This window comes from Pseudoalteromonas sp. S1650, assembly GCF_005887195.1.
GTDB classification, from domain to species: Bacteria; Pseudomonadota; Gammaproteobacteria; order Enterobacterales; family Alteromonadaceae; genus Pseudoalteromonas; species Pseudoalteromonas simplex.
Genome location: NZ_PNDF01000021.1, coordinates 57,672 through 170,436, shown reverse-complemented (window position 1 = coordinate 170,436; position 112,765 = coordinate 57,672). Strand labels below are relative to the sequence as shown.

General features: G+C 41.8%; 100 protein-coding genes and 1 tRNA gene (1 of these 101 running past the window's edge). 33 read left to right on the top strand and 68 right to left on the bottom strand.

From position 1 onward, the window contains the following. The coding region (locus CWB80_RS07420) for an Ig-like domain-containing protein (RefSeq protein ID WP_171041498.1) at positions 1-6,723 on the bottom strand (6,723 nt) is incomplete at its 3' end. A 245-nt stretch (positions 6,724-6,968) separates the two neighbouring features. Here CWB80_RS07420 and CWB80_RS07415 point away from each other — a divergent pair. The 4 genes from CWB80_RS07415 to CWB80_RS07400 all read left to right on the top strand — a co-directional run bounded on the left by CWB80_RS07415 (position 6,969) and on the right by CWB80_RS07400 (position 13,220). Next, positions 6,969-8,981 carry a TolC family outer membrane protein gene (locus tag CWB80_RS07415; protein WP_228290594.1) on the top strand — a complete coding sequence of 671 codons (2,013 nt, stop codon included), beginning with the start codon at positions 6,969-6,971 and terminating at the stop codon, positions 8,979-8,981. A 72-nt stretch (positions 8,982-9,053) separates the two neighbouring features. Next, on the top strand, positions 9,054-11,192 hold the full coding sequence (locus CWB80_RS07410; protein ID WP_138600311.1) for a type I secretion system permease/ATPase: 2,139 nt from the start codon (positions 9,054-9,056) through the stop codon (positions 11,190-11,192). Beyond that, a complete protein-coding gene (locus CWB80_RS07405) occupies positions 11,189-12,610 on the top strand; it encodes an HlyD family type I secretion periplasmic adaptor subunit (protein WP_138600310.1) in 1,422 nt (473 codons plus the stop codon). Before CWB80_RS07410 ends, CWB80_RS07405 begins: the two co-directional genes overlap by 4 nt. A 22-nt stretch (positions 12,611-12,632) precedes the next feature. Continuing rightward, positions 12,633-13,220: a LuxR C-terminal-related transcriptional regulator gene (locus CWB80_RS07400; RefSeq protein WP_054554374.1), complete on the top strand. Its 588-nt coding sequence runs from the start codon at positions 12,633-12,635 to the stop codon at positions 13,218-13,220. Here the strand turns inward: CWB80_RS07400 and CWB80_RS07395 are convergent. The 3 genes from CWB80_RS07395 to CWB80_RS07385 all read right to left on the bottom strand — a co-directional run bounded on the left by CWB80_RS07395 (position 13,217) and on the right by CWB80_RS07385 (position 16,455). Then, positions 13,217-15,175, bottom strand: coding sequence for a bifunctional diguanylate cyclase/phosphodiesterase (locus tag CWB80_RS07395; RefSeq protein ID WP_138600308.1), 1,959 nt, complete (start codon positions 15,173-15,175; stop codon positions 13,217-13,219). The genes CWB80_RS07400 and CWB80_RS07395 overlap by 4 nt on opposite strands. After that, positions 15,169-15,876 (bottom strand): transglutaminase-like cysteine peptidase, encoded by a 708-nt coding sequence (locus CWB80_RS07390; RefSeq protein ID WP_138600306.1) that lies wholly within the window; start codon positions 15,874-15,876, stop codon positions 15,169-15,171. The genes CWB80_RS07395 and CWB80_RS07390 overlap by 7 nt, the downstream gene beginning before the upstream one ends. A gap of 120 nt (positions 15,877-15,996) precedes the next feature. After that, positions 15,997-16,455 carry an LPP20 family lipoprotein gene (locus tag CWB80_RS07385; protein ID WP_054554372.1) on the bottom strand — a complete coding sequence of 153 codons (459 nt, stop codon included), beginning with the start codon at positions 16,453-16,455 and terminating at the stop codon, positions 15,997-15,999. Positions 16,456-16,565: 110 nt separating this feature from the next. Between CWB80_RS07385 and CWB80_RS07380 the strand changes: the two genes are divergently transcribed. After that, positions 16,566-17,756: a flagellar assembly protein FlgT gene (locus tag CWB80_RS07380; RefSeq protein WP_054554371.1), complete on the top strand. Its 1,191-nt coding sequence runs from the start codon at positions 16,566-16,568 to the stop codon at positions 17,754-17,756. Here CWB80_RS07380 and CWB80_RS07375 read toward each other — a convergent pair. Then, the gene (locus CWB80_RS07375) at positions 17,739-18,638 is read right to left on the bottom strand and encodes a LysR substrate-binding domain-containing protein (RefSeq protein WP_138600304.1); all 900 of its coding nucleotides are present in this window, start codon (positions 18,636-18,638) and stop codon (positions 17,739-17,741) included. The two genes, CWB80_RS07380 and CWB80_RS07375, sit on opposite strands and share 18 nt — an antisense overlap. A gap of 109 nt (positions 18,639-18,747) precedes the next feature. On the opposite strand from CWB80_RS07375, the gene CWB80_RS07370 reads away from it, so the two are divergent. From CWB80_RS07370 to CWB80_RS07360, 3 genes are all read left to right on the top strand, one after another. After that, on the top strand, positions 18,748-19,476 hold the full coding sequence (locus tag CWB80_RS07370) for a glutathione peroxidase (RefSeq protein WP_138600302.1): 729 nt from the start codon (positions 18,748-18,750) through the stop codon (positions 19,474-19,476). A 232-nt stretch (positions 19,477-19,708) separates the two neighbouring features. Beyond that, on the top strand, positions 19,709-21,142 hold the full coding sequence (gene nhaD, locus CWB80_RS07365; RefSeq protein ID WP_138600300.1) for a sodium:proton antiporter NhaD: 1,434 nt from the start codon (positions 19,709-19,711) through the stop codon (positions 21,140-21,142). A 185-nt stretch (positions 21,143-21,327) separates the two neighbouring features. After that, positions 21,328-22,392 carry a zinc-binding dehydrogenase gene (locus tag CWB80_RS07360; RefSeq protein WP_138600298.1) on the top strand — a complete coding sequence of 355 codons (1,065 nt, stop codon included), beginning with the start codon at positions 21,328-21,330 and terminating at the stop codon, positions 22,390-22,392. 42 nt (positions 22,393-22,434) lie between these two features. Here the strand turns inward: CWB80_RS07360 and CWB80_RS07355 are convergent, their stop codons facing one another. The 18 genes from CWB80_RS07355 to rppH form a co-directional block, all read right to left on the bottom strand. Continuing rightward, positions 22,435-23,391: an alpha/beta hydrolase gene (locus CWB80_RS07355; RefSeq protein WP_138600296.1), complete on the bottom strand. Its 957-nt coding sequence runs from the start codon at positions 23,389-23,391 to the stop codon at positions 22,435-22,437. Positions 23,392-23,751: 360 nt separating this feature from the next. Further along, positions 23,752-23,826: transfer RNA gene (locus CWB80_RS07350), tRNA-Arg, on the bottom strand. 117 nt (positions 23,827-23,943) lie between these two features. Further along, positions 23,944-24,609 carry a FlgO family outer membrane protein gene (locus CWB80_RS07345; RefSeq protein WP_138600294.1) on the bottom strand — a complete coding sequence of 222 codons (666 nt, stop codon included), beginning with the start codon at positions 24,607-24,609 and terminating at the stop codon, positions 23,944-23,946. A 3-nt stretch (positions 24,610-24,612) separates the two neighbouring features. Beyond that, positions 24,613-25,287, bottom strand: a complete 675-nt coding sequence (locus CWB80_RS07340) for a FlgO family outer membrane protein (RefSeq protein WP_138600292.1) — start codon at positions 25,285-25,287, stop codon at positions 24,613-24,615. A 14-nt stretch (positions 25,288-25,301) separates the two neighbouring features. Further along, positions 25,302-25,895 (bottom strand): FlgO family outer membrane protein, encoded by a 594-nt coding sequence (locus tag CWB80_RS07335; protein WP_054554363.1) that lies wholly within the window; start codon positions 25,893-25,895, stop codon positions 25,302-25,304. 54 nt (positions 25,896-25,949) lie between these two features. Beyond that, a complete protein-coding gene (locus CWB80_RS07330; protein ID WP_171041497.1) occupies positions 25,950-26,552 on the bottom strand; it encodes an SPOR domain-containing protein in 603 nt (200 codons plus the stop codon). Further along, positions 26,542-29,532 carry a hypothetical protein gene (locus tag CWB80_RS07325; RefSeq protein WP_206769774.1) on the bottom strand — a complete coding sequence of 997 codons (2,991 nt, stop codon included), beginning with the start codon at positions 29,530-29,532 and terminating at the stop codon, positions 26,542-26,544. The genes CWB80_RS07330 and CWB80_RS07325 overlap by 11 nt, the downstream gene beginning before the upstream one ends. A 20-nt stretch (positions 29,533-29,552) precedes the next feature. Further along, positions 29,553-30,344, bottom strand: a complete 792-nt coding sequence (locus tag CWB80_RS07320; RefSeq protein WP_138600288.1) for a fimbria/pilus periplasmic chaperone — start codon at positions 30,342-30,344, stop codon at positions 29,553-29,555. An 8-nt stretch (positions 30,345-30,352) separates the two neighbouring features. Next, positions 30,353-30,820, bottom strand: coding sequence for a DUF4402 domain-containing protein (locus tag CWB80_RS07315; RefSeq protein ID WP_054554359.1), 468 nt, complete (start codon positions 30,818-30,820; stop codon positions 30,353-30,355). A gap of 19 nt (positions 30,821-30,839) precedes the next feature. After that, positions 30,840-31,433: a DUF4402 domain-containing protein gene (locus CWB80_RS07310; protein ID WP_054554358.1), complete on the bottom strand. Its 594-nt coding sequence runs from the start codon at positions 31,431-31,433 to the stop codon at positions 30,840-30,842. A 111-nt stretch (positions 31,434-31,544) separates the two neighbouring features. Beyond that, positions 31,545-32,087: an SPOR domain-containing protein gene (locus CWB80_RS07305; RefSeq protein ID WP_054554357.1), complete on the bottom strand. Its 543-nt coding sequence runs from the start codon at positions 32,085-32,087 to the stop codon at positions 31,545-31,547. A 139-nt stretch (positions 32,088-32,226) separates the two neighbouring features. Continuing rightward, a complete protein-coding gene (locus CWB80_RS07300; protein WP_054554356.1) occupies positions 32,227-32,736 on the bottom strand; it encodes an SPOR domain-containing protein in 510 nt (169 codons plus the stop codon). Positions 32,737-33,164: 428 nt separating this feature from the next. Further along, positions 33,165-34,046, bottom strand: coding sequence for a UTP--glucose-1-phosphate uridylyltransferase GalU (gene galU, locus CWB80_RS07295; RefSeq protein ID WP_054554355.1), 882 nt, complete (start codon positions 34,044-34,046; stop codon positions 33,165-33,167). Between the two features lie 26 nt (positions 34,047-34,072). After that, positions 34,073-34,924 carry a thymidylate synthase gene (locus CWB80_RS07290; protein WP_138600286.1) on the bottom strand — a complete coding sequence of 284 codons (852 nt, stop codon included), beginning with the start codon at positions 34,922-34,924 and terminating at the stop codon, positions 34,073-34,075. Between the two features lie 13 nt (positions 34,925-34,937). Then, entirely contained in the window at positions 34,938-35,741 is an 804-nt protein-coding gene (lgt, locus tag CWB80_RS07285) for a prolipoprotein diacylglyceryl transferase (protein ID WP_054554353.1), read from the bottom strand. Positions 35,742-35,755: 14 nt separating this feature from the next. Then, positions 35,756-36,565, bottom strand: coding sequence for a sulfite exporter TauE/SafE family protein (locus CWB80_RS07280; protein WP_055020682.1), 810 nt, complete (start codon positions 36,563-36,565; stop codon positions 35,756-35,758). A 338-nt stretch (positions 36,566-36,903) separates the two neighbouring features. Then, complete coding sequence (ptsP, locus tag CWB80_RS07275) at positions 36,904-39,180, bottom strand: phosphoenolpyruvate--protein phosphotransferase (RefSeq protein ID WP_138600284.1); 2,277 nt, start codon at positions 39,178-39,180, stop codon at positions 36,904-36,906. Between the two features lie 33 nt (positions 39,181-39,213). Continuing rightward, on the bottom strand, positions 39,214-39,732 hold the full coding sequence (gene rppH / locus CWB80_RS07270; RefSeq protein WP_054554350.1) for an RNA pyrophosphohydrolase: 519 nt from the start codon (positions 39,730-39,732) through the stop codon (positions 39,214-39,216). Positions 39,733-40,272: 540 nt separating this feature from the next. Between rppH and mutH the strand changes: the two genes are divergently transcribed. Further along, positions 40,273-40,944, top strand: a complete 672-nt coding sequence (gene mutH, locus CWB80_RS07265; RefSeq protein ID WP_054554349.1) for a DNA mismatch repair endonuclease MutH — start codon at positions 40,273-40,275, stop codon at positions 40,942-40,944. On the opposite strand, the gene CWB80_RS07260 is transcribed toward mutH, so the two are convergent. The 6 genes from CWB80_RS07260 to rlmD form a co-directional block, all read right to left on the bottom strand. Continuing rightward, positions 40,939-41,907 (bottom strand): prolyl hydroxylase family protein, encoded by a 969-nt coding sequence (locus tag CWB80_RS07260; protein WP_054554348.1) that lies wholly within the window; start codon positions 41,905-41,907, stop codon positions 40,939-40,941. The genes mutH and CWB80_RS07260 overlap by 6 nt on opposite strands. A 155-nt stretch (positions 41,908-42,062) precedes the next feature. Further along, the gene (gene eno, locus CWB80_RS07255) at positions 42,063-43,361 is read right to left on the bottom strand and encodes a phosphopyruvate hydratase (protein ID WP_062566760.1); all 1,299 of its coding nucleotides are present in this window, start codon (positions 43,359-43,361) and stop codon (positions 42,063-42,065) included. A gap of 100 nt (positions 43,362-43,461) precedes the next feature. Continuing rightward, the gene (gene pyrG, locus CWB80_RS07250; RefSeq protein WP_054554346.1) at positions 43,462-45,096 is read right to left on the bottom strand and encodes a CTP synthase; all 1,635 of its coding nucleotides are present in this window, start codon (positions 45,094-45,096) and stop codon (positions 43,462-43,464) included. Positions 45,097-45,253: 157 nt separating this feature from the next. After that, entirely contained in the window at positions 45,254-46,054 is an 801-nt protein-coding gene (gene mazG / locus CWB80_RS07245; protein WP_138600282.1) for a nucleoside triphosphate pyrophosphohydrolase, read from the bottom strand. Next, on the bottom strand, positions 46,054-48,213 hold the full coding sequence (gene relA, locus CWB80_RS07240) for a GTP diphosphokinase (RefSeq protein WP_054554344.1): 2,160 nt from the start codon (positions 48,211-48,213) through the stop codon (positions 46,054-46,056). Before relA ends, mazG begins: the two co-directional genes overlap by 1 nt. Before the next feature lie 7 nt (positions 48,214-48,220). Further along, positions 48,221-49,546: a 23S rRNA (uracil(1939)-C(5))-methyltransferase RlmD gene (rlmD, locus tag CWB80_RS07235; RefSeq protein WP_138600280.1), complete on the bottom strand. Its 1,326-nt coding sequence runs from the start codon at positions 49,544-49,546 to the stop codon at positions 48,221-48,223. Between the two features lie 80 nt (positions 49,547-49,626). On the opposite strand from rlmD, the gene barA reads away from it, so the two are divergent. Together barA and CWB80_RS07225 are read left to right on the top strand one after the other, a co-directional pair. Further along, positions 49,627-52,395 (top strand): two-component sensor histidine kinase BarA, encoded by a 2,769-nt coding sequence (gene barA, locus CWB80_RS07230; RefSeq protein WP_138600321.1) that lies wholly within the window; start codon positions 49,627-49,629, stop codon positions 52,393-52,395. A 28-nt stretch (positions 52,396-52,423) separates the two neighbouring features. Next, positions 52,424-52,750: a hypothetical protein gene (locus CWB80_RS07225; protein ID WP_138600278.1), complete on the top strand. Its 327-nt coding sequence runs from the start codon at positions 52,424-52,426 to the stop codon at positions 52,748-52,750. Between the two features lie 70 nt (positions 52,751-52,820). On the opposite strand, the gene pdxJ is transcribed toward CWB80_RS07225, so the two are convergent. From pdxJ to rpoE, 10 genes are all read right to left on the bottom strand, one after another. Continuing rightward, complete coding sequence (gene pdxJ / locus CWB80_RS07220; protein ID WP_054554340.1) at positions 52,821-53,552, bottom strand: pyridoxine 5'-phosphate synthase; 732 nt, start codon at positions 53,550-53,552, stop codon at positions 52,821-52,823. A gap of 43 nt (positions 53,553-53,595) precedes the next feature. Next, the gene (gene recO / locus CWB80_RS07215) at positions 53,596-54,282 is read right to left on the bottom strand and encodes a DNA repair protein RecO (RefSeq protein ID WP_138600276.1); all 687 of its coding nucleotides are present in this window, start codon (positions 54,280-54,282) and stop codon (positions 53,596-53,598) included. A gap of 17 nt (positions 54,283-54,299) precedes the next feature. Further along, positions 54,300-55,232 carry a GTPase Era gene (gene era / locus CWB80_RS07210; RefSeq protein WP_054554338.1) on the bottom strand — a complete coding sequence of 311 codons (933 nt, stop codon included), beginning with the start codon at positions 55,230-55,232 and terminating at the stop codon, positions 54,300-54,302. Beyond that, the gene (gene rnc, locus CWB80_RS07205; protein ID WP_054554337.1) at positions 55,222-55,899 is read right to left on the bottom strand and encodes a ribonuclease III; all 678 of its coding nucleotides are present in this window, start codon (positions 55,897-55,899) and stop codon (positions 55,222-55,224) included. The genes era and rnc overlap by 11 nt, the downstream gene beginning before the upstream one ends. A 2-nt stretch (positions 55,900-55,901) precedes the next feature. After that, positions 55,902-56,837, bottom strand: a complete 936-nt coding sequence (lepB, locus tag CWB80_RS07200; protein WP_054554336.1) for a signal peptidase I — start codon at positions 56,835-56,837, stop codon at positions 55,902-55,904. A gap of 26 nt (positions 56,838-56,863) precedes the next feature. After that, on the bottom strand, positions 56,864-58,651 hold the full coding sequence (gene lepA, locus CWB80_RS07195) for a translation elongation factor 4 (RefSeq protein ID WP_054554335.1): 1,788 nt from the start codon (positions 58,649-58,651) through the stop codon (positions 56,864-56,866). A 70-nt stretch (positions 58,652-58,721) separates the two neighbouring features. Next, entirely contained in the window at positions 58,722-59,171 is a 450-nt protein-coding gene (locus CWB80_RS07190) for a SoxR reducing system RseC family protein (RefSeq protein WP_054554334.1), read from the bottom strand. A gap of 3 nt (positions 59,172-59,174) precedes the next feature. Next, positions 59,175-60,128 (bottom strand): MucB/RseB C-terminal domain-containing protein, encoded by a 954-nt coding sequence (locus tag CWB80_RS07185; protein WP_054554333.1) that lies wholly within the window; start codon positions 60,126-60,128, stop codon positions 59,175-59,177. A gap of 4 nt (positions 60,129-60,132) precedes the next feature. Continuing rightward, the gene (locus CWB80_RS07180) at positions 60,133-60,759 is read right to left on the bottom strand and encodes a sigma-E factor negative regulatory protein (protein ID WP_138600274.1); all 627 of its coding nucleotides are present in this window, start codon (positions 60,757-60,759) and stop codon (positions 60,133-60,135) included. Position 60,760: 1 nt separating this feature from the next. Then, positions 60,761-61,342: an RNA polymerase sigma factor RpoE gene (gene rpoE, locus CWB80_RS07175; protein ID WP_036969086.1), complete on the bottom strand. Its 582-nt coding sequence runs from the start codon at positions 61,340-61,342 to the stop codon at positions 60,761-60,763. 393 nt (positions 61,343-61,735) lie between these two features. On the opposite strand from rpoE, the gene nadB reads away from it, so the two are divergent. Further along, positions 61,736-63,358 (top strand): L-aspartate oxidase, encoded by a 1,623-nt coding sequence (gene nadB / locus CWB80_RS07170; protein ID WP_054554331.1) that lies wholly within the window; start codon positions 61,736-61,738, stop codon positions 63,356-63,358. Here the strand turns inward: nadB and CWB80_RS07165 are convergent. Both CWB80_RS07165 and CWB80_RS07160 read right to left on the bottom strand, forming a co-directional pair. Beyond that, positions 63,333-63,740: a protein YgfX gene (locus CWB80_RS07165; protein ID WP_138600272.1), complete on the bottom strand. Its 408-nt coding sequence runs from the start codon at positions 63,738-63,740 to the stop codon at positions 63,333-63,335. The two genes, nadB and CWB80_RS07165, sit on opposite strands and share 26 nt — an antisense overlap. Beyond that, positions 63,733-63,984 carry an FAD assembly factor SdhE gene (locus CWB80_RS07160; RefSeq protein WP_054562257.1) on the bottom strand — a complete coding sequence of 84 codons (252 nt, stop codon included), beginning with the start codon at positions 63,982-63,984 and terminating at the stop codon, positions 63,733-63,735. Before CWB80_RS07160 ends, CWB80_RS07165 begins: the two co-directional genes overlap by 8 nt. Positions 63,985-64,104: 120 nt before the next feature. Here CWB80_RS07160 and ygfZ point away from each other — a divergent pair, with 120 nt between their 5' ends. Together ygfZ and CWB80_RS07150 are read left to right on the top strand one after the other, a co-directional pair. Next, complete coding sequence (ygfZ, locus tag CWB80_RS07155) at positions 64,105-65,016, top strand: tRNA-modifying protein YgfZ (protein ID WP_138600270.1); 912 nt, start codon at positions 64,105-64,107, stop codon at positions 65,014-65,016. Between the two features lie 12 nt (positions 65,017-65,028). Next, on the top strand, positions 65,029-65,514 hold the full coding sequence (locus CWB80_RS07150; RefSeq protein ID WP_054554327.1) for an FKBP-type peptidyl-prolyl cis-trans isomerase: 486 nt from the start codon (positions 65,029-65,031) through the stop codon (positions 65,512-65,514). 36 nt (positions 65,515-65,550) lie between these two features. On the opposite strand, the gene CWB80_RS07145 is transcribed toward CWB80_RS07150, so the two are convergent. The 5 genes from CWB80_RS07145 to CWB80_RS07125 all read right to left on the bottom strand — a co-directional run bounded on the left by CWB80_RS07145 (position 65,551) and on the right by CWB80_RS07125 (position 71,660). Then, the gene (locus CWB80_RS07145) at positions 65,551-66,027 is read right to left on the bottom strand and encodes a hypothetical protein (RefSeq protein WP_138600268.1); all 477 of its coding nucleotides are present in this window, start codon (positions 66,025-66,027) and stop codon (positions 65,551-65,553) included. Between the two features lie 14 nt (positions 66,028-66,041). Next, complete coding sequence (locus CWB80_RS07140; protein ID WP_370316364.1) at positions 66,042-66,836, bottom strand: DUF481 domain-containing protein; 795 nt, start codon at positions 66,834-66,836, stop codon at positions 66,042-66,044. A 59-nt stretch (positions 66,837-66,895) separates the two neighbouring features. Further along, positions 66,896-67,216, bottom strand: coding sequence for an HI1450 family dsDNA-mimic protein (locus tag CWB80_RS07135; protein WP_054554325.1), 321 nt, complete (start codon positions 67,214-67,216; stop codon positions 66,896-66,898). Between the two features lie 118 nt (positions 67,217-67,334). Beyond that, positions 67,335-70,448, bottom strand: coding sequence for an efflux RND transporter permease subunit (locus CWB80_RS07130; protein ID WP_138600266.1), 3,114 nt, complete (start codon positions 70,446-70,448; stop codon positions 67,335-67,337). Between the two features lie 9 nt (positions 70,449-70,457). Then, entirely contained in the window at positions 70,458-71,660 is a 1,203-nt protein-coding gene (locus CWB80_RS07125; RefSeq protein ID WP_228482648.1) for an efflux RND transporter periplasmic adaptor subunit, read from the bottom strand. Positions 71,661-71,918: 258 nt separating this feature from the next. Here CWB80_RS07125 and CWB80_RS07120 point away from each other — a divergent pair, with 258 nt between their 5' ends. The 7 genes from CWB80_RS07120 to CWB80_RS23090 all read left to right on the top strand — a co-directional run bounded on the left by CWB80_RS07120 (position 71,919) and on the right by CWB80_RS23090 (position 78,090). Continuing rightward, on the top strand, positions 71,919-72,710 hold the full coding sequence (locus tag CWB80_RS07120) for a crotonase/enoyl-CoA hydratase family protein (RefSeq protein WP_138600264.1): 792 nt from the start codon (positions 71,919-71,921) through the stop codon (positions 72,708-72,710). Positions 72,711-72,779: 69 nt separating this feature from the next. Further along, positions 72,780-73,133 (top strand): CidA/LrgA family protein, encoded by a 354-nt coding sequence (locus CWB80_RS07115; protein ID WP_138600262.1) that lies wholly within the window; start codon positions 72,780-72,782, stop codon positions 73,131-73,133. Continuing rightward, a complete protein-coding gene (locus tag CWB80_RS07110) occupies positions 73,123-73,833 on the top strand; it encodes an LrgB family protein (protein WP_054554321.1) in 711 nt (236 codons plus the stop codon). Before CWB80_RS07115 ends, CWB80_RS07110 begins: the two co-directional genes overlap by 11 nt. 33 nt (positions 73,834-73,866) lie before the next feature. Further along, complete coding sequence (locus tag CWB80_RS07105; RefSeq protein ID WP_054554320.1) at positions 73,867-74,706, top strand: mechanosensitive ion channel family protein; 840 nt, start codon at positions 73,867-73,869, stop codon at positions 74,704-74,706. A 100-nt stretch (positions 74,707-74,806) separates the two neighbouring features. Beyond that, positions 74,807-75,958 (top strand): PepSY-associated TM helix domain-containing protein, encoded by a 1,152-nt coding sequence (locus tag CWB80_RS07100; protein WP_138600260.1) that lies wholly within the window; start codon positions 74,807-74,809, stop codon positions 75,956-75,958. Next, positions 75,958-76,428, top strand: coding sequence for a PA2404 family protein (locus CWB80_RS07095; protein ID WP_054554318.1), 471 nt, complete (start codon positions 75,958-75,960; stop codon positions 76,426-76,428). The genes CWB80_RS07100 and CWB80_RS07095 overlap by 1 nt, the downstream gene beginning before the upstream one ends. A gap of 249 nt (positions 76,429-76,677) precedes the next feature. Continuing rightward, on the top strand, positions 76,678-78,090 hold the full coding sequence (locus CWB80_RS23090; RefSeq protein ID WP_138600258.1) for a family 43 glycosylhydrolase: 1,413 nt from the start codon (positions 76,678-76,680) through the stop codon (positions 78,088-78,090). A gap of 32 nt (positions 78,091-78,122) precedes the next feature. On the opposite strand, the gene CWB80_RS07085 is transcribed toward CWB80_RS23090, so the two are convergent. Together CWB80_RS07085 and CWB80_RS07080 are read right to left on the bottom strand one after the other, a co-directional pair. After that, the gene (locus CWB80_RS07085; protein ID WP_138600256.1) at positions 78,123-78,872 is read right to left on the bottom strand and encodes an RIO1 family regulatory kinase/ATPase domain-containing protein; all 750 of its coding nucleotides are present in this window, start codon (positions 78,870-78,872) and stop codon (positions 78,123-78,125) included. A gap of 86 nt (positions 78,873-78,958) precedes the next feature. Further along, complete coding sequence (locus CWB80_RS07080) at positions 78,959-79,423, bottom strand: MarR family winged helix-turn-helix transcriptional regulator (RefSeq protein WP_054554315.1); 465 nt, start codon at positions 79,421-79,423, stop codon at positions 78,959-78,961. 127 nt (positions 79,424-79,550) lie between these two features. Here CWB80_RS07080 and CWB80_RS07075 point away from each other — a divergent pair, with 127 nt between their 5' ends. Genes CWB80_RS07075 through CWB80_RS07065 form a run of 3 tightly spaced genes read left to right on the top strand, consistent with a single transcriptional unit; the run spans position 79,551 to position 81,905 of the window. Next, a complete protein-coding gene (locus CWB80_RS07075; RefSeq protein ID WP_138600254.1) occupies positions 79,551-80,702 on the top strand; it encodes a hypothetical protein in 1,152 nt (383 codons plus the stop codon). A gap of 48 nt (positions 80,703-80,750) precedes the next feature. Beyond that, a complete protein-coding gene (locus CWB80_RS07070) occupies positions 80,751-81,641 on the top strand; it encodes a dienelactone hydrolase family protein (RefSeq protein ID WP_138600252.1) in 891 nt (296 codons plus the stop codon). Positions 81,642-81,689: 48 nt separating this feature from the next. Continuing rightward, a complete protein-coding gene (locus CWB80_RS07065) occupies positions 81,690-81,905 on the top strand; it encodes a hypothetical protein (RefSeq protein ID WP_054554312.1) in 216 nt (71 codons plus the stop codon). Between the two features lie 78 nt (positions 81,906-81,983). Here the strand turns inward: CWB80_RS07065 and CWB80_RS07060 are convergent, their stop codons facing one another. From CWB80_RS07060 to CWB80_RS07030, 7 genes are all read right to left on the bottom strand, one after another. Further along, positions 81,984-82,691, bottom strand: coding sequence for a TorF family putative porin (locus CWB80_RS07060; RefSeq protein WP_138600250.1), 708 nt, complete (start codon positions 82,689-82,691; stop codon positions 81,984-81,986). Positions 82,692-82,702: 11 nt separating this feature from the next. Further along, positions 82,703-83,920, bottom strand: coding sequence for a choline transporter (locus tag CWB80_RS07055; RefSeq protein WP_054554310.1), 1,218 nt, complete (start codon positions 83,918-83,920; stop codon positions 82,703-82,705). 129 nt (positions 83,921-84,049) lie between these two features. Continuing rightward, complete coding sequence (gene betA / locus CWB80_RS07050; RefSeq protein WP_138600248.1) at positions 84,050-85,720, bottom strand: choline dehydrogenase; 1,671 nt, start codon at positions 85,718-85,720, stop codon at positions 84,050-84,052. Beyond that, positions 85,720-87,183, bottom strand: coding sequence for a betaine-aldehyde dehydrogenase (gene betB / locus CWB80_RS07045; RefSeq protein WP_138600246.1), 1,464 nt, complete (start codon positions 87,181-87,183; stop codon positions 85,720-85,722). The genes betA and betB overlap by 1 nt, the downstream gene beginning before the upstream one ends. Position 87,184: 1 nt before the next feature. Continuing rightward, a complete protein-coding gene (gene betI / locus CWB80_RS07040) occupies positions 87,185-87,775 on the bottom strand; it encodes a transcriptional regulator BetI (protein WP_138600244.1) in 591 nt (196 codons plus the stop codon). A 293-nt stretch (positions 87,776-88,068) separates the two neighbouring features. Continuing rightward, positions 88,069-88,536 carry a nuclear transport factor 2 family protein gene (locus CWB80_RS07035; protein ID WP_138600242.1) on the bottom strand — a complete coding sequence of 156 codons (468 nt, stop codon included), beginning with the start codon at positions 88,534-88,536 and terminating at the stop codon, positions 88,069-88,071. 88 nt (positions 88,537-88,624) lie between these two features. Next, positions 88,625-89,806: an MFS transporter gene (locus CWB80_RS07030; RefSeq protein WP_054554305.1), complete on the bottom strand. Its 1,182-nt coding sequence runs from the start codon at positions 89,804-89,806 to the stop codon at positions 88,625-88,627. 109 nt (positions 89,807-89,915) lie between these two features. Between CWB80_RS07030 and CWB80_RS07025 the strand changes: the two genes are divergently transcribed. Both CWB80_RS07025 and CWB80_RS07020 read left to right on the top strand, forming a co-directional pair. Further along, positions 89,916-90,803 (top strand): LysR substrate-binding domain-containing protein, encoded by an 888-nt coding sequence (locus CWB80_RS07025; RefSeq protein WP_138600240.1) that lies wholly within the window; start codon positions 89,916-89,918, stop codon positions 90,801-90,803. 99 nt (positions 90,804-90,902) lie between these two features. After that, a complete protein-coding gene (locus CWB80_RS07020; protein ID WP_138600238.1) occupies positions 90,903-91,994 on the top strand; it encodes an alkene reductase in 1,092 nt (363 codons plus the stop codon). A gap of 4 nt (positions 91,995-91,998) precedes the next feature. On the opposite strand, the gene CWB80_RS07015 is transcribed toward CWB80_RS07020, so the two are convergent. Further along, a complete protein-coding gene (locus CWB80_RS07015) occupies positions 91,999-92,436 on the bottom strand; it encodes a membrane-bound O-acyltransferase family protein (protein WP_138600237.1) in 438 nt (145 codons plus the stop codon). 227 nt (positions 92,437-92,663) lie between these two features. On the opposite strand from CWB80_RS07015, the gene CWB80_RS07010 reads away from it, so the two are divergent. Continuing rightward, positions 92,664-93,050 (top strand): type II toxin-antitoxin system RelE/ParE family toxin, encoded by a 387-nt coding sequence (locus tag CWB80_RS07010; RefSeq protein WP_138600235.1) that lies wholly within the window; start codon positions 92,664-92,666, stop codon positions 93,048-93,050. Further along, a complete protein-coding gene (locus tag CWB80_RS07005; protein ID WP_138600233.1) occupies positions 93,043-93,345 on the top strand; it encodes a helix-turn-helix domain-containing protein in 303 nt (100 codons plus the stop codon). Before CWB80_RS07010 ends, CWB80_RS07005 begins: the two co-directional genes overlap by 8 nt. 46 nt (positions 93,346-93,391) lie before the next feature. Here CWB80_RS07005 and hrpB read toward each other — a convergent pair whose 3' ends face one another. Next, on the bottom strand, positions 93,392-95,812 hold the full coding sequence (gene hrpB, locus CWB80_RS07000) for an ATP-dependent helicase HrpB (protein WP_138600231.1): 2,421 nt from the start codon (positions 95,810-95,812) through the stop codon (positions 93,392-93,394). A 169-nt stretch (positions 95,813-95,981) separates the two neighbouring features. On the opposite strand from hrpB, the gene CWB80_RS06995 reads away from it, so the two are divergent. Beyond that, positions 95,982-96,749 (top strand): substrate-binding periplasmic protein, encoded by a 768-nt coding sequence (locus tag CWB80_RS06995; protein WP_240921066.1) that lies wholly within the window; start codon positions 95,982-95,984, stop codon positions 96,747-96,749. Between the two features lie 196 nt (positions 96,750-96,945). Next, positions 96,946-97,143, top strand: coding sequence for a CsbD family protein (locus CWB80_RS06990; protein ID WP_054554301.1), 198 nt, complete (start codon positions 96,946-96,948; stop codon positions 97,141-97,143). 40 nt (positions 97,144-97,183) lie between these two features. On the opposite strand, the gene CWB80_RS06985 is transcribed toward CWB80_RS06990, so the two are convergent. The 4 genes from CWB80_RS06985 to CWB80_RS06965 form a co-directional block, all read right to left on the bottom strand. After that, positions 97,184-98,224 carry a GGDEF domain-containing protein gene (locus tag CWB80_RS06985; RefSeq protein ID WP_138600229.1) on the bottom strand — a complete coding sequence of 347 codons (1,041 nt, stop codon included), beginning with the start codon at positions 98,222-98,224 and terminating at the stop codon, positions 97,184-97,186. 342 nt (positions 98,225-98,566) lie between these two features. Continuing rightward, positions 98,567-101,197 (bottom strand): methionine synthase, encoded by a 2,631-nt coding sequence (gene metH / locus CWB80_RS06975; protein ID WP_138600227.1) that lies wholly within the window; start codon positions 101,195-101,197, stop codon positions 98,567-98,569. A gap of 9 nt (positions 101,198-101,206) precedes the next feature. Then, the gene (locus CWB80_RS06970) at positions 101,207-102,274 is read right to left on the bottom strand and encodes a homocysteine S-methyltransferase family protein (protein WP_138600225.1); all 1,068 of its coding nucleotides are present in this window, start codon (positions 102,272-102,274) and stop codon (positions 101,207-101,209) included. Next, positions 102,264-103,211 carry a homoserine O-succinyltransferase gene (locus CWB80_RS06965; protein WP_138600223.1) on the bottom strand — a complete coding sequence of 316 codons (948 nt, stop codon included), beginning with the start codon at positions 103,209-103,211 and terminating at the stop codon, positions 102,264-102,266. The genes CWB80_RS06970 and CWB80_RS06965 overlap by 11 nt, the downstream gene beginning before the upstream one ends. Before the next feature lie 246 nt (positions 103,212-103,457). Here CWB80_RS06965 and ettA point away from each other — a divergent pair, with 246 nt between their 5' ends. Beyond that, complete coding sequence (ettA, locus tag CWB80_RS06960) at positions 103,458-105,131, top strand: energy-dependent translational throttle protein EttA (protein ID WP_138600221.1); 1,674 nt, start codon at positions 103,458-103,460, stop codon at positions 105,129-105,131. A gap of 26 nt (positions 105,132-105,157) precedes the next feature. Here ettA and CWB80_RS06955 read toward each other — a convergent pair whose 3' ends face one another. Beyond that, positions 105,158-105,907, bottom strand: a complete 750-nt coding sequence (locus tag CWB80_RS06955) for an EAL domain-containing protein (RefSeq protein ID WP_138600219.1) — start codon at positions 105,905-105,907, stop codon at positions 105,158-105,160. 163 nt (positions 105,908-106,070) lie between these two features. Between CWB80_RS06955 and CWB80_RS06950 the strand changes: the two genes are divergently transcribed. Further along, positions 106,071-106,436 carry a PilZ domain-containing protein gene (locus tag CWB80_RS06950; RefSeq protein ID WP_138600217.1) on the top strand — a complete coding sequence of 122 codons (366 nt, stop codon included), beginning with the start codon at positions 106,071-106,073 and terminating at the stop codon, positions 106,434-106,436. 53 nt (positions 106,437-106,489) lie between these two features. Next, positions 106,490-107,398, top strand: a complete 909-nt coding sequence (locus tag CWB80_RS06945; protein ID WP_054554293.1) for a histone deacetylase family protein — start codon at positions 106,490-106,492, stop codon at positions 107,396-107,398. Between the two features lie 81 nt (positions 107,399-107,479). On the opposite strand, the gene cyoE is transcribed toward CWB80_RS06945, so the two are convergent. The 6 genes from cyoE to CWB80_RS06915 form a co-directional block, all read right to left on the bottom strand. After that, positions 107,480-108,364 carry a heme o synthase gene (cyoE, locus tag CWB80_RS06940; RefSeq protein WP_054554292.1) on the bottom strand — a complete coding sequence of 295 codons (885 nt, stop codon included), beginning with the start codon at positions 108,362-108,364 and terminating at the stop codon, positions 107,480-107,482. Positions 108,365-108,505: 141 nt separating this feature from the next. Beyond that, the gene (cyoD, locus tag CWB80_RS06935) at positions 108,506-108,865 is read right to left on the bottom strand and encodes a cytochrome o ubiquinol oxidase subunit IV (protein ID WP_138600215.1); all 360 of its coding nucleotides are present in this window, start codon (positions 108,863-108,865) and stop codon (positions 108,506-108,508) included. After that, on the bottom strand, positions 108,865-109,500 hold the full coding sequence (cyoC, locus tag CWB80_RS06930; protein WP_138600213.1) for a cytochrome o ubiquinol oxidase subunit III: 636 nt from the start codon (positions 109,498-109,500) through the stop codon (positions 108,865-108,867). The genes cyoD and cyoC overlap by 1 nt, the downstream gene beginning before the upstream one ends. Further along, positions 109,497-111,485: a cytochrome o ubiquinol oxidase subunit I gene (gene cyoB / locus CWB80_RS06925; protein WP_054554289.1), complete on the bottom strand. Its 1,989-nt coding sequence runs from the start codon at positions 111,483-111,485 to the stop codon at positions 109,497-109,499. The genes cyoC and cyoB overlap by 4 nt, the downstream gene beginning before the upstream one ends. A 2-nt stretch (positions 111,486-111,487) precedes the next feature. Next, positions 111,488-112,402, bottom strand: a complete 915-nt coding sequence (cyoA, locus tag CWB80_RS06920) for a ubiquinol oxidase subunit II (RefSeq protein WP_054554288.1) — start codon at positions 112,400-112,402, stop codon at positions 111,488-111,490. A gap of 236 nt (positions 112,403-112,638) precedes the next feature. After that, a protein-coding gene (locus tag CWB80_RS06915; RefSeq protein ID WP_063706310.1) for a hypothetical protein crosses the window boundary here: on the bottom strand, positions 112,639-112,765 show its 3' portion. The gene runs 293 nt beyond the window's last position; only the last 127 of its 420 coding nucleotides appear in the window; its start codon lies beyond the right edge, outside the window; its stop codon occupies positions 112,639-112,641.

Sequence of the window (112,765 nt, the reverse complement as noted above, 5' to 3'; positions counted from 1 at the left end):
ACCACTGTCACTCGCACTCGTGTTTTTTCCTGCTGCATCGCTGATACTGGCACTGACTGTGTAGTTGCCATCAGCTAAGGCTTGCCCTGCTTCGGCGCTCCAATTGCCTGAAGCATCTGTGGTGACTGTCACGGTATGGCTGATACCATCAGCATCGGTAAAGGTCACGGCGAGTGAGGTATTGGCTAAGTCTGAGGTGCCTGTGACCGTCGGCGTATTGTCGTTGGTCAGCGCTGGCGCATCAATGCTAATCGTTGGTGCCGTCACATCGATGGTGCCTGTTTCAGTATCGCTGCCTTCGTTACCCGCCGCGTCGCTCACGGTGGCCACCACGGTATAATCACCTTCGGCTAATGCCGTACTTGGCTCAACAGACCAACTGCCATCCGCTTGCACCGTCGCTGTCGCACTTTGTACATTACCGGCACTGTCAGTGATAGTAAGCAGCACTAAGCTGCCCACAGCCGCTCCGGTGGTTTGCCCACTAATCAGCGGTGTCACATCATTACTATCGGCCAAGGTATCAAGGCTAATCGTCGGTGCGGTAATGTCGATTTCACCAGTGGCACTATCGGTACCAGTATTACCTGCCGCATCTGAAACTTCTGCTTCAATAGTGTAATTACCCTCGGCAAGTACTTCAGTTGCAGCAACTGACCAGCTTCCGTCAGCACTAGTAATAGCAATTAAAGTTTGAATATTACCAGCACTGTCGGTAACCGTTAGTCTAACCTCAGTACCTGCAGGAACGCCTGAGCTTTGTCCTGAGAATACTGGGGTTGTATCATTTGTGATATTTTGAGGATCGATGAATACACTTGGTGCTGTGGTATCGATATTACCCGTTGCGGTGTCAGATCCTTGATTTCCTGCAGTATCTTGTACTGTAGCAACAACAGTAAATTCTCCTTCAGCAATTGCTACGCTAGGCTCAACAGACCAGCTGCCGTCCGCTTGAACAATCGCTGTCGCTGTTTGAACATTACCAGCACTATCGGTGATTTCTAAATTAACAAGTGTACCTGTTGCCACACCATTCGCTACACCACTGATCAGCGGTGTTACATCAGCACTATCTGACAATGGATCAACACTAATAGTAGGGGGTGTTAAATCAATTAAACCGGTTGCCGAGGTTGAAGCAGAGTTTCCAGCAACATCACTCACAGATGCTTCGACAGTGAAGCTTCCTTCAGCAATAATAACCTCAGCATCAACAGACCATGATCCATCAGCTAATGTGGTAGTAGTTAAAGTTTGGGTATTACCCGAACTATCTGTTATTAATAAAGTTACCTGCGTGCCTTGCGGTACACCTGTTGTTTGACCCGTTAGAGTAGGTGTAACGTCATTTGTATCAGCAATCACATCAATACTAATTGTAGGCGCAGATAAATCGATGATACCTAATTGAGAGTCGCTCGCTTCATTGCCTGCATTATCTACCACCTCAGCTAATACAGAATACTGTCCTTCAGCCAGCGCATTGCTAACTTCTGCTGACCATGAACCATCTTGCGAGATAACAACAGATGCTGTCTGAACGGCTCCTGCACTGTCAGTAATTGTGAGTGTTACGACACTACCAGCCGCCAAACCTGACGTCTGACCCGTAATGATCGGAGTAACATCGTTGCTATCTACTAAGGCATCAATACTGACTGTCGGCGCTGTTACATCAATTACGCCTTGAGCAGCAGCATCACTGGTCAAGCCATCAACTGTTACTGACGCATTAACAGTAAATGTGCCTTCACTTAAAGCTTGCTGTATCTCTACACCCCACTGACCATTCTGCACTGTTGCAGTAAGCTGTTGGCTGTTGTTATTACTGTCTTCAACAATTATAGTTATGACGCTGCCATTAGGGGCATCTGAGGTGCCACTTATAGTTGGTGTTGTGTCATTGGTTTCGTTGATTGCATCTATTGCAATGCTAGGCGCAGCACTATTTAAAATAAAGCTATTCGTTGCTTGGGCCTGATTGCCTGCAGCATCAGTTATTGACGCTGTAACATTGATGTTGCCATCGTCTAATTCTGCAGGCACATCCCCAGACCAACTGCCATCAGCATTAACGGTTGCGCTAAATTCATAGCTGTTAATACCATCTGAGACAACAACCGTAACGATACTACCCGCAGGCTCATTCGTTTGTCCGCTAATTGTAGGCGTTGTATCGTTGACCGTTCCCAAATTGTCAATCGTAATAATTGGAGCAGTGAGATCAACAACACCGTTTTGAGTGATTTGCGTTTGATTGCCAGATTCATCCTCTACACTTGCTGTCACAGTGAACGCCCCTTCAGCTAGATGCGTATTAGGGCTGATTGACCAGCTTCCGTCCGCAGCCACAACCGCAGAAAGCGTTTGTACCACGCCATCGCTGTCAGTAACGTTGACAGTAACAATACTGCCTGCAGTGACATCAGTTGTGCCTGTGATCAACGGCGTACTGTCATTAGTCAAAGGATCAAAATCTAACGTTAATAAAGGATTAATTCCATCGAACGTACCAACTTCAGTATCCGTGCCTGTATTACCTGCATTATCAGTGATGCTGGCTGTTACAGTAAATTCCCCTTGCGACACTGCACTTGTAACAGGCACTGCCCAATTTCCATCAGCATCAACAGTTGTCGTATAGGTTTGGCTATTATTTTGAGAGTCGACAACAGTAACTGTTACTGTATTACCTGCCGTCGCTCCTTGTGAGCTGCCTGAAATTAGAGGCGTACTGTCATTGATAGCGCCTATAGTATCTATGCTAATAAGCGGTGCAGTCGTATCAACCACTGCGGTGATCGAATCATTTGCAGTATTACCAAATTGGTCGGTAACAGTGGCATCAATCGTAAACTCACCCTCTGCAAGTTCATCTGATACATTGATACTCCAATCTCCATTTGCATCAACTGTTGTTGTAAATGTTTGGCTTGGACCCGAAGCAGGAATAATCACCACCGTGACCACATCACCTGCTGTTGCATTTAATGTTGAACCTGAAATACTGGGTGTTGTGTCGTTTGTTTCGCCTAACGCATCAATTAAGATAGTTAAAGATGAACTATCCACCGTACCCGTTTCTGAATCCGAGGCTTGATTACCAGCTAAGTCAGATACCGTAGCGGTAACCGTGTATTGCCCATCAGCAAGGCTGCCTGGTACGTCTGCACTAAATACACCATTATCATTAGTGATTGCAGTAAACGTCTGACTATTGCCATTTGCATCTGTGACAACTAAAGTGACCGGTGTGCCTGCTGCAACGCCTTGCACTGTGCCTGAAATTGTAGGTGTGTTGTCAGCACTACTTCCTAAGTTATCAAGGCTTATAATTGGCGCGGTTAGATCAATGATCCCTGTCGTCGTATCTTGAGCTTGATTACCAGCAGGATCACTCACTGTTGCGGTAATTGTAAACTCACCCTCAGCCAACACTTGATTTGCACCAACTTGCCAGCTGCTATCTGCATTAACTGTGGTCGTCAGTATTTGCTGATTTCCATTACTATCAACGAGTATGATCGTAACAACCGAGCCAGCATCAACCCCTGATACAACACCTGAAATAATGGGTGTAACATCATTAGAATCGTTAAACTCATCAATTGTGATGGTAGGTGCAGTTAAATCAATCACACCCGTTTCAATGTCTTGTGCGCTATTTCCTGCTTCATCTTGAGTTTGCGCAACAACAGTGAACTCGCCTTCAGCTAGCTCTTGATCAATATTAATCGACCAGCTGCCATCGGCATTTGTAACAGTTGCAAATACTTGTGCACTCCCATTACTGTCGGTAACCGTGACTGTAACTGTGCTACCAGCATTTAACCCTTGTGTTGTGCCAGATATTGTCGGCGTGGTGTCATTACTATCAGCAATTGCATTAATATTAATAATTGGTGCAGTTAAATCTATTGTGCCAGTTGCTGTTGCTGAACTGGTGTTACCCGCTTCGTCGCTTGCGCTTGCAGTGACAGTATAATCTCCCTCAGCAAGCTCATTTAAAGTTTCGACTTGCCATACACCTTGTGCATTTGTGGTGGTTGTTATCGTTTGCACAACACCATTACTATCTGTAATGACTAACGTAACTGTCGTTCCTACTGGTACATCTGCAACAGATCCTGAAATTAGTGGAGTTGTGTCATTAGTATCATTTAAAGGATTGATTGAAATAGTAGGATCAGTTAAATCAATGACCCCTATTTCTGTTGCTGTCGCTGTATTACCCACTTCATCGGTTACTGTCGCGGTGACTGTGAATTGACCTTCAGCCAATGCAGTACTTGCTTCAACAGTCCAATTACCGTTTGCATCGGTAATAACTTGTAAAGTTTCAGTCGCTCCATCACTTCCTGTAAATGTAACAGTAACGACTGCGCCTGGTTCAACATCTTGTGTTGAACCAGATACACTTGGAGTCGTGTCATTAGTATCAATAATGAAATTAATACTGACTGTTAAATCTACATTACCAATCGCGGTTGCTTGTGCTTCATTACCTTGAGGATCTAATACCGATGCGACAACTGTAAAATCTCCTTCAGGTAAAGGCTCTGTCAATTGAATAGACCAACTTCCATCAGCTTGAGTGATTGCGAGTAAATTAATAACCCGCCCATCACTTGCTGTAATTGTCAGCGAAATTGTCGTTCCAGTAGCTACGCCATCGGTTTGCCCACTCAGCAATGGTGTTGTGTCATTACTATCAGCAATAGAATCAATTGTGATTGAAATAGGAGAAAATGCGACGGTACCTGTCGTATTTGCAGATGCTGAGTTACCCGCAGCATCACTAACGGTAGCAATTGCCGTAAAACTGCCTTCAGGCAAAGGGCTTATTGCATCAACACTATAACTGCCATCAGCAAGAACAAGCGCCGTCAACGTTTGCGACTGACCATTACTATCAACAACTTGTATTGTAACTTCGGTGCCCTCTGGCACCCCTTCAACTCGCCCGACAAAGGTTGGCGTTGTATCATTTGTATTGGCAATAGCTGTTAACGTTATGTCAGGAGCCGTCAAGTCAACAACCCCTTGGGTGTCAGCTTGAGCTGTATTTCCGGCTGCATCAGTTACGGATGCACTTACGTCAAAAATCCCTTCTGCAAGATCTGCGACAACATCTAAACTCCAATTCCCATCAGCATCGGTTACCGTTGTCAATGTTTGAACTTGACCATTAATATCAGTGACAACAACGGTAACAAGTGTGCCTTGTTGAACACCAACAACATTACCACTGATATTTGGCGTAGTGTCCTGCGTATCATCAATTGGGGTGATACTAATCACAGGCGCTGTATTATCAATAACACCTGTGGTCGTTGCTTGCGCCTCATTTCCAGCAATATCAACGGCTGTTGCAGTTACAGTAAACTCACCTTCAACAAGTGCATCAGGCACATCAACGATCCAACTACCATCTTCAGCAACAATTGCAGTTACGGTTTGCACTGTATTATCTGCGCCAGTAATCACGACAGTGATTTCACTACCAACAGTGACTCCACTTACCGTTCCTGAAATAGTTGGCGTGGTATCATTTGTTTCGCCGATGGTGTCAATACTTATAACGGGAGCAGTCAGATCGACTAGACCATTTTCACTATCACTGCCTTCATTGCCAGCCTCATCAACTGCCGATGCAACGACTGTATAAAGCCCCTCAGCAAGTGCTTCAGTCGTAATACTCCAATTTCCTTGATCATCTACTTGCGTCGCTATTACCTGAACTTGTCCTGCGCTGTCTGTAACAGTGATAGTGACAGTATCACCACTGCTGATACCAGACACTGTGCCAGTAATTAGTACATTTTGAATCGCTGAATCAGTAAGTGTATCAATCGTTACAACTGGCGCGACAGTATCAATACTTGCGCCTATATTATCTGATACAGGGTCACCATTTGGATCAAGAGCAACCACATCGACAGTGATTGGACCATCAGGTAATGGGTCAAGTGGTGGGGTTACAAAAGTACCATCTGGTTGGACTACAACAGTCACAACTTGGGTATTACCATTCGCGTCGGTTACTGTCACCGTGACCGTTTGTCCTACTAGGTTTTCAGATGTACCTGATATAACTGGTTGTGGATTATTAGTAAGACCTAATTCATTGACACTCAATGTTGCAATTAACTCATCACCAGGTACAACACCATCTGTTGTATCTCTAGGAGAGAAAATGCCAGTGTTATCAGCGTTAAAGCTGTCATCAAATGCTAAACTAGATGGGTCGATACCTTCAGCGATACGTGCTAGCTCTACAAACGAGGTGCCTCCGCCAGATGCAGCACCACCGCCTCCACCAGCAGCTGTCGCCTCTAAATTATCTAAAATGTCTCCCCCCCCTTCAAGCGCATCTAAAAAATCACTGATATCAGTGCCTGTTTGTTGCTCTGGGGTTGGTTGATTGGGTTGATTTAAACTTGCAATGGCTTCGTCGATACTATCATCGAAAAGGGTATTCTCTGAGTTATCTTGCGTCTCTTTTGCTAGCAAGTCAGGGGTTATAGTCACTGATTTATTGGCAGGGATCGCCAACGACTCTCCTTGCACATCAATTAATATGGTCGAGTTATCTGCGGTAACAACAGTATCTCCTACCGTTATCACATCGCCAACTGAGAGGGCTTTTATAGAACCATCCGCTTGCACTAAGCCTGCAGAACCTTGTACATCAATAACCAGTAATTGATTTGCGTCCATTTGCTTTTCCTCAAACTATGAGTAATACATTTGTATAACTTAAGCTTAGCCAGCAAGTAACACTTTGTTACTGGACTATGGTACAGGTGAACACTAAAAAAACAGCACTATTTAACTAATATTCGAATAAACAAAACAATTAATAAAAAACTAAAAGCAACACAAAAGTATCATTTGCAGTATTTGAAATTGTTGGCTAAACCTTAACTTAGCGTGAATAAAATTTAGTCTAAAAAGAGGATCATATGGCTATAAGCAAGCAGTTCACTAGCAAAAAGCTCAGCGCTTTACTTATTTTAATGTTTGCAGCGAATGGAAGTGTATTCGACGCACAAGCAGAACAAACCTCTGTAATGCCTTTGCATTATGTATCTGATAAAGCAATTTCATCTAACCCAGAAGTACAACAAGCTTGGCATGCATTTAAAGCATCAATGTATGGCATTGATGCTGCTCGTTCAGGTTATTTACCAACCGTCGATGTATCAGCGAGTGCAGGTTATGAAAAACGTAACTACGGTATTGAAGATGAATACAACCGCAATACCGCAGAGCTCACATTAGGGCAAATGCTATACGATGGTTTTAGAACATCGAACACAGTTAAGCGCTTTGAACGAATTCAACTGATACGTTATTTTGAACTACTTGATCAAGCTGAAAAGATTGCACTTCAGGCAAGTATTGCTTACCTAGATGTGCAAAAGTTCACTGAGTTAGTTGAGCTTGCTGAAAATAACTTAAAAGAGCACGAGGCTGTCTATCAGCAAATAGAGCAAAGCGTTGGTGCTGGTGTTGCTAGAGCAGCAGATCTTGAACAAATTAATGGTCGCCTCTCGCTTGCGCAATCGAATGTTATGACAGAGTATGCAAACTTGCATGATGTAAGTGCTCGCTATTTACGCATTGTTGGAGAGCTGCCAACAAAAGGAACTGCAAAAGCAAGACTAAGTGATGATGCAATTCCCATCACCATCAATCAAGCACTTGATATAGCTTACAAAAGCAGCCCTAACTTTTACGCGTCTCTGTATAATATCGAAGCGCAAAAAGCGAATGCTGATTCACAACGCTCCGCATTTCATCCTAATGTAGATTTATCTGCACGCTACGGAATGCAAGATAGAGATGAGTTAGGTTTAAATGAAACTCGCTCTGAGGCAAGAGTTGGTATAGACATTCGCTACAATTTATACAATGGTGGCTTAGACAGTGCGAATCTTGATCAAGCCTATCAAGAGATTAATGTTGCTAAATATCAGCGCGACCAAACCTGTATTGAAATCAGACAAAACCTTCAAGTTGCTTATAACAATGTGCAGGTTTTACAAAATAAGATCCCTTCTCTTGCTAGTCATAAAGAGTCATCTAATAAAGTAAAATATGCCTATAAAGACCAGTTTGATATTGGCCAAAGAACGTTACTTGATGTGCTTGACGCTGAAAATGAAGCATTTCAATCAAATCGTTCTTATATCGCGGCTCTATATGACAGACAGTCAGCTATTTTAACTATGCTTGCGGAGATGGGTAAATTACTCGACACACTCAACGTTACATCCGACAAGTTTCCAAAAATTACAGAGTTAACTGATGACCCAATTGCATTAAATGCAGACAGTATTTGTCCAAAATTTGATGTAGCTGCAACGATTGGCAGACAAGCATTCTTGCAGAAAAAAAAACAGCAAGATAATGCATATATGACAGTAACCGCTATGCCTAGCTACTTAACTATGCCGGCAACTCCTGTCGAAACAGCTACGACATTTGCCGATGATGATAATGATGGTATCGCAAATGCGCAAGATGAATGCCCATCTACGCCTGCATTTACGGAGGTTGATGAAAAAGGCTGCACAAAGTATCGAAGCAACACGAGTAATGTAGAGATTGGCATTCCTTTTCTCGCAGATTCAAGTGTTGTGCGCCCTCAGTATATGCAGGAAATAGCTCGACTTGCTGATTTCTTAAAAGAACACCCCAACAAGAATGTTGAAATTCAAGGGCATGCTTCCCTTGAAGGACCAGCCCTTCACAATAGAAAGCTCTCTGAAGAACGCGCATCTTCGGTTGCTGAGATATTAATCCAGCAATACGGTATTGCCCCAAACAGAGTGAAATCGCTTGGTTATGGTGTTGATCAACCAAGAATAAATGAGATTTCAGTTAGAGCAAATGCTGCAAATCGTCGCATTGAAGCAGTGATAACCGACGCAGGTAGTCGCCCAGCAGTCATGAAAGATGGCTGGTCGTAAAGCTCATGGTGAATTTGATACCAATTCGCTTAATTTAGTATTTTTGCGCATTGGTATAAGTATGGATATTGTATGCAAGAAACTGATGCTCAAGATCATGGTGGCAGCCTTGTTGACTGTCTAGAAACCCTATGCCGCTATCATGATCGAGAATTTTCTCGTGAAACATTATTAAGCGGTTTACCCCTTGAGAACGGCTTATTGACTCCGTCAGGTTTTTCACGTGCCGCTAAACGTATAGGCTTTAAAACTAAAATTGTTCACAAACCCCTATGCGACCTTAATACAGCTTTGTTACCTGCGGTGTTAATCCTAAAAGGTAATAAAGCCTGTGTAATTACTGAGCTTGATATCGAAAACGACAGCGCTGAGGTCATCTACCCTGAATTAAATGACTCCGCCGTTAAAATCAGTATTACAAAACTTGCTGATAGCAGCACAGCAATGGTTATTTATGCACAGCCCGAATTCGCTTTTGACGCACGCTCCCCTGTACTACAAAAATTAGCTAAAGATGGCTGGTTTTGGGGAGTCATCAAAGAGTGCCGAAGTTTGTATAAAGATGTAGTCGTTTCTGCCATTGCATTAGGCGTATTATCAATTGCGATGCCGCTTTTTGTTATGAATGTGTATGACCGAGTTGTACCCAATCATGCAGTAGAAACCCTATGGGTGCTGGCAAGCGGTGTTTTAATTGCACTCACCGCAGATTTTATTTTACGGTTAGTTCGAAGTTACTTTGTGGAGCTGGCAGCAAGTCGTATTGATGTCAAAGTTTCAGCTGTCATTATGGAACGCGTACTTGGCATGAAACTAAAAAACCGCCCCGCTTCTGCAGGTTCGTTTGCAAGTAATATTCAATCATTTGAAGCGGTCAGAGGCTTCTTTAGCTCTATGACCCTTATTGCGCTTGTCGATTTACCTTTTGTTTTACTCTATTTAATCGTAATCGCGATCATTGGCGTCGAATTAAGCTTACCAATCATCGTCGGGGCTTTGATATTGCTCAGTTACGCATTAGCAGCCCACCGAAAGCTTGAAAGCCTCTCAGAGCAAACAATGAAAGCAAGCTCTATGCGCAATGCAATTTTAGTTGAAAGCTTAACTAATATTGAAGATGTAAAAAGCTTTCATAGTGAGTGTAAAACTCAATCCAATTGGGAGAAATCAACAATTTACATTGCTCGCGTTAACGCGCAAAGCCGCTTAATTTCATCTTCTATCAGCAATGCAGGTTCATGGGTTCAGCAATGTGTTGGGGTCATAATTATGATGGTTGGCGTACATCTCATTATTTCCGGAGACCTCACTCAAGGAGGGCTCATTGCAGCCTACTTACTTTCGTCGCGTTCTATGGCTCCAATTACCCAATCTGCTGCTGTGCTAGCTCAGTTTCATCATGCCGCGATTGCAATGCATTCACTCAATGAAATTATGGATAATGAAGTTGAACGCCCAGCCGGCAAGCACTGGCTAAGTCACCCTGTACTACTGGGTGATATTGAATTTAATGATGTTCGGTTTAAGTACTCTCAAGAAAGCAATGAAGCATTAAGTGGTGTTAGCTTTAAAATAAAGTCTGGTGAAAAAGTAGCGATTCTTGGTCGCAATGGCTCTGGTAAAAGCACAATTGAAAAATTAATTCTCGGCCTGTATGAACCAACTTCTGGCAGTATCTTAATAGATAATAATGATATCCATCAGATCGATCCTGCCGAGTTACGACATAACATTGGCTATGTACCACAAACAATTTCTTTATTTTTTGGCACCCTTAAAGACAATATCACTCTTAGTGCATGGCATGCTAAAGACGAGCAAATTTTATCTGCGTGTCAACAAAGCCAATTATTTGAGTTAATAAACTCACACCCAGATGGTTTTGACCTACAAGTGGGTGAACAAGGCCGGCTACTTTCTGGCGGGCAGCGCCAAGCTGTTGGGATTGCACGTGCGCTTCTGAACAATCCGCCCATCTTACTGATGGATGAACCCACATCAGCACTTGATCACAATAGCGAAAGTAAAATTATTAACAATATTAAGCGCAACTGCCAAGAGAAGACCCTAATTGTCGTCACTCACAGAACCTCATTACTCGAGCTGGTAGACCGCATCATTGTACTTGATAACGGCAAAGTGGTTGCTGATGGCCCCAAGGCACAGGTGTTATCGGCTTTAAATAACCATACAGTAGGAAAAGTATCATGAGTAATAAAAACTTACCTATTGAACAACGCTCATTTGAGCATCTAAACAAGGTGCTGGAAAAGCAAAAAGCAAAACGTCCCTCTATTTTCTCTAAGCTTTTTTCCGGTTGGTTATCACCGCCAAATAGTCAAGACTGGGTCGTTGACGCACAATGGGAAAAAATGCAGCAACAACCAGCAAGTGCCCGATTACTGCTTTACATTATCTGTATCAGTATTGTTGCGCTTATTGTCTGGTCGGGATTTGCTCATCTCGATGAAGTAGCCAGAGGAGAAGGCCGTGTAATCCCATCTCACAAATTGCAAATAGTGCAGTCGTACGATGGTGGTATGGTCGAGCAGATATTTGTACGTGAAGGACAAGTTGTTAATGCAGGTGATGTTTTAATAAAAATTGATCCCACACGGTTTATTTCTTCATTTAGAGAAAACCAAGCTAAGGTACTGTCTTTGACTGCTAAAGTTGAGCGATTAAGAGCACTTACGCAAAAAAAACCTCTGCTATTTGCTGCCAGCTTGATAGAGCAAGCACCGGACGCGGTTCTACATGAACAAGCTATTTTTGAAAGCAGTAACAAAGAACTTGAGCAACAGGTTACCATTCATAAACGCCAATTAGAGCAGCGTCGACAAGATTATGCCGAAGCTAGGGCTGCATTACAGCAACACACGAATTCATTGAGTTTAGCTAACCGAGAGTTAGCAGTAACTCGCCCCTTACTTCGCACAGGTGCGGTATCAGACATAGATATAATTCGCTTAGAGCGCCAAATTGTTGAACATACAGGTGAAATAAATCGAACAAAAGCGGCAATAAATCGTAGCCTATCAGCTATAAATGAAGCAAAAAACAAAGTCACCGAAGTTGAGCTTGCCATGATAAATCGCTGGAGTAATGAGCTATCAGAAGCCTTACTCAGGCTTGATGCAATGAAAGAAACTGAGTCTGGACTTGCTGATAAAGTTGCACAAACGGAGATCCGCTCCCCCGTCAATGGAACGGTTCAACGCCTATTAGTCAACACAGTTGGCGGAGTACTCCAACCTGGCAGCGACGCAATTGAAATTATTCCACTCGATGATCAATTGGTTGTTGAAGCTAAAATTCTACCTAAAGACATTGCTTTTTTACGCCCAGGTCAAGCTGCAATGATTAAATTTAGTGCTTATGATTTTGCGATCTATGGCGGCTTAGAGGCTGAAGTTACTCATATCAGCGCTGATACGATTACAGATGACAGAGACAATACATTTTACTTAGTGCAGCTTAAAACAAATCGTAATCACTTTTCAGACAACCTAACCATCATTCCGGGAATGACTACACAAGTCGATATTATTACCGGTAAAAAAACGGTTCTTGAGTATTTATTCAAACCAATTTTGCGTGCAACGTCGCTGGCAATGAGTGAACGCTAGCGGGCTTTTTAATGGAGTAATCATGCGTCGCAGTATTTTTATTACACAAGATGACTTGCAATCGCCTCACTGGTTAAGTGCATTTCCAAATTGCGTAATTCAGACAGCCTGCCCTAAGAAATTATTAGCAGACACATTAGTCTGGTTACTTGCAGACTCTGCGGATTGGCAAGTGCAGCTACAAAAATTAACCGCACAACGACTACCCGTGATTGTGATGACAACTCAGCTGGATATTCAACAACTGTGTGATGCACTGCAACTTGGTGCACGCGGATACATTGAAGCATTTGCAAACAAAACTGTCATCGAACAAGTTGCTGAAACCGTTAACGCCGGTGGAATTTGGCTTCCTGGGCAATTACTTTCAAACTTGGTTGGCGTGTTATCAGGACAAGCAATTAACTATCCGCATCAATGTGATCTGAGTTCTCTCACCAAGCGTGAAAAACAGGTTGTTGATGAAGTTATAAAAGGTGCAACCAACAAACAAGTCGCGCAAGTTTTAAATATTACTGAGCGCACTGTCAAAGAGCACATGAGCTCAATTTTTCACAAATTAAAGGTACGCGATCGAATGCAATTAATGCTTGCTGTGAAGGGTCATTAAACTGACTCTTCAACCGCAACAACACCATCAAAACCAAGCCCTTTTAAGGTTGACTGATCACTTGGGTTTTTAACCCCTTCAGCAACAACCTTAATCCCTAGCGAGTGAGCTAATGAGCATACCCCTCTCAAAAAGCTTTGGTTTGAGTCATTAAAACTAATGTTATGACAATAAACGCTATCTACCTTTATCATCTCAAGGCCAAGCTCTTGGATTTTAGTTAATTTTGTAAACTCAGCCCCAACGCGTTTTAACGCAACTTTTGCACCTATGCTATGCACCTGACTGCAAAAACGCCTGAATAACGGTAAATCTTTAATGGCAGTGTTGGCTCGTACCTCAAAGCAAATTCGCTTAGCAAGTTCAGGGTAAGCACACAATCCTGTCAAAATTGACGCTACGGCCATATCATCATGTAAGGTATCTGCTGAGAGCTCCATCCCCAGCAAGGCACCGTCTGTTAACTCACCATATTGCTTAATCATCAACTTCATTAGGCTCCAATCAAGCCGCGCTAGTAATTGAAGTTTGTGCGCCCATTGATAGTAAAATCCTATTCCGTACTTCTCTCCTTTGAGCAATAAACTCAGTGAAATTTGTTGTTGTAGAAGAACGTCGCTGAACGAGGTAACGGGATATAATGCAATTTCTAGTTGGTTTTCTTTTAATGCTAATTCTATCGTTTCTCGCCAAAAATTAAGGTCATCATTTCTAAGCTCAGCAGTACCATCTACAGTAAAGTGGGCATTACAACCAGGCTTTGAAATCGCCACTTTTAATAAGCTATCAACCCGTTTTAACAGCGCTCCTCGCGTATCGTTGGTAGTAACTAAACTGCAACTATGAGATACAGCAAGATCCACCTGTGCGTACTGAGCAACTAATTGCTGATGAGACTGCAAAATATTGTCACTCAACAGTGTTAGATCACTCACATCAGAAAACAACACCAAAAAGTCGACATGCGACATTCGCGCAATATGGCTCTCTCTAAAGCTATCTTCATTCGACTCTAGAAATGCAACTAACGACTGCGAGAAAAGACGTAAAAACTCGACCATCTCTACACGTCCAACTTGCTCTGTTAGCTCGTCAAGATTAACCACCCTAAAAAGGAATAATGCGCCATGCCCTTGTGTATTATCTAAAAAGGTATCTAAGGTCGCATTAAAATACTCACGATTTGCAAGCCCAGTCAGGTCATCGTGCTGGCTCTTAAAACGCATTTCTTCAAGCCTTTGACGGTCCTCTTTCACGATGCGGCTAAAACGTGTAGATAGTAAGTTCATTGAAGAAACTAATTTGGCAAACTCGTATGTTCTAGGCACCTTTGATTTAATAAAGCGCTTTTCTCCTAACGCTATTGCTTGGCGCATTACATCGCTCAAAGGGCTTAAAATTTTCGATAAGAAGTAAGCGCTCGCTATACAAGCAACAACTGCAACAGCAAGAAAGCTAAAAAACAAATGCACCGAACTTTGCCAAAGCGCATCTTGTGTATGTTGACTATGACTTTCAACATATAAAGTACCATATTGCTGCCAACCATCACTGACAAGCGCAATGCCGGGTGCTACTTCAAGAGAATATAAATGGCGGAACCAGCTCGGTGCATCAAGCACTAACTCGCCCTTAAATGCACGTTTTATAATAGTCTCGCCATTCGGATCTTTTAATTCAATACGTTGGTAATAACCTGTATCAAACGACGCCGAAAGAAGCAGTTCGATTTCCACCGGGTCCTTATCCATTTGACTCAACATTAGCGCTAATGAATTTGCATTATCTACATTTTTCATTTTAAGTTCGGCTGTAAAATAGTCTTTTGCCGAACTTGTACTAATTAGCAAACTGCTAATAAAGCCAATAATGATCACCACTAAAATGGCAATCCATAACTCTTGTTTCAAAGTAATGGTTTTTTTGCGTTTAAACGCTTTAATTACATTCACCATTTAACTCCTTCTTTACGAGTTTGCTCTAAAATATGTCGCCAACGTGATAGCCTCGCTGTCGGATCGGCTACGCTTTGTGCTGAATTGTTAGCCCAAAGGCCCTTACTGTTAAAGCTGAAAACAGGACTAAGATCGGTGCGCTTTGCAGCAGGCAACACTTTTACGATTAAGCTGTCTAAAATAAGTGGTTGTGCATTGGGTTGACTGTAATAACCCAACACCATGTGGGCTTGGGTCTTCCTAGTTCCAGGTAATTGCGCTTTAACATAAATCAATCGGAGCTTGGTATCGCTTATACCCAAAGCGCGTAAGCTGACGTACTTAGCAATAGCGTAATCTTCACAATCACCAAGCCCTGTTCCCATTGTTTCTAGTGGGGTTGCCCAATAATCATTTTGTTTCCATAGCTGGATATCAGTTTGATAACGTAAACTACGCGCAAAAAAATCATTAACGACCAAAATTTGCTGTTGTTCAGGAAGGTTTTGAGCATGCTGCAACATGCCTTGCCATTGCCTTGCGACAGTAACTCGAGTGGCGCCGTAGCGTTGCTGCATTTGTTGAATAAAGGTTGAAAACTCGATCACTAAGCGCTCAGCTAAAGCACCGCTAGTGACGCAAAATAGAATGACAATTAAAGAAGATAAAAAGCGGTAACGCCCAATAAAACGACAAGCAAAGATACAAGCCTTAGATAACATAAGGCATGCCTTGAAGATATTCAGCTTGAATGTAATCGTGTGTGTTACCCATTATGCTTTAATAAAAAAATATGATTTTTAAAGCATAGCACCCAAGCTGAAACTATGAGAATTTAAGCGCTAATAATACGTTACTTTTTTTACCTGTCGAGGTTTTACTTCGCCGATGTATAAATCGTGGACACGCTTCATATCGAGCTGCAATTCAGTTGCATAGGTATCGCCTACTGCATAAGTCTTGATCACCTGTGCACCTTTGATCACACCTTGTACTTGGCTTTGTAATTGATCATTATGGGCGATACTGTTTTGCACTGTGGTACCTGCGGAAATTTTTTGCCCGTAAACTTGCTCAGCAAGCTCTCGATACGCTTCAAGCTTTGAGGCTTTAATCGCAAGAAGGGTACGCTGCGATTCATTATTACCAGGTTGAGCACTAATAGGCGCATAACCCACGGCTTTTAGCACTGGGTAGCTATCTGGCTCAATGTAAGTGTATTCTACATGTTTATCAAAAATACTACTGCAGCCGGTTAATGCTGCGCAGGCAACCAGCCCGCCGAATAATAATGCTCGCATGATTTATTTCCGCTTAAAACTCTTTGGCTACAAATATGCACGTTTAATGCCACTGTGGTACAGTCCTTGCTCGTTAAGGTTATTCATTGGTTTTAATGCTAGGTGTCAGCATGAAAAATAAAACAAGAGCCAACTTTAAGTGGTTCGCTTTAGCCTTTACAATTTTGTTTTCTAACAATAGCTTAGCGCAGTGGTTTGAATCTACAGGTCATGCTGTTATAAAAAATGGCGATACGAGCCAAGCCAAATCTGCCGCTATTAAAGACGCCATAACTCAGGCGTTAGTGTTTTCTGGCGCTCGAGTTAGCTCAGTACAAACCCTCGTTGACGGGGTTTTGACGCAAGATCAGCTAAAAATAAGCAGCCACGGTGAAATCCAAAAAATAGAACTGATCAGCGAAGACCGCCATAACGACACCTATGCTATAACGCTGCGCTTAGATATTTTTGCTCAAGCAGAAGAATGCCCAGCAAACCAATACACTAAATTTATTGCCGTGACACAAAGCCAACTGGCCAACCGCGAGCAAGCGCGCATGGGCCAAATTTTTGACGTAAACAAAGCTATTAGCGAACACCTCTATGCCAGCTTAAACAATACGCAAATGGCTGCAAAGCCAACAGCCTATTACAATATCCCACTGCGAGTAGATCATTTTTTCACTCAGCAATACGATTACAGTAATGCGCTACTTGAAGAGATCACTAGTCGCAGTAACTCGCAATATGTATTACTGAGCCGTATCCGTGACTTATCGGTTAACCATAAGATCAACAATGATTATGCATTTTGGCAAGATGATAGTTTCAAGCGTGCATACAAAGTAGATTACGTATTATTTGATGGCACCACTTACGAAAAGCTCTGGCAAAAAAGCTACCAAACAGAAGGCATTTGGCCGTATAAAAAGACTGAGATCATCGATGTATATAGCGACCGATTTTGGGCAACTGACTATGGCCAAGCTATCAGCGATATAAACCAAACCCTAACCTATGACTTACAAGCAGCCATGGCCTGCTTACCCACGCAAGGAAAAATACTGCATATCGAAAACGATAGGCTAATCATCAACTTGGGTAAGGCGCACGGGATTGAGCAAGGGCAAATTTTAAATATTGCCCATCATAATTACCTAACGGATGCTCAGGGTAATAAGCTTCCGCATAAAATCACCACACTTAACCAGGTAAAAGTAACTCAGCTTTATCAGCAATCAGCGGTAGCCATAAGTATTGATCAGCAACCACTACCAAACATTCAAATAAACGATATTGTTGAATTAGCTACTAGCGAGTAAATGAGCTTGTAGTCCCTTATGAGCATTTAGCCAGTCGGCTAATTGCTCAACGCCTGCTATATGTGGGTAATGCTTACGGGTTGCAATAACAACTTGGCGCTGCTGATTTGGTGTAATTGCTAAGTACTTTACTCCTTCACGTGGTGTACAAGCAAGCTTAGGAACAAAAGTTAACCCATCATCCATTGCCACCAGCGCGAGTAAGGTTTCAATACTATTGCCTTTATATTGATTTGACACTTCAACCCCTGCTGAAAAGCAAAATTGTTCTGCTTGATCTTTAAAGCAATGCCCTTCATTTAGCATCAATAAATCACAACCTTGTAATTGAGCCAGCGCAACCTCAGGGTATTTTGCTAATGCATGTTGTTCAGAAACCGCTACTAAAAAATCTTCTTTATAAAGCGGTGACACATGATAAGGCGCTAAATCAGCCACATCAGCAACAATGGCAATATCAATCTCACCATTATCAAGCGCTACAAGCGTTTGTGCTGTTTGCATTTCTATAAATGAAAACTGAGTTTCACTAAAGGCTTGCTTCATCGATGTTAGCAGCGTTGGCAGTAAATAAGGCGCAATGGTAGGAATAATACCGACATTTATTTTACCTTTAAGTGGGTCGTGTGAGCTGGTAGCTATTTCTTTAAGTACCTGTGTTTGCTCTAAAATAACTGTGATCTGTTTAAGTAGTTGCTCACCTTGCACAGTCAACGTAACCTGCTTAGTTGAACGGTCAAAAATAACAACACCCAACTCTTGCTCAAGCTTTTTGACCTGACCACTCAATGTAGGCTGGCTGACATAGCACGCATCAGCTGCTTTTCTAAAGTGCTTATATCGAGCAACTGCTTTTACATATTCGAAGTCTTTTAAATTCATATCACACCACCAATAGCTTTTACCTATCATACTAATACAAACAAACGATTGGAGCTATCATAAATTAAATTGCATAATGGCACTCAACAAATCAAGAGGAATCAAAACAATGTTAAACAATATCGAAGGCCAAAAAGTACCAAACGTTACATTCGCAACACGTGTAGACGAGCAGTGGAAATCAATAACCTCTGACGAAATTTTTAAAGGTAAAACGGTTGTGCTCTTTGCATTACCAGGTGCATTTACACCAACATGCTCATCAACTCACTTACCACGTTATAACGAGCTTGCAGCTGTATTTAAACAAAACGGCGTTGATGACATTGTTTGTATTTCTGTAAACGATACATTCGTAATGAATGCATGGGCGCAAAACCAAGAAGCGCAAAACATTACTCTATTACCAGATGGTAACGGTGAGTTTACCGACGGTATGGGTATGCTCGTTGATAAAAACGACTTAGGTTTTGGTAAACGCAGCTGGCGTTATTCTATGCTGGTAAAAGATGGCGTTATCGAAAAAATGTTTATTGAGCCACAAAAGCCAGGTGACCCGTTTGAAGTATCTGATGCAGATACCATGCTTGAATACATTAACCCAGCACAGGTAAAACCAGAATCAGTGAGCATTATTACTAAACCTAACTGCCCGTTCTGTACCAAAGCTAAAGCGCTACTAGAGGCGAAAGGTTATGTGTACGAAGAAATTGTATTAGGTCAACACGCTTCACTAACGAGTTTAAAAGCAATTTCAGGTCGTGAGACAGTGCCGCAAGTATTTATAGGCGGTGAGCACATTGGTGGCTCTGACGATTTAGAAAAACACTTTGCATAATTTTCAAGTTGGGGCTGCTCGTTGCAGCCCTTTATTACTTTAAAACCTCAACCCATTGATTAAATTACAAATTATACAACTGGTCTGCTCTCGCCATCACCCATATTTATATTCAAAATACCAACACCTTAGTTACCAAATTGTTACATAAAGCCAAGAATAAACTTAAAATGTCTGCAGCTACATTTACTCAAACCGTAACGAATTTAAGATGAATTAAGTGGAATATACAATGAAAAAACTATTACAAGGACTGATCCTATCCTTGCTATGTTTCGGTGGCCAAGCTCATGCTGCGTCAACTGGTACTATCGATTTACTCACCCACCCTGTTGGCATTATCTGCCTTGTTATTTTTATCTTTGCTTATGTGCTCGTCATACTCGAAGAAAAAATTCACTTACGCAAATCAAAACCCGTATTGGTTGCAGCCGGGATTATTTGGACCCTTATTGCTTGGCAATACAGTGCACAAAACTTATCTGATCTTAGCACCGACGCATTTCGCCATGCCTTGTTAGAGTTTTCAGAGTTAATGCTATTTTTGCTCGTTGCGATGACCTACATTAACGCCCTAGAAGAACGCCGTTTATTTGATGGCCTAAGAAGCTGGCTGGTTGCGAGGGGCTTTAGCTACAAACAATTATTTTGGATAAGTGGTGTACTGGCATTTTGTATTTCACCTGTAGCCGATAACTTAACAACCGCCCTACTTTTATGTACTGTGGTAATGAAAGTTGCAGCAAATGATAACCGCTTTATTGCTATGTCATGCGTAAATATAGTGATTGCCGCTAATGCCGGCGGCGCATTCAGCCCATTTGGTGACATCACGACACTGATGGTTTGGCAAGCTGATGTTGTTGCCTTTACCGAGTTCTTTGTTTTATTTCTGCCAGCTTTAGTCAGCTATATTATTCCTGCCTTTGTTATGTCTTTATTTATCAATAACCGTCACCCTGATACGGCCGATGAAGATATTGAACTTAAACGCGGTGCGCTTCGCATTTTGTGCTTATTCTTACTGACAATTTTAACCGCCGTGGTGCTAAAAACCGCCTTTGGTTTACCGCCAGTTGTGGGCATGATGATGGGCCTTGGCTATTTACAGTTTTTTGGTTACTTCTTACGCGTTACTCTCCCCGGCTCTCTTGCCAGAAAGCGTGCGATGGCAGAGCGTGAAGGTGATAAAGAGCGCTTATCTCGCTTAGGTAACGTTGTTCCTTTTGATGTATTTAGCCGCGTATCGAGAGCCGAGTGGGACACGCTCTTGTTCTTCTATGGCATCGTTATTTGTGTTGGTGGCTTAGGGTTTATCGGCTACTTAGCGCTGCTTTCTGATTTACTTTATAACAATTGGTCTGCTACCGGTGCGAACATTATTCTTGGTTTAATGTCAGCGGTAGTAGATAACATTCCAGTGATGTTTGCAGTGTTACAAATGATGCCTGATATGTCGCATGGTCAATGGCTGCTTATCACGCTAACAGCCGGAATTGGCGGTAGCCTGTTATCAATTGGATCCGCGGCTGGGGTTGCACTCATGGGTCAAGCGCGAGGGATCTACACCTTTAATAGCCACTTAAAATGGTCACCGGTCATTTTACTCGGTTACTTTGCTGGTGTATTAACTCACTTATACCTCAATACTGCCTACTTCGGCTAAACTTCTGTAATGTCAAAGTTAAACCCTAATCACTCTTAGGGTTTTAACTTTAAACACTCGATAATGAGCAGTTACAAACGACAGTGTCATAATAAGCTGTGTTTTTGTCGCAAAAAGTCAAGATAAAGGCAGGCGCTTTACTTTAGTCTAATAATTCACAAATAAGGTGAATTGAGGACACACATATGAGCCAAATGAATTCTGTTGCCATGCAAAATGGCAAGCTGCATGTAAAACAAATTGATATCCCTACACCTGGACCCGGCCAAGTACTGGTAAAAAGCCTAGCTTGCGGTATTTGCGGTTCTGATATTCATATTACCCGCCACACCAACGATGTATTCGATATCTATAAGAACCTTGGCATCATGGCTAAAGAGGCAGGCGATGACCAAGAAGTATTATTAGGCCATGAATATGCGGCAGAAATCGTTAGCTATGGCCCCAATACTAAAGGCGAATTAGCTAAAGGCACCCGCGTAACCTCAGTGCCTATTTTACTTTCTGCGGGCGGCGCTGGCGTAGGTGTAACCCCTGGGCTATATGGTGCCTATTCTGAATATTTTATTGTTGATGAAGCCTTGCTATTACCTATCCCTGATGCTGTTCCATCAGAAGCCGCAGCCATTACAGAACCACTTGCTGTTGGCCTGCACGCAGTGAACCGTGCACAAATGAATAATGATGATGTTGCCATTGTGGTTGGCTGTGGCCCAATTGGCCTTGCCGCGATAGCCGCATTAAAGCTTCAAGGTATAAAACACATCGTTGCCTCTGATCCACAAGAGAGCAAAAAACAAATTGCCCTTGAATTTGGCGCGACAGAGTACGTAAACCCTATGGCGGATGATGAAGTTGCTAAAGCCACAGCACTTGCGGGTAACAACAAAGTCGTTATTTTTGAATGTGCTGGTGTAAGCCGCTTATTAAACGATTACATTTTACGTGCGCCAGCAAAAGCAAAAATCATTGTAACTGGTGTACATACCGCGCCACTAAACGTTAACTTTGCTTATGCCACAGTGAAAGAGTTAGACCTTATTTTCTCTTATTACTACCAGCCAGAAGAGTTTGCACAATCACTTGAGAACATCGCGTCAGGCAAAATTGCATGGCAAAAAATGCGTACTGGTAAAGTCGGCATAGATGGCGTACAAGGTGCATTTGATACCTTATTTAAACCAAACGACCATATCAAAATCATCATTGAACCATGGCGCACAGGCGAGCTTGAAAAAGTAACGGGTTAATTTTAATGAGGCTATTAAAAAATTAATAGCCTCATTTTAGAGCTAAAATCTATAAGCGTTCAACTTACTATCAAAAACTAAGCCATCAGTCTCCTCACCTCTACCGCCATTTAAAACAGTTGAAAAAAATGATTTAACTACATCATTTGTCTTTTCATAGAACAGGCCATGGGTTTTCCCTACATTTGGGCCGCCAGTAAAGTCAAAATAAAAAGCATTTGAAGCGACCAAATTCCTAGCAGTTCTTCCTAACCGATCTTTTTGAAAATTCGCATCAGACCATTTTAGGACCCAATCATTTTCATTGATCGTAATATAAACTCGTTTTCCAGCTTCTATATTATTTACCCAATGTTGATGACCTGCGTTATCAACATCAGCTTGGCACAATACAACGTTATCAAACATTCTTGTTTCAGCTTCGTATAAAGCGTTGATAACGTAATTCTGAAACAAATAATTCCCCAAACTGTATGTCATAAAGGTAAATTTAATATCACATGCCTCAAGGGCCTCTTTATTGAACGGCTCTTTCATGTAATGACCTAGCTTTTCCAACGTAGCATCCAAAGCACCAACTGACGCCTGTGCATTTCTCTTAGCGCTTCGGTATTCTTTTGTCTTAAAACCTCCAGGATTAGAGGGCCAAGAAAAAACAACAACCTCAACCCCATGCTCTTTTTCTAATGCTAATGACTTTTCTAAGTTCTTATAAAAGCTTTGATTAAAGCCATGTACAAAAAAAACGCAGTTTTTACCTGAAGAAGTGAGCCGTTCACGAACTTCTGCAAATGCTTTTTTAGAGGGAATATTATTCTCTGTGATTTTAGATGGCTCAGTGACTAGTCGCACTTGCCATACTCCCTCTACTTTATCTGCATAAGCGAGCCTAACTTCATTAGGTCCTTTAGCGTTTGCGTAGTCACCAAAAGCATTGTGATCGCCTACGCCATTTTTAAAGTTTGATTTATTTATGTTTCTATTCGTAATAATCAACATATCAATATCCTTATTCTGTTTTTAGCCATAGGAAGTAGTTAGAACCTGTCACTTTTATAGGCGGGTTTAAAACTAATCTACAAAATAATGATTAGTTTAGATTTCAATCAAACAGCAAGAAAAACAGTAAAGAACACGACAAACGTATTGTTTTTTAATATTGAAAATAGACATAGTGTTGAGTAAGTGAAGTGCTGGCAGCACTAAAAAACGACTTGATAAGAAGACTGTTCGAATGAAGAAATCTGTATTATTTAATAGAACACTCAAATTTATCGGATATTGATTTAGGCAATCGATTTGGAACTTTAATGCTACAAATTTGCTTCAAAGAAGAACATGACTAACCATTGATTTTATTGGTAGCCCCTACAGGAATCGAACCTGTAACTGCCCCTTAGGAGGGGGCCGTTATATCCATTTAACTAAGAGGCCACTCAAAAGCTGAGGTATAGCTTACAGCTTACAGAAAATTATAACGGTCTAAGGCTTTGGTAATCAAGAAATTAATCCAACCGGCTTTAGAGCAAGCCGATCGGTAAAATAATGAGGCTAGTTAACGCGAGCAGTTGCTGATTTGATTGACTCATTCTTTAGCACAAAATAAGGGATCACTTTTTGTGCGCTGGCAATAACCAGCTTTGAGTTTAAATTAATTACTCGCGCATTCACTTCAACACCATTAGGGCGATATATCAGCGTGCCTGTAAGTACATGGCTGGCGATGCGACGCTCGGCTAGCTCTTCTACATCACGCGACATCACAAAATCACCACGTGAAGTCACACTAATGATATCCATCGCTTTAAAATCAACAACGCCAAAGCCGAATTTTTGCAGCTGGTGCATCATTGTTTCAGAGAGTTGATTACCAAGTTGAGAGCTGTTTTTTAGGCTCGCATCTAAATCAACAAAGCTAGTAATGGCTATTCCTAACTCGCTTTCTTGTTGCATGGTATCCACTAATTCAAGGGCCATTTGCTCGACATAATTAACAACGGTTTTATGATGTTGATAAGGCACAAATAAACGATGGTTAGCGTTATCCTGCTGCATATCTTTTTGCTCAAGCGCTTGCAGCATAGCAACATAATCGACTTGAGTACTTGCTGATGCAGGTGCACTTTGAGCGGTACTTTGCGGCTCTGCTGATTGCTCTGGCAGCAATTGGCAGCCAGAAATCGCGAGCGTTAACGATGCGAAGATAAAACCTTTCATAGCTTACTCACTTGCTTGTTTAAGTGTAATACCATCACTACGGTTGGTGCTATCAAGGGCATCAACCACTGATTGTGGTATAAAGCCTTGCGCTGACCCTACAACTGCTTTGCTTGCTAAACCAACAATGCGGGCATTAACGAGCACACCACTTTGATGATTAACCAAAGTACCCGCCAATACATAATTGAAGTTTTGATCTTGGCTTAGCTCTAAATAATCACGACTGAAAACATAGTCACCACTTGGCGTGACACGCATATAATCAGTGGTTTTAAAATCAATGACAGGTACACCAAATGCATGAAGCTCATGAATGAAACTTTCGGCAATTTGATTACCTAGCAAATTCGTTGAGTTGTAATCTGCATCAAGGTATACAAAGCTTGAAACAGCAACCGGCGTGTTATCGCTAACATATTGCAAGTTTTCAACTAAGTCCTGCATGATGCCACGCACATAGTGATTAATATTTTTGCGCGTTGGTGCAGCGGTAAAGGTGCTGTTATTCATCACCGCCTGATTGGTTTGAAACACACTGTAGTTACTATGCGGCGCGGCAACTTCTCTTTGCGCAGCTAATTGAGGATCATTATCGTGTTGTGTTACATCACCAGTTAACATTGACGAGCAACCAAAGCCAAAAGGCAAACATAAAGTTAAAATTAAACGTTTCATTAAATGAGTTCCTCTTAATATTCGCTTCGATACAACTGGCCATCACGTTGCTGAACTTTTTCAGCGCCCCACATCACATTGATAGGGATCTCGGTGCTTGCTGCTGACACTATTCGCAGATCTTTGGTATTTACCAATCGGGCGTTAACTATGTAGGCATGTTGTTGCCGCGTCAGTGTGCCGGTAATAACAAAGTCAATATTCTGACGTTGACGCAAGGTATTTACATCACGACTAAGTACACTATCGGCCGATTGCTGCAAATTTAAAGTCTTTTCTAATCGATACTCTATGGTATGAAAACCAAGCTGAGTAAATTGCGTTAATAAACTTTCTTGAATTTGCTGACTCAAACCACTGCCCTGATCTTCTGCTAAATCAGTACCTAAGCCATCAGCCATATAGAAACTGGTCACAGCAATACGTGCATTGCCTTTGTAAGGGCCTTGAATACGGCTCAGCTGACTACTTAGATCAGCAACGTATTGATGCACCGTATAAGGTGCCATCGGCGATTTTGGGGTTTCTCTAGGGGGCGCTTTTTGTGGCTTTTCAGTTAAGCTACAACCCACCAACACTAAAAAAACTGAATAAAATAACAGGCGCATAATTGCCATCCTCACTAAACTTAGTAAGTATAAAGCAATAATTATGCCTAAGTATTATTGTTGATGGGATAAATCAAGCGGATTTTGCACATAGTGCGATACCAAGCATGCCACCCCGACAGATGCTAACTTTTTACAATCATTAGCAGCTTGCTGCTTTTGTTGATATGCACCAATTTTCAAGCGATGGAAAGTGCTGCCATTTACAGTTACTGACTCTACATTAGCAATAAACTGACCATGAAATAGTGCCGGCGCTTGTTTTTTAATTTCAGCAAGGCGAGCTGTTAGTCGAGGTAATTCTGTTACGGAAGCAAGCTGTAGTGCAAACTTAGCTTCAGGCTCCGCAATAAACTGAGGGGCGGTTACTGATGACTTTTTAGTATTTACAGGCTCAGCTTGCTGCGTATTTAACAAAGTAAGTTGTTCAGTGAGTAAGGTTAACTCACTTTCAATTGTCAGCAAGCGCTCAAGCTCTGGCTTCATTGCTTGGAATTGCTGATGCGACTGCCTTAGCTCCATAAGCTCTTGCTGGCTAATTTTCACTAAGTTTTCTTCACTCACTTGTGGCTCTGATACGCTTTGGCAACCAAAGATAGGAGTAACCAGTAAAACTAACCATACTTTCTTCAGATTTTGAAAAATACTAAAAACCATAATTTGCTCCTTGCAAGTGTTGGACATGCTGTTCTGTTACATGGCATTTAATTGCTTGTGATATTAGCTGCACACATTGCTGCTCAAGCTCGTTTGCAGATTGTGCGTCAAAGCCAACCGCAAGCGTGTAGTGCGCATTTGCTTTATCGTGAATATAAAAAGCGTTTTTTAACCCTTGCTGTAACAAACGCTGTTTCACCAATGAGTAATACACCTTTAATATTTTCAGTGAATTAAACTTGCCAATACTCGCTATATATCCCTGGCGCTTTTCGAGTGGCCGCAAAGTAATGTCAACTCCCACCAGCACATCACCTTTGGGCGATAACTGTATTTTATGTGTTTGAGTACTAGTCAGTGATTTTTGTCCTTGGTACTGCTTATCTACAATCGCCTGATACTTACCGGGCTTAATATCAGTAAACAAGTAATAGCCATCATAAGCCGCTTGCGTAGTTGCTACATCATTACCTTGCTCATCCACTAAAGTAATTTGGGCATAAGGTTGAACATTAGCTCCTTGCTCTGTCTGCTGATAAACAGTGCCTTCTATTTCGCTGGCATTATTTACTGGGTAATCCATGTACTCAACAAAGCCTGCTCGTGGTGTTATGGAGAAACCATCGTGGGCGGGGATCATAAAAGGGTCAGCAAAACTGTCACGATCGAGCACTATATCTGTTGTGCGGTTAGCTGGCATAGCAGAAAGAATCGCGATCCCTTGTTCATCAGTAATCGCTTGGCGATAATTTTGTAAGCCTTTTACTTTAACACCCGCCAAGCCCTTCTCAGTACTGTCTTTAATACCATTATCATTTTCATCTAAAAACACATTAACCATTAAGCTACCTGTATTGGTCAATGTTCTGTTGCTCATAAATGGTTGATTATATTGGCTATCAAAACCAAAGCTAAATCGGCTATTTAAGCGAATTTGCCATTGGTCATTACTATCGTAATTAACATTACTGCTTAAGTTAATCCTGTCATTTTGCCACGTTAGTCCTAATTCTGCAGACTGAACATCGTAATCTAGAGAGTCCCTTATAGTTAACTCTGCTTGGAGACTCGGGCCTAAACTTCGGCTAAATTCAGCTTCATAACTTGCTATCTCACTCACTGGAGAAAGTCGATAATTAACACCAAACCGACTGTACACTCTGCCTAGTCGTGTTTGTAAACGCGTCATACCATCTACACTTTCTTGCCCGGCGCTTGGGTCTTGCCATTGCAATAAATTATTTATTGAGACGTTTGCATAGCTGTAATTTAAACGGTTATAAATTTGCTTTAAATCACCACTTTGTGCGTGTTGAACTAAAAAGTTGTTTTGATAATTAAGACGCCCAAAGTTGTTTTGCATCAGCTCACCAGACATATCAAATTGATAGCTTTTCAGCGTTATATCTCGACCATTCTGGTTATCAGTACGGTTCGTTGCGCTGAATAGCAAAGACTGATCAGCCAGTTTAGTTCTTGTTGTTAATTCAAATTCTCTTTGTTGTTGATTGTTTTCTTCATATTCCAGATTAACTAATAACCTATCTAACAAGCTGAGATTCGTTCCTAGAGCAACATGGTATAACTCATCTTGCTCTTGCTTTTGCGCCATAAAGCCTGAGTACATAGCAACGTTATCACTCAATCCATATTGGTATCGCCCTGCAGCAACCCAGCCCTTGTTTGCACTATTACTGTAATTACCTAATAACTGCTTGCCTTGCTCTGAAACAGATAACTCATAGACTGCTTCCCCTTGTTCAAGCTGCGTACCATCAATGTAGTAATATTCTGTTTTTCGCTCTACTTGCCCTTGCGGACCATAAAAAATCAACTCAAAGTTATTTTCACCAAACAGTAAATCAACGTCAGCAAAAACATAGCGCCCATCCGCCAAGCTCAATTGCTGCTCAATTAAAATACCATTGCGGTATAATTCAACATCCCAACCTGGCTGTACTACACCAGTTAGATTCACTCGATTATTATTAACTGCTTGCCCAAGTTGATAATTCGAAATTTTAACTCCGCGCCCGTACTGGTTGTTATAACGGCTGCCAACTTGCGTAGCTGTGACATCACCTACCTCAATAAGACTTGCAGCAAGTGGACCTAACAGCTGATTATTCACATCTTGCTTGGAGAAAGTTAGTCTTGAGTTATTCAATAAATCACTTTCACGGCCCGATAAAAAGTATTCCATAGTAAGGTATGCAAAATCTTGCGAGCCAAGTAATGAGTAACTTGCCTGACTACCATCATTATCTTGGGTATAGTTCAATTGTAAGTCAGCCACAGGGACAGATAAGGCCTGATATGGGCTTGGTTTCCAAGGTAAAGTTGCTTGCTTTTGAGTACTATAGCTTTGTAGTTGTTTTTTATGTCGCTGCGCTTGGGCGACAACCGGATAAACAGACTCAGTTTCAATATACAGCTCTAAGCTTGCGTAATCAGAGCGATGCTGAAATTCTAAAGCCTCAGCGAGTACTGCTGCCTCTATATAAATATCATCATCAACACTAATTTGTTGTTCTGTAAGCTGCCACTTTTTTGTATCTGTAATCAACTGTTTTTGAGCTGTTAATTGAAAGGTTTTATTGGTGTTAATGAACCAACCTTCGGCCCTCTCGGCTGATATATCGACATTAATTGCAAGCTGTAAAATATCAACTAGCCCCGAAACGCCAAGCAATATGTCTTGATCAGACTTAAGGGCAAACAACTCACCTAAATAATTTTCATTTAAATAAATTGAAAATAGCAAAAATTCCCCAGTGGCAATTCGTTGCTGAGCGTCTAAGGTATCTGCAGAATGATTAACAGCAGGTATATGCTTAGATTGTGGAGCGTAAAGCTGTTCGCCATTTAGCTTAGCTCTTATGGCATTGACTCTAGCTAGTACATCCTCTGTACTCACAGTCGAATTAGCAACGCTGATAGGACTTAATAGTATAAGCCCTATCGCAAATAAGCGATTCATAAATGTTTTCGCATTAATCCTTAATGTCGAATAGGCAATGAATATGAGCCAAAATCGACGCCTTCATACTCATCGGCACCTTGATATTTAAGCTCAATGTTCCCTTGTTTTGGCAACTGTTTACCAGAGAATAAATCTAACAACACAGTCGCTTGTTCAATTTCAGGGTATAGGCTTAGATTCCCGATTTCTGCGATTTTTTCTTGTTTACCTGCAGAATTAGTAACATACGCGCTAAGTCGACCGTAACTACTAAAACCTTGTTGTTCAGTTAATTTAACGGCAATTTTTGGTTTTTTGTTTACCGAATCTTCAACTATTTCTGCAGTTTGAAATGCAACTTTTGGCAGCTCACCTTGTTCACGATATACAACTGGAATACTAAAACTCAAAATCATATTCACTTTAAGTCCAGCCTTAGCTGCCTTATCTTCATTTGGTAAGGCTTGAAATAGTAAATGGGAACGATATTCCCCTTTAGCCAAATCCTTAGGCTTTCTAATTGCTATTTTAATCGTTTGCCTTTCGCCAGGTGCTAAGCGAATTTGCTTTGGTGATAAGCGTGCCATAGGAGAAAGGCTCGTGGTTACTGGCTCACTCAATGTTTGATAGCCCCCACCAGGTAGCGCTAATTTTTCGCTCCATACCACGCGGTATGTACGGTACTCTTCTGAGCTATTAATGACGGTGACTTTTGCGCTTCGTTGGCGCTCATCAAATGAAACCCGCGTTGGTGAAATAAGTAAGTTTGCCGTTGCATATTGACTGAAAAAAACAAAAAGAAGTCCACATAAAAGACGTTTTGCGAACATATCTATCCTTAGTAATCGACTGATATTTCTAAATAAGTTGTAGAAGAATACTGACCATCAGCGTATGGTTTAGCGCTACGGTCTGTCGTTAAAATACCGCCAATAAATACTTTTGCTTCACCAAATTCATTGGTAATCACATATTTAGGAAAACCATTAAGGCGTACAGAAAATCCAGCACTCGAGTTGCCATCGATATCATGTGTTAAGTCAACTGGGGCAACTAGATTCATAGTTAGCTGAGTTCTAGCTGGAAAGTCAGTAAGTAATAATTCTGCAGGGCGGCCATTTTTAAGAACATAAACCGAGCCCTGCGTATTGATACTGCCATCATCTTTGACGATTACAGAGCTGGTATTTGTATTAGCTAGAATAACTAGAGTACCAAAATCAAGCGCTTGTTGCTCTGTGCTCGCAGCCTGTAAGGGTGTTGAGAACACACAAAATAAAACAGTAGCTAAAAGCAAAAAGCGCATGACTAATTACCTAGTATTATTAGTAAGCAACTTCTAATTGGAAAGTGCCGGTATACTCAACATCACGATAAGGCTCAGATGACGCCGAATTTGAGGTAGATAAATTGGCACCAATGTTAAACTCAACACTGCCGTCTGCATCTGCTGTTAAATTTGGGCTGCCTGGAAGGTAATAAGCATTTGCATTTGGGCCTGAAGTAATAAAATACTTCCATTCATCAACAATAAAGTTTGGCTCATTTAAACCTTGTCCATCAGAAGCTAAAGTATTAGCAGTAGGATCAGTAATCGACAAACGCGCATTTGGCACCGCTTCCGATACCGTAAATGAAGCAGGAGACCCTTGCTCAATAATTGAAATAATCGCAGGAGATGCATCTGTTCTTGTTGAAACAGGGCTTGCATCAGGTTCTGGGTTAATTGTTAAAACAGCTTGCGCAGCACCTGAAGGATCGGCTACGGCACGAATAGTACCAAAATTTAGATCATTCCCTTTTGTTAAAACAACTGAGTTTTGAACCTTTACTGTTGCACTGAAAGATTCAGTAGTGGCATAAGAATAAAAAGCAGAAAATGCTAATGAGCATGCAATTAAAGAAAGAGGTAATTTCATATTAAGTCCTTATAAATAAATGGCTAAGCCATTTTGCTGTATCTTAAGCTTTATCGACCTCTAGAACAAATACTTTAAGGTTAATCCCCTAATTTCCAAGAGGAAAGATACTTATAGCATCTCCCCAATAAAAGGGGCTGTCACACAAGTTTGCCCCATTCTTTTGGCTATCTCACAAAAAGCTGTCGCCTGAGTATAATTTGCAAATGGACCTGCTCGTAATCCATACAAGGTTACCCCTTTTTGCTCACGAGTTTTAAAGCGAAAATCTAGGTCATTTAAAACAGCAGGATAATCACGTTTAAGGTTCAAGACCTGATGTCTGACCTTTTTCGGCGTTAAATATAAACCTAATTGCACACCTGCTTCTGCTGCTTTGTTTGCAGCAATAATCGTTTCTAATGAGTCGATTGATGATGATTGCTGAGATTGTATTTGCTCACTTTGGTGATAGATCACATCATTTTGCGGCTCAAATGCCGATGGTTGTGCAGTTAAATCACTATTAGCCGAAAGTACCTCGATTAACAACGCAAGGTCTTTTTCCATTGCAGCAAGACGTTCAATGCTAGGCTGTTGATTTTGCCACTCGGCAGCAAATTGCTGTACCTGCTGTTCAGTATAAACAGGCTGGCTTTGTTCTTGGCTCATCATACATGCTGTTAAAGCAGTTAAGCAGATGGTTAACAATAAATATTTAGAGAAAATAGAAAAATGCATGGTGACGTCAATTCTAAAAAACAGACTTAAATATTAGCAATAAAAATGCCACCTTTAGAGTGAATATTTGACGCTAAAAATAAATTCGATTATCTGTGTATTTACTAACCCAACAATCAATACCTTGTCGCTTAATAGCCGCGCAGTCAGCTTTCGCATTTTTTAAATACTTATAGCCTCCAAACTTTAAGCGGTAGAAAGTTCTATCATGCACGTCTGCAACTTCAACATTCAAAATTGGTTTACCTTGAAAAATACTAGGCGCTTGTTTTGCCATTTTATGAAAGGTGACTTCTATTGCGGTCTCAGAGCTAACTGATGCTAACTGTAACGCAAAAGTATAATTAGGTTTTGTAGGTGCTAATATAGCAGCAGTGGCTAGGGTATTTTTTTGTGTAGCCGTTGATTGAAGCTCAGAACTAGTTTTTACATTAATTTGAAAAATAGGATCGATTAAGCGAAGTGCAAAACTTTGCATAGAATTAACGGTAGAGCTTAGCAGCAGCTCATTACTGCAACCAGAAACAGTTAATAACACCATTAGGTATATACTGCAGCGAAAAGGCTTGAAGTAATCTTTCATAATCAGGATTCTTAAACGTACCGTTAAAAAATTGCTTCTTACTTTGAAGAAGACTATCTGTTAGTACTTACCTGTACATCAAAAGCTAAAAGATAATTTAAGATATTGAAAATAAACACTAACATTATGTTTTTATTATAATTTCAGTTTAGTGCTTTAATTCGCTGCAAATCATGTTGTTAGTAAAAAGTAGCTTTATAACATAAACAATTTGCAGCAAAATTATTAATGCTTTTCATTACTCAGTTAACTAACTGAATTAGAGCAATTAATCACCATACTCATCTTAACAACCCTATAAGACAAAGGTATATCAGAAAAGTCCCTAATTTGTTAATAATCAACAATTGTCAGCTGCTTGTAAATAACAAAAAAGTGCCATATAGGCACTTTTTTAACATAATTTATTACTAAGTAAATAGAATTGGTTATTTAACCAACGACTTTATGAAGTCGCTCAATTCATCTTTGAATTCCTCACGTCGTAAAGCAAATTCAACGATGGCTTTTAAATAACCAATTTTGCTACCACAGTCATGGCTTTTACCTTTCATAGAGTATGCATCAACCGTTTCTTTTTCCATTAGCATGGCTATGGCATCTGTTAATTGAATTTCATCACCTGCCCCAGCTGGAGTTTTTGCAAGTAATGGCCAAATATTTTTGCTCAGTACATAGCGACCCACAACAGCAAGATTTGATGGAGCTTGATCAATAGGAGGCTTTTCAACCATATTCAAAATTGCGGCGCTTTCACCTTGATTAATTGTTACATCACCTAAGTCTACTACACCGAACTTGTCTACTTCGTTTTGCGGCACAGGCTCAACCATAATTTGGCTCTCACCGGTGGTTTCAAAACGCTGGATCATTTCAGCTAAGTTATCTTTTTTAAGATCGCTCGCAACATCATCGATGATCACATCCGGTAAGATAACAACAAACGGTTCATTACCTATAATAGGCGCCGCACAATTTATCGCATGACCAAGGCCTTTCGCTTCACCTTGGCGAACGTGGATAATAGTCACATCTTTCGGGCAGATTGACTGTACTTCAGCAAGTAACTGACGTTTCACACGCTTTTCAAGTGTGGCTTCTAACTCAAAACTGGTATCAAAGTGGTTTTCAATTGAGTTTTTACTTGAATGCGTTACTAAAACAATTTCTTTAATTCCTGCTGATATTGCTTCATTTACAACGTACTGAATCAACGGGCGATCAACAATAGGAAGCATTTCTTTAGGGATTGCTTTTGTTGCAGGTAACATACGCGTGCCAAGACCAGCAACTGGGATCACTGCTTTCATTGATTTCTCCTTAAATTTTATTGTTCTTAAACTGAAAACGGATACTTAATTGCATCGTGACACTGATAACCTACTACTTCAAAATCATCTTTTGTAACCCAGCTTTCAATGTCTTCTAATGATTTAATATTTGGGTTTATTTTTAATTCTGGCGACGCGAAAGGCTCTCGCTTAAGTTGTACATCACGCATCAACTCAAGTTGGTTTTCATAAATATGCGCATTCGCTATTTTATGATACGCCTTACCCGGTTTATGTCCGGTTATTTGTGCAACTAAAGCAAGTAACACAAAACATTGAATTTGATTAAAGTTCAGACCCAGCGGCACATCACAGCTACGTTGGTATGATGTTAAGTATAGAGTATCGCCCAACAAAGAAAAGGTGTGCGTGTGCATACAAGGGCGTAAACAACCTAGCTCAAATTCACCTGGATTATAAAAAGTGACGATTTCACCGCGATCATCAATTCCTTTCGATAAGTTATCGATAACTTTTTTAAGCTGATCAAGGTGGCTACCATCAGGGCGTTGCCAACTGCGCCCTTGAACACCATACACACGGCCCATATCATCCTCACCACGACGATGCGGATTTTCAAGCCAAGCTTTGTTCTCGTTCGCATTGGCATTCCAAGTCATACAGCCGATATCACGAAACTGTGCAGCGCTGTCGTAACCACGTAAATAACCCAGTAACTCCGCTATCGCCGCTTTGTAAAAGCTCTTTCGCGTGGTGATGAGCGGAAACTTGTTATTTGCCACATCATATTCAAGATCGGCATTAATTACTGTTAAACATTTGGTTCCTGTGCGTTTGTTCTCAACCCACACACCTTCGTCAACAATACGCTGACATAAATCTAAATACTGTTTCATTGATTTGCTCTTGTTATGCTTTGCTTGCCACGCTTTGCTGCGGCTTTTTATAGGCCCATATTAACAAACCAAGGCCACCAATTACCATCGGCAATGACAGTATTTGACCCATAGAGATAACGCCTGCAAATAAACCTAAATGAGCATCTGGTTCACGGAAGTATTCAACAATAAACCTAAACGTACCATAGCCAAGTAAGAACACCCCAGCAACACTTCCCGCTGGACGAGGCTTTTTGATAAACCATTGTAAGATTAAGAACAGTACTAGGCCTTCTAAAAAGGCTTCGTATAATTGGGATGGATGACGTGGCTCTGGGCCACCTGTAGGAAAAACAAATGCCCAAGGTACATCTGTCACTCGGCCCCATAGTTCGCCATTAATAAAGTTACCAATACGTCCGGCTAATAAACCAAGCGGCACAAGTGGCACTACAAAGTCACCAACCTCAAACAATGATTTTTTACGGGTCCAAGCAAAAATTGCAATAGCTGTAATGACACCCAGGGTGCCGCCATGGAACGACATGCCACCTTGGTCAATTCTGAATAAATACAGTGGGTTTTCGATAAAGTAGCTGAACTGATAAAACAATACATAACCAATACGGCCACCGAGTATTACCCCGAGCATGCCGTAAAATAATAAGTCACTGACTTGTTCTTTTGTCCAACCAGAGTTGGGCTTTGCTGCTTGGCGATTAGCAAGCCACATCGCCAAAGCAAAACCAATTAAATACATTAAACCGTACCAACGTACGCTGAGCGGGCCTACCGAAAAAATAACCGGATCGATATCTGGAAATTGAAGAGCCATAAAAATAAAAACCTTTAACTAAACACCATTTTAAGCGCAATTATGACAAGTAATAGCGCGAATACTTTTTTTATTGTTGCCACAGGCAAGTAATGCGTAGCTTTGGCACCTATAGGCGCAATGAGCGACGAGGTAACCACAATCCCGACTAACGCAGGCAAATACACAAATCCGGCAAATCCATCACTGAAAGATGTTAATTGCCAGCCGGCAGATACGTAACCCACCGAGCCAAACAGCGCAATGACAATACCACAAGCAGCAGCACAACCAATGGCCTTTTTAATATCAACGGAAAAATAATGCAGTAGCGGCACAATAAGCGCCCCACCACCAATACCAATTAGTCCTGAAAGTGCCCCCATTATGGCACATAAAAAGCCAAGAATAGGCCCTGATGGAAGCGGCTTTTCACTGGCGGCTTTTTTTCGTGTCGATAACACCATTCTAAGTGCGATAAACACCACGCTACCGGCAAAAACAAAGCGCAGCAGCTGCTCAGGAATAAAGCTTGCTGCAAAGCCACTGATCAATGCGCCTAGGCCAACGCCAGTCATAACCCAAGGAGCAATTTCCCATGGCACGTTAGCATTACGATGATGAGCAAGGGCTGAAGACGTCGAGGTAAAAATAATGGATGCTAACGAGGTTGCTATCGCGATAACTAATACATGGCTTGGGTCGGCAACATTAAACGACACTAATAGCGCACTAAGTACTGGCACGATTATAAGACCGCCACCAATGCCTAATAAGCCTGCTAAAAATCCAACCACGCTGCCCAAAATTGCGCAGTACACCATTAAAAGTATTACATCATGCATAGCACACTCATATATTCAATTTGTTATATACATATACTAAACTAATATATATACCCAAACCACCTCAAGATGCGAGTTTCAGTTGGAATTAAAAGCGATTTAGGCAAGGCATTGATTGCAAGTAATAGTGGTTCTATTGTTAAAATCAATAACGCAGTATAAATCGCTTTTAAACCAACCCTTTGGGCGTTTCACAGGCACTTACTCTCATCGTTGTGACTTCTTAAAAGGGACTGCCATTGTTGCAAAGTAACGCCTTGATATTAAGCACCTGTGAAACGCTGAATTCTACATCTTGAGGTGGCTTGGGTATAAGTGCTTCACAGCACAATTTTCCCTCATGCTTGACCTTGGCTTGGGGTGTAAAATAGCTCACCGAGTTGATGTTCAATCATAAAGTTACGCGTTAACCTAAGTACATGTTTTGCAGTGGGTTGTAATAAACACTCAGCAAGTAACTTTTCCATATCACTGACATTTAATCGCCTAAGCACAAACTTAATTTTACTAATCGAAGCAAAGTTCATACTCAAGCTTCGATAACCCATTGCAATAAGCAGTAATGCGCCTTCTGGATCGCCGCCTAACTCACCACACAAGCTAAATGGCAGCTCATGTTGCTGACACTCCTGTGCTATTTTTAACAACACTCTAAGAACACTTGGGTGATAAGGATTAAATAGCTCAGCAACGCGGGCATTAGAGCGGTCAACTGCCAGCATATACTGGGTTAAATCGTTGCTACCTACAGAGCAAAAATCGACTTTTTGCGACCACTCTTCAAGCATAAATACACTCGAAGGTACTTCTAACATCACCCCGATTTCAGGGCGCTCAATGGCTTGTTCGGGGTATTGCTCACTTAACTCAAAATAGGCTTGTTCGAGCAGCTTTAAAGATTCATCGACTTCTTCTGAGCCACTGATCATCGGCAGCATAATTTTTAAATTCCCCAAACCAATGTTGGCTTTTAACATCGCCTTGAGTTGATCTAAAAATAGCTCGGGGTGATCTAAGGTCACACGAATACCACGCCAACCTAAAAATGGGTTTTCTTCGGTTATATTGAAGTAATCTAAAACTTTATCACCACCAATATCGAGTGTACGCATCACCACAGGATTAGGGTGGTAACTCGTTAGCACTTCGCGATACCAGTTTTCTTGTTCTGACTGTGAAGGAAATTGGCCTTTTTGCATAAACCAGGCTTCGGTGCGATAAAGACCTACCCCATCGCAAAATGGCTTATTGTCATGCTCGGTATTTAATTCAAGACCCGCGTTTAGTAACAAGCTAATGTGTTCGCCATCTTTAGTGACGGCATCTAGGTTTTGCTCTGCAACAAAACGGTCGTTCAATAAGGCTTCTTGATATTTAAGCTGGCTGTATTCCTCTTGCAGCATTTGTGAAGGAGAAATATATAAACGCCCTGCATAGGCGTCTAATATCATTTGCTTGCTTTCAAACTGCAATAAAGGCACATCTTCAATGCCCCAAATTGCTGGGATCCCCATAGCACGAGTTAAAATTGAAGCATGGCTATTTGCTGCACCATTAACACTTACAACCCCAGCAAGGTGTCCTTTAGGTACTTCAGCAAGCATCGCAGGAGTTAATGTACCAGCAATTAAAATCGTGTCTTTAGGGTAAGGTTTTGCCGCATGCTCAGTATTAACTAAGTGATGTAAAACCCGTAAACCAATATCTTTAACATCAACAGCGCGCTCTTTAATATAAGGGTCTTGCATGGCATTGAATTGAGTCACCAATTTTTCAATAACAATTTTCAGAGCACTTTTGGCGTTCCATCCTTGTTTTAATTGCGCTTCAACATTTTGACCAAGGCTTTTGGCATCGAGTAACTGCTGATAAACATCAAATACAGCAAGTGCCTCTTGCGGAATAGAGTCACTCAGTGTCATAGATAAGGTATTAAACTCGTTACGCGTCGCAGCCACAGCTTGGGTAAATAGCTTGCGCTGGGTGCTCACATCGTCGTCTTTTTGCAGTTCTATAGAGCTAAAGTCAAGTTTAGGGATCACTACAAAGGCTTCACCTATGGCAATACCCGGCGCACTTGATACCCCTTTTAATACTGAGGTTTGGTGTGAAAACTCATCGACACGTAATATTTCTTTTATTTCTGCATGCGCTAACTGAGAAGCTAGCTGGGCCGAGAGCGTAATTAAGAATGACTCTTCGTCAGGGCTAAAAACACGGGCTAGTTTTTGTTGAACAACAATAACGCCTAAAACCTTTTTCTGATGCACGACTGGCACTGATAAAAACGCGTTATAGCCTTCTTCATTAACTTCAGGTGAGAGTTTAAAACGAGGGTGAGATTTAGCAAAAGCTATATTAATGGGCTCTTCACGCTGAGCAACAAGGCCAACGAGACCTTCGGTAAAGCCTATACGAAACTTACCCACGGCATCTGGGTTGAGGCCTTGGGTGGCCATCAATACAAAGTTATCTTGGCTATAATCGGCAAAATAAATCGAGCAGCACTGTGTTTGCATGGCATCTTTTACCATTTGCACAAAACACCCCAGCGCACTGTTTAAGTCCGCCTGTTGCGACACTGCCTCAGCAATTGATCTGAGCGTGGCTAACATGATGCTGCTCCTTTGATTTAAATAAGGTTGCCCTTATCGTTTATGTCGCCAATGATCTTTGTGTTGCTCTCGTTTATTAAACGGCATTGCAAACGGAGCAAACTCTTTCATTACTCGACGATATACATCGCGCTTAAACGAAACAACTTGCCTAACCGGATACCAATAACTCACCCATCGCCAATCATCAAACTCGGGGTGATGAGTTTTAAGTAAATTTACATCTTCATCTTTACAACGAAGTTTCAGTAAAAACCATTTTTGTTTTTGCCCAATGCACACAGGACTTGAGTCTCTGCGAATTAAACGCTTGGGTAATTTATAGCGTAACCAATGTTTAGAACTTGCGACGATCTCAACGTCTTCAGGAAGCAAGCCCACTTCTTCGTGTAATTCTCTGTACATGGTTTGCTCAGCAGTTTCGCCGTCATCCACACCACCTTGGGGAAATTGCCAAGAGTGCTGACCATAGCGACGAGCCCAAAATACTTGTCCCTGATTATTGCAAATTACAATTCCGACATTGGCACGAAAACCTTCGGCATCAATCACCTTAGTGCCTCATTTGTAAGTCGATTTTTATTGATTGTTCCACATAACCTGCGATACAGCAAACACTTTACACCTAAGCCTAAATTAGATTGAAAAATTATTTTTTAACAAACATGTTTAATCAAGGTGTTACGAAGTAATTATCATAAAAATGTGCTGTTTGATTAAAATAACTATTTACAACCGTATTTTCATCACCTTACCCACAGCTTGTGCATAACTTTTGTAAATCATGCCTAAATTGCAAACAAATCCACAATCAACAGTTTAAATATCCACTTTCTCCACAGAAACTGTGGATAAACATGTTTATATATCTGTATTTATACAAACAACTGATTAATTAATGAAATGGAAACACCTTACAAAAACAGCAAAATAGATAAATATCAATTAGTTAAGGTATGACACCTCAAAATAAAACTGATTATTTTTAGCCCACACTTAACGTGCGCAAAAAACACCCAAACACAAAGATATCCACTAAGGCGTGCATTTGCTATCATGAACCGGATAAATAGACAATAAAATAAACGCCTTATGCGACCAATAAAACCCGCTTCTATAAACGAATTAATGCAACGTGTTGATGCTATTGCTGGCCTCACCCTAGGGCAATTAGCTGAGCAATATCAATTTAAAACCCCTGACGATTTACTTCGTGAAAAAGGCTGGACCGGGCAACTTATCGAATATGTGCTTGGCGCAACAGCGGGTTCAAAACCAACACCTGATTTTGAAGAGTTAGGCATTGAGCTAAAAACCTTGCCGATTTCATTTAAAGGCAAACCTCTCGAAACAACCTTTGTTTCGGTAACGCCGCTATTAAATGTGACAGGAATGACTTGGCAGCAAAGCACGGTTCGTAAAAAGTTGAATCATGTTTTATGGCTACCGATTTTAGGCGAACGTGAGATACTGCCTTTTCACCGTACCATAGGCAGTGGCTTTTTATGGCAGCCAAGTGCAGAGCAAGATGCCCTTTTACAGCGTGATTGGGAAGAACAAATGGAGCTAATCGCCCTTGGTCGCGTAGATGAAATTTCGGGTCATTTAGGCGATGTAATGCAAATAAGGCCAAAAGCTGCCAATAGCAAAGCGCTGACTGATGCAATTGGCCCGAATGGCCAGATAGTACAAACCTTACCTCGCGGCTTTTATCTAAAAACCAGCTTTACCGGCGAGATCCTAAAACAACAATTTCAGCTATGAATTCCAAATAGAAGCTCTTAACCAGAATGGTTTTTCTCTGAACCATAGAGTACAAATCCATTTTTCACCATCAATTACTGGTTTTCCAGAATGTACTGAACTTTTATCAACTTTAGTATCAAGCATATTGTTAAATTGAATTAACTGACCTGCTTTCGCTGATACTTCTAATTCCCAAAACTTAAAGGCAGTCTCCCCACCTTTAAACCCCTCATTAAGGTTTAAAATGATTGTTTTTTTTCGTTGCCCAAAAAAGTCTATTTCTTTTTGGGCTGCACTATTGCTCGGGGTGATAAAGTCATAGTGCCATTTATACTGCTGTCCTTTTTTATATCGATAAATGATAGCTGGTTCAGCATACTTCAAATCAAAAATATTATTAATACACATATATCTTTGAATAAGTGCCGTGAAAAAATCATTGACTGGTAAAGTAACAATATGTTGATCATTATTTCGAATTGAATCTACTTTCTGATGCTTTTGTTGTTCCGAATAAAGTTTAGCATCAGTTAATTTTTCTTTGGCAAATCCAATCACTTTTTGTAGGGCTTCATCATTCATTTTACTGTCGAGTAAGTTAACTCGAGAATCACCAAGATTTTGCGATACAGGAAGGGGTAACAACATTTGAATTAGTTGAGTCAGCTCTTCAGTTAACAACTCATTAATCTCAGGGACTTTACTAACTAGATGAGGCGAGGCTTTCAATAGCTGACACTTTTGAAACTGCAATTTAGGCCAATACTCAAACAACAATTCAAGTTCATTTAAATTATGATACTTTGCAATTAGAAGGCAGTTAATCAATTCATCATGTAGCAAAGAAGATGATATAGCATGGTAAAACCAAGCTCTCGCAAAGTCTTTATTTTTAACCGCGTAATCAATTATGGCCGAATTTTCAACTATTTTGCCATTGAACCGCGCTTCTAATAATTCAAAAATTAACTTGCCAGCCACATTACCCTCAGATTAAATAGAACAAAACACAATAATCTTTAAAACATTATCATTTTTATATTGATTACAAAAGCTTGCTGTTACTACTTAAAGTTTACGCTATAAAAAAACCTCCCGAAGGAGGTTTTTAAGGTCTTGATGAGCTAAAAGCCAGATTACTGACCTTTAACCTCTTTAAGACCATTGTAAGGTGCTTTCTCACCTAATACTTCTTCAATGCGAAGTAATTGGTTGTACTTAGCAATACGGTCAGAACGGCTTAATGAACCCGTTTTGATTTGACCCGCTGCAGTACCTACTGCTAAATCAGCAATTGTTGCATCTTCAGTTTCACCTGAACGGTGTGAGATAACAGCTGTGAAGCCAGCGTCTTTAGCCATTTTGATAGCAGCAAGCGTTTCAGTTAATGAACCGATTTGGTTGAACTTGATTAGGATTGAGTTAGCAATACCGTTATCAATACCACGCTTTAAGATCTTTGTGTTAGTTACGAAAAGATCATCACCTACTAATTGTACTTTGTCGCCAATTAGTTGTGTTTGGTGTGCGAAACCATCCCAATCCGACTCATCTAAGCCGTCTTCTATTGAAACAATTGGGTATTGCTCTGTAAGGCCTTTAAGGAAGTGGTTGAATTCTTCAGAAGTGAATTTTTTACCTTCGCCTTTAAGGTCGTAGATATTTGCTTCTTTGTCGTAGAACTCAGATGCCGCACAGTCTAGAGCTAGAGTGATATCTTTACCAAGCTCATAACCTGCATTTGCAACAGCGACCTTGATTGCAGCAAGTGCCGCTTCGTTTGATTCAAGGTTAGGAGCAAAACCACCTTCATCACCTACTGATGTAGAGTGACCTTCAGCTTTAAGTACTTTTGCTAGGCTGTGGAAAACTTCAGCGCCCATGCGCAACGCTTCACGGAAGTTTGTAGCGCCAACTGGCTGGATCATGAACTCTTGAATATCAACAGAGTTATCAGCGTGCTCACCACCATTGATGATGTTCATCATAGGTAATGGCATTGAGTAAACACCTGGTGTGCCGTTTAAGTCTGCAATGTGCTCATAAAGCTCTACGCCTTTAGAGTTAGCAGCCGCTTTAGCTGTTGCTAAAGACACAGCTAAGATAGCATTTGCACCTAATTTTTCTTTGTTTTCAGTACCATCTAAGTCAAGCATTACTTGGTCAACCGCTTTTTGATCAACTGCGTTTTGACCTTTAAGCGCTTCAGCGATTTCGTTATTGATATAGCCTACTGCTTTTAAAACACCTTTACCTAGGTAACGTGCTTTATCACCATCACGTAATTCAAGCGCTTCGCGAGTACCTGTTGATGCACCAGAAGGTGCTGCAGCACGGCCCCATGAACCATCAGCTAAATGTACATCAGCTTCAACAGTTGGGTTACCACGCGAGTCCATGATTTCGCGACCAATCACTTTTACGATTTCTGACATCTTGATTCCTCTTTTCCCGAAAATGGTGAGTTAGTGCCAGCTTTATTGTTGCTGGCTTTTTAAAACAAATAAGCCGTGCATATAGCACGGCCTATTTAAATTACGATGACGCTTTTTGGTGAGTGTGTGCAGCTGCAACAAACCCTTCAAACAGCGGGTGACCATCACGTGGCGTTGACGTAAATTCCGGATGGAATTGCGCGGCAATAAACCAAGGGTGATCTTTATTCTCGATGATTTCGACTAGTTTCTTATCTTCAGATAAACCAGTGAAACTTAAGCCAGCTTTTTCAAGCTGCTCTACAAAGTGGTTATTCACTTCATAACGGTGACGGTGACGTTCAACTATTTCGTCACTTCCGTATACTTCGCTTACTTTTGAACCTGGTGTTAAGTGACACTTCTGTGCACCTAAACGCATAGTGCCACCAAGGTCAGATTGCTCATCACGGATTTCAACGTTACCGTCAGCATCTTGCCACTCTGTGATTAAACCAACAACTGGGTGCGCAGAGTTTGCGTTAAACTCAGTTGAGTTTGCATCTTCAAGGCCTGCAACGTTACGCGCATATTCAATAAGCGCTACTTGCATACCTAAACAAATGCCTAAGTAAGGAACTTTGTTTTCACGTGCATATTTAGCCGCTAAGATCTTACCTTCAACACCACGGCCGCCGAAGCCACCTGGTACTAAGATAGCATCAAGGTGAGACAGTAACTCAGTACCTTTGCTTTCTAAGTCTTGTGAATCAACATATTCGATGTTCACAGTTAAACGGTTTTTCAGACCCGCATGCTTTAATGCTTCGTTTACTGATTTATATGCATCTGGTAGTTCTATGTACTTACCAACCATACCAATTGTCACTTCACCTGTCGGGTTAGACTCTTGATATAACACTTGTTCCCATTCAGATAAATCTGCTTCTGGGCACTCAAGGTAGAAACGACGACATACGAAGTTATCTAATTCTTGTGACTTAAGTAACGCAGGGATCTTATAGATGCTTTCTACGTCTGGTAATGAAATAACGGCTTTCTCTTCAACGTTAGTGAAAAGTGCAATCTTCGCACGCTCGTTATTTGGTAATTTACGATCAGAACGACAGATCAAGATATCAGGTTGGATACCAATCGAACGTAATTCTTTTACTGAATGTTGTGTTGGCTTAGTTTTAACTTCACCTGCAGGGCCTAAGAATGGCACTAGCGTTAGGTGGATAAACAATGCGCGCTCACGGCCAATTTCAGTGCCAAGCTGACGAATTGCTTCTAAGAATGGTTGTGACTCGATGTCACCAACTGTACCGCCAATTTCAACGATTGCTACATCGCGACCTTCAGCACCGTCGTATACACGTTGCTTAATGTCGTTTGTGATGTGTGGAATAACCTGAATTGTTGCACCAAGGTACTCACCACGACGCTCACGTCGTAATACATCTTCATAAACACGACCTTGTGTGAAGTTGTTGCGGCTAGTCATCTTGGTACGGATGAAACGCTCATAGTGACCTAAGTCAAGGTCAGTCTCTGCACCGTCTTCAGTTACAAATACTTCACCGTGCTGAATTGGGCTCATAGTGCCTGGGTCAACGTTAATGTAAGGATCCAGCTTTAAAATAGTCACGTTAAGACCACGTGCTTCTAAAATAGCGGCTAATGACGCTGCTGCAATACCCTTACCCAACGAAGAAACAACCCCGCCAGTTACGAAGATAAATTTTGTACTCATGCGAACCCTAGAATATCAGGAATTAAAAGGAATAATATAGAATCAAGACGGGGCGATATTGTAGCAAAGGGACTGCTATCAATCCAGATAAAATTAGCAAATAAGTGAACAAAAAACGAGCTTGGTTACGCTGTACCCAAGCCGTATCATAACTTACTTAGTTTGCCTGCTTTTTAATGGCTTCCCATGCGTTGTCCATTTCTTCGAGGCTAGCCGTCTCTAAACTTTGACCACGTTCACCTAAGTAAGCAGCCACTTTTTCAAAGCGTGACGCGAACTTAGCATTGGCACTTCGTAATAATTGCTCAGGGTCACGTTTAATATGACGGGCTACATTTACCGTTGCAAAAAGTAAATCACCCAACTCCTCTGCACTATGATCAGAGTTAGGATCATGAGCCAGTGCTTCTTTAACTTCGTCTACTTCTTCAGCAACTTTATCGAGTGCCCCATGATAACTTGGCCAATCAAACCCTAGGCTTGCTACACGCTGTTGAATCTTCTTCGCTTTTGATAAGCCCGGCATCGCATCAGGAATATCTTGCCATAAACTCATTTGTGGAGAGGCGGTTTTTTCTGCTCGCTCTCGTGCTTTAATAGCTTGCCACTGCGCTGAAAGCTCAGCGTCCGACAGCTCACTTTGCTTTGCAAAGACATGGGGATGACGACGAACTAATTTATCATTAAGCGTATTAGCCACATCGGCAAAATCAAATAAGCCCTGCTCTTTAGCAAGTTGAGCATAAAAAATAACTTGAAAAAGTAAATCGCCAAGCTCACTTTTAAGCTCAGTGAATTCACCTTTTTCAATGCAGTCTGCTACTTCATAAGCTTCTTCAAGGGTATGCGGCACAATCGATTTAAAGTCTTGTTTTAAATCCCACGGGCACCCAGATTCTGGGTCCCGAAGTTTGGCCATAATTGCAAGCGATTGCTCAATTGCCTGTTTATCACTCATTACGAATGACCACGCTTTGCATCATGCACACCTTCGATTTGGTGTAGCTTAGACAATAAGCGGTTAGTACTCGATAGGTCATGCACTTCAACCTGCATTGAAAACAGCGCAAGTTGCTTATCTTCAATTGTGTTGACGTTCATGTTCAGCACATTCACTTTTTCGTTTGCAAGCACTGAGCTGATATCTCGAATAAGACCTGAGCGGTCAGTGGCTTCAACTTTTATCGTTAATGAGTAAGAGCCATTAATGTCGTCTGACCAACTTACTGATATCACCCGCTCAGGATGCTTCTGGCGAAGTTTCTCAAACGAATCACAATCCTCTCGGTGAACTGCAATCCCTCGGCCTTGCGTAATGTAGCCGATGATTTCATCACCCGGCACGGGCCGGCAGCATTTAGCAACATGGCTCATTAAGCTACCTACCCCATCAACAACAATACCGTTCTTATCGCCAGTGACACTTTTTGGTTTTTTAAACTTAATTTGTGGTTCGTCATGCTCACGGTCACTAATAAAGTTTAATAACTGGTTTAAGCGAACATCCCCAGCACCTACCGCAACCATAAGGTCGTCAAGGCCTTTAAGGTTAAAACGCTCGATTGCTGGCGCTAGATCTTTGGTCGATAAATCCAGCTTTTGCAGCTCAGTTTCAAGAATCTCTTTACCGGCACTTAAGTTTTTATCGCGATCCAGCTGCTTAAACCAATGATGGATTTTAGAACGAGCTCGTGATGACTTAATATAACCAAGCGATGGGTTTAACCAATCACGGCTTGGATTAGGCTGCTTTTGAGTTAAAATTTCAACCTGATCACCGGTACTTAATTGATGAGTAAAGGGTACGATTTTGCCGAACACTTTTGCACCAATACAGCGATGCCCTACGTTTGAGTGAATGTAATAAGCAAAATCAAGTGGTGTTGCACCCAGCGGTAAATCGAAAATATCACCCTTAGGCGTAAACACATAAACGCGGTCTTCTACTACTTGGTTTTTAAGCTCTTCCGCAAGATCACTACCATCAACAACTTCTTCTTGCCATTGCAGTAACTTACGTAACCAACTAATTTTTTGCTCGTAGCCCGACCCACGCCCTGGCAATGCACCTTCTTTGTACATCCAGTGCGCAGCAACACCTAGCTCAGCATCTTGGTGCATTTCGCTCGTACGGATTTGAATTTCAACGGTTTTACCCTCTGGGCCAAATACCACGGTATGAATTGACTGATAACCGTTTTGTTTAGGTGTTGCGATGTAATCATCAAATTCTTTATTTAAATGGCGCCAGTTAGTATGAACGATACCTAACGCCGCGTAACAATCTTGCAGGCGCTCTACCACTATGCGCATAGCGCGAATGTCAAAAAGCTGGTCGAACTCATAATTCTTCTGTGCCATTTTTTTGTAGATGCTGTAGATATGCTTAGGGCGACCATACACCTCACCTTCAATACCCGCCTCAGCCAAGCGTGCTTTAACTAAAGCAACCATGTTCTCCATGTAAGCTTCACGGGCAAGGCGCTTATCATCTAGCTGTTTAGCGATATTTTTATAGGTATCTGGATGCAGATAACGGAACGACAGGTCTTCAAGTTCCCACTTAAGCTGGCCAATCCCTAAACGGTTAGCAAGGGGGGCAAAAATGTCGCGAGTTTCTTTAGCGGCAATAACGCGCTCTTCTTCACTGGCGTCTTTAACATCACGCAAGTGGCACACTTGCTCCGCCAGTTTAATCACTACAGCCCGCACATCTTCAACCATGGCTAATAACATGCGGCGGATATTATCAATTTGTACAGTGCCTTTCCCTTGGTGGGCTAAGGTACTGATGGTCGCCATTTGGCTTACTCCAGTTAGTAATAATGCAACGTGGTTACCCAGCTTTTCAGTGACTGTCTCTATCGAGATTTTTTCAGCTAAAAAATAAGGCGTTAAAAAAGCAGTAGCAAGGGAATCTGCGTCTAAATTTAGCTCAGCTAAAATCTCCACCATTTCAATGGCTGTGTTTTCACGTTTTGCATCATCGCAATGCAGGCACAGTTGGTGAGCCTGCTCTAATAAGGTATGTTTGTCTTCTGTTAGCGCTAACAGCTCGATACGGCTGGCAAAATCACTCGGCTTAGTTAGCTGATGTGACTGTCTAGTGGCTACCATGTGCGCTTTACCTCCTGTGAAATAACGCCATCGTTTCAATATGCCCGGTATGCGGGAACATATTCATAAGCCCAATTTTTTCAATGCTAAAGCCTGCTTGTAAAATAATTGCACTGTCACGGGCTAAAGTAACAGGATCACAAGAGACGTATAAAATCGTTTTAAACTGAGTAAGTGGTAACTGCTCTAAAATAGCCATTGCACCAGTACGTGATGGATCAAGTACTAACACGTCAAGTTCGGCACTAAACCAAGCAGCTGATTGCAGTGATTTTGTTAAATCAAAACAATAAAAATCGGTATTCGACAATGAGTTAGTTTGCGCATTTTGTTTTGCTAATGCAACCGCAGAATCGACCCCTTCAACACCAATAACATATTTAGCATACTTTGCAATCAATAATGAAAAGTTACCAATGCCACAAAACAAATCCAATACCTGCTCATGACCTTGTAAATCAAGCCACTGTTTTGCTTGATACAGCATAGCTTGGTTTACTTGCGGGTTAACTTGAATAAAGTTTTCAAGGCCAAACTCAAAGCGTAAATCATAAGCCGGTATCTGGTAGTACGGCATTGGATGGTCACTGTGATCAATTTCGCCACTGTGTGACTGCCACACAACACGCCAGCTATATTCATCACACGCTGCGACTACAATAGCTTTTAACTCTGCGTTAATGGCTTTGGTATGCCTAATAACCACAAAGGCCGCGTTATCAGCTTCACATAATTGTAAGTGACTAATGCTACTCAGACCTGAATGGCTGTTGATAAGAACATCAAAAACTGAAAAAACGTCTTTAAAAGTGCCGCTCAGCACATCACAGTTTTCTATGCTCACTAATTGTTTAGAACCTTGAGCCCGATACCCTACTCGCATTTTCTTTGCGGCTTTGTCGTGCATTACGGCAATGCGCGCAGAGCGACGATAATGGCGCTCTTCACTAAGCAGAGGTGCTTGCCAATTTAAGTTATCAGCTTTGGCAAACTTGCTAAACAGCTGACTCACCGCCGCTTGCTTCTCAACCAATTGCTGCTCTGCATCAAGGTGCTGTAGCTGACAACCACCACAAACCTGATAATGCTGGCAAAAAGGAGTAACCCTATGCGCTGAGGCTGATAGCACTTTTTTACAATCAGCACTGGCAAAGCGTGCCTTATCTTCAATCAATAATGCTTTTACTTCTTCACCCGGCAAAGCACCATTAACAAAACAGACTTTATTTCCCTGCTTAGCAACTCCCCGTCCTTGGTGATCCATAGCAGTGACATTCAGGGTTAGCATTTTTTGCGAAACGGATTTCTTTTTGGCTTTGAAAATCTGTGCCATTGGGCAACACCTTAATTATTGATAAAGCGGGAGTAAGTATATACTCTTAAACAACGATAATAATGATAACAACATTCTTTATGACTAAATTTGGCTTACGTGACTCAGTCTTAACCCTTACACTTATACCGACTGTGATCATAGGCTTGTTGCTGGGCGGTTATTTTACAATAAATCGTTACATTGAGCTCGATGAAATTTTGTATCAACAGGGCGTGACTATTATTGAGCCCCTCGCCATTGCTGTTGAGCAACCGCTATTAAAGCGTGATAAAGCCTTATTAACTCGCTTAGTTAGTCATACGCACAACAAACACTCCCCTGCTATCCAATCAATTGCTATTTTTGATGAAAACAATGAGTTAGTGATTTTTAGTAAATACCAAAGTGAGTTCAAAGAAATTGTTAGCAGCAATGCAAACAACATGGATGGCATCCAAGTACAAAATTCTGAGCACTATTTAACATTCTCCACTGCCATAATTAATCATAGCCGCCAAGACACGATTTGGAATCATCACAGCTATCAAGCATCACTTGGTACTGTGGTGATCATGCTTAACAAACAACAAGCCATTATTGGCCAGCAACGAGCATTATTGGTCAGTGGCGTAGTGATATTACTCGCGCTCATACTTGCTATCGTATTAGCGTTTAGACTAACTCGCATGTTTATTCAGCCTCTTAATAAGTTAGTACTAGCTACCGACAAGCTTATTGAAGGTAAAGTAGACACTGGACTTGATCAAAAAATGTTTGGTGAGTTTGAGTTATTACGCACAGGTTTAAATACCATTGCAGAAACCATGGTCGTGCAACGTGATGAGATGCAAAAGCACATTGACCAAGCAACCTCTGATTACCGTGAAACACTCGAACAATACGAAACCCAAAATATTCAGTTAAGTATTGCTAAAAAAGATGCACAAGATGCGAACCGAGTAAAATCAGACTTCTTAGCTAAAATGAGTCATGAGTTACGCACACCTTTAAACGGTGTAATTGGTTTTACTCGCCAGCTTTATAAGACTCCGCTGAATAAGCATCAAAAAGATTATCTTGATACCATTGAACTGTCGGCAAATAGTTTACTTACCATTATCAGCGATATTTTAGACTTTTCGAAATTAGAAGCCGGAGCCATGGAGCTTGAGTCAATGCAATTCCAGCTCCGTGACAATATTAATGAAGTTATGACCTTGTTGGCACCAAGTGCTCACGAAAAACAACTTGAACTATCGATATTTATCCACCCACAAGTACCCGACAACTTAACTGGCGACCCGACCCGCTTTAAACAAATTTTAATCAACCTGTTAAGTAATGCCATTAAGTTTACTGAAAAAGGCTCAATCAAAGTTGATGTTGGCTATCGCTTATTAGATGAAGAACGCGCCTCTATTTTAGTGTCTGTCACCGACACTGGTGTAGGCATCCCAATGGATAAACAAGATGCGTTATTTACCCCATTTGGCCAGGCTGACTCTAGTATCACCCGTAAATTTGGTGGCACAGGTCTTGGGCTAATCATCACTAAGCATATTGTTGAAGCGATGAATGGCCGTATCACCCTAAACTCAGCACCTGGTAATGGTACCTGCTTTACGTTCAATGCCGTATTCAGAACGCCAAGTAACTCAATTACCAGTGACTTACCGACTCAATCATTAATTAATAAACGTATTCTTTACCTTGAACCTCACGAGCATACACACCAAGCGACTCTGTCATTGCTCAATGAGTGGCAAGCACGAGTAACTGCCTGCTTAGATGAAGAAAGTTTCTTAGCTGAGATTAACAAAGACTTCAGTTACGATATTTGTATTATCGGTCATACAGCTGCAATTGATGATATGCAACAGCTCAAGAGTTATGTAAAAGCCGTTCGCCCTGTCACTGACTATCTTTACCTTATGCTCAATACAGTTTCGCATAATATGCGCGAAGCCTTTATTGGCAGCGGAGCAGATGCGTGCTTAAGCAAACCACTTAACCACCGTAAATTATGCGAAGTGCTTGCTGCACCTTATCGCCTTGATCACCCTGTACATAACATTGAACAAGGCGATGAAAAACTATTACCGCTAAAAGTACTGGTTGTAGACGATAACGATGCCAACCTTAAACTTATTTGCACCTTGCTTGATGAACAAATAGAACTGATAGATACCGCACACAACGGTTCACAAGCTTACAGCTTAAGTAAAAGCCACAAATATGACTTAATCTTCATGGACATCCAAATGCCAATTATGGATGGTATTACCGCATGTAAACTTATTCGCGAGTCATCTCTTAATGAAGATACCCCTATCATTGCTGTAACCGCTCACGCCCTAGCGGGTGAAAAAGAACAGCTACTTAAGGATGGTTTTAAAGGCTATTTAACCAAACCTATTGATGAAGATATGCTAAAGCAGATAATTAGCGATCATAGTCCACAATCACCGATTAACCGCGAACGCAACAAAGTTCCGGCAATTAATTCAGAGCCTCCATTTGAAAGTGCCCGCTTAGACTGGCAGTTAGCACTACAACGTGCTGGCGGTAAAGAAGAGCTAGCACTAGAAATGCTCAATATGTTATTACTCAGCGTGCCGGAAACCTTGCGTCTGCTCAATGAAGCTATAGAAAAAGAAGATTGTGAACATGTGCTTAGCATTGTGCACAAGTTCCATGGCGCATGTTGTTACACTGGTGTGCCAAAACTTAAATCCCTCGCCGAAACACTCGAGACAGCACTAAAAGGTGATTGCGATTTAAATTACATTGAGCCTGAATTGTTTGAGCTTGTTGATGAGCTAAATAATTTGTTGAGCGATGCTGGAATGCTTGAGCAGCAACGTTAAAAGTTACGAAGGATATCAAGGAAGATTAATGTTTTTTATTTTATTTTTGTTTTTTACATCATTATCGTTCTTTTGGTTCATACTCAGTTCTAAAAAGCTTAGTGGGATGGCAAACGAATACGTAAAAACCAATTACACAGAGCTGTGGCAAACATACGAAAGCCAAGCCAGATTAATGAGAACAAAACCTGACTCAATGGTTATTCATTCAATTAAGAAAGGTGAATTGTCGGCAATAGATGACGCTGTTTTAAAAAGCTTTAAGAAAAAGCATCAATATTTAGTGGTCCTACTCTGCCTTTCCCCTTGGCTATCTTCATTGCTTGCACAATTTATTGTTTATCTGAGTAAATAAAAAACGCGGTGGATATCACATCCACCGCGCTCAGTATTCAAATTTGCTGGCTCTTATTAAAGGCGTCAGCTTAAAGTCTTGCTTCAATCATTAAACGTTTCATATCGCTGACTGCTTTTTCTAAACCATCAATCGCTGCACGGGCAATAATCGCATGACCAATGTTTAACTCATAAATTTCTGGCATTGCCGCAATGGGTTTTACATTGTGGTAATGAAGACCATGACCGGCATTAACGATTAAACCTAGGCTATCGGCATATTGTACACCGCTACGAATACGCTCAAGCTCAGTGTGAAGCTCTTCGTCATTTTCAGCATCAGCATAAGCACCGGTGTGAATTTCAACGTATGGAGCATTACACGCTTTTGCAGCGTCAAGTTGTGCGTTGTCGGCATCTATGAATAACGAGACCTTAATTCCTGCTGCTGTTAGCTTTTCTGTTGCTGCTTTTACTTTTTCAAAATTACCCACAACATCAAGACCACCCTCTGTGGTGAGCTCTTCACGCTTTTCAGGCACTAAACAAACATAAGCAGGTTTCACTTCAAGGGCGATGTCGATCATTTCATCGGTCACTGCAATTTCAAGATTCATACGTGTTTGAATCGTTTTTGCCATCACATATACGTCGCGGTCTTGAATATGACGACGGTCTTCACGCAAATGAATGGTGATACCATCTGCACCAGCATGCTCTGCAACAGCTGCAGCATGCGCAGGATCTGGGTAACTCGTGCCACGCGCTTGGCGTAAAGTGGCAATGTGATCAACGTTTACACCAAGAAGAATATCTTTCATTTTTTTACCTGTTTAAAACAACGATTCAAGGCTGAACATCAGCCTACTTAATAAATAACTCACGGCTTTTTAATGGCTTTTTACCAAGTAAAGGCTTGAGTAAGTATCGACTTAATTGCTTTGCCATATATAACACATCAGGGGCGCTAAAGTCATGAGCTGCTATGGCATTTAATTGCTTTCCTGAAAAACCACTATGGGGGTCGTCATGCAGTAAAAAACCGTATTCAGCAAAGTACTGGTAATTTGCTGCATCGATAATTTCATCACCTTCGGCATCAACACTAAAATCAACGCCATAACCAAGCATTTCAAGTAACTGAAACTCATAAGAGCGAAGCACCGCTTGCAGGTTTTTAGTGGTTGATAATTCACCTAGATGCTGTTTATAAAGATGATAAACACTTTCCATCGGCTCATTGATAGGTACGATACGATTGGTTAATTCGTTCATATAGAAGCCGCAATAAAGCTCGGTACCCTGCAACATAGTTTGCCGGCCATGGGGTTCAAAACGATTAATGTATTTTAAATCAGACTTGCCGTTATATTGTACGAGCAGAGATTGGAAAGGTTGTAATTGTGCTTTATGTTTAGTGGCCTGGCGACCACTAACACGGGCCAGCATTCTCAGCTGACCTACGCCTTCTACCAGCATATCGAGCATGACTTGCGAGTCGCTAAATGGACGTCGGTGCAGCAAGTATGCTGTGTAGAATTCGCTATCCATGGCGTGTAAGACTTTACTTAGTCTTCACCATAGCCAAGGCTACGTAGCGCACGCTCATCGTCGGCCCAGCCAGACTTCACTTTTACCCAAAGTTCTAAAAACACTTTGTTATCAAGCATATCTTCAAGGTCTTTACGAGCTTCACGGCCAATAACTTTCAGCTTTTCGCCTTTATTGCCGATCACCATACGCTTTTGCGTTTCACGCTCAACGAGGATCAAACCATTAATTTGCCAGACACCGTTTTCTTGCCATTTAAACTGCTCGATCTCTACGGTGACTGAATATGGTAACTCATCACCCATAAAGCGCATCAGCTTTTCACGGATCACTTCAGCCGCCATAAAGCGCATTGAACGGTCTGTTACGTAGTCTTCAGGGAAGTAAAACTCACAAAGCGGTAAACGCTTTTTCACTTCATCTTTGATTAAATCAATATTTTTACCCTGCTTCGCAGAGACTGGCATAATAGCCACAAAATCAAATTTACCACCTAAAAACTGCATGTGGGGAAGCACTAAATCACGGTCTTTAACCTGGTCAATTTTATTCATAACTAATAACACTGGGCGACCACTTTGACGTACTTTATTTAGTACCATCTCATCGTCTTCGTTCCAGTGTGTGCCTTCAACCACAAAGATGATAAGTTCGACATCACCAATTGAGCTTGATGCAGCACGGTTCATTAAACGGTTAATAGCGCGTTTTTCTTCGACGTGTAAGCCTGGTGTATCCACATAAACAGCTTGGTATTTACCTTCGGTATGAATACCCATGATACGGTGTCGTGTGGTTTGTGGCTTACGCGAGGTAATAGACACCTTTTGCTCAACAATATAGTTAAGTAAGGTTGATTTACCTACATTTGGGCGGCCAACAATGGCAACCATACCGCAGTGCGTGTCTAGCTCTGCAGGTTCTTTGCTAATTAAATCATCAAGATTCATTTTTAAGTATCTTTAAGGCTTTTTCAGCGGCTTTTTGCTCAGCTTTACGACGCGAGCTACCAACTGAGATAATGCTATCCATCCCTTCAACAATACATTCAACCGTGAATGTTTGATTGTGCGCTTGGCCTTTTGTATCAATTACAGTGTAGCCAGGTAACGATAATTTGCGCGCTTGTAAGTATTCTTGAAGTAATGTTTTTGGATCTTTTTGATTTAAGCCCGGCGAAATTGCATCAAGACGCGACTCGTACCAGCTTAAAATTAACTCACCACATTGCTCAATGTTTGAGTCTAAGAACACCGCACCAATAATCGCCTCAACGGCATCAGCAAGGGTTGATTCACGGCGAAAACCACCGCTTTTAAGCTCACCTGGACCTAAGCGTAAGTAATCGCCTAAGCCAAACTCTAGGCCAAATTCAGCCAACGTTTGACCACGAACTAGGGTCGAACGCATGCGGCTTAAATCACCTTCGCGTGCTTTTGGAAATTTAGTGTAAAGCGCATTCGCAATCACAAAGCTCAAAATCGAATCGCCCAAAAACTCTAAGCGCTCGTTATGTTGACCTTTATGACTGCGGTGCGTCATTGCCTGCTCAAGCAAAGCTTGATCAGTAAATGTATAACCTATTTTGTTGTATAACTCTGTTACGTTTTTTTTCATCGTTACTGAATATTACCTAGGCGTTCAAAACGAACACCAGTTGGAACCCAGCCTGGTAAAAAGTCATCTGGGCCATTCTCAAATTCAAAACTCATCCATATAAAGACGGCTTTACCTACCAAGTTTTCTTTAGGTACAAAGCCCCAAAAGCGACTGTCTTGGCTATTATCACGGTTATCACCCATCATGAAATAATGATCGGCAGGAACAACCCACTCATCAGAGCGTGTACCTGGTTGTTGATAATAACGGCCTTTCATTTCAGGAGCTTGCGGGTTAATTAAAATGTTATGATTCAATGTGCTTAGGTTTTCTTCTAAGCGCACTAAATTCATCGAACCCTGCTTGAACTCGTCACTATTGAGGATTTCCATATCAATTTTGTTGTATTCATTACACAGCAAATCACCTTGCTGCGTTTCACCTTCGGCACATTTTGGCTGAATATAAAGGTGCTTATTGCGATAAACAATTTTATCGCCCGGTAAACCAATCGTACGTTTAATGTAATCTACACGCTCGTCTAATGGGTATTTAAATACCACAATATCACCACGTTCAGGTTCATCAACATCAACTAACTGGCTACGCCAAATTGGGTCTTTGATGCCATATGAGTACTTCTGTACCAAAATGAAGTCACCCACTAATAGGGTTGGCATCATTGAGCCAGATGGAATTTGAAACGGTTCAAAAATGAAAGAGCGAAAAATCGTGATCGCTGCAATCATCGGAAAAATTGACTTAGCCGTTTCAGTGATACTTGGCTCAGGCGCAATTAATGCGGCGGTTTCTTCGTCTAGTTCACCACCTGCTGCATTTTGAGCAAGGGCAATGCGTTGCTGACGCTTTGGCGCATACATAAAGTGGTCAATTAACCAAATTAATCCTGAGCCTAGCGTTAACAACACTAAGAAAATAGAAAAGTAACCCGCCATGCATTAATTCCTTTATTTACTTCTAATTATTTACCAACTTTAAGGATAGCTAAGAATGCATCTTGAGGTACTTCAACGTTACCTAGTTGCTTCATTCGCTTTTTACCTTCTTTTTGTTTTTGTAGCAGTTTCTTCTTACGGCTCACGTCACCACCGTAACATTTTGCGATTACGTTTTTACGTAATTGCTTAACTGTTGTACGGGCAATAACATGCTGACCAATCGCTGCTTGAATCGCAATATCAAACTGCTGACGTGGAATTAAGTCTTTCAGTGCTTCAGCTAACTGACGACCACGTGATTGTGCAATATCACGGTGAACAATAATAGCTAACGCATCAACACGCTCACCATTAATTAATACGTCAACACGTACCATGTCTGAAGCTTGGAAATGCTTGAAGTTATAATCAAGCGATGCAAAACCACGGCTTGTTGATTTTAACTTATCAAAGAAGTCCATGACTACTTCAGCCATCGGTAATTCGTACGTCACCGCAACTTGCTTACCATGGTAGCTCATTTTAGTTTGCATACCACGCTTTTCAACACAAAGCGTAATTACGTTACCTAAAAACTCTTGCGGAACTAATATGTTAGCTTCAACAATTGGCTCACGGATTTCAAGAATATTATTCACTGGCGGTAAGTCAGACGGGTTATCTATCTGTTTAGTTCCGTCTTTAGTCTCTACTTCGTAGATTACTGTTGGCGCAGTGGTAATAAGATCAATGTCGTATTCACGCTCAAGACGCTCTTGAATGATTTCCATGTGTAGCATGCCTAAGAAGCCACAACGGAAACCAAAGCCTAGTGCTGTTGAGTTTTCTGGCTCGAAGAATAACGACGCATCGTTCAAGCTTAATTTATCAAGCGCATCACGGAATGACTCATAGTCATCTGATGAAATTGGGAACATACCTGCATAAACCTGCGGTTTAATGCGTTGGAAGCCCGGTAAACGCTCTGGCGCAGAGTTACGTTGTAAAGTGATGGTATCACCTACAGGTGCACCATGGATTTCTTTAATACCCGCAATAACAAAGCCTACTTCACCGGTTTTTAGGATACCCGTGTTGGTTTGTTTTGGTGTGAAAATACCCACTTTATCTGCGATATGAACTTGATCATTCGACATGATCTTAATTTTATCGCCCGAGCGTAATTCACCATGTTTGATACGTACTAGTGATACAACGCCTTGGTATGGGTCAAACCATGAATCAATAATAAGCGCTTGTAGTGGCTTGTCTTTGTCACCTTCTGGCGGCGGAATATCTTTAACAATAATTTCGAGTACTTCTTCAATACCAATACCCGTTTTAGCACTACATTGCACTGCATCTAGGGCATCGATACCAATGATGTCTTCAATTTCTTCTGCTACACGAAGTGGATCGGCTTGTGGTAAGTCGATTTTATTTAGAACTGGAATAACTTCTAAGTCCATTTCGATTGCTGTGTAGCAGTTAGCTAAAGTTTGAGCTTCTACACCTTGACCCGCATCAACAACTAAAAGTGCACCTTCACAGGCTGCAAGTGAACGTGATACTTCGTATGTGAAGTCAACGTGTCCTGGCGTGTCGATAAAGTTTAACTGGTATGTTTCGCCGTCTTTAGCTTTATAATTTAGCGTTACACTTTGCGCTTTGATGGTAATACCACGCTCACGCTCTATGTCCATTGAGTCTAACACCTGCTGCTGCATTTCACGGTCTGTTAAACCACCACAAACTTGGATAAGACGGTCAGAGAGAGTCGATTTACCATGGTCAATATGGGCGATGATCGAAAAATTACGGATATGCTTCATAAACTGGATTCTAAACTTCTATATAAAATGGACTAAGTGTATAAAGCGACAATTTTACATTTAATTGGCTTTAATCACCATCTATTTGAGTGAAAGGAATAGTAATTGGGTGAATTTTTATTACTTTAATATCATGCTTCAGGCTCTTAACCCTTGATTTTGCTATCGCATAGCCCGTCAAACCACCAATCACGGCGGCTAAAATTTGCCAGCCTTCGGCAAGCGAAAAAGCCGAAAATGCGATTAAAGCAAACCCTAAACTAAACAAAAGGGGTAGCATGTAAACAGCCATAGCGTGTTTAACTAAGTGGCTATCATCGAGTGCTAAAGTTACTTTTTGCCCTACTTGGAGCTCTTTTTCGAAGGTATAAGGAAAGGTTTTTTTAGCTGTTCCAAACAGCTTTGCAAAAACTTGCGAACCACAACGACCATTACAGCCGGCACAGGCTTGCTTTTGTTCTGCTTCTAAATTCGCTGTCGTGCCTTTAACTGACACGACAGTGAGTGTTTGTTCAATCATGATTTAAAGAGGTCGCGCTACCGACTCAGCTATAGCTTTGGCTGTCATAGCTGGGATATTACCAACAACCGATACATCAAAGCTACCACCATTGTGCACATACACAGTCGTTGCACCTGAGGTTAAAGCGCCGCTTGCACGCTTTCCAGGTAACGGTCTTTGAATAAAAACAGACACTTCAACAAACCCATCTGAATATAAATAATAGTCAGCAAGTTCATTATTTAAATCAAGTTTATGGCGATCTGACTTTAATAACTTAAAGCCATCAGGGAGCCAACCAATTTTCCAATCATTCGCTGCGCCGTCACCATCGCTGGCTAAATCGTTAGTCGCAAGGACTGCTGGAAAGTCACGATTTTGCATTTCAACTAACATAGGTGCTGGCTGCTCTGTTACGCTGATATGAGTTAACTGTAACTGCTCAAGCATTTCACCTTTGTGATTCACATAGGCAGATTTAAGTAACAACGATGACTCAGTATCTAGCCAAATCCAGTAGTTATATTTGTATTCATCTTTTGATTCGATACGTACTAACTGTGCTGAGCGCCCTGCAATACGGCCTTTTCCGCCAAGCACAAAATCATAGTGAGCGCTTAGTCGATTAATATCTTTAAAAAGTACTTCAGGAATTGGCCCGGCGATAGAGTCTGTTTTCACTGAATAAGGCTCAGAATGAGGCTCAAAATAGGTCACTTGATCGTCAACGCGCACCATTTCTAGGCCAGCGCCGTTGAGCAAACTTAAATGCTCAAGCTCAATATCGCCTTGTTTTGCATGTAACCAGCGATAGGGTTCCATGGCTTGGCCTTTTACAACCACAAATGATGCGTCAAAGTTGCGAGTATGAACGGCCATAGCCATATCATTTAATAAAGTCTTGGCGGGATTTTCGTCGCTGGCAATGGCTGGAGCCGTTAATACCAGCGACAAAATAAAAGTAAAAACTTTCATTTAATTAGTTTTTTTCCTCGTCTGCATTTTCTGCAGTTTGCGATTTTTCTAGCGAATATGCAACACGTGCTTGACGTTGGTGCTCAAGCACTAATGCACCAATACGCTGTTGTTGTAACTCACGTAAACCTTGCTCTGCATTTTCTAATGCAGGTTGCTCAGATGAGTAACTAACAGGAGAGGCCATACCGGTTAATGGTACAGTTTGTAATGTTGGGATGTCATTTTGTGGCACTTCACTGTTTTGTGGCAAAGTTTGTACGCCCACAATAGCAAACATGGCAACACTAGCAGCAATGGCCACTTGGGCAAATGGACGACGCCAATTAAATGCTACTACGTTATCAGTGCCTGTTGCCGCCACGATTTCTTCGCTTTTTGGTGCCGTTGTTTTATTCGCGAAATCTGCGTAAACAGGTTCTTGCTCTAGTGATTCAGCCACTGCATCTGCAATGTCAAAATTAAAAGCGTTGTTATTTGCCTCAGCACGCATTACATCACCAATCATTGCGTAACGACCAAATGTAGACACATCGTCGTTTGTGATCGCTTGATCAGTTAACTGCTGCTCGCCGTCAAGTAACGCGGACAACTGCTCATTATCCAACTTGTTAACGTCTGCTTTTGTCATACTAAGACTCACCTATTAATGGATTCAATTTATTATCAATCGCCTCACGGGCACGGAAAATACGTGAACGCACCGTTCCCACAGGGCAATCCATAACCACGGCTATTTCTTCATAGCTCATACCTTCAATTTCACGAAGGGTAATCGCGGTTTTTAGATCTTCAGGCAAACTATCAATCGTATTAAAAATTACAGCACGTACTTCGTCACTTAATAACAGGTTTTCTGGCGATGCGTTTGAACGCATTGCATCTGCACTGTCATAAAATTCTGCTTCTTCGGCATCAACATCGTTAGCTGGGGGTTTGCGCCCCTGCGCAACTAAGTAATTTTTAGCACAATTTACGGCGATACGGTACAACCAAGTATAAAAGGCGCTATCACCTCTAAAGTTAGGTAAAGCACGGTAGGCTTTAATAAAAGCTTCCTGTGCGACATCAGCAACATCACCTTGGTTCGATACATAACGTGAAATCAAACCTGCAATTTTATTCTGATATTTTCTAACTAATAGGTTGAAGGCGTTTTTATCTCCTTGCTGGACCCTTTTAACTAGCGCTAAATCCAAATCCTGCTCGCTCATTCGAGCCGGTACTCCTCTGTTTGATTCTTGCTTGCTATTCATATACTCGCCATTGTTTACACAAACTCTGACTGCACCATGAATATAAAAGTTCAGTTTAAAATGATTTTTTTATAAAATAGCACGCAAATAAATTGAGTCATACCAATCTTATTACACGACAACCTCAATAATTGCTTAAGAATCAACGGTTATCTAAATTAAACTCACAATTTAAAACAGCTAACAATAAACTGTTTATGTGACGATAAAACTAATAAGATTGGTATAACGTTTTAAAATGACTAATAGTGTTAAAGCAAATATGGTACATATACGTATACCACATAAAAATTTATTTGCTCAAACTTTTAGCACTACTAGCCGAGCATTGTAACCGCAAAGACCACAGACATGAACCAAAATAAACATCACATTACTGATGTCGCTATCATTGGCAGCGGCGCCGCTGGCCTTTCTCTTGCTTTATCGCTTGCAAATCACTGTAAGGTGACGGTACTTAGTAAAGGCGCATTAACAGAAGGTTCTACCTTATATGCTCAAGGTGGTATTGCAGCAGTATTTGATAAAAAGAATGACAGCATTGAATCTCATGTTGAAGATACTCTCGATGCAGGCGGCGGATTATGTGACCGTGATGCGGTTCACTACACAGCAAGCAATGCTAAAAAATGTTTAAAGTGGCTGATTGAGCAAGGCGTACCTTTTGATATGGAGTTCGATTCAAAAGGTAAAGAACGTTTTCATTTAACTCGCGAAGGTGGTCACAGTCATCGCCGTATTTTACATGCCGCCGATGCCACTGGCCGAGCAGTGCAAACAACCTTAATTAGCCAAGTACAAGCCCACCCTAACATCACCTTGTTAGAAAATTACAATGCCATTGATTTAATCACAGATAAAAGCTTAGCCAAAAAAGGCAAGCATGTTCACGGCTTGTATGTTTGGAACTGTGTTGATAAAAAAGTTGAAACTATCGCTGCCAAGTTCGTATCACTGGCAACAGGTGGCGCAAGTAAAGTGTACCTATATACTTCTAACCCAGATGTATCAAGTGGTGATGGTATCGCAATGGCATGGCGTGCGGGGTGCCGTGTAGCCAATATGGAATTTAACCAATTCCACCCAACAAGTTTGTATCACCCAGAGCTGCAAAACTTTTTGATCACAGAAGCTATGCGCGGTGAAGGAGCGTATTTAAAACGCCCTGATGGTACTCGCTTTATGAAAGACTTTGATGAGCGCGAAGAACTTGCCCCTCGCGATATTGTTGCTCGTGCCATCGATTTTGAAATGAAACGCCTTGGTGCGAATTGTGTGTACCTTGATATTAGCCACAAAGATAAAGATTTTATCATTGAGCACTTCCCAACTATCTACGCAAAATGCTTAAGTGTTGGCCTCGACATTACCAAAGAAGCCATTCCTGTGGTGCCTGCTGCACACTATACCTGCGGCGGTGTTATGACCGACTTTAATGGCCGCACAGATTTAGATAACTTATATGCGGTTGGCGAAGTAGCTTACACAGGCTTACACGGTGCTAATCGTATGGCGAGCAACTCTCTACTTGAGTGCATTGTATTTGCCCATGCAGCCGCGAAAGATATTCTGAGCAAAATCGATGCAAGCCCTGCCCTTGAAGCCTTACCATTATGGGATGAAAGTCGCGTAACAAACTCAGACGAAGAAATCGTTATTACTCACAACTGGCATGAGCTAAGGTTATTTATGTGGGATTACGTGGGTATTGTACGCTCAACAAAACGCTTAGAGCGAGCGCTTCACCGCGTTGAATTACTGCAGCAAGAAATTCACGACTATTACGCAAACTTTAGGGTTACAAATAACTTATTAGAACTTCGAAACCTAGTGCAGGTTGCAGAGCTTATTATTCGCAGCGCCCTTGAGCGTAAAGAAAGTCGTGGTCTTCATTACACGATTGATTACCCAGAGCAAAACGAAAATCCAACACCGACAATTTTAACGCCTAAGTCGGTTGCTGCACTGCAATAATCGCGCGCTTTAAACGCGAGAAACTTTCTTCATCAACACTGGCTGAGCTGATAATCAGCCAGTGTGATTGATAAAACCCAGCTAACCTCAGCACCACAAAATTAGCAAACACATAACTTTTAGCCGTTATTTGGCCTTGTACTTTCAGTTTGTCGTTTACAAATCTAAGCTCTGCTTGCTCTAAAATTATAAAACCCTTTTCAGGTTGTGCTTGTTGGACTTTTTTAAAACTAAGAATGGCTAAGAAAAAGCACGCAAAACAAGCCAACAGCTGAGCGATAACATGCTGATAAGCAAAACATAAAATAATGGCTGTTAAGCAAAAAAAGACCACAAAGGGTTTGTGGTCGGGGGTGTTATTTGTAACGGTAAACCTATACACGAACTCGGTCTAAAATTAACGCAACCATGCCGTTTAGCTCTGGGTCTTTACACTCTTCATGACCCATAAACCATGCGAATAAATCAGGATCATCGCACTCAAGTAAGCGTTGAAAAACAGCTTGCTGTTCTTTTGATAGTGAGTCAAACGCTTCTTCAACGAATGGCATAAATAAAACATCTAGTTCTAACATACCGCGACGGCATGCCCAACGAATACGTTCTTTACTGTGAATTTCAGTCATTTTAAACCTCGTACTTATTTGTCTGCAGTTTACCAAATTGCAATCGAATAAACAGCTATTTAAATTGCTACCCTAACTAAGTTATCATTAGCGCTCATTCATATCGTAAAGAAGGTTTTTATGTCGACTGTTTACGCATGTCCTTTATCTTATTCACTTATCAGCCTAACTGGCAAAGATAAGTTGTCTTACCTTCACGGACAAATTACGCAAGATATCAACAAATTAACTGATGATAACTTCCTTTGGGCTGGCCACTGTAATGCAAAAGGCAAGCTTTGGGGTGTATTTAGGTTGTTTTCACACCTTGATAGCTATTACCTTGCAGGGTCAAAACCTGAGGTAGAGCAATCGCTAGTCGAGTTAAAAAAATATGCGGTATTTTCGCAAGTAGAAATTCAGCAATCTGAAAAACCGCTAATTGGCTTACTAGGTGATGACCTAACAGCGACTCTAGAAACCTTAGCAATTAATTTTGACGACGAGCACAACGCTGTCGATTTTGCTGGCGGTAAAGCGTTAAAGCTTGCAGATAACCGCGTATTGCTTATGGTCAACGACGAGTTTAGCTTACCTGATAACGTCACAGCTCTTGATGATGACGCGTTATGGCAACAGGCAGCTATTGCCGCAGGCGAGCCATCATTAAACAGCGACGCTATTGGCGAATATGTACCGCAAATGGTTAACTTACAAGCGCTTGGTGGTATCAGTTTCAGAAAAGGTTGCTACACAGGGCAAGAAACCGTCGCCCGTATGAAATACCTAGGCAAAAATAAACGTGCTATGTACATAGTTTCGGGCAAAGCTGAAGGCTTACTTGACGAGCTTGAACTCGAAACACAAATGGGCGAAAACTGGCGCCGTGCTGGCAAGCTTATTAGCCAAAGTTTTAATCAACAAACGCAAACCTTAATGGGCCTTGTTGTGCTTCCGAACGATAATGAAGCTGGCCAAATTTTGCGAGCTAAACACCTCCCTCAGGTAGAGTTATCTATTCAAGCTCTGCCTTACTCTCTCGAAGATGAATAAATAGGAATGACTATGATCGTAGCAGCAAACAAAGTGGTAAAAATGCATTATTCAGTATTGGATAATAACAAAAACACCATCGACAACTCTTTCGATGGCGAGCCACTGGTGTTTATCGTTGGCACGGGTTTCTTAATTCCAGGCCTCGAAAATGCGCTATTAGGTAAAGAAGCGGGCGACACATTCAGCGTAACTGTTGAGCCAGAGCAAGGCTATGGTGAGCGTCACGATGACCTAATGCAAGCAGTACCAAAATCAATGTTTGAAGGTATGGAAATTGAAGTGGGTATGCAGTTCCGCGCTACGACTGACGCTGGCGACCAATCAGTGATGATCATCGAAATTCAAGACGAAGACGTTATTGTAGATGGTAACCACCCACTTTCAGGTATTACCCTTCATTTTGATGTTGAAGTACTTGAAGTACGCGATGCAACTGAAGAAGAATTAGCACATGGTCATGTGCACGGTGAAGGTGGTTGTGGTCACAGCCACTAAACCATTACTATAAAAAAAGCGCCACTGGCGCTTTTCTTATATCTGTTCGACTACTTCTTCTGTATCCACAGAAGCGTCTGTCACAGGTTCAGCAATATGTTCTCTAAGCGCAGCCAGTAAACCTTCTTGGTCATTGGTTCCTAAGCGATAGTGCGTGCCGTCTTTCATTGCCAATTCAACAGCACTAAATCCAGATACACTGTAAACCCAGCCATCATGGGTGATACGCAGACCAATACCATGACGAAATGAATTACTTACCGCTCGAACAGATTCAATCTCATCAAAAGTCACGGTTTTTCCAAATACACCCGGACCGAATGCCCAGCTTACTGTTTTATCGCTCACCTTAATCGTTAAACCATGAAACAAAAAGGCCACCAGCACTAAGATAGCGCTAAACACCATAAGAGGAATATCTGCACCAATTAAGTTCCAAGCTAAGGCAATGAAGGCGCCAATCCAGCCTAAAATAACAAAAATAAAAATAGCGTACTGTTTATGTTGATACATTCTGAAGTATTCTCTTAAAAGCTATAAACAAAGGTTGCACTCAGCTCAGAATCGTACTTGAGCTTATCTTCCTCTGGTTTTGAGTTATAGCGATACATGTAAGTAAATTTGAGTGATACATCACCCATAATTTTGCTGATCAGGGATGTTTCTGACTTTAAACGCGAGTTTAACCCTGACAATGATTGTTCATAACTGACATCTTGATTAAAGCGAGTGCGAGCAGAAACCGTACGCTCCCACTGCAGCGCTAGACGAAGCAGATAACCGGTTTTTGTTTCATCTTCTTCTGTTGCAGTCTCTTGATCAGCCACCGAGCGGTATAAACCAGGGCCCACATCGATATCGACTTTATTCTTGCTGCCTTGGTAAATGCGGTTACCGTAACCCGTCGCTATGGTGCTCTTAAACTCAAGACCACTAAACTTATCTCGCTCGTAGTCACCGTAAATGAAAAATGACTCATTTTTCACATTTAGCTTATAGTTACCTTGGCCTGATACAAAAATACGGTCAGCAGAAACTTCTTCATCACCGGTTTCTTCATTACGGTCACGTTTGTATAAAGTATCGAGCTTAAATTGGTTACGCCACTTTTCGAAATCTTGGTAAAGGTTACCTTTAAGTTTGAAACTAGTTGAGTTGGTATTACCGCGGCTTACCATAAAACCAAACTCCATATCTCCGTACAGCAACTCGCCTTTATGAATTTTATGGATTTCTTCTTCTGATAATTGCCCGTACTCATGAAAGTCTTCAAACGGATCAACAGCAAAAGCCTGCCAACTGCAAACTAGCAGGGCGGGCAAAATAATTCGTTTTATTGAATTAAAACAACTAAAAGTAGAGTCAAACATCGGCTGGAGAGTTATTCGCTATCTTTCCAAAGAATGTGGCAAAACGGTGCATCTTTGTCTCGGCTAATTAAAATTTTCGCAAACAAGATATCTTGATTGTCGAATTCAAGTCCTACTAAGACTTGCACAAATAGCTCAGGTTCAATTTCTAGTGCAACAAAATCTTGCCACTGCTCGTCAGGCTCACCTTCTTCAATAAAGCCAAGCTCTTCTCTGTGCTCGTTAAAATCAGCAATATCTTGCTCGCTTAAATTATCAGGCGCTAATTCTAAAAAGATATCATAAGCCTGATGAGTTACTTCTTCTTCACTGTATAAGCGTGGACCAGCCATTCCTTAAACCTCTGCACATGTGTATCGCTTTGAATCTGGCTATGATAACAAACCTCTTTTGAGTTTTACCAAAAAAAAAGCCAGGTTGCCCTGACTTTTTTGTAATTAATAACAGATTTTATTCCGCACTTGCTGTGCCTTTTATCTTTTCGCGCATTGATTGCACGAGCGTATAAAATAGCGGAACAAGTAAGGTGCCAAAAATGGTTGCAGCTAACATCCCGAATAACACGGTAATACCGAGCGATATTCGACTGCCAGCCCCTGCGCCACTTGCAAACACCAGCGGTAATACGCCAAGTACAAACGACAATGCCGTCATCAATACAGCCCTAAAGCGTAATCTTGCCGCATTAAGAGCCGCTTCAAAAATACTTTTACCTGCCGCACGCTCTTCCATAGCAAATTCAACAATCAAAATAGCGGTTTTGGTGGATAGGCCAATCAGTAGCACTAAACCAACCTGCGCATAGATGTTGTTTTCCATACCAATCACATACAGCGCAAGCATGGCACCAAATAACGCCAACGGTACCGCTGCAATGACCGAAAACGGAATTGTCCAGCTTTCGTATTGCGCAACCAAGAATAGATACACGAATACCACCGCTAAGCCAAATAAGATTGGCGCCATATTACCCGCTTCAATCTCTTGTTTAGACTGCCCAGCCCACTCATACACATAGCCTGTAGGTAATTGCTCAGCTAGCTCTTGCATTGCTTTAATGGCATCACCACTGGCATAACCCGCTGCAGGTTGTCCGCTAATGCTTGCACTACGATATAAGTTAAAGTGCGTTAAGCTTGTAGGGCCTAAAATTGGCTCCAGCTTAGCCAATGTAGTGAGCGGCACCATTGCTCCCTCATCATTACGTACATAGTAGTACTGTAAGTCTGCTGGGTTTTGACGAAAACGGCTTTCCGCCTGCATGATAACGCGGTAAGTACGGCTAAATTGGTTAAAGTCATTTATGTATAACGAGCCAAGTTGCGCCTGCAAGGTTAAGAAAATATCGCTAAGCGCCACCCCTTGAGCTTTTGCCTTATTACGGTCAATTTCAAGGAAATACTGTGGCACATTTGCTCTAAATGTACTGTAAACATTTGACAGCTCTGGACGCTGGTTCGCTTCATAAATTAAGCCATTTAACACTTGTGCAAGTTCAGCAGGCTCGCGTCCTTCACTGTCTTGTAACCTAAACTCAAAGCCTGCGCTTGTGCCAAGTCCAGGTATTGAAGGCGGATTAAAGGCCATGATTTGCGCATCTGGCATCGCCCAAAACTGCCCCATCAGGCGCGTAAGTACTGCACGTAAGCCAAGCTCTGGGCTGGTACGCTCTTCCCAATCCTTGAGTACCACAATACCAAGCGCATTATTAGAACCCGCACCACCGAGTAATGAAAAGCCAGAAACCGCAATAAAGTCAGTTGCCGCTGGTTCATTTTTTACAATCTCGCCCAGCTTATGCATTACATCTTGGGTACGACCGCTAGCTGCCGCATCTGGTAATTGCACATCAACAAAAAGAAAGCCTTGGTCTTCTGCTGGTACAAAGCCTGTAGGCACTGTTTTTACTAGCCAACCTGCAGCCGCAAAAATAACCACCGCAAACAATGCCATTCTCGCGGTACGTTTGAGGATAAAGTTAATAACTTTACTGTAGCCATTGGTCGAACGAGTAATGATATTTTCGAATGGGGCTAACCACTTAATCGGCTTCATGGCTTTTTCATTTAACAATAAAGCACACAATGCAGGGCTTAATGTCAGTGCGTTTAAAGAAGAAATGAGTACCGCAAATGAAATCGTCACCGAGAACTGTTTATAAAGCTCCCCGGTTATTCCCGGCATAAAGCCTACTGGCACAAACACCGCAAGCAATACTAAGGTCGTTGCCACGATTGGCCCCGATACCTGCTCCATCGCTTTGGTAACCGCTTCTTTAATTGGCAGCTTTTCTTCTTTTAGTATTCGCTCAACGTTTTCAATAACGATAATGGCATCATCGACCACGATACCTATTGCAAGTACTAAACCAAACAAGGTGATTAAGTTGATGGAGTAATCCATCATCATCATAAACGCGAAAGTCCCCACCAAAGATACCGGAATAGCCACCGTTGGAATGAGCGTAGCGCGCCAATTTTGTAAGAATAAAAATACCACTAAAATAACCAAGCCAACCGCTTGGACAAGGGTGACGACCACTTCATCAATCGAGCGATTGATGAACTCTGTGGTGTCATAAGGAATTGAGTACTCAACACCATCAGGTAGCTGTTTAGCCAGCTCAGCCATACGGGCTTTTACATCAGCAGCTACTTGCGTCGCATTCGCTTCTGTAAGCTGATAAATAACGATGAATGCAGTGTCTTGCTGGTTTAATTTTGCTGTTGTGCTGTAGCTTGCTGCACCTAATTCAATACGGGCAATATCATTTAAGCGCACAAAGTTACCATCTTTGCTCGAGCGGATAATGGTTTGGCCAAACTCTTCAGGGGTTTTTAAGCGCCCTTTAGCCTGAATCGAATACTCAAATTGCTGACTCGGTGCTGAGGGTGCAGCACCCAGCTTACCCGCGGCTACGATGGTATTTTGCTCTTGCAGTGCCGCTTGAACTTCTGACACAGTTAAACCTAAAGATGCCATTCGATCTGGGCGTAACCACAAGCGCATTGAATAGGTTTGCTCCCCCATTACTTCAGCAGAGGCAACCCCATTAATACGGCCAAGTGGCTCGGTTAAGTAATTGGTTGCATAGTTACTTAAGAAAATAGCGTCGATATTTTCTTGATTAGAGTACAGGTTGATACCGAGAAGCATCGAACTCGACTTTTTCTTAACCGATACACCTTGGCGTTTAACTTCTTCAGGTAACCCTGCTTCAGCAAGTGCCACACGGTTTTGTACGTTAACTTGGGCTATATCTGTGTCTGTACCGACTTTAAAGTAAACAGTTATGTTGGCCGTGCCGTTATTCGACGATGTTGATTCGATATACATCATATCTTCAACGCCATTAACTTGCTCTTCTATGGGCCGGATCACCGACTCTTCAACAATTTGCGCACTTGCACCCGGGTAATTGGCACTAATTTGTACTTGCGGAGGGGTTATTTGCGGGTACATATTCACTGGCAGCAAGGCCATTGAAATTAAACCCGCAATGGTAATAACAATCGAAATTACCAAGGCAAATTTTGGGCGAGATATAAAGGTTTTACTGATCATATCTCACTCCTAAGAGTTAGCTTTGCTAGAAATAGTGCCGGTTGTTTCATCGACATTTTTTTCAACAGCTTTCACTTCAGCGCCTTGGCGTACCTTTTGTAAACCTTCAATAATGACTTTTTCACCCGCCTCTAAACCAGACTCAACCACCCACATTGCATTAATACGACGACCCAGCTTAACAATCCGCATAGCCACTTTATTTTCGTCATCAACAACGAGTACAAACTTTCCTTGCTGGTTTTCTTGCACTGCAACTTGAGGAATGAGTGCCAAGTCTTGTTTATTCGTACTTTCAACGATTAAAGTGACGAATAGACCCGGCATAACGATGCCATCAGGGTTATCAAAAGCGGCTCTTAGCTCAACCGTGCCTGTATTGCGGTTAATTTTGGTATCTGCAAAATCAAGTTCGCCTTTATCAGCAAAAGTTGAGTTGTTTGGTAAACGCAAAGTTAAGTCGATAGGCACATCACGAGGGTCTTTATCTGAAGGTGCTTGATTATTTTGGCGATAAGAGATGTAGTCAGCTTCTTCAACCTGAAAACTTACATAAATTGGGTCAACATCGGTCAGCTCTGCAAGCTCATTGGATGATGGCCCAACAATATTACCCACATCATAGTTCACTTTACCGATGCGCCCTGCAAACGGTGCGCGTATCTCAGTATAGCTTAAATTAAGTTTTGCTTTTTCAAGCTCAGCTTCCGCGGCTTTTACAGCTGCTGTAGCCTGTTCAAAATTTGTGGTGAGTTTATCGAGGTCTGATTGTGAAATAAAACCTTGCGCAGCCACATCTTTACCACGTTTTAAATCTCTTTCAGCGGCGCCCGCTGCGGCAATTTTACTTTTTAAATCAGCTTCAACTTCTGCAACAGTTGAGCGATACTCAGATGGGTCAATACGTAATAAAAGCTGATCTTTCTCAACCGATGAGCCTTCATTAAAGTGGCGTTCAATGAGTTCCCCCTCAACTCGGGCTCTAATCGCAACCTCTTGGAATGCTTCAGTACGCGCGACAAACTCTCGGTAATTACCAACTTCCTGTGTGACGACATTAAATACTGATACGGCCGGTGGCGGCGTAGTTTGTTGTTGTGCTTTATCATCTGAACAGCCAACTAATGTAGTTGTTAATGCGACAGAAATTGCAGCAAAAGCCAAGGAACGAGATGATTGTTTAGTTATGCGAGCTGTTTTGCCCATCAGCATATATTTACTCCTAGTAGCGCGACTTAAAACTAAGTCTAGTCGTGTCATGAGATTTTGCGAAAGTATCTAACTAATCACAAAACAAAGCTAGCTGCGAACTAGCACCTTTGTTTTAAAAATATACACCAATTTGTAACTAAATATATGACAAGGTTACCCATTTTTGGAAAATTTAATGATTCCTTGCGACACATCAGCAATTCTTTACTTAGTTGTAATTAACTCGTAAGCTCTAGCAAACAGGTCAGAGGAGTTACCATGATAAAACTAGAAATAAAACAACAAGTCGCATGGGTTAGCCTTGCTCGTCCAGAGAAACAAAATGCGCTGAGTTTTGCCATGTTTGTCGAGCTTTCAAACGTAATCAAAAAAATTAAACGTGATCGCAGCTTACGTGCGGTGGTTATCTCTGGCGAAGGCGAACACTTTTGCTCTGGACTGGATGTTGCTGCGGTGATGAAAAAGCCGAGTAATATCATTAAACTTTTATTCAAATGGTTACCAGGAAACCAAAATCTAGCGCAAAAAGTGGTGCTAGGTTGGCAAGACTTAAGTATTCCGGTGATTGCAAAAGTAACCGGACACTGCTTTGGTGGCGGTATGCAAATCGCACTCGGCGCTGATTATCGCATCGTCGATAAAAACGCTAAATTAGCGATCATGGAAGCCCGGTGGGGCTTGTGCCCTGATATGGGGGCTAACGTGGTGCTTGCTGGTTTAATGAAGCGTGACCAAGCACTTTGGTTGGCAAGTCATGCAGGGCCTGTCTCGGCTGAAGACGCTAAAGAATATGGCTTAGTTACACAACTTACTGATGACGTTGATAAACAAACCAATGCCGTACTAGAAACCCTCATGGCGCGCTCGCCGGATACCCTTGCTGCAATTAAACGAATCACACAGCAAAGCTTTCGCTCACAGCAGCGCAAGATTCTCGCTAAAGAAACCTGGAGTCAAATTCGCTTACTGATGAATCCAAATACTAAAAAAGCGATAGCAAAAGCGAAAGGCGCAGAGGATATCAAGTTTAATAATGCCAAATCATGGTAAGCTAAAGTCGCATAGTACAACTGACAAGGGTATGATGTAATTGTACTTTATTCGCAATTATCCTGACTTATGAAATACCTTATCAGTAGCGTTATTATTCTTACCTGCTTAGCCGTTGCCAAGTTTTTAACGACTTTGCTTGAAAGCTCATTCCCTGCTCCATTACTCGGTATGGTGTTACTGCTCGTGCTACTGTTAACAGGCCTCGTTAAAGAACAGCATTTAAAACCAACAGCCAGCCCTTTACTTAATTACATGCCGTTGTTTTTCATCCCTGCAGGGGTTGGTATTATTGAACATCTGGGTTTAATTTCACAGAACTGGCCTTTATTACTGACTATTTTTATAGTCGTGCCACTGAGTAGTGTTTTAATCATAGGCGCTGTTATCGCCTATTTTAAGGGCCGTGAAAATGACAGTTAGTTTATGGTGGCTCAGCGTCCCGCTTATTATTGTACTTTTCTTAGTACTGCGATTTTTAAACACGAAAACCCAGCACGCCACTGTTAAAGCGCTTAGTAACCCTGTGTGCTGGGCAATTGTGTTAATTGCAGCGTTGTTAGTGGCACTGAAGCTCCCCTATGAGCCTTTTGCCGAGCACAGTAAAGTTCTAAGCTGGTTGCTTGAGCCTGCCATTGTGGCATTGGCTTTACCGCTTTATCAGCAATTTATCCATGTCAAAAAGAACCTGCTGCTAATTCTCATAAGTTGTAGTTTAGGGGTGATCAATGCCACCTTTGTCGCGTCGCTTATTTGTTATTTTTTTGCAGCCCCAGCACAGTTAAGCGCATCTTTAGCAAGTTTATCTGTAACAACCCCCATCACCTTGTTAGTAACAGAGTCGCTAGGCGGCATACCTTCTTTAGCGGCAGCCATGGTGATTTTTATTGGCGTACTTGGGGCAATATTTGGTAATTTGATTTTCTCGCTGATAAATATTCGCAATGCCCAAGCAAAAGGTGTTGCTATTGGTACTGCTTGCCATGCCATTGGCACAGCATCACTGATTAGTGATCAGCCAAAAGCCGGTGCCTTTGCCTCTGTGGCGATGGCATTAAGTGCGCTTCTCAGCGCGATAATAGTGCCGATACTCTATCCTGTTATTCAGCATGTTCTGGTATAGTCAGAATTCGCAGTAACCTTGTTAGGAAAACACATGATTGACTCAGAAATTCAGCAAGTCGAAAAATACTACAATCTGATTATGGAATATTTGGTCACCTACAGTATGCAAATTTTAGGTGCTATCTTAATTCTATTTATTGGCCTATGGATTGCGCAAAAAGTATCGAACATGGTTGCTGGCCTCATGCAGCGTCACAATATCGATATTACCCTCACCAACTTTGTCAGCAATGTCATCAAAGTATTGCTGATCATTATGTTCTTAGTTATTGCCCTTGGCAAAATTGGCATTAGCGTGACCCCATTTGTCGCTGCCATTGGTGCCGCATCTTTAGGTGCTGGTTTAGCAATGCAAGGCATGCTTTCAAACTACGGTGCGGGCCTTGCTATCATTGCAACAAGGCCATTTGTTGTTGGCGATACCATCGAAGTAAAAGGCGTCAGTGGGCAAGTTAAAACCATTGAACTTGGTCACACTATTCTGATTAACGAAGAAAAAGTCGAAATCACCATTCCTAACAAACATATTGTTGGCGAAATTATACATAACTCGTTTAGCTATTCGTTAGTTAAAGGTGAAATAGACATCGCTTATGATGCCAATGCAGACCTTGCAATTGAGCTTATCGAAAAGGTGCTAAACGATCATGAGCTAGTTAGTGATTCTCCTCATGCACAAGTCGGTATCGAGCGCTTTGCTGAGAGCGGTGTTACCTTGAGCTATCGCTTTTGGGTGCCAACCACCAAAATTATTGAGACTAAATTAGCGGTGAACCGCAATGTATTTAAAGTAATTCAAGAGGCGGATATCGAAATACCTTTCCCACAACGAATTGTTACCCTCAACCAAACTAATGATAAAGGCGCTTAAAGCGCCTTTTTTGCAGCTCGTCGACAGAGATTGTGTTTACTCAAAAGATTGTAGTACAATTTAAATGATAACAATTACTATCATCAATTAACGTCGGGCTATTTTTACCATGAGTAAACGTCTTTGGTTCCAACTACATGGTTGGTTTTCGCTCCCAGTATGGGTGCTATTTTGCTTTATTTGCGTCACAGGCACTGTATCTGTGATAAGCCATGAGCTTACTTGGCTGACCAACAGTGAAGCACGTGCAAACAACCCAAATGATTTACCAGCACTTGGTGTTGATCAAGTTATTAATAGCGTTGAAAAAGCCTACCCGACTGCCGATGTAATGAGTGTACTCAATTATGAGCCTTACTTGGTAAATGCGGTTATTTTCACTGATACCGACAAACCTTACGCTGTGGCTTACGTCAATCAATACACTGGCGAAGTACAAGCGGTTAATGAAACGATCTCATTCATTGAATTTATGCGTACCCTGCACGGCTGGCTATTCTTCCCTTGGCAAGAGGGTTACAGCGTAGGTTACTATCTTGTCAGCGCCATGGCTTTTGTTATTTTAGGTGCACTAGTAACAGGCTTAGTGATTTATAAAAACTTTTGGCGAGCATTTAGTCAGCCAAAACTACGTTTTAACCAAGGCAAAAAAACCTTCCTAAAAGATTTACATACCCTAAGTGGCGTTTGGTCAATTTGGTTTATGGCAGTAATGGCACTCACAGGCCTGTGGTATTTAGTGCAAGCCATCATGTGGCATAACGAAATAGACATAGAAGAGCATGCACCGCTCGTGGCGGTTTCAACTTTGCCTGCGAATAAACAAACACCGCCAACCGATTTAAAAGCGGCACTGACTATTACCAAAGAGAAATTCCCAGATTTCAAACCTAGTTATGTGATGCTGCCAGAGCATAACCGCGGCATGTTTAATATCATGGGCAGTGGCGATACTATTTTCTACGATAACTACGCTTACTCAACTTCAATCAATCCTTGGACGGGTGAAATTGCAGCAAGTAAAAGCCCAGAAACCATGTCGGGATTACTCACCCTTTCGCATATCGCCGATCCGCTGCATTACGGTAATATTGGCGGTCTGTGGACAAAGGTTATTTGGTTTATCTTTGGTTTGATTTTAAGTGGTATGTCGATCACTGGTTTTATGATGTACGCCGCAAAATTAGTAAATAACAAACCTGTAAAAGCGCGCCAATCAGCGCCAGTGAATAACGTTCAGGAGGCAAACTAATGGCTCGTTTACAAGCAACTTGGTGGCAACGTAAAAAGTATGTTTTACATGCTGTGGTACTGGCTTTACCTGTATGGTTTATTTATCAGTCATTAAACCCTCAGTTTCCTGCACTTTGGCAAGAGCAACAAGCGGGCGAATTTAAAATCGCCCCGATGCCGCTAAATGAAGATGCCCCGTACTCACACCACAATGAGTATGTGAAGGATTTCTTTATCGCCTTTAATCAAGGTGACATAAGCAATGTTCGACAGGCGTATTTAAATATTGGCCAAGCGCCTTTAGCACTAACGGAGTTTGCTAAAGATGAAGAAGGCATAATGCATGGCACCAATCATGGTCAGCACGCCCACGCAATAGCTCCTAAAACCATATCAGCAGATGATAAACTGTGGATCACCATCCAAACTTGGCAAGGCCAACTGCATACCCTCAAATGGGATATTCCCAGCCAGTTTATTACTCAATAACATTCGAAAGCCACTCACTGAGTGGCTTTTTTGTATCTCAGCTAAACACTAAAGTCCCTTCCAAAACAGTTAAAGGTAAAAATTTTGTTAATTATTTTTACCGTTCATCTTTACAGAGGTAATAATATAATAAAGTATTATAAATAGTTTTCATTTGCACCATTACTCTTAATTAATTGGTGTTGATCAAAACTCATCCAAGGAGCAGAACACACAAGGAAAGCTCAATAACAATGATTTGGAGACACAATGATACTTTCAAAAAAAGCCCTAGCTGCACTCAGCTTGGCAACAACACTCATACTGCCCAATGCTTATGCGATTGATAATGGCGTATACACCATTAAATCAAAGTACAGTGCTAAATTTCTTGAAGTAGCCAGCGCGCAAACCAACGATGGTGCGAATGTTAGTCAGTGGGCTGACACTAATCACGACACCCAGCGCTGGTTAATCACCAACATAGGTGGCAGCAACTATTCGGTTATTAACTTAAATAGTGGTAAAGCCCTAGAGGTGTTTGACTTCTCGACCGCCGATGGCGGAAATGTGGTGCAATATGAGTACGCTAATCTTGCCAGCCAACACTGGCAAATTAATGATGAAGGTAGCGGCTATTACAGCTTCATTAACGATCACAGTGGCAAGGCACTCGACCTTTATGCTTTTAATGGCAACGATGGCGCGAATATTAGCCAGTGGAGCTACAACGGCAGCGATGCACAGCAGTGGCAGCTAACCAAGCTTGCTAATGTTGAATCAACCCCTTGGGATCCATCCACAACCAATGGCGCAGCAGATCACTGGCCACTTACAGGTAATTTAGTCACCCACGATCCAACCCTTGGCTATGAAAATGACACTTGGTGGGTTTTTCAAACAGGCCCTGGTATCTACGGTAAATATTCAAGTAACGGTGTAGATTGGAATGATGCGCAACCGATTTTCTCAAATGGTTTAAGCTGGTGGAGCAACTATGTGCCAGATCATGATGGAATTGATGTCTGGGCGCCTGAATTAAAAAGCTACAATGGTCGTAGCTGGCTTTATTATTCGATTTCGACCTTTGGTTCACGTGTTAGCGCTATTGGCCTTACCTCAGCAAGTAGTGTGGCAGCCGGTGATTGGCGTGATGATGGTTTAGTCATTAACACGACCAATAGCAATAATTATAACGCCATTGACCCTGATCTTGTGGTGGCAAAAGATGGTGCACCTTGGCTTGCCTTTGGTTCATGGAATTCGGGTATTAAACTAACACGTATTAACCCAATGACCATGAAACCATTTGGTCAAATCTACTCTTTAGCAAGTCGCTCTGGTGGCATCGAAGCGCCTACCATAGTGTATCGCCAAGGCTATTACTATTTGTTTGTTTCAGTTGGCAAATGCTGTGATGGTACGAATAGCACATACCGCATTGCGTATGGTCGCTCTAGTGACATTCGCGGTCCATACCTAGATAAAAATGGCACCGACATGCTAGCTAGCGGCGGTAGCATTCTAGATGCGGGTAACAGCCAATGGGTAGGTCCAGGGGGACAAGACATTTTAAATACCGATGTGATTGTTCGTCATGCCTATGATGCAGGTGACAATGGCACCCCTAAATTGCTCATCAGCACCCTGAATTGGGATGCAAACGGTTGGCCTAAATACTAGTTCTCCCCACTAAGCGCGTGCAAGCGCGCTTTTTACAATCTATCTAATATACTGCGAACAAATTCAGAATTAAGAATCTGAGTAACTGCTCCGCTACACCACAAATAGGCACGTTGAATCGGATAACCTTTAAAAATCCAACGCTTACGCACATGATTAAAGTCATGCAAATAATCCGCCTTTGCTTGCGGTAACGAGTCTTTGGCTAACTTCTGCCACGCCTTATAAACCCCACTCATATCGGCACCACGCATAAAACGCTGTAACCAGCGCGGAAAGCGTGCAAAGCGAATCGCTGACTGAAAATCAATAATATAAGGCTTGCCATCTTTTGAACAAATCACATTTCCCAAATTACGTAAATCCAGATGCACCACCCCGCGGCGATGCATTTTTGCTACCAAACGCTCAAACTCTTTAAAGAAATCACCCGGTAAATGCTGCTGTTGCAAGGCAAGCTGGCGAAGTGGCGTGCCTTCAATAAAATCATAAGCGATGGCAATTGATGACAAACGACAAAAGTTATCGACCACTCCGTCTACGTCTTGCAGGCGTGCCAGCCCCTTGTACTCTTGATTGATAAATAGCGGCGCGATGGTTTTTCTCACCCACCACGGGCTGTGCTGAAAGTCTTTAATAATTAGATCAAATTGCGCGTCTTTATAACGATAAACAATGGCATTGGCAAAGCGGCCTGTGTGAACAACCGACAAACCTTCTGTGCTAAATTGATGAGCTGGAAATTGAGCGTGAAGCTGCGCAAGCAAAGATGATTCAAACATAACAACCCGGACTTGTTAAAATTAAATGCCTAGGCAACTATATTATCAAAATGCATCTACAGCGACAATGTACCGCTTAGAGAAATTTATGCTTTTAAATTATGAATTGCTCTAAACAGTAAGCTTGCGAGTTGCTTTTGCTCATCATCAGAGAAGCCTGTGAGTGCTTTGCGATAGATATCATTTACAGTGGGTAAAATTTCCGGGTAGAGCTGTTGGCCTTTTTCTGTGAGGCATAAAAGAGTTGAACGGCGATCTTCAACTGACTGCTTCTTAGCAACTAAGCCCTTGTCTTCTAAACGAGAAAGTAATCGACTCATGGCACCACGGTCATACACCATGTGCTCACAAAGCTCAGCCAAGGTATTTACTTTACCGCGTGCAAGTAGCACAACCACGATGTACTGAGCCGAGGTTAGCTCTTTATCCTCTAACGCATTATCAAGATGAGTCACCAGATTTGAACGTAAATAAGAGACTAAGCGACCTAAGTCTTGCACGGGATCTAAATCTTCAATACAGCACTGGCCAATTGATGCAGGTTCTTTCATATTTCCTCTAAAGCGATGAATAGCAATTCATAGACAGTTAATCGGCAAAATAATTCAATCCTATTAGATTGCTTCAACGGCTATGAATAGTGTAGCGTGAAGAAGCGTATTAACTGTCGGGGGCGTTATGCTAACTAAACAACATATTATCAAGTATTTATCTCTTACAATACTGCTACTTCTTTGTTGGCTAGAGCATTATAACCATTTCATTATGCGCTTTATCGACAGCGCCCTTGTACAATCAACCCTAGTGTATGCTTCATCTCGTACAGTTAATGCTGCTATATCGCTATTGCAATCAGCCGAAGTGGGCATTGGTATTGCCAGTATTCAACCTGCACAACTACTCGACCCAGTAAATGACCTAGCTGAATACATGTCGGATGCTATGCGCCTTGCAATAGGCTCGTTATTTTTACAGCGCATTTTATACACCATTTCTTCTGGGGTTATTTTTAGTGGTATTTTTACTGTTTCGGTCGTCGCTTACTTTATTTGTGAATGGCGTAACTATTTACCTAACTTACGTCATAAGATTATGGCGAGCCTGATTTTAATTCGCTTTTTAGTGCCTGCGGTGGTGCTGACAACAGGCCTCGTCAGCCAGATATTCTTAGATGAGCAAATTAACCAGCAAAGTGAGCTGGTGAGCGAGAAAGTCGAGACAGTGAATAGCAGTGCAAATAATACCTCGGCCATATCTGCCAAGCTAAAGGCCGAGGTCGATAGTGAAAAACAAACCATCTTCGACAAGCTCTCGCTATTAAATGAGCAGCAGATTAAGAACCACCAGCAAGCGACAGAACTCAAAGTTAAGCTAACAGAGGTCGATAACCAAATAGAAGCGATTCAAGCAACTCGCAGCTTGTCTGAGCGACTGACCTTTACTGAGCTTGAACAAGCCAAGCCATTACTTGATAAAAAGCAGCAATTAACAGCGCAGTTTAATGCGGTACTGAACCAACAAAGACAGCTAAACCTAGACAAAGACGCCTTAAACGAACAACTAGAAAACTTAAATGCATCACTCAATCAAGACCAATCGTCGCAGGTGAGTAAAATTATCGATACCGTTAGCTCTGGCATTAGCAACATGGTGGCAGCCGTCGAAGACTTATTTATCGACTTTTTGAATATCTTGTCTCTACTGATTTTAAAGCTGTTATTAATGCCGCTAATTTTTTTATACCTATTTAACAAAGCCTTTAAGGCCATTTGGCAGCGCCGCTTTATGGATGTGGTAATACAAACAAAGCAACTGGCTGTTAATCGCTGATATTTCAGCTAAAGTTATAAACCTAACTCGTTTTTAAAGGATATAAGTATGACTGAGCAACGCCACAATCACATTCCCCAAGAAGCTTTCGATTGGTACGATGAATACGCCCATGGCTTGATGGACCGCCGTACCTTTATGAAAAAGCTAGGTGGCTTAGTCGCCCTTGGTTATTCAATGGCAATGCTAAGTAGCGCTTTACTGCCAAACTACGCATTAGCTGAGCAAGTGTCCTTTAATGACCCTGATATCAAAGCCAGCTATAAAACCTTTGACTCGTTTAAAGGTCACGGCGAAGGTAAAGGTTATTTAGTCGAACCTGCTAATTTAACGGGTAAGCACCCATTAGTGTTAGTGATCCACGAAAACAGAGGCTTAAACCCTTATATTAAAGATGTTGCTCGCCGCCTTGCCAAAGCTGGGTTTATTGCCTTTGCGCCCGATGCATTACACCCTCTTGGTGGCTATCCTGGTAATGACGATGAAGGCCGCGCCATACAGCGCTCTATGGATAAAGAAAAAATCCAACAAGACTTTATTGCCGCAGCTGAATACATAAAAAGACACCCAAATAGTAATGGCAAACTCGGTGCGGTAGGCTTTTGCTTTGGTGGTTATATGGTTAACTACCTAGCAGCCGTTGATAGCAAACTAATCAATGCGGGCGTGCCCTATTATGGCACTCCAGCCGTTAAAGAACTCAGACAAAATATCAAAGCCCCGCTACTTGTACACTTAGCTGAATTTGATAAACGCGTTAATGCAACGTGGCCAGAATACGAGAGCGACTTAAAAGCACATCAAGTGCCTTACACTATGCATATGTATGAACAGGCAAATCATGGTTTTCATAACGACTCTACCTCTCGTTATGATGAAAAACAGGCGGAGCTGTCATGGCAACGCACATTGGCGTTTTTCAATGAGCAATTGATTTAAACAGAGCAATTTCATACACTCTCGAAAAAATTTTAGGCTAGAAAAGAGATGGAATCGCAAGTTAGTTATCGCTTTGACTCACAGCAAACCGCCAATCGGTTTTTAAACAAGCTTAAGCATTGGTCAGTGGCTAAGGTCACTGCGAGTCTTTGCCAAGGTGGTTATGGCGTGAAAATACGTTACGAAGTCGATAATAGTGGCTTTGATTACACCCTTGCAGAGCTTGATGATTTAGCGATGCAACACGAAGGCGAAGAGATTTAATCCCCATATTCTAAGCATAAAAAAACGGCTAACCTTGGTTAGCCGTTTCATTTTTAAAGCCGTACTATAAAACGCTACTTATAAATCAAAGCTACGTGAAATAGACGCGACAATACGCTCGTCTGCGGTATCCCAGTCTAGGCTGGTATTTTCGCCAGCAAGCTCAAAATCAAAACCTGCAAAGCTTGTTTGATAGGCTAAACGATAATGGTTGTATGACTTGTCATTACCATCCCAAGCAAACTTATTGCCATCTAATGAGTTAGATACATCAAAACTGGCACGAATTGCATGATTTGGGGCAATTTCAAAGGTATGCGCAAGCATAGAAATTACATGTCCAGCATCGGTACCGAAGTAATCCCAAGCGTACCAAAAGTTAAGTTCTGTGAAACCCAGACTATTGGTGTAACCAAACTTTGCATAAGTCTCAAAATAATTACCGTCGCTTGAGTAATCTTCACCATGGTAAGAGTAATAAGCAATACCATAATCAACACTAAGGGCATCGTTTATCTCAACATAATTACCAAAATAAGCATCCCACTCAATGTCAGTACCTTCACCAAAATCTACATTTGAAGCCCAAGTACCTACATACATGCCTGAATCGGCAAAGGCGTAATCTAAACTACCTTGAATTGCAGGATCATTCTGAGTCTGGCTTACACCATTGAAGGTGTAATCTGATGCCAATGTAACCGTAGTCGATAAGTCAGCCATCGCTGATGTCGATAGTAATGCCAATGGCAACGCTGCTGCTAATACTGTTTGTCTTGTTGTCATGTTGGTTTCCCCTAGCTAACTGTTTCTATTTTTGTGTAATCTAATTTATTGTCTTTTGGTGAGCCTTCGATATTTTTCACTGTTTTTAACTTGCTGTAGCCAATAAACGCAGCACAGCCGAAAAATAATGCAATAACGAGCGCACCAACCCATTGGATCTGTAAAAAGTCGAACTTAAACAGCAGGGTTAACAATGAAAGCGCCACCACATTTAAGGCAATATAATTAAATTTACCTAAACGTTTCACCGTTAAGTTTAGGTTATCTGTGTATAAACGGATCAAAGAATCAAGAGAGTTGATCACAAACACCACACCAACAAACACCATAGCGATGTTTTTCAGGCCTGCTGTTGCAATACCCGCTTCATGGTATTGATACAAAACACTAAACCAGATAGCGATTGGAATAGACGGGAAAATCAACATAGCTGCCAGTACTTGGTAAGTTTTTAAACCACCCACAAAGCGCGAAGTAAATTGACCAATCATGATGCTCCAAGCAAACCACCAAAACAGGTAGAAGGCATGGTAATCATTTAGTGGTAATACAAACTCATTAATGTTGCCAAAGTAGCTGCCAATTAACGCAAGATTATCAACAAATGCTGATGTTTGTGCATCAGAACCCACAAAGGCACCGAACCACATAAATGCGATTAAAGCTATAAACAACCAAGTAGTAGAAATACTTAAAAAGCGTACATACTTAATGTCTGTGCTCGAATACACAGCAAAACAAATCGCTGCAAACACCATTAAGTAGAATGTCGGAATAATTGACTCACCATCACCAAGCGACGGCAAATACCAAGGTAAATTCGACAGCAGTAAAAATGCAGTAAATGCGCATGTACCAATAATAACGATGTTATTAATTAGTTTTACCCAAGCAATTTCAAAGAATTTTACTTTGGGTTCTATTACACAGAAATAAAAGCACGTAAGGAAATAAAATCCCCAGATCAAGAAGCCCCAAAAACCAAACTCGATGGCTAATGGATTGGCAAACGCATACTCTGGGCTTGCTTTTATGTCTGCATAACCTGCAAACTCTGTCAGTGGAAACATAATCAAGCCAACATCTAGGCCCGATGTAAATAAAATTGCAATGAACGTAAACGTTCTAACCGGTGTGACGCCAACACACCTTACCGTACCCCATTTAAATAAAATAACCGCAATTGCTAACAGGGTAAAAATGATGCCAGCACTAAGCCAAAAGGTCATAGTTACCCCCCCAAAATAAGTAATAATACTTCATTGTTTCTCCAGTTTTATTCCTCGCATTAACGCATCACAAACAACTCGTGATGCGCGCCACTGCAAGCCCCACAGCCGAAACTGCGGGTGGCCTTATTAGATCTCCGAACTACGCTGCGTTGATTGCCATTGTTTTTCCATAGCAACATCTGCAGTTGATGCCGATAACACAGGCTTACCTAAGATGTGGTCCGCCGCTTTTTCTGCCACCATAATGGTTGGCGCATTTAAATTACCGTTTGGAACGGTTGGGAAAATAGATGAATCTACAACCCGTAAACCTTCGATACCGTGTACTTGAGTTTGCGAGTTAACCACGGCCATCTCGTCTTCACCCATCTTGCACGAACATGACGGATGGTAAGCACTCTCAACCGCTTGACGAACAAACGCATCGATTTCTTCATCGCTTTGAACATCTTTACCGGGTTGAATTTCACCATCGCGATACTCATCAAACGCACCTTGTTCGATAATCTCGCGAGTTAGACGTACACAAGCTCTAAAGCCTTCAATGTCATCTTGATGCTGTAAGTAGTTAAATTGGATCTTAGGTGCAACCTGTGGATCCGCCGACTTAATCGTTACTGCACCACGGCTTTTTGGTTTGTTATGCCCAACATGAACTTGGAAACCATGACCATCAAAGGCACTTTTACCGTCATAACGAATTGCAGCTGGTAAAAAGTGATACTGAATATCTGGCCATTCAACACCCGGTTTTGAGCGAATAAATGCACATGATTCAAAATGGTTCGTTGCCCCTAAACCTGAGCGGTTTAATAGCCAACGAGCACCAATTAGCCCTTTTGAAACAAGGCCTAATTTGCCGTTTAAAGTAATTGGTTGCTTACACTTATATTGGAAGTAAAACTCCAAGTGATCTTGTAAGTTTTGACCAACACCTGGTAAGTGATGTTTAACCTCAACACCCGCTTCGCTCAGGATATCTTTATCACCAATACCTGATAATTGCAGAATATGCGGTGAACCAATTGGGCCCGCACTTAAAATAACGTCTTTTGCTGCAAATGCCTGCTGCTTAGAGCCAGACACTGAAAACTCAACACCAACGGCTTTTTTGCCTTCGAGCAAAACTTTTTCAGCTAAAGCACCGGTGATTAGCGTTAGGTTTTTACGTGACTTAACTGGGTCTAAATACTCACGGCTAGCAGAGCTTCTTACGCCGTTTTTTACCGTCATATGCATTGGCCCAAAACCTTCTTGCTGGGCTGCATTGTAGTCATCAGTTTGCGCATAACCTGCTTGTTGGCCCGCTTTGATAAAGGCTTTATAAAGCGGGTTAGCCATTTCATTACCGTTATTAACCCCTAATGGGCCGTTATCGCCACGGTAACTGTTACCACCTAAGTAGAATGATTCAGCACGTTTAAAGTACGGTAAGCATGCTTGGTAATCCCAACCATTAGCGCCGTGTTGCTGCCATTCATCAAAATCTTTGGCATGGCCACGTACATACACCATGCCGTTAATAGATGATGAGCCACCTAACACCTTACCTCGCGGGCAGTGCATCTGGCGGTTATCTAAATATGGCTCTGGCTCGGTATGAAATTGCCATGCATATTTGTCAGTATTCATTGGGATTGATAGCGCGGTAGGCATCTTTATAAAAATGCTTTTATCACTACCGCCCGTTTCAAGTAATAACACCTTATTAGAAGGGTCTGCTGATAGTCGGTTTGCCAACACGCAGCCTGCTGAGCCAGCACCGACTATGATGTAATCATAGTTCTGTGTACTCATTAAAATGGACTCTCTATATTGCTCATACCCACATAAATCGATTTAGTTTGAGTATAGTGATCTAAGGTTTCGATACCGTTTTCACGGCCGATTCCTGATTGCTTATAACCACCTACTGGCATTTCTGCAGGTGAATTACCATAGCTGTTTATCCAACAAATACCGGCTTGTAATTGATGGATCACGCGGTGTGCACGCTGAATATCTTTAGTGAACACGCCTGCGGCTAAGCCAAGGTGGGTATCGTTTGCACGCTGAATAACGTCATCTTCATCATCAAACACCAACACGCTCATTACCGGGCCAAAGATCTCTTCTTTAACTATGGTCATGTCGTCTTTACAGTCGACAAAAACGGTCGGTTCAACAAAGTAACCGTTTGGTGCAGATGCAGGTGACAGAGCCTTACCACCGGTTAGCAAGGTTGCGCCTTCTTGAATACCTTTATCGATATAGCCAAGTACAAGCTCTTGGTGTTTTTTAGAGATAAGCGCCCCTAAATTCACCTCCGGATCCATTGGGTCGCCAGCAATAATATTTTGCTCAGTGCGTGTTTTCAGCTCATCAATAAACTGCTGATAAACATTTTTATGCACATAAATGCGCGTACAGTTAGTGCAAATTTCGCCTTGCGTATAAAAATTACCTAACATTGCCGCACTAACAGCTTGTGATACATCGGCATCATCAAATACTAATAACGGTGACTTACCACCAAGCTCCATGGTCACATCTTTCAGTGAACCAGCAGCGCTTGCCATTACTTTTTTGCCTGTGCCTACTTCACCAGTGAAAGACACTTTTTCAATATTTGGGTTTGCTGTTAACCATTGCCCTACTTCAGCAGCGCCTTGCACAACGTTGAATACGCCAGCAGGTACACCCGCTTCGATGAAAATCTCTGCAAGTTTAATTGCACCAAGTGGTGTTTCTTCAGAAGGTTTGAAAATAACCGAATTACCCGCAGCCAGTGCTGGGCCTGATTTCCAACACGTAATTTGCAGTGGATAGTTCCATGCACCAATACCGGCACAAATACCTAAAGGCTCTTTACGTGTGTAGTAAAAGTCATTGCCAACCATTTGTTGCTGACCCACTTGCGCAGGAGCAAGACCAGCAAAATATTCGATAACATCGGCGCCTGTTTCAACATCGACACACTCGGCTTCTTGCCAAGGCTTCCCCGTATCAAGTACTTCTACTTTTGCCAGTTCATCGTTACGTTCGCGTAAGATTGCCACGGCTTTTAATAAAATACGGCTACGCTCAATTGGCGTCATTGCAGACCATGCTGCAAACCCTTGTTTTGCGCTTTCGATTGCCGCGTTTTGAATAAACTCATCAGCGATTTCAACGTGATAAATCACTTCATCCGTTGCAGGGTTCTTAACCGCAAAGGTATCGCCAGTTTGATTCTTTAAAAAATGGCCATTAATAAAATTTTCGTAAACAGGTGTGGTCATTTTAGGCTCCATACTGTTTTATCAGTGAACGAATGTAGTCTTTAGCTAATTGCTCACAATGTTCGAATTGATCTTGGTCTGACTTACTTAATACAGCTCTTAGCCATAAACCATCGATCATGGCTGCACTTAACTCAGCGGCTAAGTTGGCATCACTATCGCTCATTAACTGTTTGAATGAGCTTAATAAGTTACTAAATAAACGTTTACTATTTACGTTTTGTAAGCGATGCAACTGGGTGTCGTGCATTGAATGCGCCCAAAAGCTCAACCAAGTTTTGGTGTTATTGCTTTGCTGCTGAATGCGCGAAAAGTTTGCTTCAACGATAAACATTAATCGTTGCTCAGGGCTGGTCTGCGGCGTTACTTGGTTCATCAGAGCTTGCTTTAAGCTGGTCAATAAATAACGCACAGTGGCTTCAATTAAGCCCTGCTTACCACCAAAATAATGACTGATAATGCCAGACGATAAGCCCGCCTTTTTACTAATGCTATTTATGGTGGTGCCTTGCAAACCAAGCTCTGCAACCGACTCTATTGTGGCGTCAATTAACTGCTGACGACGAACAGGTTCCATTCCAACTTTCGGCATAATTTTTTATTGATTGAACGTTCAATTAAAATAAAGGTTAAGGTAATGAGCATGGCAATTCAAGGTTGACAAATTGTAAACAACCGCAAAGCTACACTGGTAAGTTAAGCTAACCCACTGTTCTTACGTTTATTATCCGAAATATAAAAAAGTTTTAAATTTATTCAAAATAAAGCCTAAAAAGTATGATTTTAGGCTGAAATACGGAAAAAAGAGAAAATTTATTGCAGGCGTATTTTTAATAAAAAAGCGCTTATAAAAGCGCTCATATTAGGCTAAAAGTTAAGCGAGGCTCATTCGTGGTATTTACGAATAACCGCTATCTTGCCATCTTCGATTTCGAGCACATCCATAATGGTTTGCGTGTATTCAATTTCTTGCTGGTTTTGCGGATGTATACCTTTAGCATGATGGGTATAACGCAAAGCAATGGCAGAATCATTAAAAATAAAGGTATCGAGTAAGTTTGCTTGGTATTCAGTGTGCGCACCAAGGTAAAAAGTCATGCCTTTGCGCATCATCGCTTTGCCATCTGGCTCTCTTGAATCATCTGTTTGATAAGGTAAATGTTGGTTTGCTACATCATCAGTTAATAAAGCTAAAAAAGCTTCTAGCTCTTTGTTGGTAGCATTAGGTGCTTGTGTTGCAACCATGGTATTAAAGTACTGCTGTGCTAATGCTGTGAGCTCTGGGTTAGCTTGCTTTGCTTGGCTAGTAAATGTGCTTAACAGGAAAATAGCTAGAAAATAAAGGTGCTTCATCGTTATTCCTTGTGGTTTTAGTTATTGACTAATAATCAAACTACGCACCTAAAATAACGACAAAGCCCCGAACTATCAATATATTAGTTTAAGCTGTTTGTGGCCTTGGGGTCTCGCGTTTATCTAAATAACCGCTGTATCGTGTTGCAATTAACGCCGCTAGACTAATGATAGCACCAATCCAAGCAGTGTCTTGCAATGAGTAGTTTTCAACAACAACACCACCTAACACTGAGCCCAGCGCAATACCGATATTAAACGCTGCAATGTTTAACCCTGAGGCAACATCGACAGCATTCGGTGTGAACTTTTCGGCAAGTTTAACCACATAGACTTGCAGCCCAGGCACATTACCAAACGCAAATGCCCCCCATACAAGTATGGTCAGTACCGCAGCGACTTTAGATTGCATGGTAAAGGTCAGCACTAACAGCACAATACTCAAAGCACTAAAGATAATGGTCAGCGCACTAATCGGGCCTTTTTTATCAGCTAACTTACCGCCGTAGATATTGCCAACAGCAACCGATACCCCATATACCAGCATAATTAAGCTAATGGTGGCTGATGCAAATCCAGTTTGCTGCTCTAAAATTGGCGCTAAATAGGTAAAGGCAGTAAATGTGCCGCCATAACCAAGTATGGTCATCAAGTACACTAGTAAAAGCCTAGGTTGCACCATTACTTTTAGCTGCTCACTCAAAGTAGCTGGTTTACTTTGCTTTAAGTTGCTCGGAATTAAAAACGCGCTACCGATCAGTGCAATTAATCCCAGTAAAGACACCACTAAAAAGGTCGCTCGCCAGCCAAAGTGCTGACCAATCCACGTTCCTAATGGCACACCGGTTACTAATGCAACCGTTAAACCGGTAAACATAATCGCAATGGCACTAGCTTCTTTATCTTTACTGACAAGCCCAGTAGCGATGGTTGAACCAATTGAGAAAAACACCCCATGGGCAAGGCCTGTTAGAATCCTTGCGGTGATCAAGCTACCATAACTAGGTGCTTGCCAAGCCAGTAAATTACCGATTACAAATAGGCTCATTAAGCTAAGTAATACATGTTTTCGATTCCAGCGTCCGGTAAGCGCAGTTAATACTGGCGCCCCCACCGCAACCCCTAATGCGTACAAGCTAACAAGTAGCCCGGCACTCGGTAACGAAACCGCTAAATCATCAGCGATGGTTGGCACTAAGCCGACAATCACAAACTCAGTGGTGCCTATGGCAAACGCACTGAGAGTTAATGCAAGTAATGCTATTGGCATCACATATCCTCTATTAATTTTGAAAGTGCAGCTATTGTGGCTAAAATTAAATTTGCAAAAAATAGCAGTAGTGACAAAATACTTTTGTCAAAAATGAAAAGGTAAAACCATGAGCGTGATCTCCAACACCCAAGATTTAGAAGCATTTATTAGCGTGGTTGATACCGGCGGCTTCTCAAGTGCAGCCAATGCCTTAGATGAGCAAGTAGCAAAAATATCACGGGCGGTAACTCGGCTTGAAAAATCATTAAACGTTACCTTATTCAACCGCACCACAAGACGTATTGAGCTGACCGAAGAAGGTCAGTTATTTTTAGGCTATGCTAGAGAAGCACTCAGTCAGCTAGCACAAGGCGAAGAAGCCTTAAAGCTTCTACACTGCGCCCCTTCAGGAAAATTAAGAGTCGATGCTGCAAGTCCTTTTGTGTTTCACCAATTAGCACCACATTTAAAAGCCTTTAACCAAGCTTATCCTGACATAAAACTTGAGATCACCAGCCACGACAACATTATCGATTTGCTTGAGCATAAAACCGATATTGCTATTCGTATTGGTGAGCTTGCTGACTCAAACTTGCATGCGCGCACTTTGGGAGTCAGTAAGTTACAGCTCGTTGCCAGCCCTAATTATTTAAAAGCGGCACCGCCATTAAACGAGCTAACCGACTTAGCCTCGCACCAGCTTATTGGTTTTACCGATGCGCCGCATTTAAATCACTGGCCGCTAACCACCCCTTTAGACCTTAAATTTTCAATCAGTGCATCAAGCGGTGAAACTGTGCGCCAACTTTGTATTCAAGGTCATGGCATTTCCTTGTTGTCGGAATTTATGATCAACGAAGATTTAAAAGCAGGCCGTTTAGTTAAAGTGCTCGAAGGCGAAGTACTGAGCCCTAATCGCCGCGAAAAAGTGCATGCAGTGTATTACCAAAACAGCGGTGTTTCATCACGAGTATTGGCGTTTTTAGACTTTATAGCACCCAGGTTAACGCTGTAGTTTTTTGCACTTTTAACAAAAGTGTTTTGTGATTACCGGCATTAATTTCATAAATAATTTTCGTTATGCTGAAAGCATATTCGCTTTCAAGGAGCCGTAATGAACAAATTATTCGATACTATACAACTTGCCGGTCATACATTAAAAAACCGCATTGTTATGCCACCGATGACTCGCTCTCGCTCATCACAACCGGGTGATATCGCCAATGAATTAATGGCCGACTACTATGCACAACGTGCCAGTGCTGGCTTAATTATCAGCGAAGGCACACAAATATCAGCCCTAGGTAAGGGTTATGCTTGGACACCGGGTATTTACACTGCCGAGCAAATTGCTGGCTGGAAAAAAGTAACCGACAAAGTTCATCAAGCTGGTGGCATTATGTTTGCTCAGCTTTGGCATGTTGGCCGCGTGTCTCACCCAAGTAATACAGGTGGCGAGCAACCAATTGCGCCATCTGCGATTGCAGCTAAAGACGTAAAAGTTTTTATTGATGAAGATGACAAACCCGACTTTGTTGCCACTGCACAGCCACGCGCAATGAGCCATGACGACATCAAACAGGTTATAAACGAATATCGCCAAGCTGCCCGTAATGCAGTTGATGCAGGGTTTGATGGTATTGAACTTCACGCTGCTAATGGTTACTTAATTAATCAATTTATTGATTCGGAGTCAAACCAACGCACTGATGAATACGGCGGCAGTTTAGAAAACCGCTTACGCTTTTTACAACAAGTGACACAAGCGGTTTGTGATGAAATTGGCGCAGAACGTATTGGCGTTCGCCTTGCTCCACTCACAACCCTCAATGGAACGGTCGATGATAACCCGTTTGAAACCTATATTGGCGCAGCAAAAGTACTCAATGACCTTAACGTTGCTTACCTGCACATTGCTGAAGCTGATTGGGATGATGCACCTTTAATGGAGCAAAGTTTTAAACAAGCACTACGTGAGAACTATGCCGGGTTAATGATTTATGCAGGCAAATACACTGGCGAGAAAGCAGAGCAAGCATTAGCCGCAGGCTGGGCTGATTTAATTGGTTTTGGTCGCCCGTTTGTTGCCAACCCAGATCTGCCAGCGCGCATTGAACAAGGCATTGAACTGGCTCAGCATGATCCAGATACCCTATTTGGAGGCGGTGCTAAAGGCTACACTGACTACCCCTTAGCAACGCAATAACGCACTAAAAAAAGTGGCTCGTCAACCAATAGCTCAATACAATAAAGCTGATGTTGGCGAGCGCTCTTAACCACCAAGGAGCAGAGCTAAACTGTATTTGGCTATACTTGCTTACTAATACCAAAGCGCCCATCACAGTAAACCAAGGAGTAAAAAAGAATAGTGGCTTTAACTTCACTAAACTCACCGCTAAATCGTGCAGCGCCCCACTGACGGCAAAAGTAACAACAACCGCACACCAAACCGGCATAATGTCATTGCAAGGCTTCATGACATACCGAGATAAGTAATAGCTCCACACCGGATTCCAATATCGCCAAAATAGATAAAACGAACTCGCACCCAGCGAGCGTGTCAGCATATTGCGCAGCGAATCTTTATGCCCCAGAGGCACACCTGTACGTTTTTTAACGTATTGAGTAAGGGTAATAGCTGCTGACACCAACTTTCTCTTTTTTACTAATGACTCAATTAGACTACTAAACAGCCAATAAAAGAGAAACCAAAACAGGGTTAGAAATTGTAACGGTTTATTTTATTCGTATTGGTTTTGCGCAGATAGATAGCTGGTAATCACCCATTAACTCTGCTATCAACATTAGAGGGACACCAATGAAAACCTCATTATCATTGATTGGCTACTGAGTGAAATATTGAAAGTGCACCCTAATGGGGTATACTATAATTTATAAAACAAAGGATTTTGTTTCGCGCACGAAAAAAGAAAGTTTGTCTGATATTGATTTAATAAACGCTTGCATAGAGATGTCAGCAGGCCTTTTCGATGCAGACCTAGGTGGTAATGTTTATAAAAAGCGCGTAGCCATGGGCAGTAAAGGAAAAAGAGCTGATTACAGAACTATCGTCAGAGCTGTAATTGGTGATAAATATTTCTTTCTCTATGCGTTTGCTAAAAACGCTAGAGCTAATATAAATGCTAAAGAAAAGTTAGCATTAAAAGAGTTAGCAAAAGAGTTTATTCGATTTTCCCAAAGTGAACTTGAACAACTAGTCGATGATGGCGAACTTTTAATTGTAGGTGATGATCATGAGTGACATATTAAAGTCAGTTCACAAAACAGTGAGTGGATTAAAAAAGTCAGGAGTTATAGACAAAACGACGATGCGTAAATTTGACGCATTATGCCTTACAAGTGTTCATGAATTTACCCCCGAACAAGTTCGTAACTTAAGACTGAAATACAATCTTTCACAACCGGTTTTTGCTCAATACTTAAATGTCAGTGACAAGTTAGTTAAAAAATGGGAGCAAGGTGATAGCTCACCAAGAGGAGCAGCATTGAAAATGCTCACTCTGGCAGAGCAAAAAGGGTTAGAAGTAATCGCTTAAGCCTAATCCAAAGTGTTGTAATTTTGAGCATTCAGCTTCATTAAAATCACATCTTACTTTTTACTTTATTAGTTGCTTGGCTGGTGGCGGGGTTGTCTGGCCAAAAATGTTTTGGATAACGCCCTTTCATTTCTTTTTGCACATCGCGGTAACTTGTTTGCCAAAAGTTAGCTAAGTCTTGAGTTAACTGCAGTGGTCGCCGCGCTGGTGATAATAGCTCCATTAATAATGGCAATTTACCTTGTGCCAGCAAAGGCGTGCTGGTCATGCCATACACTTCTTGCATGCGCACACTGAGCTTCGCAGGGCCATCAAGTTGATAGGTCACTTTTACATTTGAACCACTTGGCACCGTTAATCGTAAGGGGAGCAATTCATTCAATAAACTTTGCTGCTGCCAATCAAAACAGCTTTTAATCGCTTCGCTGTAATTGAACTTTTTTAATTGCTCAAGGTTTTTTATATCATCCAAATAAGGTGCAAGCCATTGGCTATCGGCAATTAAATCATCATGATTTAAACGCGGGAATGACTCTGGTAACAGCTTACTTGCCAAGCTCATTCGAATAAGTAACTGCTCACTATCGGGTTGTTCATTAAATAACGAAAAGCCCTGCTTACTAAATAAGTTTAACCACGCTTTAGTGCGCTCGCTCTTATCTAGAGGCTGTTTACTTGGTTGACTCGCTATGGTGATAGCACCGAGCTTGAGCTCATCTTGATGGATAAAGCGCCCTGCTTTTTCATCGTATTCGCAGCGAGTTTGCTCAGTAAATAAATGCGAAAGATCATCTTCAAGCTCACTTGGCATAAAGGCAACTGCAGCAAAAACCCGGTTTCCCTTATGACCGCCCATATGCGCAATGGCAATATAGTCATCGTTATGCCAAAACTCCTCACTTAAGTCGGCGCCCGCACCATTGGCAAGTAAATAACCATTACCGCGCTTTTTGGCTAAACGGTCAGGAAAGGCAAGTGCCACTAGCAGCGACAAGTTTTCTGTTTTAAGCTCATTAACCGGCTTGAGCTGTAAGCGCGATAGCCAATAATTTAATTGCTGCTTAAATACTGGGTGCGGTTTACTGTGCTGACTGTGTAATGCCAAATTAAGATCAGCTGGCATACTAATGCGGCTTTCAAGCAGTGCAGTTAAATACCCCGCTAATACATAAATACCAGGCATGTGCTGCTCTAGTTGCTTTGCCTTAATGAGCATGTGCGAGAGGCGAATATCGGCTCCATAGCTAAGCATTTGGCTGCCAAGGGCTGTTAGCTTTTCATTTTCATCAATGGCTTCGAGCATTTTTAAAAGTGCTGTTGCCTGTTTAATCTGCTGGCTACTAGGTGGGTCGAGTAAGCTAAGCTCAGCAAGTGATGCCCCCCACTGCTTTGTCTCTAATAACAATTGACTAATATCACTGGTCAAAATTTCTGGCGCATCATGACTGTTACGGCGCTCAAAGGTTTGCTTAGAGCCTAAACGATACACAACCCCCGGCTCAATTCGCCCAGCACGACCTGCGCGCTGTATAGCTGAAGAACGAGAAATACTTTGCGTAACAAGCTCTGTAACACCGGTTTTTAAATTGAAATTGGCAGCACGGCGTTTGCCGCTATCAACCACAATGCGTATTCCTTCAATGGTCAAACTGGTTTCAGCGACATTGGTGGTTAATACCACTTTGCGTTTGCCATTTTTAGCAGGCGCGATAGCAGCTTGTTGCTCGTTTTTATTTTGCTCACCATACAGGCTAAATACTTCAACGCTATCATTTAAATCATTTAAAGACTGCTGAACGCGCATGATTTCACGCTGTCCAGGTAAAAACACTAAAGCACTGCCCGATTGCTCACTAAGCGCCTGTTTTATTAGTGCAGGTATGTCATCGAGCCAACGGCTTTCGTCTTTAAGTGGAATATACACTTCATCAATAGGGTAGCTTCGACCTTGTGATGAAATAATAGGACAGCTGAAAAACTCACTGTAACGTTCGCCGTCTAAGGTTGCCGACATCAGCAATATTTTTAAATCATCGCGAAGTGCTGCCTGTGTTTCGAGGGCAAATGCCAAAGCCGTATCTGCGGCAATTGAGCGCTCGTGAAATTCATCAAAAATAAGTAAGTCTACATCACTAAGCTCTGGGTCATTTTGCAACATACGCGTCAGCATGCCTTCAGTGACAATTTCGAGTTTAGTTGTAGAACTTACTTTTGATTCGCCACGAATGCGTAAGCCGACACTGTCACCGACTATTTCATTCTGCTGACTTGCCAAATACTGGGCAATATTGCGTGCGGCCAGTCGTCTTGGCTCTAACATAACAATGCGTTTAAAGTGCCCTTCGCGCATTAAGGTTAGAGGCAGCCATGTTGATTTACCCGCTCCCGGTGGCGCTTGCAATAAGGCCATTGGGTTACTCTGTAATGTGGTTAACAGGGATTGATAAATATCTTGAACTGGCAGCACGTTAGGTATCTCTTACTTTCTTTTCACGCATTGTATCAAAAAACTAAAAATTGCGATGGCTAAAGGCTTATTTTCTATTTCGGGCTTTAAAAGTGAAAACATTGCATTCTGCCAGTTTAGATTTATTCTTGATTAAACGACCGCACAAAAGTCAGAATAAGGAATAAACTTGTTCAGGATTTACACCCGTATTTTAATCACCTTGCTATTTTTAGCTTTACCGCTTCAAAAAGCATATAGCCAGCAAAAGATTACGGTTGCACTTGGCAATACACTTCCACCTTGGGTGATGGCTGAAGACAACACAGGCATTATTCCTGACTTACTTCGCGCGACACTGGGTGCTCAAGGTTATCAACTACAATTCGTCTACGTGCCTTATGCAAGACGGATCCTTTTATATAATGAAAACTTAGTTGATGTAGTATCTGATATAAACAATAAAGTTATTGAAGCTAATCAAATGAGCGGTTACTTTTCAGATATTGCTTACAACTATGAGAACTTTGCGTTTAGCCTAGCCAAGCGAAATTTCGACCTCAAGTCCATCGCCCAACTAAAACATCATACCGTGCTATCTTGGCAAGGTGCTAAAGCGCGACTTTCACCTGAATATCGCGACATGGCAAAAGAAAACCCTAATTACTCAGAAACATACGACCAATCAACCCAAGTACGGCTTTTATATCGTGAACGGTATGAAGTGATCCAAATGGACGGAAAAATTTTTGACTACTACCGAGCGTTAATTACAAAACATGAGGAGGTTGATGTGTCTGAACCGGTGCAGCGGTTTGCTTTGTTCGGCAAAAGCCCCAATGGTTTTTTGTTTCATGATGAAGCCTTAAGAGACCGGTTTAACGAGAGTTTACGTAAACTAAAATCAACTGAAGAATACACGCGGATAATCAATCGCTATACCTCTAAGAGCCACTAAGTATCTAAAAACTAGCGCAACAGAAAATATTACAGGCTGATTCTAAAAACTACGTAGTAATTGCAAACTTTTAAATTCCACTCATTAGATTTAAAAACATAAAACAACTATAAATCAATAATTTAATAAGTTTCACAAAATTGGTACAGCGATTGCTCTTACTAAGGTGAATGTTTAACAGAGTAAGGAGATTATGATGAACAGCGATCGTTTAGAAGGCAATTGGAAAGAGCTTAAAGGTAAAGCACAACGTAAATGGGGTGACCTTACCAATGATGATTTAGATAAAATTGAAGGTAGCCGTAAAGAGCTGGTTGGTAAACTTCAGCAAAAATACGGTAAATCAAAGGAAGAAGCTGAGCGTGAAGTCAACGACTTTGAAAAAAGCCATTAATTTGAGCAATCAATAAAGCCGCTAATTGCGGCTTTATTTATCAAGCTGGCTCATGCTTTGCTAAATCTACTTCAGCAACCGTTTGATTTTTACCTTGTGATTTAGCGCGGTAAAGCCGTTTATCAGCAATGTTTAAGCAATGATCCATGCTCTCATCAACGACGCGCACGTACAAGCCAATACTTAAGGTAACATGAAAACGATGCTGGCCACTCGTAAATGGCTTTTCAGCAAGCTTCTTATGAATTTTTTCAGCGACTTTTCTAGCTCTAAGCTCATGCCCTGTTGGGATCACAATTAAAAACTCTTCGCCGCCCCAACGAGAAATAACATCTTCTTCTGTGCACACGTTTTTAAATACATCAGCGAAAAATATTAGCACCTCATCGCCCACTTGATGACCGTAGGTATCGTTGATTTGCTTAAAGTTATCAACATCCATCAGCAAGAACACCGCTCCTTCGCCAAAGCACTTATCTTGCAAACATTCAGTTGCGTAGCGACGGTTAGCAAGTTCTGTCATCGCGTCTGTGCGAGCCAGCTTTTGATTAAGCTTAAGTTGTTCCATTAACTGCAAGCTGTATTTGTTACGGTAATATTCGTAGAAGCCAGCCAAAATACATAAAATCGAGAAACACAGCATGACCCGTGTAGGAAAGTAATGACTCGGATAACTGTAATAACCAAATTGATCGGTAAAATAGAAAAGTACCGAGATAATACTGGCAAGCAAGATAAGATCAAACGCTCCGCGCTTTAAACCACGAATAAAAAAGGTCACAGGAGATACAATAAACAACCACAATGGCCCAGTGCCATTACTACCTCCTGAGACGATTAAAAAACACATCATCGAATAGAGAGCGTAAAGCATAAGTACTGCGATGGTTTCGTCACGATTTTTAATGACAAAAGGTGAGGCAAACACAAAGCCGCCAATAATTAATAAATAGCTAAGGGCATGGTAACCATCTTGATAGCTGGTGATCGCCATTAAAAACGAGGTGATTGAACCAATAAATGCAAAAACACGTAAAAATCGTGCTTTATCTTTGTCACTTGCATTCACTGTATCAATCACAATTTCACCTTAGATTTTTTGATCAATCTCAACAATACCAATCCGCAATAATACTTAATCATTTTGAGGGATTAAACCTGTCGCTACCTGCGTTAAAAATTTCTGATTTAGAACAACTAAATAACGAAATTTTTGCCTTGTTATCAACGAGGTTTCATTGCCTCAAAATAGACCACTTTATTAAGCGAATTGGTATAACTTTAACACAAATATTTAAATTAGAAGGAATTTGCCAGTATTAAAGCAATTAAAAAGAAAAAAGTATGATAAAAAATTAGCATAAAAAAACGAGCCATTTGGGGCTCGTTTTTAATTTAAACAAAAGCTAATAACTAGAGGTTATTATTCCGGTTCATAGCCCAAGTTAGGCGACAACCAACGCTCGGCTTCTGCAAGCGTCATGTTGGTACGCTTAGCGTAATCTTCAACCTGATCTTGTTGAATTTGCGCCACTGCGTAGTACTTAGCTTCAGGGTGAGAGAAATACCAACCAGAAACCGCCGCACCCGGCCACATTGCGTATGAACTTGTTAGCTTCATGCCGATACGCTGTTCGGTATCAAGTAACTGCCAGATTTTCTTCTTCTCTGTATGTTCAGGACAAGCCGGATAACCTGGCGCTGGGCGAATACCTTGGTAGTTTTCACGAATAAGTTCATCGTTCGATAGATTTTCATCTACCGCATAGCCCCAATACTCTTTACGCACTTGCTCATGCAAGTACTCAGCAAACGCCTCAGCTAAACGGTCTGCAACGGCTTTAACCATAATCTTATTATAATCATCTTGCTTCGCATCGAAGGCATCGGCAAGGTCGTCTTCTTCAAGACCACCGGTAACCGCAAACGCACCAAAGTAGTCAGGAGTGCCTTTAGGCGCAATATAGTCAGCTAAACAGTAGTTAGCAAAGTCGGTTTTTTCAGTTTGTTGGCGTAAATGACACGATGTAGTTAAAAGCGTTGTACGCGACTCATCGGTGTAAATCTCAATGTCATCCCCTACTCGGTTTGCAGGGAATAAACCAATGACACCTAGAGGTTGTAGTGCACCTGATTGCTCTAGCTCATCAAGCATTGCATTAGCATCAGCGAATAAGCTTTTAGCCTGTTCACCTACAATTTCATCTTCAAGAATACGTGGATACTTACCAGCGATTGACCACGTCATGAAATAAGGTGTCCAGTCGATGTACTGTCTTAACGTCGCAATCGAAACATCTTTAAATTCAGTCACACCTAGCTTTTTCGGCACAGGTGGCGTGTAGTTGTCCCAATCCAATTTTACTGCGTTGTCACGAGCACGCTGTAAAGTAACGGGTTTTGAGCGAGGCTTTTTACGTGCTTGTTGTTCACGTACTTTTTCATACTCAGCCTTGGTTTTTTCTAAAAATGCCGGCTTTAACTCTTTCGACAATAAATTAGAAACCACACCTACAGCACGGCTGGCGTTATTGACGTAAACCACACCTTTATCATACTGAGGCTCAATTTTAACCGCGGTATGCGCTTTAGAGGTTGTTGCACCACCAATCAGTAGCGGTAATTCAAAACCACGACGGGTCATTTCTTTGGCAACATGCACCATTTCATCAAGTGATGGGGTAATCAGCCCTGATAAACCAATAATATCGGCTTTTTCGTCAATGGCGGTTTGCAAAATTTTCTCTGCCGGCACCATCACACCAAGGTCAATAACCTCGTAGTTATTACATTGCAGTACCACGCCTACGATATTCTTACCAATGTCGTGTACGTCGCCCTTAACGGTTGCCATAACCACTTTACCATTGGTTGCACCCTCTTCTTTTTCAGCTTCAATGAAAGGGTCAAGATAGGCAACGGCACGCTTCATTACACGAGCTGACTTAACAACCTGAGGTAAGAACATTTTACCCGCGCCGAATAGGTCACCAACGACGTTCATGCCGTCCATAAGCGGGCCTTCAATCACTTCGATAGGCTTAGCTTTGCCCTTGCGGCACGCTTCGGTATCTTCATCGATGTATTCGGTAATACCTTTAACTAATGCATGTTCAAGGCGCTTTTCAACAGGCCAAGTACGCCACTCTAAATCTTCAACTTTTTCTGCTTGCGCCATACCTGAGTATTTGGGTGCAAGTTCAACAAGTCGTTCACCGGCACCTGGGTCGGTATTGAGGATCACATCTTCTACAGCTTTACGCAGCTCGTCGGGAATATCGTCGTAAACCGCTAATTGACCTGCATTTACAATGCCCATGTCCATACCCGCTTTAATCGCGTGGTATAAAAACACAGAGTGAATAGCCTCACGTACTGGGTTGTTACCACGGAACGAGAACGACACATTCGATACACCACCCGACACTTTACAGTGCGGTAGGCCTTGCTTAATTCGGCGCGTACCTTCAATAAACTCAACCGCGTAGTTATCGTGCTCTTCAATGCCCGTTGCGACGGCAAAAATGTTCGGGTCAAAAATAATATCTTCTGGCGGAAAGCCAATATCTTCAACGAGTATTTTGTAACTGCGCTGACAAATCTCGAACTTACGATCAGCGGTTTCTGCTTGCCCTGTTTCATCAAACGCCATTACAACCGCAGCAGCACCAAAGCGTTTAATTAGCTTAGCTTGGCGGATGAACGGCTCTTCACCTTCTTTAAGTGAAATTGAGTTAACAATGGCCTTACCTTGAATACACTTTAAGCCTGCTTCAATCACTTCCCATTTAGACGAGTCGACCATGATAGGTACTTTTGAGATATCAGGCTCTGAGGCAATTAAGTTTAAAAACTTTACCATCGCCGCTTTCGAGTCCAACATGGCTTCATCCATGTTGATATCAATTACTTGCGCGCCATTTTCTACTTGTTCACGGGCAACATCGAGAGCGGTCTCGTAATCTTCTTCCATGATCAAGCGCTTAAACTTAGCCGAGCCTGTTACATTGGTACGCTCACCGACGTTAGTAAATACAGCAATTTGGTCAGTCATGTCGGTTTCCTAGTTTAAGTTACACGCTTCAAGGCCCGATAAGCGCATACGCACTTCAAGCTCAGGTAATTGGCGAGGTTTAACACCTTCAAGGCCTTTCGCAAACGCCTTAATATGAGCCGGAGTGGTGCCACAACAACCACCTACAATATTGATAAAGCCAGACTTGCCCCAATCAATAATTTCTTTCGCCATTTCAGGAGCTTCTAAATCATATTCGCCAAACTCGTTCGGTAAACCTGCATTGGGATGCACCGAGGTAAAGGTTTCACAAACGCGCGATAACTCTTCAACATACTGGCGCAGTAAGTCAGGGCCAAGGGCGCAGTTAAGGCCGATTGATAGCGGTTTGATATGACGGATTGAGTTATAAAATGCTTCTGTTGTTTGCCCTGATAAAGTACGGCCAGAGGCATCGGTAATGGTGCCTGAGATCATCACAGGTAAACTACGACCAGCTTGCTCGAATGCTTCTTCTACAGCGAACGAAGCCGCTTTTGCATTAAGGGTATCAAAGATGGTTTCTATTAAAATAAGATCAGCACCACCTTCCATCAGTGCCAGTGTTGACTCAACGTACGCCGCCACCAGCTTATCAAAGTTGATATTACGATAACCTGGGTCATTTACATCTGGTGAAATAGAACAGGTTTTTGACGTTGGCCCAAGTACACCGGCTACATAACGCGGTTTGCTAGGATCGTTTGCTTCAAGTTCATCACACACGCTGCGTGCAAGCTTCGCTGACTCGAAGTTGATTTCGCGGCTAAGGCTCGCCATGTCGTAATCTTCCATCGAAATAGTCGTGGCATTAAAGGTATTCGTTTCGATGATATCGGCACCGGCTTCTAAGTAAGCACGGTGAATATCAGCAATGATTTTTGGCTGAGTTAGGCTTAATAAATCGTTATTGCCTTTAATAAGTACATGCCAATCTTTAAAGCGCTCACCGCGATAATCCTGTTCTTCTAATTTATATTCTTGGATCATGGTGCCCATCGCGCCATCGAGGATTAAAATTCGCTGTTTTAGCGCCTCGTTTAATTGTTCGCGTTTATTCACTGCATTACTCGGCATAGTTGTTAGTCCTTACATCTTGGCTAACTAAGTTAATATCATACGGTGTAGTTTGGTACACATAATAGTTTAACCAATTCGAAAACAATAAAAAGGCATGGCTTTGCCACGTTTTCGACGGTTCGTTGTCTGGGTTATCGTCAGGGAAGTAGTTTTCTGGCTTAGGCGCATCCGCTGATTTTTCTTGGTCGCGTAAATACTCCCCTTTTAAGGTATGAGCATCGTACTCTGGATGGCCAGTAATATACACTTGGCTGCCTGATTTATTTTTAATTAAGTAGGCACCTACTCGATCTGATCCGGCTAATACTACCAGCTCTTCGCAGGCAGTGATCTTATCGATATCAATATGACCATAACGAGAATGTGGCACTAAAAAGGTATCATCAAAGCCACGCGTTAGCGCTGCGTGGTCAAAATAGCTTTTATGGGTGAAAACACCGCTTAATTTGTTTGGTTTCAGATCACGTTTAAGGCCATAGTGATGATAAAGCCCCGCATGGGCCGCCCAACACGAAAACAGCGTAGACGTAACATGTTGCTCAGCCCAATCTAAAATAACTTTTAGCTCGTCCCAGTAAGCAACTTCGTCATACTCTAAATGAGCAAGCGGCGCGCCTGTTATGATCATGGCATCGTAGTTATTATCTTTCACTTCTGAAAAATAGCGATAAAACGTATCCATGTGCTGCTCAGAGTGACTACTGGTGCGGTGAGTATCTAAGCGCAACAGCTCAACATTAACTTGTAGCGGTGAATTAGCTAACAAGCGAATAAACTGCACTTCGGTTTCAACCTTGTTTGGCATTAAGTTTAAGATGGCCAAACGCATTGGGCGTATCTCTTGCGTTTTCGCGCGACTTTTTGGCATTACAAACACGTTTTCTTGGCGTAATTTTGCAATGGCTGGCAATTCATCTTTTACTGTAATGGGCATAGCTGGCTCCGAGCATAGTTATCTGACTGCTAATTATGAACGGATAGTTAGAAATTTCAACCTCTAGATGTTTAGATGTCCAAATGAAGTAGTATTTCTGAGTGGTCATTAATTAAAATGTATGACTCTTTGAGTAAATAACACCTTGATGATAAGCCTATCATAAACGCTGAATTCTGTATTTTGAGGTAGTTTGGGTATACAATACTTGCTGTTAATTTTTCTTATAAATTGAAGGCTCCTTTCATGGTGTTACCAGATAAGTTTATATTCTCGATGAGTCGAGTTTCTAAGGTTGTGCCACCTAAGCGCACTATCTTAAAAGATATTTCTTTACACTTTTTCCCAGGCGCAAAAATTGGTGTGCTAGGTCTAAACGGTGCAGGTAAATCAACATTACTTCGCATTATGGCTGGTGTTGACCAAGACTTTGAAGGTGAAGCTCGCCCTCAACCAGGCACTAAAATCGGTTACTTACCGCAAGAGCCTGTGCTAGACGAAAGCAAAACAGTTCGCGAAACAGTTGAAGAAGCAGTAAGCGAAGTTAAAAATGCACTAAACCGCCTTGATGAAGTATACAACGAGTATGCAATGGACGGTGCTGACTTCGATGCGCTTGCTAAAGAGCAAGGCGAACTTGAAGCTATCATCCAAGCGCACGATGGTCACAATATCGACAACGTGTTAGAGCGTGCAGCTGATGCATTACGCCTACCACCTTGGGATGCAAAAATTGAACACCTTTCGGGTGGTGAGCGTCGCCGTGTTGCGATCTGCCGTTTACTACTTGAAAAACCAGATATGCTTATTCTTGACGAACCGACCAACCACTTAGACGCTGAGTCAGTTGCTTGGTTAGAGCGCTTCTTACACGACTACGAAGGTACCGTGGTTGCTGTAACCCACGACCGTTACTTCTTAGATAACGTAGCAGGTTGGATTTTAGAGCTTGACCGTGGTGAAGGTATTCCTTGGGAAGGTAACTACTCATCGTGGCTTGAGCAGAAAGATTTACGTTTACAACAAGAACAGAAATCTGAAAAAGCACGTCAAAAATCAATCGCGCAAGAACTTGAATGGGTTCGTTCAAACCCGAAAGGCCGTCAAGCTAAGTCTAAAGCACGTATGGCACAGTTCTCTGAGCTTCAGCAAAACGATTACCAAAAGCGTAACGAAACGAATGAACTATTCATTCCACCGGGTCCACGCTTAGGTGATCAAGTTATCGAAGTGAAAGGCCTGAAGAAGAGCTTTGGCGAACGTGTATTAATCGATGACTTAAACTTTGCAATGCCGAAAGGCGCTATCGTAGGTATTATCGGTGCCAATGGTGCGGGTAAATCAACGCTATTCAAAATGCTAAGTGGTGAAGAAACGCCAGATAGCGGTGAGATCATTGTTGGTGACACTGTTGAGCTTGCAACGGTTGATCAGTTCCGTGGCGACATGGACGAAAGCAACACTGTTTTCCAAGAAATCTCTAACGGCCAAGACGTATTAAAAATTGGTAACTTTGAATTCCCAAGCCGTGCCTATGTTGGCCGCTTTAACTTCAAAGGTAACGACCAACAAAAATTCGTTAAAGACCTATCAGGTGGTGAGCGCAACCGTTTACACCTAGCTAAGTTACTAAAAGCTGGTGGTAACGTATTACTACTGGATGAGCCAACCAATGACCTAGACGTTGAAACACTACGTGCACTTGAGAACGCTATTTTAGAGTTCCCTGGCTGTGTAATGTGTATCTCGCATGACCGTTGGTTCCTTGACCGTATTGCTACACATATTCTTGATTACCGTGATGAAGGCCAAATTAACTTCTTCGATGGTAACTACACAGAATACGAAGAGTGGTTGAAGAAAACCTTAGGCGCAGAAGCGGCACAACCTAAGCGTATTAAATACAAAAAAATTGGCTAATTAGCTGATACTCAAAAAGCCCCTACTCAGGGGCTTTTTTGTGCAAAGTATGCAAGGAATTCATCAACTTTCAATGATCTCGAAAAATACCAACCTTGTGCAAATTGTATCCCCGCTTTAGTGACCACTTGGGCTTGTTTTTTGGTTTCGACTCCCTCAGCAATATAGGCATGATTACTGTCATAACCACAATTTTTGAGTTGTTTATTTTGTAATGAAGTAGCCCAGTCATCTTGTAAAATCAGATCGATTACCGACTTATCTATTTTTATATAATCAACATTTAACTGTGCAAGCGCTAAGATATTCGCTTCACCTAATTGCATATCATCTAACGCCATTTTTGCCCCAGAGATATTTTCTAGAATAGTTTGAACACCCATTCTATCGGGGATCCCTCGCTCAGATAATTCAAATATCACTTTGCTGGCATTACTATTCAAAGCTGACTTTTTCAGGGTATAGAATACTCCGCCTCGCCCCCAAAGCTCTGGTGGAACATTAATACCTACATGTACGTTGTCATGCTTATTCAGCCACTCAGCAAGCTCTTCGGCTACTTTATCTATGACCCAGTATGTGATCATGCCACTTAATACAGAACCTTCAATTAACGGTATAAACTCGAGGGGTGGGACGACTTTATCATTTCGCTGCCAACGAATAAGCGCTTCAGCTCCAACACACCGATTATCACTTAAACGTATTGTGGGTAAGTATTCTAAAAAGAATTCATTGTTATCAAGTGCCGCTTCAATTTCTGCAAGTGTAATCACATCATACTCCTATCAATGCTTATTAAAGATAGACCGAGGAGATTAATATGCAAATAATAGCAACCCACCGGACTTTGAATTTCAATACTCAGCTGCCATTTAATCAGGCGACAACCGCTGACTCGACTATACTCATTAGGTCACTAAAGTTGGAGATACAGCTATGAATGAACGCAGAGAGTTTTCGCGGGTATTATTTTCTTGCCCTGCGGTCCTTCGTATCGAAGATAACGACTATCACTGTCAGTTACTTGATCTATCTTTGCAAGGTGCACTCATTACTAAAAGTGATTCATTTTTAGTGCCTATTCATAGTAAAGCTGACTTAATCTTTACCCTACCAGAGTCAACTATCGAGATTAAAATGCAAGTGGAGCTGTGCCATGTTGAGCATCAGCATGCAGGCCTTCGCTGCGATCATATCGATATTGATAGTATTACTCACTTAAAACGATTGATTGAGCTAAATCTGGGTGATGAGGCATTATTACATCGCGAGTTAGCTCATTTAATTCACGCGCCAGAGTAAACATTTGCCGTTAGATTCGTTATGCTGTAGCAAATTCAGCTATTTAATAAGCTATGCAGTTAAATCCCCACTTACCCTTGGTGTATCATCCAAATTACTCGTTTAGTTTCGATCCTAACCATCGCTTTGTGATGAGTAAGTTTGCTTATTTATATGAGCATGTACAAAGTCTTGGATTAATAAATGACAACCTAACTCAACCGATGCTTGGCAGCCCTGAGCCCCTTGAGTTAGTGCACTGCGAGAATTATATCCACGACCTTTGGCACAACCGCTTAGATGAAAAAGCGATGCGCCGTATTGGCTTACCTTGGTCAAAAGAGCTGATGGCACGTACCTTTACTGCGCCTCTGGGCACCTTACAAACAGCACGCTTAGCTCTTAAACATGGCATTGCTTGCCACTTAGCGGGAGGCACTCACCATGCTCATACTGATTTTGGCTCAGGCTATTGCATGGTAAACGACCTCGCTTTCACCAGCGAAACCCTGATAAAAAGTGGTGAAGTAACCAATATACTTATTTTTGATTTAGATGTTCATCAAGGTGATGGTACCGCAGCAATGCTGGCGCATCAGCCCTATGCTTATACCTGCTCTATTCACTGTGAAAAGAATTTTCCGTTTCGAAAATCAGCCAGCGATTTAGATATAGGTTTAGCACCGAATGTCGCTGATAGTGAATACCTAGGCGTTGTTGACGATACGCTGAGTTATTTATTAAACACCCTAAACCCAGACTTAGTACTTTATGATGCAGGTGTAGATGTATGGCAGCAAGATGGCTTAGGAAAACTTGATATAAGCTGGCAAGGGATAGCACAACGCGACCATTTAGTTCTCAAACGCTGCCTTGAGCACAATGTACCTGTCGCAACCGTGATTGGTGGTGGTTATGATAAAGACCATCGCCGTTTAGCGGCTCGTCATGGCATTGTAGTAGAGCAAGCTGCTCGATTTTAAAAACAACAAAGAAAAAAGGCCCGGTGGAGAAAAAACCGGGCCTTTGCTACTGTAACATTGGGATATGTTAGCAACTTTTTTCTAAGTTAAAACAAGTAGCTGTGGAGCTACCGAATGGTAATCTAAAGCCATAGCTATGCTCAAAACCGTGATGTTTACAATTGAAAAAGCAAACACTTGGCGCGCCCAGCCGCTTACATCAATATTGCGACGATAGCCACGAAGCGCCATTAGCAACCACCAAAAACTCGTTGTACAAGCTACAGCCATAAAGGCTAAACCTGTATAGCCACTAATGGTTAATAACATCACAACCAACGCATACACGGCGATATATAAAACAATGTGATGCTTTGCCTTCTCGATCCCCTGCGCTACTGGTAACACAGGAATTCTGGCCGCTTGGTAGTCGTTATAACGAAAGATTGCAATTGCATATGAATGAGGCATTTGCCATAGACTAAACATAACCAATAAAATCACAGCACCAGCATCAAACTGCCCAGTTACGGCACAATAACCCACTACAGGTGGTACTGCGCCAGATAAACTTCCTACAAAGGTGCCGTACACAGAACGACGTTTCATATATAAGCTGTACACACCTACGTAGATAACGTAACCAAAAGTAGCAAATAAGAGTGCCACTACGTTGGTATACACTGCTAATAATCCGAAACCAATAACACCAAGCACGATGCCATGTGCCATAGCCGCCTTTGCTGACATTTCGCCAGTTACTGTGACGCGTTTGCGAGTGCGCGCCATAGCAACATCAATATCACGATCAATTACGTTATTGATCGCGCATCCTGATGCCACTACTAAAGATAACCCTAGTAAGGTTGCGATCATTAACCATGGGTCAATATCACCGCGAGAGGCTAGCAAGAATCCCCCCGCGACAGAGATCAAATTGCCCATGATAATGCCAGGTTTAGTGACATTTAAATAACGTCGAAACACTTCCTCGACTCCTCTAATTTTCAGCACAAACGCAATATTACGAAAGAAACTAGCTAGTAACAGACTGTAAGAACTGGAGACACAACCTCAGACTAACCAGCTCCTTTCGTAAATCTTTTACCAATTACCAAGTAATTGTTATTAGTACATCATCATGGCGTTCGATTCGTAGATGATCCACACCGACAAACCAACCACCATAACAATGATTAAAGCACTAAAGATAAACGACAATGAACTTGCCTTGCCGTCTTCAGTTTTGAAGTTTAGGTGTAAGAAATATTTCAAATGCACCCAAATTTGCACAATCGCCATGCTCACGATGCACCATGCAGTGGTCGTTTTAGAAAACGAACCACTCATCACAGCCCAAAATGGAATAGCCGTTAAAACCACTGACAGTAGAAAACCAATTAAATAGTCTTTAACGCTGCCATGTGATTGATCATTATGTGCATGAACTTCTAAGTTATTAATTACATGTGATTCACTGTGACTCATTACATTGCTCCCATTAAATAAACAACGGTAAATACACAGATCCACACCACATCTAAGAAGTGCCAGAATAAGCTTAAACAACTTAGGCGTGTCACTGTTTGTGGGTTTAAACCACGGCGCACAACTTCAATCATCAGGACAGTCATCCAAATAAGACCCGCTGTAACGTGAAGACCATGCAAGCCCACTAAAGAGAAGAACGATGTTAAAAAGGCACTTTGCTGAGGGCCATTACCGTGCGCAATTAGGTGATGGAATTCATATACTTCCATACCAATAAACACTGCACCAAAGGCAAAGGTAACCAGCAACCAAGTTAACGTAGCCGCCTTTTTCTGCCCGTGAGCAGAGATCATCGCAAAACCAAAAGTGATACTACTAAGTAGTAGAGCTGCGGTTTCAACCGCAACAAAATCAAGTTCAAAAATATCTTTACCCGACACACCGCCAGCAGTGTTCATAAACAATACTGCGTAGGTTGCAAAGAATGATGCAAACAACAAACAGTCAGTCATAAGATAAAGCCAGAAACCAAATACGGTGTTACCACCTGTATCGTGGTGCTCATGGTCATGTGCATCGACATGACCGTGTGCGCCGTTTAAGGTGTCGAATCCTGCAGAAATGCTACTCATGCATTCACCTCCTTCGTAGCGGCTGTATTGTGAGCCGTTTCTAGTTCAACAATTTCATCTGGTTGCACGTAGTAATCAACATCGCTGGTGTAACAACGTTTGATGAACACCACGATAGCACCCAGTAAACCAAATGCTGCAAGCCACCAAATGTGCCAGATCATGGCAAAACAGAAGGTTGTTAAAGCTGCGCTCATTAATACACCTGCCGATGTATTTTTTGGCATATGAATTGGGCTATAAGAGGCTTCTTGCTTGTAAGCTAAGCCTTTTTCTTTCATGTCTGTCCACGCATCGATGTCATCAACATGAGGGATTTTCGCAAAGTTGTAGTACTGTGGAGGTGAAGCAGATGCCCACTCAAGAGTATGACCATTCCACGGATCGCCCGTTGTATCATCAAGTTGCTCGCGGTTTTTGAAGCTCACTACAAGTTGTACAACTTGGAACAAGATACCGAACATAATGATCACCGCACCGCCAGCTGCAATGTATAACCAAATGTTCCAATCAGGGTTGTTTGTGTGGTTTAAGCGACGTGTCATACCTAAGAAACCAAGTACGTATAACGGCATAAATGCCACGAAGAAACCAATTAACCAGCACCAGAAAGATCGTCTGCCCCAGCTCTCGTCAAGTTTGAAGCCCATTGCTTTAGGGAACCAAAACGCAAAACCAGCTAAATAACCAAATACCGCACCGCCAATGATGGTGTTATGGAAGTGAGCGATTAAGAATAAGCTGTTATGTAATACGTAGTCAGCACCAGGAATAGCAAGTAACACGCCGGTCATACCACCGATAGTGAACGTCACCATAAAACCTAAAGTCCAAAGGACAGGCACAGTAATACGTAAACGACCACGATACATAGTGAATAACCAGTTAAACAACTTAACCCCGGTCGGTACCGCAATAACCATGGTCATAACACCAAAGAAGGCATTAACGTTAGCGCTTGAGCCCATAGTAAAGAAGTGATGAAGCCAAACGATGAAACCTAAAATCGAAATTGCACCACTTGCGTAAACCATCGACTTATAACCAAACAAGCGTTTACCAGCAAACGTTGAGATAACTTCTGAGAAAATACCGAACGCAGGTAAGATCAGAATGTAAACTTCAGGGTGACCCCATGCCCAGAATAAGTTGATGTACATCATCGCGTTACCACCTAATTCATTCGTGAAGAAGTGGAAATCGAGATAACGATCAAGCGTTAACATAGCCAGTACAGCAGTTAAAATTGGGAACGATGCTGCAATTAAGATATTCGCCCACGTGCATGCCCAAGTAAAAATAGGCATTTTCATTAATGTCATGCCTGGTGCACGCATTTTAAATACAGTCGCTAAGAAGTTTACCGATGTTAATAAGGTACCCAAGCCGGATATCTGCAAGGCCCATATATAATAGTCGACCCCGACACCTGGACTGAATGACAATTCAGATAACGGTGGATATGCCACCCAACCCGTTTTCGCAAACTCACCAAAGAATAATGAGATATTGATTAGGATTGCACCGCCAGCAGTTAACCAAAAGCTAAGGTTATTTAAGAATGGGAATGCAACATCACGGGCACCAATTTGCAGCGGTAAAATGATGTTCATTAAACCAATCATAAACGGCATCGCCATAAAGATGATCATGATCACCCCGTGTGCCGTAAATATTTGGTCATAGTGCTCTGGTGGTAAGTAACCACTTGCACCGCCAGTAGCCATTGCTAATTGCAGTCGCATCATAATGGCATCCGCGAAACCACGGAAAAGCATGATAAGCGCAAGAATGATGTACATAACACCTAAACGCTTATGGTCAATTGAGGTGATCCAGTCGTGCCAAATCACGCCCCACTTTTTATATTTTGTTACTAAGCCTGCCACTAACAGACCTAAGACAGCAACAACCGTCATGGTAACCATGATAATTGGTTCATGAAACGGGATTGCGTCTAATGTTAATTTACCTAACAACGACATGATTATTCCTCGTCCTCGCTGTGCTTCTTATGAGCTGAGTGCTCTGGCATAGCGTGTTGCATTGCACCGTGAGAGCCATGCGCTTGCATATATTTCATTACGATTGAATGGAACATATCTTTATCTACGCTGGCATAGTATTTAACTGGGTCGTATTCACTTGGTTTAGCAAGTTCAACATAGCTTTGCTTAGTCAGTGCACCGCCTGTGTTTTTCACATTGTTAACCCAAGCATCGAAATCAGCTTCTGTGGCTGTTGCAATGGCATCGAACTTCATACCAGTGAAACCTGCACCACTGTAGTTAGCAGAGAAGCCTTTAAAAGTACCCGGCTCATCAGCAATTAAGTGAAGCTTTGTTTCCATGCCTGCCATTGAATAAATTTGGCTACCAAGCTGTGGAATGAAAAACGAGTTCATGGTGCTTTCTGAGGTGATCTTGTACTGCACTGGCACATTGGCAGGAAAAACAAGCTCATTCACTGTGGCGATGCCTTGCTCTGGATAAATGAATAGCCATTTCCAGTTCAAAGAAACAACCTCAACAGTAAGGTGCTTACCTTTACCCTCAAGTGGTTTATATGGGTCAAGTTGTTGCGTTGACTGCCACGTGATCACACCTAAAATCGCAACGATGATGATAGGAATGGTCCAAACTACAGCTTCAATCTTATTAGAGTGCGCCCACTTTGGAGCGTAAATTTCTTGATCTCGTCCATCACGGTATTTCCATGCAAAATAAATTGTCATGGCAATAACTGGAATCACAACAATCAGCATTAACACCGTAGCTACGATAATTAAATACTTCTCGTCGACACCAATTTGACCTTTTGGATCGAGTACCCCGCCTTTACAGCCAGACAAAGCCAGCACTAAAGACGCTAGAGCAATATTACAAAGGTTTCGAATTGACAAAGGAATATCCTACAACCTAAAAGTTAACACTTGTCGAAATAAGAACACGACGCTTTTCTGCAACAGATGCTACAGATATCCCTCGGCTGACTAACGAGCACGACAAATCGGCACGCTAAGAAGTGAGGGAGTTTAGGTTGGCTGACTGAAATTTGGGCGTAAAAAACCCACTAGGTGCTTAGTAAAGACAACTTAGAAAACGACTAAAATGGCTGAACTTAAGCAACAAAGCTTATTTACAGACAACCACTTACACGAGGAGGAGCACGACAGCCATGAGCGCTGTGTACTACTAAAGACTTTATCGTTTCACGCGCAGCGAAGGCCGCTTTACGTAAAATGACACCTGCACGACGCGCAGGG

Bases quoted from the DNA above. Each gene is read 5' to 3' on its own strand.
- CWB80_RS07025 (WP_138600240.1), top strand. From the start codon at position 89,916: ATGAGCGTGATCTCCAACACCCAAGATTTAGAAGCATTTATTAGCGTG.
- barA (WP_138600321.1), top strand. From the start codon at position 49,627: ATGACTAAATTTGGCTTACGTGACTCAGTCTTAACCCTTACACTTATA.
- CWB80_RS07020 (WP_138600238.1), top strand. From the start codon at position 90,903: ATGAACAAATTATTCGATACTATACAACTTGCCGGTCATACATTAAAA.
- CWB80_RS07145 (WP_138600268.1), bottom strand. From the start codon at position 66,027: ATGTATCAACATAAACAGTACGCTATTTTTATTTTTGTTATTTTAGGC.
- ptsP (WP_138600284.1), bottom strand. From the start codon at position 39,180: ATGTTAGCCACGCTCAGATCAATTGCTGAGGCAGTGTCGCAACAGGCG.
- CWB80_RS07370 (WP_138600302.1), top strand. From the start codon at position 18,748: ATGTTAAACAATATCGAAGGCCAAAAAGTACCAAACGTTACATTCGCA.
- ygfZ (WP_138600270.1), top strand. From the start codon at position 64,105: ATGTCGACTGTTTACGCATGTCCTTTATCTTATTCACTTATCAGCCTA.
- lepA (WP_054554335.1), bottom strand. From the start codon at position 58,651: ATGAAGCATATCCGTAATTTTTCGATCATCGCCCATATTGACCATGGT.
- metH (WP_138600227.1), bottom strand. From the start codon at position 101,197: ATGACTGACCAAATTGCTGTATTTACTAACGTCGGTGAGCGTACCAAT.
- CWB80_RS07190 (WP_054554334.1), bottom strand. From the start codon at position 59,171: ATGATTGAACAAACACTCACTGTCGTGTCAGTTAAAGGCACGACAGCG.
- CWB80_RS07395 (WP_138600308.1), bottom strand. From the start codon at position 15,175: ATGGTGAATGTAATTAAAGCGTTTAAACGCAAAAAAACCATTACTTTG.
- CWB80_RS07360 (WP_138600298.1), top strand. From the start codon at position 21,328: ATGAGCCAAATGAATTCTGTTGCCATGCAAAATGGCAAGCTGCATGTA.
- CWB80_RS07410 (WP_138600311.1), top strand. From the start codon at position 9,054: ATGCAAGAAACTGATGCTCAAGATCATGGTGGCAGCCTTGTTGACTGT.
- CWB80_RS07385 (WP_054554372.1), bottom strand. From the start codon at position 16,455: ATGCGAGCATTATTATTCGGCGGGCTGGTTGCCTGCGCAGCATTAACC.
- CWB80_RS07065 (WP_054554312.1), top strand. From the start codon at position 81,690: ATGGAATCGCAAGTTAGTTATCGCTTTGACTCACAGCAAACCGCCAAT.
- CWB80_RS07225 (WP_138600278.1), top strand. From the start codon at position 52,424: ATGTTTTTTATTTTATTTTTGTTTTTTACATCATTATCGTTCTTTTGG.
- CWB80_RS07375 (WP_138600304.1), bottom strand. From the start codon at position 18,638: ATGAATTTAAAAGACTTCGAATATGTAAAAGCAGTTGCTCGATATAAG.
- mazG (WP_138600282.1), bottom strand. From the start codon at position 46,054: ATGAGTGATAAACAGGCAATTGAGCAATCGCTTGCAATTATGGCCAAA.
- CWB80_RS07055 (WP_054554310.1), bottom strand. From the start codon at position 83,920: ATGACCTTTTGGCTTAGTGCTGGCATCATTTTTACCCTGTTAGCAATT.
- lepB (WP_054554336.1), bottom strand. From the start codon at position 56,837: ATGGCGGGTTACTTTTCTATTTTCTTAGTGTTGTTAACGCTAGGCTCA.
- mutH (WP_054554349.1), top strand. From the start codon at position 40,273: ATGCGACCAATAAAACCCGCTTCTATAAACGAATTAATGCAACGTGTT.
- galU (WP_054554355.1), bottom strand. From the start codon at position 34,046: ATGAAAGCAGTGATCCCAGTTGCTGGTCTTGGCACGCGTATGTTACCT.
- era (WP_054554338.1), bottom strand. From the start codon at position 55,232: ATGAATCTTGATGATTTAATTAGCAAAGAACCTGCAGAGCTAGACACG.
- CWB80_RS07320 (WP_138600288.1), bottom strand. From the start codon at position 30,344: ATGTTCGCAAAACGTCTTTTATGTGGACTTCTTTTTGTTTTTTTCAGT.
- CWB80_RS06965 (WP_138600223.1), bottom strand. From the start codon at position 103,211: ATGCCCATTACAGTAAAAGATGAATTGCCAGCCATTGCAAAATTACGC.
- CWB80_RS07335 (WP_054554363.1), bottom strand. From the start codon at position 25,895: ATGCGCCTGTTATTTTATTCAGTTTTTTTAGTGTTGGTGGGTTGTAGC.
- CWB80_RS07005 (WP_138600233.1), top strand. From the start codon at position 93,043: ATGAGTGACATATTAAAGTCAGTTCACAAAACAGTGAGTGGATTAAAA.
- CWB80_RS07280 (WP_055020682.1), bottom strand. From the start codon at position 36,565: ATGCATGATGTAATACTTTTAATGGTGTACTGCGCAATTTTGGGCAGC.
- CWB80_RS07070 (WP_138600252.1), top strand. From the start codon at position 80,751: ATGACTGAGCAACGCCACAATCACATTCCCCAAGAAGCTTTCGATTGG.
- nhaD (WP_138600300.1), top strand. From the start codon at position 19,709: ATGAAAAAACTATTACAAGGACTGATCCTATCCTTGCTATGTTTCGGT.
- CWB80_RS07110 (WP_054554321.1), top strand. From the start codon at position 73,123: ATGACAGTTAGTTTATGGTGGCTCAGCGTCCCGCTTATTATTGTACTT.
- recO (WP_138600276.1), bottom strand. From the start codon at position 54,282: ATGGATAGCGAATTCTACACAGCATACTTGCTGCACCGACGTCCATTT.
- CWB80_RS06950 (WP_138600217.1), top strand. From the start codon at position 106,071: ATGAATGAACGCAGAGAGTTTTCGCGGGTATTATTTTCTTGCCCTGCG.
- CWB80_RS07325 (WP_206769774.1), bottom strand. From the start codon at position 29,532: ATGAATCGCTTATTTGCGATAGGGCTTATACTATTAAGTCCTATCAGC.
- CWB80_RS07340 (WP_138600292.1), bottom strand. From the start codon at position 25,287: ATGAAACGTTTAATTTTAACTTTATGTTTGCCTTTTGGCTTTGGTTGC.
- CWB80_RS07380 (WP_054554371.1), top strand. From the start codon at position 16,566: ATGAAAAATAAAACAAGAGCCAACTTTAAGTGGTTCGCTTTAGCCTTT.
- betA (WP_138600248.1), bottom strand. From the start codon at position 85,720: ATGAGTACACAGAACTATGATTACATCATAGTCGGTGCTGGCTCAGCA.
- CWB80_RS06970 (WP_138600225.1), bottom strand. From the start codon at position 102,274: ATGCCGAGTAATGCAGTGAATAAACGCGAACAATTAAACGAGGCGCTA.
- CWB80_RS07415 (WP_228290594.1), top strand. From the start codon at position 6,969: ATGGCTATAAGCAAGCAGTTCACTAGCAAAAAGCTCAGCGCTTTACTT.
- CWB80_RS07345 (WP_138600294.1), bottom strand. From the start codon at position 24,609: ATGAAAGGTTTTATCTTCGCATCGTTAACGCTCGCGATTTCTGGCTGC.
- CWB80_RS07305 (WP_054554357.1), bottom strand. From the start codon at position 32,087: ATGATGAGCCAAGAACAAAGCCAGCCTGTTTATACTGAACAGCAGGTA.
- CWB80_RS07400 (WP_054554374.1), top strand. From the start codon at position 12,633: ATGCGTCGCAGTATTTTTATTACACAAGATGACTTGCAATCGCCTCAC.
- CWB80_RS07135 (WP_054554325.1), bottom strand. From the start codon at position 67,216: ATGGCTGGTCCACGCTTATACAGTGAAGAAGAAGTAACTCATCAGGCT.
- CWB80_RS07130 (WP_138600266.1), bottom strand. From the start codon at position 70,448: ATGATCAGTAAAACCTTTATATCTCGCCCAAAATTTGCCTTGGTAATT.
- CWB80_RS07300 (WP_054554356.1), bottom strand. From the start codon at position 32,736: ATGAAAGATTACTTCAAGCCTTTTCGCTGCAGTATATACCTAATGGTG.
- CWB80_RS07355 (WP_138600296.1), bottom strand. From the start codon at position 23,391: ATGTTGATTATTACGAATAGAAACATAAATAAATCAAACTTTAAAAAT.
- CWB80_RS07315 (WP_054554359.1), bottom strand. From the start codon at position 30,820: ATGCGCTTTTTGCTTTTAGCTACTGTTTTATTTTGTGTGTTCTCAACA.
- CWB80_RS07115 (WP_138600262.1), top strand. From the start codon at position 72,780: ATGAAATACCTTATCAGTAGCGTTATTATTCTTACCTGCTTAGCCGTT.
- CWB80_RS06990 (WP_054554301.1), top strand. From the start codon at position 96,946: ATGAACAGCGATCGTTTAGAAGGCAATTGGAAAGAGCTTAAAGGTAAA.
- CWB80_RS07030 (WP_054554305.1), bottom strand. From the start codon at position 89,806: ATGCCAATAGCATTACTTGCATTAACTCTCAGTGCGTTTGCCATAGGC.
- CWB80_RS07125 (WP_228482648.1), bottom strand. From the start codon at position 71,660: ATGCTGATGGGCAAAACAGCTCGCATAACTAAACAATCATCTCGTTCC.
- CWB80_RS23090 (WP_138600258.1), top strand. From the start codon at position 76,678: ATGATACTTTCAAAAAAAGCCCTAGCTGCACTCAGCTTGGCAACAACA.
- relA (WP_054554344.1), bottom strand. From the start codon at position 48,213: ATGGTAGCCACTAGACAGTCACATCAGCTAACTAAGCCGAGTGATTTT.
- CWB80_RS07085 (WP_138600256.1), bottom strand. From the start codon at position 78,872: ATGTTTGAATCATCTTTGCTTGCGCAGCTTCACGCTCAATTTCCAGCT.
- lgt (WP_054554353.1), bottom strand. From the start codon at position 35,741: ATGGCTCTTCAATTTCCAGATATCGATCCGGTTATTTTTTCGGTAGGC.
- cyoD (WP_138600215.1), bottom strand. From the start codon at position 108,865: ATGAGTCACAGTGAATCACATGTAATTAATAACTTAGAAGTTCATGCA.
- CWB80_RS07180 (WP_138600274.1), bottom strand. From the start codon at position 60,759: ATGACAAAAGCAGACGTTAACAAGTTGGATAATGAGCAGTTGTCCGCG.
- CWB80_RS07035 (WP_138600242.1), bottom strand. From the start codon at position 88,536: ATGAAGCACCTTTATTTTCTAGCTATTTTCCTGTTAAGCACATTTACT.
- rnc (WP_054554337.1), bottom strand. From the start codon at position 55,899: ATGAAAAAAAACGTAACAGAGTTATACAACAAAATAGGTTATACATTT.
- pdxJ (WP_054554340.1), bottom strand. From the start codon at position 53,552: ATGAAAGATATTCTTCTTGGTGTAAACGTTGATCACATTGCCACTTTA.
- CWB80_RS07095 (WP_054554318.1), top strand. From the start codon at position 75,958: ATGGCTCGTTTACAAGCAACTTGGTGGCAACGTAAAAAGTATGTTTTA.
- cyoB (WP_054554289.1), bottom strand. From the start codon at position 111,485: ATGTCGTTGTTAGGTAAATTAACATTAGACGCAATCCCGTTTCATGAA.
- ettA (WP_138600221.1), top strand. From the start codon at position 103,458: ATGGTGTTACCAGATAAGTTTATATTCTCGATGAGTCGAGTTTCTAAG.
- CWB80_RS07010 (WP_138600235.1), top strand. From the start codon at position 92,664: ATGGGGTATACTATAATTTATAAAACAAAGGATTTTGTTTCGCGCACG.
- CWB80_RS07405 (WP_138600310.1), top strand. From the start codon at position 11,189: ATGAGTAATAAAAACTTACCTATTGAACAACGCTCATTTGAGCATCTA.
- eno (WP_062566760.1), bottom strand. From the start codon at position 43,361: ATGTCAGAAATCGTAAAAGTGATTGGTCGCGAAATCATGGACTCGCGT.
- CWB80_RS07150 (WP_054554327.1), top strand. From the start codon at position 65,029: ATGATCGTAGCAGCAAACAAAGTGGTAAAAATGCATTATTCAGTATTG.
- CWB80_RS07310 (WP_054554358.1), bottom strand. From the start codon at position 31,433: ATGAAATTACCTCTTTCTTTAATTGCATGCTCATTAGCATTTTCTGCT.
- CWB80_RS07160 (WP_054562257.1), bottom strand. From the start codon at position 63,984: ATGACTGAAATTCACAGTAAAGAACGTATTCGTTGGGCATGCCGTCGC.
- nadB (WP_054554331.1), top strand. From the start codon at position 61,736: ATGAACCAAAATAAACATCACATTACTGATGTCGCTATCATTGGCAGC.
- CWB80_RS07075 (WP_138600254.1), top strand. From the start codon at position 79,551: ATGCTAACTAAACAACATATTATCAAGTATTTATCTCTTACAATACTG.
- betI (WP_138600244.1), bottom strand. From the start codon at position 87,775: ATGCCGAAAGTTGGAATGGAACCTGTTCGTCGTCAGCAGTTAATTGAC.
- CWB80_RS07390 (WP_138600306.1), bottom strand. From the start codon at position 15,876: ATGTTATCTAAGGCTTGTATCTTTGCTTGTCGTTTTATTGGGCGTTAC.
- CWB80_RS07330 (WP_171041497.1), bottom strand. From the start codon at position 26,552: ATGGTTTTTAGTATTTTTCAAAATCTGAAGAAAGTATGGTTAGTTTTA.
- cyoC (WP_138600213.1), bottom strand. From the start codon at position 109,500: ATGAGTAGCATTTCTGCAGGATTCGACACCTTAAACGGCGCACACGGT.
- rlmD (WP_138600280.1), bottom strand. From the start codon at position 49,546: ATGGCACAGATTTTCAAAGCCAAAAAGAAATCCGTTTCGCAAAAAATG.
- pyrG (WP_054554346.1), bottom strand. From the start codon at position 45,096: ATGAGTACAAAATTTATCTTCGTAACTGGCGGGGTTGTTTCTTCGTTG.
- CWB80_RS07060 (WP_138600250.1), bottom strand. From the start codon at position 82,691: ATGACAACAAGACAAACAGTATTAGCAGCAGCGTTGCCATTGGCATTA.
- CWB80_RS06945 (WP_054554293.1), top strand. From the start codon at position 106,490: ATGCAGTTAAATCCCCACTTACCCTTGGTGTATCATCCAAATTACTCG.
- CWB80_RS07080 (WP_054554315.1), bottom strand. From the start codon at position 79,423: ATGAAAGAACCTGCATCAATTGGCCAGTGCTGTATTGAAGATTTAGAT.
- CWB80_RS07105 (WP_054554320.1), top strand. From the start codon at position 73,867: ATGATTGACTCAGAAATTCAGCAAGTCGAAAAATACTACAATCTGATT.
- betB (WP_138600246.1), bottom strand. From the start codon at position 87,183: ATGACCACACCTGTTTACGAAAATTTTATTAATGGCCATTTTTTAAAG.
- rpoE (WP_036969086.1), bottom strand. From the start codon at position 61,342: ATGAGCGAGCAGGATTTGGATTTAGCGCTAGTTAAAAGGGTCCAGCAA.
- CWB80_RS07120 (WP_138600264.1), top strand. From the start codon at position 71,919: ATGATAAAACTAGAAATAAAACAACAAGTCGCATGGGTTAGCCTTGCT.
- CWB80_RS07185 (WP_054554333.1), bottom strand. From the start codon at position 60,128: ATGAAAGTTTTTACTTTTATTTTGTCGCTGGTATTAACGGCTCCAGCC.
- CWB80_RS07290 (WP_138600286.1), bottom strand. From the start codon at position 34,924: ATGAAACAGTATTTAGATTTATGTCAGCGTATTGTTGACGAAGGTGTG.